The sequence below is a fragment of the Mycobacterium sp. genome (assembly GCF_004298145.1).
Taxonomy (GTDB): domain Bacteria; phylum Actinomycetota; class Actinomycetes; order Mycobacteriales; family Mycobacteriaceae; genus Mycobacterium.
Window position 1 is genome coordinate 1 of the sequence record NZ_SCRH01000072.1, and the last position, 80,856, is coordinate 80,856.

70 protein-coding genes and 1 pseudogene are annotated in these 80,856 nt (G+C 66.4%); 39 read left to right on the forward strand and 32 right to left on the reverse strand.

The window, feature by feature from the left end; all coding sequences use genetic code 11:
* The first annotated feature begins 168 nt into the window (after positions 1-168).
* Both EPN51_RS28385 and EPN51_RS28390 read left to right on the forward strand, forming a co-directional pair.
* Positions 169-1,377 (forward strand): NADP-dependent malic enzyme, encoded by a 1,209-nt coding sequence (locus tag EPN51_RS28385; RefSeq protein ID WP_293049204.1) that lies wholly within the window; start codon positions 169-171, stop codon positions 1,375-1,377.
* Entirely contained in the window at positions 1,374-2,246 is an 873-nt protein-coding gene (locus EPN51_RS28390) for a glycine betaine ABC transporter substrate-binding protein (RefSeq protein WP_293049205.1), read from the forward strand. The genes EPN51_RS28385 and EPN51_RS28390 overlap by 4 nt, the downstream gene beginning before the upstream one ends.
* A gap of 68 nt (positions 2,247-2,314) precedes the next feature.
* Here the strand turns inward: EPN51_RS28390 and EPN51_RS28395 are convergent, their stop codons facing one another.
* The 4 genes from EPN51_RS28395 to EPN51_RS28410 form a co-directional block, all read right to left on the reverse strand.
* Complete coding sequence (locus EPN51_RS28395) at positions 2,315-3,166, reverse strand: SDR family NAD(P)-dependent oxidoreductase (RefSeq protein ID WP_293049206.1); 852 nt, start codon at positions 3,164-3,166, stop codon at positions 2,315-2,317.
* A gap of 167 nt (positions 3,167-3,333) precedes the next feature.
* Positions 3,334-4,161 carry an SDR family oxidoreductase gene (locus EPN51_RS28400; RefSeq protein WP_293049207.1) on the reverse strand — a complete coding sequence of 276 codons (828 nt, stop codon included), beginning with the start codon at positions 4,159-4,161 and terminating at the stop codon, positions 3,334-3,336.
* A gap of 132 nt (positions 4,162-4,293) precedes the next feature.
* Positions 4,294-8,019, reverse strand: coding sequence for a multifunctional oxoglutarate decarboxylase/oxoglutarate dehydrogenase thiamine pyrophosphate-binding subunit/dihydrolipoyllysine-residue succinyltransferase subunit (locus EPN51_RS28405; RefSeq protein WP_293049208.1), 3,726 nt, complete (start codon positions 8,017-8,019; stop codon positions 4,294-4,296).
* Between the two features lie 302 nt (positions 8,020-8,321).
* Entirely contained in the window at positions 8,322-9,101 is a 780-nt protein-coding gene (locus EPN51_RS28410; RefSeq protein ID WP_293049209.1) for a hypothetical protein, read from the reverse strand.
* Positions 9,102-9,374: 273 nt separating this feature from the next.
* Here EPN51_RS28410 and EPN51_RS28415 point away from each other — a divergent pair, with 273 nt between their 5' ends.
* Positions 9,375-11,396, forward strand: a complete 2,022-nt coding sequence (locus EPN51_RS28415) for an MFS transporter (RefSeq protein ID WP_293049210.1) — start codon at positions 9,375-9,377, stop codon at positions 11,394-11,396.
* A 5-nt stretch (positions 11,397-11,401) separates the two neighbouring features.
* On the opposite strand, the gene EPN51_RS28420 is transcribed toward EPN51_RS28415, so the two are convergent.
* A complete protein-coding gene (locus EPN51_RS28420; protein ID WP_293049211.1) occupies positions 11,402-14,815 on the reverse strand; it encodes a TM0106 family RecB-like putative nuclease in 3,414 nt (1,137 codons plus the stop codon).
* Between the two features lie 60 nt (positions 14,816-14,875).
* A complete protein-coding gene (locus tag EPN51_RS28425) occupies positions 14,876-15,481 on the reverse strand; it encodes an LppP/LprE family lipoprotein (RefSeq protein ID WP_293049265.1) in 606 nt (201 codons plus the stop codon).
* 300 nt (positions 15,482-15,781) lie between these two features.
* Here EPN51_RS28425 and EPN51_RS28430 point away from each other — a divergent pair, with 300 nt between their 5' ends.
* Positions 15,782-17,482 (forward strand): DEAD/DEAH box helicase, encoded by a 1,701-nt coding sequence (locus EPN51_RS28430; RefSeq protein WP_293049212.1) that lies wholly within the window; start codon positions 15,782-15,784, stop codon positions 17,480-17,482.
* Complete coding sequence (locus tag EPN51_RS28435) at positions 17,479-18,618, forward strand: acyltransferase (RefSeq protein WP_293049213.1); 1,140 nt, start codon at positions 17,479-17,481, stop codon at positions 18,616-18,618. The genes EPN51_RS28430 and EPN51_RS28435 overlap by 4 nt, the downstream gene beginning before the upstream one ends.
* Before the next feature lie 9 nt (positions 18,619-18,627).
* Here EPN51_RS28435 and EPN51_RS28440 read toward each other — a convergent pair whose 3' ends face one another.
* The 3 genes from EPN51_RS28440 to EPN51_RS28450 all read right to left on the reverse strand — a co-directional run bounded on the left by EPN51_RS28440 (position 18,628) and on the right by EPN51_RS28450 (position 21,992).
* Positions 18,628-19,215 (reverse strand): TetR/AcrR family transcriptional regulator, encoded by a 588-nt coding sequence (locus EPN51_RS28440; protein WP_293049214.1) that lies wholly within the window; start codon positions 19,213-19,215, stop codon positions 18,628-18,630.
* Positions 19,215-20,456, reverse strand: coding sequence for a cytochrome P450 (locus EPN51_RS28445; protein WP_293049215.1), 1,242 nt, complete (start codon positions 20,454-20,456; stop codon positions 19,215-19,217). The genes EPN51_RS28440 and EPN51_RS28445 overlap by 1 nt, the downstream gene beginning before the upstream one ends.
* Positions 20,457-20,624: 168 nt before the next feature.
* On the reverse strand, positions 20,625-21,992 hold the full coding sequence (locus EPN51_RS28450; protein WP_293049216.1) for an FAD-linked oxidase C-terminal domain-containing protein: 1,368 nt from the start codon (positions 21,990-21,992) through the stop codon (positions 20,625-20,627).
* A 65-nt stretch (positions 21,993-22,057) separates the two neighbouring features.
* Between EPN51_RS28450 and EPN51_RS28455 the strand changes: the two genes are divergently transcribed.
* Genes EPN51_RS28455 through EPN51_RS28465 form a run of 3 tightly spaced genes read left to right on the forward strand, consistent with a single transcriptional unit; the run spans position 22,058 to position 25,104 of the window.
* Entirely contained in the window at positions 22,058-22,894 is an 837-nt protein-coding gene (locus tag EPN51_RS28455; RefSeq protein ID WP_293049217.1) for a uracil-DNA glycosylase, read from the forward strand.
* Positions 22,891-24,018 (forward strand): FAD-binding protein, encoded by a 1,128-nt coding sequence (locus tag EPN51_RS28460; protein ID WP_293049218.1) that lies wholly within the window; start codon positions 22,891-22,893, stop codon positions 24,016-24,018. Before EPN51_RS28455 ends, EPN51_RS28460 begins: the two co-directional genes overlap by 4 nt.
* A gap of 54 nt (positions 24,019-24,072) precedes the next feature.
* Positions 24,073-25,104, forward strand: coding sequence for an LLM class flavin-dependent oxidoreductase (locus EPN51_RS28465; protein WP_293049219.1), 1,032 nt, complete (start codon positions 24,073-24,075; stop codon positions 25,102-25,104).
* Between the two features lie 7 nt (positions 25,105-25,111).
* Here the strand turns inward: EPN51_RS28465 and EPN51_RS28470 are convergent, their stop codons facing one another.
* Positions 25,112-29,044: a bifunctional diguanylate cyclase/phosphodiesterase gene (locus tag EPN51_RS28470; protein WP_293049220.1), complete on the reverse strand. Its 3,933-nt coding sequence runs from the start codon at positions 29,042-29,044 to the stop codon at positions 25,112-25,114.
* 207 nt (positions 29,045-29,251) lie between these two features.
* Positions 29,252-29,686 carry an HIT family protein gene (locus EPN51_RS28475; RefSeq protein WP_293049221.1) on the reverse strand — a complete coding sequence of 145 codons (435 nt, stop codon included), beginning with the start codon at positions 29,684-29,686 and terminating at the stop codon, positions 29,252-29,254.
* Between the two features lie 84 nt (positions 29,687-29,770).
* On the opposite strand from EPN51_RS28475, the gene EPN51_RS28480 reads away from it, so the two are divergent.
* Positions 29,771-31,156: an amidase gene (locus EPN51_RS28480; protein WP_293049222.1), complete on the forward strand. Its 1,386-nt coding sequence runs from the start codon at positions 29,771-29,773 to the stop codon at positions 31,154-31,156.
* Between the two features lie 138 nt (positions 31,157-31,294).
* On the opposite strand, the gene EPN51_RS28485 is transcribed toward EPN51_RS28480, so the two are convergent.
* On the reverse strand, positions 31,295-31,819 hold the full coding sequence (locus tag EPN51_RS28485) for a DNA-deoxyinosine glycosylase (RefSeq protein WP_293049223.1): 525 nt from the start codon (positions 31,817-31,819) through the stop codon (positions 31,295-31,297).
* Between the two features lie 40 nt (positions 31,820-31,859).
* Between EPN51_RS28485 and EPN51_RS28490 the strand changes: the two genes are divergently transcribed.
* Both EPN51_RS28490 and EPN51_RS28495 read left to right on the forward strand, forming a co-directional pair.
* Positions 31,860-32,984 (forward strand): adenylate/guanylate cyclase domain-containing protein, encoded by a 1,125-nt coding sequence (locus EPN51_RS28490; RefSeq protein WP_293049224.1) that lies wholly within the window; start codon positions 31,860-31,862, stop codon positions 32,982-32,984.
* A gap of 285 nt (positions 32,985-33,269) precedes the next feature.
* The gene (locus EPN51_RS28495) at positions 33,270-33,854 is read left to right on the forward strand and encodes a hypothetical protein (protein WP_293049225.1); all 585 of its coding nucleotides are present in this window, start codon (positions 33,270-33,272) and stop codon (positions 33,852-33,854) included.
* 101 nt (positions 33,855-33,955) lie between these two features.
* Here the strand turns inward: EPN51_RS28495 and EPN51_RS28500 are convergent, their stop codons facing one another.
* The 3 genes from EPN51_RS28500 to EPN51_RS28510 all read right to left on the reverse strand — a co-directional run bounded on the left by EPN51_RS28500 (position 33,956) and on the right by EPN51_RS28510 (position 39,058).
* Positions 33,956-35,101, reverse strand: a complete 1,146-nt coding sequence (locus EPN51_RS28500; protein ID WP_293049266.1) for a BTAD domain-containing putative transcriptional regulator — start codon at positions 35,099-35,101, stop codon at positions 33,956-33,958.
* Between the two features lie 277 nt (positions 35,102-35,378).
* On the reverse strand, positions 35,379-37,295 hold the full coding sequence (locus EPN51_RS28505) for an ABC transporter ATP-binding protein (RefSeq protein WP_293049226.1): 1,917 nt from the start codon (positions 37,293-37,295) through the stop codon (positions 35,379-35,381).
* Positions 37,292-39,058 carry an ABC transporter ATP-binding protein gene (locus EPN51_RS28510; RefSeq protein WP_293049267.1) on the reverse strand — a complete coding sequence of 589 codons (1,767 nt, stop codon included), beginning with the start codon at positions 39,056-39,058 and terminating at the stop codon, positions 37,292-37,294. The genes EPN51_RS28505 and EPN51_RS28510 overlap by 4 nt, the downstream gene beginning before the upstream one ends.
* Positions 39,059-39,240: 182 nt before the next feature.
* Here EPN51_RS28510 and EPN51_RS28515 point away from each other — a divergent pair, with 182 nt between their 5' ends.
* Positions 39,241-39,798 carry a DUF3558 domain-containing protein gene (locus EPN51_RS28515; RefSeq protein ID WP_293049227.1) on the forward strand — a complete coding sequence of 186 codons (558 nt, stop codon included), beginning with the start codon at positions 39,241-39,243 and terminating at the stop codon, positions 39,796-39,798.
* Between the two features lie 8 nt (positions 39,799-39,806).
* Positions 39,807-40,367: a DUF3558 domain-containing protein gene (locus EPN51_RS28520; RefSeq protein ID WP_293049268.1), complete on the forward strand. Its 561-nt coding sequence runs from the start codon at positions 39,807-39,809 to the stop codon at positions 40,365-40,367.
* Positions 40,368-40,481: 114 nt separating this feature from the next.
* Here EPN51_RS28520 and EPN51_RS28525 read toward each other — a convergent pair whose 3' ends face one another.
* Positions 40,482-40,985: a histidine phosphatase family protein gene (locus EPN51_RS28525; protein WP_293049228.1), complete on the reverse strand. Its 504-nt coding sequence runs from the start codon at positions 40,983-40,985 to the stop codon at positions 40,482-40,484.
* Between the two features lie 162 nt (positions 40,986-41,147).
* On the opposite strand from EPN51_RS28525, the gene EPN51_RS28530 reads away from it, so the two are divergent.
* The 3 genes from EPN51_RS28530 (at position 41,148) to EPN51_RS28540 (ending at position 46,259) form a co-directional block, all read left to right on the forward strand.
* Positions 41,148-42,299, forward strand: a complete 1,152-nt coding sequence (locus EPN51_RS28530) for an exonuclease SbcCD subunit D (RefSeq protein ID WP_293049229.1) — start codon at positions 41,148-41,150, stop codon at positions 42,297-42,299.
* Positions 42,296-44,917 (forward strand): AAA family ATPase, encoded by a 2,622-nt coding sequence (locus tag EPN51_RS28535; RefSeq protein WP_293049230.1) that lies wholly within the window; start codon positions 42,296-42,298, stop codon positions 44,915-44,917. Before EPN51_RS28530 ends, EPN51_RS28535 begins: the two co-directional genes overlap by 4 nt.
* Before the next feature lie 97 nt (positions 44,918-45,014).
* Positions 45,015-46,259, forward strand: a complete 1,245-nt coding sequence (locus tag EPN51_RS28540) for an alpha/beta hydrolase (protein WP_293049231.1) — start codon at positions 45,015-45,017, stop codon at positions 46,257-46,259.
* On the opposite strand, the gene EPN51_RS28545 is transcribed toward EPN51_RS28540, so the two are convergent.
* From EPN51_RS28545 to EPN51_RS28560, 4 genes are read right to left on the reverse strand one after another with little or no spacing between them, the layout of a single operon-like run.
* A complete protein-coding gene (locus EPN51_RS28545; RefSeq protein WP_293049232.1) occupies positions 46,246-47,940 on the reverse strand; it encodes an ABC transporter family substrate-binding protein in 1,695 nt (564 codons plus the stop codon). The two genes, EPN51_RS28540 and EPN51_RS28545, sit on opposite strands and share 14 nt — an antisense overlap.
* Entirely contained in the window at positions 47,933-49,768 is a 1,836-nt protein-coding gene (locus EPN51_RS28550) for an ABC transporter ATP-binding protein (RefSeq protein ID WP_293049233.1), read from the reverse strand. Before EPN51_RS28550 ends, EPN51_RS28545 begins: the two co-directional genes overlap by 8 nt.
* Positions 49,765-50,640 (reverse strand): ABC transporter permease, encoded by an 876-nt coding sequence (locus tag EPN51_RS28555; protein ID WP_293049269.1) that lies wholly within the window; start codon positions 50,638-50,640, stop codon positions 49,765-49,767. Before EPN51_RS28555 ends, EPN51_RS28550 begins: the two co-directional genes overlap by 4 nt.
* A 47-nt stretch (positions 50,641-50,687) precedes the next feature.
* Positions 50,688-51,665, reverse strand: a complete 978-nt coding sequence (locus tag EPN51_RS28560) for an ABC transporter permease (RefSeq protein ID WP_293049234.1) — start codon at positions 51,663-51,665, stop codon at positions 50,688-50,690.
* Between the two features lie 177 nt (positions 51,666-51,842).
* Here EPN51_RS28560 and EPN51_RS28565 point away from each other — a divergent pair, with 177 nt between their 5' ends.
* From EPN51_RS28565 to EPN51_RS28580, 4 genes are all read left to right on the forward strand, one after another.
* The gene (locus EPN51_RS28565; protein ID WP_293049235.1) at positions 51,843-52,334 is read left to right on the forward strand and encodes a carbonic anhydrase; all 492 of its coding nucleotides are present in this window, start codon (positions 51,843-51,845) and stop codon (positions 52,332-52,334) included.
* Positions 52,335-52,532: 198 nt separating this feature from the next.
* Positions 52,533-53,462 carry a sulfate adenylyltransferase subunit CysD gene (cysD, locus tag EPN51_RS28570; protein WP_293049236.1) on the forward strand — a complete coding sequence of 310 codons (930 nt, stop codon included), beginning with the start codon at positions 52,533-52,535 and terminating at the stop codon, positions 53,460-53,462.
* Positions 53,462-55,312, forward strand: a complete 1,851-nt coding sequence (gene cysC / locus EPN51_RS28575; RefSeq protein WP_293049237.1) for an adenylyl-sulfate kinase — start codon at positions 53,462-53,464, stop codon at positions 55,310-55,312. Before cysD ends, cysC begins: the two co-directional genes overlap by 1 nt.
* 58 nt (positions 55,313-55,370) lie before the next feature.
* Entirely contained in the window at positions 55,371-55,856 is a 486-nt protein-coding gene (locus EPN51_RS28580; protein ID WP_293049238.1) for an RrF2 family transcriptional regulator, read from the forward strand.
* A 316-nt stretch (positions 55,857-56,172) separates the two neighbouring features.
* On the opposite strand, the gene EPN51_RS28585 is transcribed toward EPN51_RS28580, so the two are convergent.
* From EPN51_RS28585 to EPN51_RS28610, 6 genes are all read right to left on the reverse strand, one after another.
* Positions 56,173-56,586, reverse strand: a complete 414-nt coding sequence (locus EPN51_RS28585) for a hypothetical protein (protein WP_293049239.1) — start codon at positions 56,584-56,586, stop codon at positions 56,173-56,175.
* Positions 56,587-56,686: 100 nt separating this feature from the next.
* Positions 56,687-57,748: a phosphotransferase gene (locus tag EPN51_RS28590; protein WP_293049240.1), complete on the reverse strand. Its 1,062-nt coding sequence runs from the start codon at positions 57,746-57,748 to the stop codon at positions 56,687-56,689.
* A complete protein-coding gene (locus EPN51_RS28595; protein ID WP_293049241.1) occupies positions 57,749-58,237 on the reverse strand; it encodes a nitroreductase/quinone reductase family protein in 489 nt (162 codons plus the stop codon). It lies immediately after the preceding gene.
* Positions 58,234-59,289 carry a hypothetical protein gene (locus tag EPN51_RS28600; RefSeq protein WP_293049242.1) on the reverse strand — a complete coding sequence of 352 codons (1,056 nt, stop codon included), beginning with the start codon at positions 59,287-59,289 and terminating at the stop codon, positions 58,234-58,236. The genes EPN51_RS28595 and EPN51_RS28600 overlap by 4 nt, the downstream gene beginning before the upstream one ends.
* Positions 59,286-60,101 (reverse strand): SDR family NAD(P)-dependent oxidoreductase, encoded by an 816-nt coding sequence (locus EPN51_RS28605; RefSeq protein ID WP_293049243.1) that lies wholly within the window; start codon positions 60,099-60,101, stop codon positions 59,286-59,288. Before EPN51_RS28605 ends, EPN51_RS28600 begins: the two co-directional genes overlap by 4 nt.
* Positions 60,102-60,219: 118 nt before the next feature.
* Positions 60,220-60,873, reverse strand: a complete 654-nt coding sequence (locus EPN51_RS28610; RefSeq protein WP_293049244.1) for a TetR/AcrR family transcriptional regulator C-terminal domain-containing protein — start codon at positions 60,871-60,873, stop codon at positions 60,220-60,222.
* Between the two features lie 355 nt (positions 60,874-61,228).
* Between EPN51_RS28610 and EPN51_RS28615 the strand changes: the two genes are divergently transcribed.
* From EPN51_RS28615 to EPN51_RS28635, 5 genes are read left to right on the forward strand one after another with little or no spacing between them, the layout of a single operon-like run.
* On the forward strand, positions 61,229-62,095 hold the full coding sequence (locus EPN51_RS28615) for a hypothetical protein (RefSeq protein WP_293049245.1): 867 nt from the start codon (positions 61,229-61,231) through the stop codon (positions 62,093-62,095).
* A gap of 49 nt (positions 62,096-62,144) precedes the next feature.
* Positions 62,145-63,791, forward strand: coding sequence for a PEP-utilizing enzyme (locus tag EPN51_RS28620; RefSeq protein ID WP_293049246.1), 1,647 nt, complete (start codon positions 62,145-62,147; stop codon positions 63,789-63,791).
* Positions 63,788-64,600 (forward strand): SDR family oxidoreductase, encoded by an 813-nt coding sequence (locus tag EPN51_RS28625; RefSeq protein WP_293049247.1) that lies wholly within the window; start codon positions 63,788-63,790, stop codon positions 64,598-64,600. Before EPN51_RS28620 ends, EPN51_RS28625 begins: the two co-directional genes overlap by 4 nt.
* 57 nt (positions 64,601-64,657) lie before the next feature.
* On the forward strand, positions 64,658-65,080 hold the full coding sequence (locus EPN51_RS28630; protein WP_293049248.1) for a nuclear transport factor 2 family protein: 423 nt from the start codon (positions 64,658-64,660) through the stop codon (positions 65,078-65,080).
* A 49-nt stretch (positions 65,081-65,129) separates the two neighbouring features.
* Positions 65,130-66,212 carry an AraC family transcriptional regulator gene (locus EPN51_RS28635; protein WP_293049249.1) on the forward strand — a complete coding sequence of 361 codons (1,083 nt, stop codon included), beginning with the start codon at positions 65,130-65,132 and terminating at the stop codon, positions 66,210-66,212.
* A gap of 86 nt (positions 66,213-66,298) precedes the next feature.
* Here the strand turns inward: EPN51_RS28635 and EPN51_RS28640 are convergent, their stop codons facing one another.
* Both EPN51_RS28640 and EPN51_RS28645 read right to left on the reverse strand, forming a co-directional pair.
* The gene (locus EPN51_RS28640; protein WP_293049250.1) at positions 66,299-66,688 is read right to left on the reverse strand and encodes a VOC family protein; all 390 of its coding nucleotides are present in this window, start codon (positions 66,686-66,688) and stop codon (positions 66,299-66,301) included.
* A 58-nt stretch (positions 66,689-66,746) separates the two neighbouring features.
* Positions 66,747-67,160, reverse strand: a complete 414-nt coding sequence (locus EPN51_RS28645) for a VOC family protein (RefSeq protein WP_293049270.1) — start codon at positions 67,158-67,160, stop codon at positions 66,747-66,749.
* A gap of 66 nt (positions 67,161-67,226) precedes the next feature.
* On the opposite strand from EPN51_RS28645, the gene EPN51_RS28650 reads away from it, so the two are divergent.
* Both EPN51_RS28650 and EPN51_RS28655 read left to right on the forward strand, forming a co-directional pair.
* Positions 67,227-68,105: an LLM class flavin-dependent oxidoreductase gene (locus EPN51_RS28650; RefSeq protein ID WP_293049271.1), complete on the forward strand. Its 879-nt coding sequence runs from the start codon at positions 67,227-67,229 to the stop codon at positions 68,103-68,105.
* Positions 68,106-68,183: 78 nt separating this feature from the next.
* The gene (locus EPN51_RS28655) at positions 68,184-69,056 is read left to right on the forward strand and encodes a tetratricopeptide repeat protein (protein ID WP_293049251.1); all 873 of its coding nucleotides are present in this window, start codon (positions 68,184-68,186) and stop codon (positions 69,054-69,056) included.
* 38 nt (positions 69,057-69,094) lie between these two features.
* Here the strand turns inward: EPN51_RS28655 and EPN51_RS28660 are convergent, their stop codons facing one another.
* Both EPN51_RS28660 and EPN51_RS28665 read right to left on the reverse strand, forming a co-directional pair.
* Positions 69,095-70,822 (reverse strand): NAD-binding protein, encoded by a 1,728-nt coding sequence (locus EPN51_RS28660; protein WP_293049252.1) that lies wholly within the window; start codon positions 70,820-70,822, stop codon positions 69,095-69,097.
* 269 nt (positions 70,823-71,091) lie between these two features.
* Positions 71,092-71,463, reverse strand: coding sequence for a nuclear transport factor 2 family protein (locus tag EPN51_RS28665; RefSeq protein ID WP_293049253.1), 372 nt, complete (start codon positions 71,461-71,463; stop codon positions 71,092-71,094).
* Between the two features lie 67 nt (positions 71,464-71,530).
* Between EPN51_RS28665 and EPN51_RS28670 the strand changes: the two genes are divergently transcribed.
* Positions 71,531-72,061 (forward strand): NUDIX hydrolase, encoded by a 531-nt coding sequence (locus EPN51_RS28670; RefSeq protein WP_293049272.1) that lies wholly within the window; start codon positions 71,531-71,533, stop codon positions 72,059-72,061.
* A gap of 115 nt (positions 72,062-72,176) precedes the next feature.
* Positions 72,177-72,647 (forward strand): hypothetical protein, encoded by a 471-nt coding sequence (locus tag EPN51_RS28675; RefSeq protein ID WP_293049254.1) that lies wholly within the window; start codon positions 72,177-72,179, stop codon positions 72,645-72,647.
* Between the two features lie 15 nt (positions 72,648-72,662).
* Here the strand turns inward: EPN51_RS28675 and EPN51_RS28680 are convergent, their stop codons facing one another.
* Positions 72,663-73,340, reverse strand: a complete 678-nt coding sequence (locus EPN51_RS28680; protein ID WP_293049255.1) for a glycoside hydrolase — start codon at positions 73,338-73,340, stop codon at positions 72,663-72,665.
* 204 nt (positions 73,341-73,544) lie between these two features.
* Here EPN51_RS28680 and EPN51_RS28685 point away from each other — a divergent pair, with 204 nt between their 5' ends.
* From EPN51_RS28685 to EPN51_RS28710, 6 genes are all read left to right on the forward strand, one after another.
* Complete coding sequence (locus tag EPN51_RS28685; protein ID WP_293049256.1) at positions 73,545-73,787, forward strand: hypothetical protein; 243 nt, start codon at positions 73,545-73,547, stop codon at positions 73,785-73,787.
* 205 nt (positions 73,788-73,992) lie between these two features.
* Complete coding sequence (locus EPN51_RS28690) at positions 73,993-75,135, forward strand: site-specific integrase (RefSeq protein WP_293049257.1); 1,143 nt, start codon at positions 73,993-73,995, stop codon at positions 75,133-75,135.
* A 280-nt stretch (positions 75,136-75,415) separates the two neighbouring features.
* The gene (locus tag EPN51_RS28695; protein ID WP_293049258.1) at positions 75,416-75,601 is read left to right on the forward strand and encodes a helix-turn-helix domain-containing protein; all 186 of its coding nucleotides are present in this window, start codon (positions 75,416-75,418) and stop codon (positions 75,599-75,601) included.
* Entirely contained in the window at positions 75,598-76,158 is a 561-nt protein-coding gene (locus tag EPN51_RS28700) for a hypothetical protein (protein WP_293049259.1), read from the forward strand. The genes EPN51_RS28695 and EPN51_RS28700 overlap by 4 nt, the downstream gene beginning before the upstream one ends.
* 223 nt (positions 76,159-76,381) lie before the next feature.
* Positions 76,382-76,510, forward strand: coding sequence for a hypothetical protein (locus EPN51_RS28705; protein WP_293049260.1), 129 nt, complete (start codon positions 76,382-76,384; stop codon positions 76,508-76,510).
* A 98-nt stretch (positions 76,511-76,608) separates the two neighbouring features.
* Complete coding sequence (locus EPN51_RS28710; protein ID WP_293049261.1) at positions 76,609-78,420, forward strand: toprim domain-containing protein; 1,812 nt, start codon at positions 76,609-76,611, stop codon at positions 78,418-78,420.
* A gap of 261 nt (positions 78,421-78,681) precedes the next feature.
* Here the strand turns inward: EPN51_RS28710 and EPN51_RS28715 are convergent, their stop codons facing one another.
* Positions 78,682-79,038: a hypothetical protein gene (locus tag EPN51_RS28715; RefSeq protein WP_293049262.1), complete on the reverse strand. Its 357-nt coding sequence runs from the start codon at positions 79,036-79,038 to the stop codon at positions 78,682-78,684.
* Between the two features lie 21 nt (positions 79,039-79,059).
* Here EPN51_RS28715 and EPN51_RS28720 point away from each other — a divergent pair, with 21 nt between their 5' ends.
* The 4 genes and pseudogenes from EPN51_RS28720 to EPN51_RS28730 form a co-directional block, all read left to right on the forward strand.
* Positions 79,060-79,494: a hypothetical protein gene (locus EPN51_RS28720; RefSeq protein WP_293049263.1), complete on the forward strand. Its 435-nt coding sequence runs from the start codon at positions 79,060-79,062 to the stop codon at positions 79,492-79,494.
* A gap of 217 nt (positions 79,495-79,711) precedes the next feature.
* Entirely contained in the window at positions 79,712-80,119 is a 408-nt protein-coding gene (locus EPN51_RS28725; RefSeq protein ID WP_293049264.1) for a hypothetical protein, read from the forward strand.
* A 150-nt stretch (positions 80,120-80,269) separates the two neighbouring features.
* Positions 80,270-80,440 (forward strand): helix-turn-helix domain-containing protein, encoded by a 171-nt coding sequence (locus tag EPN51_RS29085; protein ID WP_366509476.1) that lies wholly within the window; start codon positions 80,270-80,272, stop codon positions 80,438-80,440.
* Between the two features lie 97 nt (positions 80,441-80,537).
* Positions 80,538-80,856: pseudogene (locus EPN51_RS28730) on the forward strand (hypothetical protein); the annotation flags it as partial.

The window sequence follows — 80,856 nt, forward strand, 5'->3', positions numbered from 1 at the left end:
CGGCACTATGACCCGTGGCGATCGCCAGCGCGGCGGGGCCGGGCGTAGCGGGTCGGCACTATGACCCGTGGCGATCGCCAGCGCGGCGGGGCCGGGCGTAGCGGGTCGGCACTATGACCCACGTCACCAATTAGGGCTACTAATGGGTAGCTCAGTACCCTGAAGCCCGTGTCCGAATTGCTTGAATCGATACAGAAGCAGGCCGAGCATGGCGCGATCACCGACGCCGAGATCTTCGAGGCACACGTAGGCGGCAAGCTTTCGGTAAGCATGACGTCCCCGCTGGACACCCAGCGTGCCTTGTCGATCGCCTATACCCCCGGCGTGGCGCAGGTCAGCCGTGCGATCGCCGCTGACCATGCTCAGGCGGCCCGCTACACCTGGGCTAACCGGCTGGTCGCGGTGGTCAGCGACGGCAGCGCGGTGCTCGGCCTGGGCGACATCGGGCCCGCGGCGTCGCTGCCCGTCATGGAGGGCAAGTGCGCCCTGTTCCAAGCGTATGGCGGGCTGAACGCCATCCCGATCGTGCTGGACACCAAGGATCCCGACGAGATCGTGGAGACCCTGGTGCGCTTGCGCCCGACGTTCGGCGCCGTCAATCTCGAGGACATCTCGGCGCCGCGCTGCTTCGAGATCGAACGTCGGGCCATCGAGGCGCTGGATTGCCCGGTGATGCACGACGACCAGCACGGCACCGCCATCGTTGTGCTGGCCGCACTCATGGGTGCGAGCAAGCTGCTCGGCCGGGACATGAGCTCGCTCAAGGTGGTGGTTTCCGGAGCCGGTGCCGCCGGCGTGGCATGCACCAATCTTCTTATGGTGATGGGTGTTTCCGATATCACGGTGCTCGACTCGCGTGGAATTCTGCACACCGCCCGGGACGACATGAACGACGTCAAGGTGGCTCTGGCGCGGCGTACCAATCCCGCCGGGCTGACCGGCAGCGCGGCGGAAGCCATCCGGGGTGCCGATGTGTTCCTCGGTCTGTCGGGCGGCGTGGTCCCCGAAGAGATGATCGCCACGATGGCGCCCAACGGGATCGTGTTCGCCCTGTCCAACCCCGATCCGGAGATCCACCCGCAGATCGCGGCCAAGTACGCCTCGGTGGTGGCCACCGGCCGCAGCGATTTCCCGAACCAGATCAACAACGTGCTGGCATTCCCCGGGGTATTCCGCGGTGCGCTGGAAGCCGGCGCCCGCCGGATCACCGAGAAGATGATGGTCGCCGCGGCCGAGGCGATCTTCTCCGTCGTCAGCGACGACCTTGCTCCCGACCGGATCGTCCCCAGCCCGCTGGACCTGCGCGTCGGGGAAGCGGTTGCCACCGCGGTCGCGCTGGCCACGGACGTTTCAGACACTTCCGTCGCCGGGGGGTGAGAATCGGCAGGCTGGCGGCCCCGCTGCTCGCCGTCGTACTCGCTGTGGCCGGTTGCACGACCCACACCGGGGGCGACCGTCGTGCCCGCGCGGACGTGGTGGTCGCGTCCCAGCCCGATGCCGAGTCGAGCCTGCTGGGCGGCGTCTACGTTGCTGCGCTGCGGTCCTACGGTTTTGGCGCGCGCTTCCAGACGACCACCGACCCGAAGGCCCAATTGGATTCGGGCGCAGTCACCGTCGTTCCCGCCTTCACCGGCCGCGTGTTGCGGGCCCTGCAACCCGGCGCAACGGCGATGTCCGACAAGGACGTCTACCGCGCGATGATCGCCGCGCTACCCGAGGGTATTGTCGCGGGCGACTACACGACGGCCGCCGAGGACAAACCCGTGCTGCTGGTGAGTCGAGCCACCGCCAAGGCATGGGGCGGCAGTGATGTCAGCGCGGACTTGAGCACACTGGCGCAGCATTGTGACGGCCTCGTTGTCGGGGCCATCACCGGGCACCGGCCGCCGTCGCAAGTCGGCCCCTGCCGGCTTCCCGCTCCACGCGAATTCCCCAACGGCACAGCGATGTTCGCAGCGGTTGAGGCCGGACAGCTGACCGCGGGGTGGACGACCACCGCCGACCCCGGCGCCCCCGCCGAGCTCGTCGCGCTGGCCGACGGCAAGCCCGCACTGATTCGGGCCGAGAACGTGGTGCCGCTTTATCGCCGCAACGCGCTCAGCGATCGGCAATTGTTGGCGATCAACGAAGTGGCGGGCGTGTTGGACACCGCGGCGCTGGTCGACATGCGTCGGCAAGTGGAGGCCGGCGCCGACCCGCAGGCTGTGGCCGCGGGCTGGCTCGCTGAACACCCACTCGGGCGCTGAAGCGCGGGGTCGCGTTTAGATTTGTGTCCCGGCTCTTTTCGCGCGTGTTCACGCGCTCATCGACCGGGTCAGCGCTTAGGCATCAGCCGGTGCACGAACTGCTGAAGCCGGCCCATCACGGGCCCGCCCACGAGCCGCTCATAGTTCGGACCGGCGACCCGGACCAGCACGTCCATCGCCTTGACGTCCGGCCCGACCAGAACCCGTGACTTGTGCTTGCGCACCCCTTCGAGGATGAGCTGGGCCGCGCGCTGCGGTGTGGTCTTGGCCTGCTGTTCCTCGAACACACTCGCCAGCTCGGCGTGGTCGAGCCCCTCGACGGCGGTGGCGTTGCGGGCGAACGCGGTTTTGATGCCGCCCGGATGCACCGTCGTCACCCGCACCGGGTGGCCGGCCCGCGCCATCTCCTGGTGCAGGGCCTCGGTGAATCCCCGGACGGCGAACTTGGCCGAGACGTACGCCGCCTGGCCGGGCGCTGAAAACAGGCCGAGCGCGCTCGAGATGTTGATGACGTGTCCGTCGCCGGAGGCGATCAGGTGCGGAAGGAACGCCTTGGTGCCGTTGACGACACCCCAGTAGTCGACGTCCATCACGCGTTCGATGTCCTTGAACCGGCTGTCCTCGATGGAGCCGATGAACGTGATGCCGGCGTTGTTGTAGATCTGGTTGACCGTGCCGAAATGCAAGTTGACCGCGTCGGCGTAGGCCAGGAAGGCGTTGCGCTCGGTCACGTCGAGCTGGTCGGATTTGACCGGCGCGCCGATCGCCGTCAGTTGCTCGGCGGTGGCTGCCAGTCCTGCGGTGTCGACGTCGCTGATCGCCACCTTGGCGCCGGCGCGGCCCAGCTGAACCGCCAGCGCCTGGCCGATGCCCGAACCCGCGCCGGTGACCACGGCGACTTTGCCGGCGAACCCATCCATGCAACACTCCCTCGTGGAGGTTTGACCGCGTTGACGCTAATCGTTACCAGCGATGGTGGCCAGAGCAGGGCGAAATGGTGAATCGACGATCGTCGGCGCCACGCGCGGCCCCGAGCAGTGGCGCCTGAGCTGGGCAGAAGCGAGCGGCCGGCGCACTGAGAGATCGATCACTGCTTGGGTAGCAGCCGGCCCATGACGGGCCCGAACAGCTGCTGATAACCCGAGCCCGTCAGCCGCACCAGGATGTCCAACACCTTGGCGTCCGTTCCGACCAGCACGCGCGCCTTTTTCTTCCGCACCGCGTCCAGGATGATCTGGGCCGCGCGGTGCGGGGTGGTCTTGGCCAGCCGTTTGTCGAACAACTTGGCCAGCTCGGCCTGGTCGAGGCCCTCGGCGGTGGTGGCGTTGCGTGCGATCGCGGTTTTGATGCCGCCCGGATGCACCGTCGTCACCGCCACGGGGTGGCCGGCCGCCACCATCTCCTGTCGTAGCGCCTCGGTAAAGCCGCGGACGGCGAACTTGGCCGAGTTGTAGGCCGCCTGGCCGGGCACCGAGAAGAGCCCGAACACGCTGGAGACGTTGATGACGTGTCCGTCGCCGGAGGCGATCAGGTGCGGAAGGAATGCCTTGGTGCCGTTGACGACGCCCCAGAAGTCGACGTCCATCACGCGTTCGATGTCCTTGAATTGGCTGACTTCGACGTCACCGGTGAAGGCGATGCCGGCGTTGTTGTAGATCTGGTTGACCGTGCCGAAGTGCTCTTTGACCGCGTCGGCGTAGGCCAGAAAGGCTTCACGCTCGGTCACGTCGAGGCGATCCGCCTTGACCGGCGCACCGATCGCCTTCAGCTGTTCCTCGGTGTGGGTGAGACCTTCGAGGTCGACGTCACTGATGGCCACCTTGGCGCCCGAGCGACCCAACTCAACGGCCAGCGCCTGACCGATACCCGAACCTGCGCCCGTCACCACCGCGACCTTGCCGGCGAACCCTTGCATGAGCACCCTTCCTTGTCGGCCCGTTTGCGTCGAGGCTAGCCGGTACCGGCGGTACCGCTCTCGTCGGGTGCGAACGTCGACTCGTTGGGCGAAAACTTGGCGTTTGGGCCCAACGAGTCGACGCTCGGCGAATCAGCCGAAGGCCGTGTCGATGATCTCCTGCTGCTCGACGGCGTGCACTTTCGATGAGCCCGACGACGGAGCCGACATCGCCCGGCGGGAAATCCGCTTGAGTCCGGTCAGCTTGTCGGGCAGGAGCTCGGGCAATTCCAGACCGAATCGCGGCCAGGCACCCTGATTGGCCGGCTCCTCCTGCACCCAGAAGTACTCCTTGACGCTCGGGTAGCGGTCCAGCGTTTCGCCCAGCCGGCGCTTGGGCAGCGGAGCGAGCTGTTCGATCCGAACGATCGCCACGTCGTCGCGATTGTCCTTGGCCTTGCGGGCCACCAACTCGTAGTAAAGCTTCCCGCTGGTCAGCAGGACCCTGCTGACCTTGCTGCGATCACCGATGCCGTCCTCGTAGGTCGGCTCCTCGAGCACCGAGCGGAACTTGATCTCGGTGAAGTCCTTGACGTCGCTGACCGCCGCCTTGTTGCGCAGCATCGACTTCGGAGTGAACACGATCAGGGGCCGTTGCACGCCATCGAGGGCGTGGCGCCGCAACAAGTGGAAGTAGTTGGACGGCGTGGAGGGCATCGCGATCGTCATCGAACCTTCGGCCCACAGCTGCAGGAAGCGCTCGATGCGGCCCGAGGTGTGGTCGGGTCCCTGGCCTTCGTGGCCGTGCGGCAGCAGCAGCACGACAGTGGACAACTGGCCCCACTTGGCCTCACCGGAGCTGATGAACTCATCGATGATCAACTGCGCGCCGTTGACGAAGTCCCCGAACTGGGCTTCCCACAGGACGAGGGCATCCGGGTTGCCCACGGTGTAGCCGTACTCGAAGCCGACGGCGGCGTATTCGGACAGCGGGGAGTCGTAGACCAGGAACTTGCCGCCGGTGGCGATGCCGTCGGTGTTCGTCGCCAGCAGCTGCAACGGTGTGAACTCTTCGCCGGTGTTGCGGTCGATGATCACCGAGTGCCGCTGCGAGAAGGTGCCGCGGCGGGTGTCTTGCCCCGATAGCCGCACCAGCTTGCCCTCGGCCACCAGCGAGCCCAGCGCGAGCAGTTCGCCGAAGGCCCAGTCGATCTTGCCGTCGTAGGCCATCTGCCGGCGTCTCTCCAGCACCGGCTGCACCCGCGGGTGCGCGGTGAAGCCCTCGGGCAGCGCCAGGAATGCGTCGCCGATGCGGGCCAGCAACGCCTTGTCCACCGCGGTGGACAAGCCCGCGGGCAGCATCTGGTCGGCCTCCACCGATTCGCTCGGCAGCGCGCCGTGCTTCTCCAGTTCGCGGACCTCGTTGAACACCCGCTCGAGCTGGCCCTGGTAGTCGCGCAGCGCGTCCTCGGCTTCTTTCATCGAGATGTCGCCGCGGCCGATCAGGGCCTCGGTGTAGCTCTTGCGGACTCCGCGCTTGATGTCGACGACGTCGTACATGGCGGGGTTGGTCATCGACGGGTCGTCGCCTTCGTTGTGACCGCGCTTGCGGTAGCACAGCATGTCGATGACGACGTCCTTCTTGAACTCCTGCCGGAAATCGACGGCCAGCTTGGCCACCCACGCGCAAGCTTCCGGGTCGTCGCCGTTGACGTGGAAGATCGGCGCGCCGATCATCTTCGCGACGTCGGTGCAGTATTCGCTGGACCGCGAGTGCTCCGGCGCGGTGGTGAAACCGATTTGGTTGTTGGCGATGATGTGGATGGTGCCGCCGACCCGGTAGCCGGGCAGATTCGCCAGGTTCAGCGTCTCGGCGACCACCCCCTGGCCGGCGAACGCCGAGTCGCCGTGCAACATCATCGGCACCACCGAGAAGGCTTTGTCGTCTCCGTGGTCCTCGGCGCCGCGGTCCAATAGGTCTTGCTTGGCCCGAACCAGTCCCTCCATCACCGGGTCAACGGCCTCCAGGTGCGACGGGTTGGCGGTCAGCGAGACCTGAATGTCGTTGTCGCCGAACATCTGTAGGTACACACCGGTGGCGCCCAGGTGGTACTTGACGTCCCCGGAGCCGTGCGCCTGCGCCGGATTGAGGTTGCCCTCGAACTCGCTGAAGATCTGTGAATACGGCTTGCCGACGATGTTGGCCAGCACGTTGAGCCGGCCGCGGTGCGGCATCCCGATGACCACTTCGTCGAGGCCGTACTCGGCGCACTGGTCGATCGCCGCATCCATCATCGGAATGATGCTTTCCGCGCCTTCCAGTGAAAACCGTTTCTGGCCAACGTATTTGGTCTGCAGAAAGGTTTCGAAGGCCTCGGCCGCGTTCAGTTTGCTGAGGATGAACTTCTGCTCGGCCACCGTCGGTTTGACGTGCTTGGTCTCAACCCGTTGCTGCAGCCATTCCTGTTGTGAGGGCTCGAGGATGTGGGTGTACTCCACGCCGATGTGACGGCAGTAGGCATCGCGCAGCAGACCCAGCACGTCGCGCAGCTTCTTGTACTCGGAACCGGCGAAGCCGTTGACTTTGAACACCCGATCGAGATCCCACAGCGTCAGGCCATGGTTGAGGATCTCGAGATCGGGATGGCTGCGGAATCGGCTGCCGTCCAAGCGCAGCGGGTCGATGTCGGCCATCAGGTGGCCGCGACTGCGGTAGGCCGCAATCAACTCCATCACCCGCGCTGTCTTGTCGATGATCGAGTCCGGGTTGTCGGTGCTCCAGCGCACCGGCAGATAGGGGTTGCCCAGCTCACGGAAGATCTCGTCCCAGAAGGCGTCCGACAACAGCATCTCGTGGATGGTGCGCAAGAAGTCGCCGGATTCCGCGCCCTGGATGATGCGGTGGTCATAGGTCGAGGTCAGCGTGATCAGCTTGCCGATCCCCAGCTCGGCGATGCGTTCCTCGCTGGCGCCCTGGAACTCAGCGGGATAATCCATGGCGCCGACGCCGATGATGGCGCCCTGCCCCGCCATCAGCCGCGGCACCGAGTGCACGGTGCCGATGGTGCCCGGGTTGGTCAGCGAAATCGTCACGCCGGCAAAATCTTCGGCGGTCAGCTTGCCGTCGCGAGCCCGTCGCACGATGTCTTCGTAGGCGGTGACGAACTGCGCGAACCGCATGGTCTCGCAGCCCTTGATGCCGGCCACCACCAGGGAACGCTTGCCGTCCTTGCCGTGCAGATCGATGGCCAGGCCCAGATTGGTATGAGCTGGCGTGACAGCAGTCGGTTTGCCGTCGATCTCGGCGTAGTGCCGATTCATGTTCGGGAACTTCTTGATCGCCTGCACCAGCGCGTACCCCAGCAGGTGGGTGAACGAGATCTTGCCGCCGCGGGTGCGCTTGAGCTGGTTGTTGATGACGATCCGGTTGTCGATCAGCAGCTTGGCGGGAATGGCGCGGACACTGGTCGCCGTCGGCACGTCCAGCGACGCCGACATGTTCTTGACGACGGCCGCCGCGGCGCCGCGCAGCGTCTGCAACTCGTCGCCTTCCGCCGGCGGGGCAATGGCGGCCTTCGCCGGGGCGGGCCGGGCCGGGGCCCCATTGCCGGCGGCCGTGCTGACGGGGGGTGCCGCGCTGGCGGGGGGCGCGGGCTTGGTGCTCGCGGGGGCGGCCGGAGCAGCCGCCGCGGCGGCGGCCGGCTGGCCATCACCGCTGGTCGGGGCGGCGGGCGCTGCTTCGCCGGGTGGCTCGGGGTTGTAGTCGACCAGGAACTCGTGCCAGCTCGGATCGACCGACGAGGGGTCATCGCGGAACTTGCGGTACATCTCCTCGACCAGCCATTCGTTTTGCCCGAATGGTGAACTTATGTTGCTCACGACCGCAGTTCGCCTCAATCCCTTTGTCCTACAGGGTCACCGCAGCGCTATTGCGCGGCGCCTCACCCTTGTCGGCCCCGGAAGGCCGAGCACCTCACGCCTATGGCGATCCCCATTGATTCCGCCCTATAAAGGCTAACCTTTCGCCACCAATCTGCCAGGCCGGCCGGGGCGCCTCGGGGCGGGATGCGGCCGGACCCCATGGCGGCGACCCGCTGCGCCCGGCTTCGCCTGATGGCGGCGACCCGCTTCGCCCGGCTTCGCCGCGCTTGCGATCGCCGCGGCCGCACTTGCGATCGCCGCTAGCCGGCTTCGTGGATCGGCGGCACCAGATGCAGCGCGCGGGGCCAGCGCGCGGGCGGGGCCCCGAACGCCCGGTTGGCGTTGCGGATCATCTTCTTGCCGGCGAGGTAGTTGCCCACCGCTCCCACCACGACCCCGATCCCGACCGGCAGCAGTTTGCCGAACAACAGGGCGCCCCGGCGCACGGTGTACTTGCGAACCCACGACCTGAGCAGCCGTGAGTTCAACCGCGACATCGAGGACAGCGGCAGCGTGGCCAGGCTTTCGGAAATCCAGGCGCCGTTGGTGCGGCGCGGACCGATCAGCTGGGCGACGGCGTGCTCGCTGTCGTCACCGACCAGCACCGCCAGCACCAGCGCGCGGCGTCGTTCCCGGTGATCGGCCGGAATGTCGTGGACCACCGCGACCGCCAACACGAGGAACGCGGTGGCCTCCAGGAATGTCACCGTTTCCGCGGCCGCCGCTGACAGGGCACTCAACGTACCGATTCCGGGGATGGTCGCCGCGGCCCCCACCGCAACGCCGGCGGCGGTCACGATGGCCACGTAACGCTTCTGCAGCTTGGCCAGGATCTCCGCCGGGCTGGCATCGGGATCAGCGTTGCGCAGCCGGGTCACATAGGCCTCGGCGGCCGGGCCCTGTATCCGCGCGCTGCGCTCGATGACCAGCGCCAATGCCCGCGCGGACACTGTGGGTCGACCGCTCTTGGCGGCCGGCGCCTGTCCCGCGTTGGCCATGTTGAAAAACCGGTTCGGCGACCTTTTCCGTCGGGCCCGCATATTGTCTCTCCTGCAAATGGGTTCCTTCAGGCTAACGTGCCCGTGGCAAATCCTGACGCGTTAGCGATTCCTATCGGATCCTTGGCTGCCGGCCCTATTGCGTCACCGGGAATAATGCAGGCTGGATCTCTGCGAGGGCCGGGCCTTTGGTCGGCCGTCGTGGTGGACAGTTCGCCGTGCGCGTGGTCGATGACCTGGGTGGTTCGGGCCGGTCGACCACACCGGGCCGATACGGCGTAACGACATCGTCGGGAGCGAAACGAGGTGGGGTGGATGGCCACGGCTGCGCCCCGCACGCCCGGGGGTGCGGGGCGCGCGGGTTCGACGCCGGCGCGGGCCACCAAACGCTGGGAGTTCGTCACTCGGAGCTCGCCGCACTCGCAGAACCCCTGGAACCCGCTTTGGGCGATGATGATCGGCTTCTTCATGATCATGGTCGACTCGACCATCGTCGCCATCGCAAACCCGACCATCATGGCCAATCTGCGCATCGGCTACGACACCGTGGTCTGGGTGACCAGCGCCTACCTGCTCGGTTATGCCGTCGTGCTGTTGGTGGCGGGCCGCCTCGGTGACCGGTTCGGCCCCAAAAACCTGTACCTGATCGGCCTGGTGGTCTTCACCGTCTCCTCGGTGTGGTGCGGAGTGTCGGGCAGCGCCGCCATGCTAATCGCGGCCCGCGTCGTGCAAGGTGTCGGAGCGGGCGTGCTCACCCCGCAGACCCTGTCGACGATCACCCGGATCTTCCCGCCGGAGCGGCGCGGCATCGCGGTGAGCTTGTGGGGCGCGACCGCGGGTGTCGCCAGCCTGGTAGGCCCGCTGGCCGGCGGTGTGCTGGTCGACGGGCTGGGCTGGCAGTGGATTTTCTTCGTCAACGTCCCCGTCGGTGTGATCGGGCTGGCGTTGGCCTATTGGCTGATCCCGGTTCTGCCCACCCAGTCGCACCGGTTCGACCTGATCGGGGTGGCGCTGTCCGGGGTGGGTATCTTCCTGATCGTGTTCGGCCTGCAGCAGGGGCAGGCCGCCCACTGGGAGCCGTGGATTTGGGCGTTGATCGTCGCGGGCGTCGGGTTCATGACGGCGTTCGTGTTCTGGCAGTCGGTGAACCCCCACGAGCCGCTGATTCCGTTGGTGATCTTCGGTGACCGTGATTTCAGCCTGTGCAACGTTGGGGTGGCCATCGTCTCGTTCGCCGCGACGGCGATGATGCTGCCGCTGACGTTCTATGCGCAGGCCGTTTGCGGACTCTCGCCGACGCGCTCGGCCTTGTTGATCGCGCCGATGGCGATCGCCAACGGGGTGTTCGCGCCGTCCGTCGGCAAAATGGTCGACAAATACCATCCGCGGCCGGTGCTCGGTTTCGGTTTTTCGGTGCTGGCGATCGCGCTGACCTGGCTCACCTTCGAGATGTTGCCGACGACACCGATCTGGCGGCTGGTGTTGCCGTTCTTCGCGATGGGCGTCGGGATGGCGTTCGTGTGGTCGCCGCTGACCGCGACCGCGACGCGTAACCTGCCGGGGCAGTTGGCCGGCGCGGGTTCCGCCGCGTACAACTCCGTTCGTCAGCTCGGCGCGGTGCTCGGCAGCGCCGGCATGGCCGCATTCATGACGTGGCGGATCAGTGCCGAGATGCCGCGGCAGCCGTCCGGTTTGGGCGCCGGGGAGGACGGCATCGCGTTGCAGTTGCCCGGGTTCCTGCGCGAGCCGTTCGCGGCCGCGATGTCGCAGTCGGTGTTGTTGCCGGCGTTCGTCGCGTTGTTCGGGATCATCGCCGCGCTGTTCCTGGTGGGCTTCGGGCCCCGCCTCGGTGGCGGGCGAGGCGCCGATCCGTTGGGACCCGACGGCGATGACGTTGTCGACGACGACTATGACGATGACGAGTACGTCGAATTCGTCCTCCTGCGTGAACCCGACGTCGAGGGGGGCAGCGGCGGCGACCGGCCGTCATGGGAGCGGGCTGACACTGCGCCTCGACCGCCCGCCGGGGTGCGGCATCGGGGCCCTGTCGATTCGTGGCACAGTGTGCTCGACGACCCGGTTGCCCAGGCGCAACCAATTGGCTTTGCCCACAACGGGTCTCATGTGGACAGTGGTAAGCGCCTTCGCCAGGTGGCGGTGCGGCGTCCGGTCAAGCCCAGCCCACCGGTGGAGCGGCTCACCCGGCCGCCGCGTCGCCCCCACACGGGTCCGGCGGGTCACCACTTCACCGAAGGTGAATCGCTGCGAGGTCAGCACCACCTCCCCGATCCCGACGACGACCCCACCGGTTACGGCCGGCACTCGTCGGGCAACTAGGCTCCTCAGCGCAGATCGGGCTGGGTGAGCGCCAAGAATGCGCCCAAATCGATCAGGCCGGCGGGTGTGGCGGGCAGATACTCCGTCAGTGACGGCGACCGCACGATCACGGTTGCATACTGTGCGCGGCTGACCGCGACGTTGAGTCGATTCCTGTTGAGCAGGAAGGAGATTCCGCGTGGTACGACGTCCATGGACGAAGCCGTCATCGAGATGAACACCACGGGTGCCTGCCCGCCCTGGAACTTGTCGACGGTCCCCACCCGCACCCCGCCGAGCCCGGTAGAGCTCAACCGGCGGCGCAGCAGCGCCACCTGCGCGTTGTAGGGCGCCAGCACCAGCACATCGGAGGCGGTCAATGCCCGGGTGCCGTGCTCATCGGTCCACAACGCGCCGAGCAGTCGCCCGATCTTGGCGGCGATCGCATCGGCCTCCTCGGGGCTGTCCGTCGAATTACCCTGGTGTTCAATCGAAAGCAGTTGCACGCCGGGCTGATATCCGTCAAGGCGGCGGCCGGCGGTGCATTCGTGGGAATGCAGCCTGCCTTCGTAGGACAGCGCGGAAACCGCGGCGCAGACAGCCGGGTGCATCCGGTAGGAGCGGTCCAGGAAGTAGCCACGTTCGTCGGGCAGGGTGCGCTGACCGTCGACCAGCCACTCCAGCGCGGAGGCGTCCACCGGCTCCGGATGAGTGCCCTGGCTGACTTGCGGCAACTGCTGAGGGTCCCCGAGCAACAGTAGATTGGCTGCAGCCGGGGCCACCGCGACGGTGTTGGCCAAACAGAATTGGCCGGCCTCGTCGATCACCAGCAGATCCAGGCCCCCCGGCGGTATCCGGTTGGCATTGGCGAAATCCCATGCGGTGCCGCCGATCACACAACCCGGCGTATCAGCGAGGAATGTGGCGTACGCGCTGCCGTCGATCTCTCGCCAGCGCGGGGCGTGGTGGTCGTGGGGCTTTTTCGCGATCCGATGCGGATCCAGGCCGGCGTCGATCACACAGTCCAGCAGGTTCTCCACCGTGGCGTGCGATTGCGCGACGACACCGACCCGCCAGCCGTGCTGGGTGACCAGGTGTTGGATCACCCGCGCCGCCGTGTGCGTCTTGCCGGTGCCCGGTGGCCCGTGCACCGCCAGGTAGGAAGAATCCAAATCGAGTAGCGCCGCGGTGATGTCGGCGACGGTGCCGGCGCCGCGCGGCAGGGGAGCGCCGCTGCGTGTGCGGGGCGTGCGGCGCAGCAGGACGTCGACGACGGCGCTGCAGGGCAGCGCCGGGAGTCCGGCCGCCACCGCGGCAGCGGTCGCCTCGATCGACTCCCGCAGGGCTGTGGTTCCAATGGGCGGGCCGGGGGTCAGTGCGAAGGGTAACTGGTGAAATGTCTTGCCGTCACCGCCAACTCGTTCGAGGACGACCACTTCTGTGGGTACCGCCGGATCGTCGGCCTCGACGACGGTGGCCCGTCCGGCCGCCCGCCGATCCGGGTTGTCGGTCATGCCGGGCGGCGCCGGCGGGTTGTACAGCGCAAAGACATCTCTCTTCAAATCACCGCGCGCCAGCTGGCCGCGTAACTCCAGCCGGCGCTGCGGCTTGCGCGCGCGGGCAGGGGTATGCCATTCGACGCTGACGGACGCGTCCTCGGCGACGAAAACATCGGTGTTATCCGCCCATTCGTCGATGGGGAAGTTCAACCGGTCGAAATGCGCCCACCAGAAGGGTTTGTCCTCGCGCCGGTGGTAGCCGCGCGCCGCCGCCACCAGCGCCGCGGCCGTCTGTTGCGGGGTGCGCTCGTCGATGCCGGCGGCACCGGTGAACGCCGACAATGTCATCGCAAGCTGGTCGCGGTCGTCGACGGTATTGCCGTCGCCCACGGGCTGGGCGCCAATCGGTAGGACACCGGATTCGTAGGCGCGCAGCATCAGCCAGTTCCGCAATTCCTGGGTCGACCGGCAGTCGTAGTGGTTGTAGTCCTCGATCTCCTTGAGCACGGATGAGGCCTCGTCGCCGCGGCCCTGCGCGCCCAGGTCGCAGTACCGTGCGTAGGAGGTGATCGAACCGGTGGCCGTGGTCACGTCGCCCGCGCGCAGGTGGGTTCCCATGTAGAGCGGCTCTAACGCCTTGAGGCTGAATGACTCCGCGCCGACACGAATACTCCTGCGCACCAACGGGTAAAGGTCGACAAGTGTGCCGCTGCGCAGCAGTTCGTCGACCTGATCCTCGCCGACACCGTAACGCCCGGCGAGACGCAACAACGTGGTCTTCTCGTACGGCGCGTAGTGGTAGATGTGCATGTTCGGACGGCGCTTGCGCCGTTTGGCCACCATCGCCAAAAAATCTGTCAGTGCCGCGCGTTCGTCTGCGCGGTTGTGCGCCCACAGTGGCCGGAACTTGCCTGCCGGTCCGGCCTCGAGAACACCGAAGAGATATTCCAGGCCCCACTCGCGGCCGTCGGCGGTCCACAGCGGGTCGCCTTCGAAGTCGAAGAACAGATCACCCGGGTCTGGCTCGGGGAGCAGCGCCAACGGCTGCGCGTCGACGACCTCGACCTGCGGAACGCCGGTGTCGCGTTGGCGGACTTGCAGTTTCGCCTGGGTGGTCAAGGTGCCGATCGCGCCGGAGGACAGCTCGGGCACGGGTCCGCTATGGACGGCCAGTTCGGCGACAGTGGTGATACCCGCCTCAAACAGCTTGTCCCGCTGGCTTACTCGCAAACCGGCCACCAACAACACATCGTCGGCGGCCCGCAGCTGCTCGATGCACAGCGGACAGTGAAAACAGGCGGCCACGCTTTCGTCGTCCCAGCGCACCGCGGTACCGCTTGCATAGTGGTCGTCGAGGAGCCGTTGCAGTCGCGCCCGCTGCGAACGGTAAACCGGGACCAGGTCGCAGACGCGGTGCCGCACGGCCGTTCCATCGCCGAGCTGCAGTTCGGCCTCGGGCGCGACCGGCACACCGGAGGCGGCCAACGCGTCGGCGTAGGCGGCCAGCTGCAACAGCGCGGTCACTTTTTCGGAACGGGCCAGCTTGGTGTCCACGACCCGATACTGCTCGCCGTCGCGCACCAGAAAGTCGGCGAATCCGAGGAAGCGACCGTCGAACATCGCGGCCTGATACACGACGGGAGCGCGATCGGCGACGGCGCGCCGGGTCGCGTCGGTGGCCGCCGCCAGACCGGCGAGTGTGTAGGCCGGGCGGCCGATGACCGCGACGGCATCCTCGAACCGCTCGCGCAATCGCGCGAGCTCGCGCCGCTCATGCTCGTCGCCGAGGGCGGCCGTCCGCGCGAGCAAATCGTCCCCGGTGACGGTCGCCGGTCCGCGGCCGAGTTTCGCGTCGAATTCCCGCAGCATCGCGAATTCACAGCGGGCGGCAGCGGCAAGGTCCGACGCGCTGTACACGATGCTGTCGCCGGTCACGAACACTGGAGCCACAGTAGTTCCGGGCTCCGACAAGATGGTCGCGCTGGGCGGGCGCGCCCTGGATCAGTGGGCGGAGGTGTTGCCGATCAGTTCGACGGCGCTGCCGTTCCAATGGAACTTCACGTTGGTGTTCAAGCCCTTGATCCCGGCGGGGTAGGTCAGCGCCACGGTGTCGCCCGTGGTTTGCGCCGGGTCAATGCCATTGAATCCGTAAGTATCGGGGACACCCTGCGGGATGAACTGGCCGAGGTGGAACAGCACCGCCCGGGTGGTGGGACTGACCGCGTTGGTGTTGGCCTTGATGATCACCGCCGACAGCTGCGCACACTGGTTGTAGTTGCCGGCCAGCGGTTCGGGGTTCCAAGGCTGCTGGCTGCGCGGGTCGCGCGGCAGTTCGGACACCACCTTCGCGATGGTGGGGGAGGCGAGGTTGACCGCGCATGGATCGGCCGGCGGCGCGTTGCCGGGCTGGGCGGCCGGCGAGGGCGTGGCCGGGGCCGTGATCGACGCGGTCTCGGAAGTCGTCCTTGCCTGCGGTGTTTTGGCGACTGTGGAGTCTCCTGAACCGCAGCCGGTCAGCGTGACGGCGATCAGTGCGAGGGCGGCCGAGCAGGTCAGTGGCTCGGTACGACACGGTAGCGACCACACATCGACGCACCGTACCGTCATCGGGTCCGCGGGTGTGGCAGGCGTGGCCGGGAGCTGCTCGGCTGTGCTGATGATCACGCGGACCGCCCCACAGTGCTGACTCGCTGCGCTCAGCTCTGCTGAGCTGGCGATCACGCTGAGGTCCTTTGATGGTGACTCGCTGCGCTCAGCTCTGCTGAGCTGGCGATCACGCTGAGGTCCTTTGATGGTGACTCGCTCCGCTCAGCTCTGCTGAGCTGGCGATCACGCTGAGGTCCTTTGATGGTGACTCGCTGCGCTCAGCTCTGCTGAGCTGGCGATCACCACTAGACTCCTTGGGCGATGACCCTCTCAGACAGCTCGACTGACGCTGCCGCTACGACGTTTGCCGACCTGCAGATCCACCCCTCGGTTCTGCGGGCGGTCGCGGACGTCGGTTACGAGTCACCCACCGGTATCCAGGCCGCGACGATCCCGGCGCTGATGGCCGGATCGGACGTCGTCGGGCTGGCCCAGACCGGTACCGGCAAGACGGCCGCGTTCGCGATCCCGATCCTGTCCAAGATCGACGTCACCAGCACCGCCACCCAAGCCCTGGTGCTCGCCCCCACCCGGGAACTGGCCCTGCAGGTCGCCGAGGCGTTCAGCCGATACGGCGCCCATCTGCCGAAGATCAACGTGCTGCCGATCTACGGCGGCTCGTCCTACAGTGTGCAGCTGGCCGGGCTGAGGCGCGGCGCCCACGTGGTGGTCGGCACGCCAGGTCGGGTCATCGACCACCTCGAACGCGGCACGCTGGACCTGTCGCGGGTCGACTACCTGGTGCTCGACGAGGCCGACGAAATGCTCACCATGGGTTTCGCCGAAGACGTCGAACGCATCCTGTCCGAAACCCCCGAGTACAAACAGGTCGCCTTGTTCTCGGCGACCATGCCGCCGGCCATCCGCAAGCTCACCACCAAATACCTGCACGACCCGTTCGAGGTCACCACCAAAGCGAAAACGGCTACCGCCGAGAACATTTCGCAGCGCTACATCCAGGTCGCCGGTCCCCGCAAAATGGATGCCCTGACCCGAGTCCTCGAGGTCGAGCCGTTCGAAGCGATGATCGTGTTCGTCCGCACCAAACAGGCCACCGAGGAGGTGGCCGAAAAGCTGCGTGCCCGTGGTTTTTCCGCGGCGGCCATCAACGGCGACATCCCGCAGGCCCAGCGCGAGCGGACCGTCGCCGCCCTGAAGGACGGTGGTATCGACATCCTCGTTGCCACCGACGTCGCCGCGCGCGGGCTGGACGTGGAGCGGATCTCGCACGTGCTCAACTACGACATTCCGCATGACACCGAGTCTTACGTGCACCGCATCGGGCGCACCGGCAGGGCAGGACGGTCGGGAACCGCACTGCTCTTCGTCTCCCCGCGAGAACGCCACCTGCTCAAGGCCATCGAAAAGGCCACGCGGCAAACGCTCACCGAAATAGAGTTGCCGACCGTCGAGGACGTCAACGCGCAGCGGGTGGCCAAATTCGCCGATTCCATCACCACCGCGCTCGGGGCTCCCGGCCTCGACCTGTTCCGCAAGCTGGTCCAGGACTACGAACGCGAGCACGACACCCCGATGGCCGATATCGCCGCCGCGCTGGCCGTGCATTCACGCGACGGCGAAGAATTCTTGATGGTGCCCGAGCCTCCGCCCGAGCGGCGCGAGCGCCGTACCGAACGGCGCGATCGCCCCGAAAAGCCACGGTCTACACGGCCCTTCGCCACGTACCGCATCGCGGTGGGCAAGCGGCACAAGATCGGCCCGGGTGCAATCGTCGGCGCCATCGCCAACGAGGGAGGGCTGCATCGCAGCGATTTCGGCCACATCGCCATCGGGCCGGATTTCTCGTTGGTGGAACTGCCGGCCAAGTTACCCAAGTCGACCTTGAAAAGGCTTGAGCAAACCCGCATTTCGGGTGTGCTGATCAACCTTCAGCCGGACAGGTCCTCCGCCAAGGCCCGCGTCCGGGACGGCGGGAAACCGCGCAGGAAACACGGCGGATGACCCTGTCCGAAGAACAGGACGCTCAGGGCGGGCTCGAACAGACCTCTCACGTGGACCGGGTCGCCTCGCTGACCGGCGTCCGCGCCGTCGCCGCGCTGCTCGTGGTCGGCACCCACGCCGCCTACACCACCGGCAAGTACACGCACGGCTATTGGGGCCTGGTCGGTTCCCGGATGGAAATCGGGGTGCCGATCTTCTTCGTGCTCTCCGGCTACCTGTTGTTCCGGCCCTGGGTGAAGTCCGCCGCAACCGGCGGCCCGCCGCCGTCGCTGAGTCGCTATGCGCGGCACCGGGTTCGGCGCATCATGCCCCCCTACCTCGTCACCGTGCTGTTCGCCTACGTGCTGTACCACTACCGCGAGGCGGGGCCAAACCCCGGACACACATGGCTGGGCTTGGCGCGCAACCTGACACTGACCCAGATCTACTGCGACGGCTATCTGGGAAAGTATCTGCACCAGGGACTGACCCAGATGTGGAGCCTGGCCGTGGAGGCCTCGTTCTACGTCCTCCTTCCGCTGCTGGCATACCTGCTGCTGGTCCTGATCTGCCGGCGGCAATGGCAACCGAAATTGGTGCTGGGCGCCCTGGCGGGATTGGCGTTGATCAGCCCGGCGTGGTTGGTTCTGGTGCACGCCGATCACTGGTTTCCCGACGGCGCGCGGCTCTGGCTGCCCACCTACCTGGCCTGGTTCCTCGGCGGCATGATGCTCACGGTGCTGCAGGAGATGGGTGTGCGCGGCTACGGATTTGTGGCCATCCCGCTGGCGACCATCAGCTATTTCATCGTGTCCACTCCCATCGCCGGCGCACCCACCACGTCCCCGGCCACGCTGAGCGAAGCGTTGTTCAAAACCTGCTTCTATGCTGTGATCGCTGCGCTGGCGGTGGCGCCGCTGGCACTGGGGGACCACGGATGGTATTCGCGGCTCTTGGCCAGCCGCCCGATGGTGTGGCTGGGGGAGATCTCCTACGAGATCTTCCTGATCCACCTGATCACCATGGAATTCGCGATGGACTACGTCGTTGGCGCCCGCGTCTATACCGGCCCGATGCTGAACCTGTTCGTCGCGACCCTGGCGTTGACGATCCCGTTGGCGTGGCTGCTGCACCGTTTCACCCGCGTGCGGGACTGAGCCGGCGAGCTAGTCCCGCTGGCGGGCGGAAACCGGGGTCACGATCGGGACGACAAATTCCTCGATCATCGCCCGCTCGTCGGCTTCGTCGCGGCCGGGGTGCGTCAGCAGCGAGACGATCACCCGCACCGTCCAGCGAGCTCGGCGTTCGACGACGGCGGGATCGTCGGGCCCTAGTGAGTGCAGGAACGCCGCCGCCAGGGCCGCGATCACGTCGGACTGCCCGGCCAATTCGCCACCCACCGGTGTGCGGGTCGTGGCAAACCAGGATGCCAGGGCCGGGCTCTCGCGAACCATCCCCAACGTGACCAGGATGCTCGCGATCAGCCGTTCGCACGGGTCCTCGATGTCGCCCGTGCGCGCGATGATCGCTCGGCCGAGCCGGTGGGTCTCGCGGTGCACATAGGCGGTTCGCAGCGCCTCGCGGTTCTCGAAGTAGCGGTACAGGGTCGCACGGGAACACCCTGCTGCCCTGGCGATTTCGTTCATGCCGATCGAATCCGAGTCGCGCTGCGTATAGAGCCGCTCGGCGGCGTCGAGTATCCGGTCGGCGGCCGCTTCGGTCCGGTGTGCGCCCAGCCAGTCGTTGCCCGGCATCAGGACCCCACTCGAATCGGCACCGACAGCGGCCGCCGCACGTAGCTGCCGCCAGCCCAGACGACGCCCGACTCGTCCACCTCGAAGTCCGGGCATCGGGCCAGCAGTTCGGTCAGCGCAACCCGGGACTGCATCCGGGCCGCGGCCGCGCCGAGGCAGTGGTGTGCGCCGTGGCTGAACGTCAGGATGTTGCGCGGGCACCTCGTCACATCGAGTTGGCCGGCGTCCGAACCGTATTGGCGTTCGTCGCGATTGGCGGACGCGTAGAGCAACAGTGCCCTGCGCCCGGCGGGAATGGTGGTGTCGCAGATCGTCACGTCGCGCGTGGTCGTACGCGCCAATCCCTGGACCGGTGAGGTCATCCGCAGCAACTCCTCGACCGCGGCGGCGATCAGGTCGGGGTTATCCACCAACAGCTTTCGCTGATTGGGTCGTTCGTGCAGCAGTGGCATCGAGCCGCCGAGCATGCCGGTGACGGTGTCGTTGCCGCCGGTGACCATCGTGAACGTGAACGCCAGGATCGACAGCGTACCGGCGACGTCACCGTCGGCCCCGACCCCGGCGGCCACCAGGTGGGAGATGGTGTCGTCCTCGGGCTCGGTGCGGCGTCGCTCGATCAGCCCGGTGAAGTACGCCATCATCGACCCGACCGCATCGCCGACGGTCTCCAGCGCACCGGCCAAGCCGCCTTCGGCGGTATTGGCCGCGACGATCGCCTGGGTCCAGCCGTCGAATTGCACCCAGTCTTCTTCGGGCACACCAAGGTAATAGGCGACGACCATCGACGGCAGCGGCTTGAAAAGCTCGGTGACGATGTCGCCGCCACCGGCCGCGCGCAACCCCTCGATGCGCTCGACGACGAACTCCCGCACCTTGGGTTCGACCGCCTCGACCTGTCGCGGCGTGAAGCCGCGCGACACCAGCTTCCGAAACTGGGTGTGCACCGGCGGATCCTGCATCACAAACGGCGGATTGTCCTGCAGCCCGATCAGTTCCAGCTCGTTGTAGTTGACGGTCAAACCCTTTGCCGAGGAGAAGGTTTCGTGGTCGCGGGCCGCGGCCCACACGTCGGCATGCCGGGACAACACGTAGTAATCGTCGTCGGGGGATTTCGGGGGGACGACGTGGTGCACGGGATCGTGGTCGCGCAGCGCGCGGTACATCGGCCACGGGTTCGACCAGGTGGCGGCGGTCGCGAGCTGGAAGGCGACCGGCACGTTGTGAGACATAACAACAGACATGTCTTATTCGTACGACAGGATAGGTAATATGTCAACCGCCGAGCGCCGCCGGGTGTGCGGCCAGCTTCACACTCGGAACCGAGTGTGCGGCCAGCTTCACGCTCGACCAGCAGCTCCCCTCGACCAGCAGCTCCCCTCGACCAGCTCGCCTCGACCAGCGGCCGCAGCTCAGATGCCCGAGCCGGGGTTGAGGATGCCAAGCGGATCCAGCGCCCGCTTGATGCGCTGGTTCAGCTCCATCACGTCGGGCCCGAGATAACCGGCCAGCCAGGGCCGCTTCAACCGGCCGACGCCGTGCTCGCCGGTGATCGTGCCGCCGAGTCCGACGGCCAGGTCCATGATCTCGGCGAACGCCAGGTGGGCGCGTTCGGTCATGCCGGCATCGGCGGGGTCGTAGACGATCAACGGGTGGGTGTTGCCGTCGCCGGCGTGGGCGATCACCGAGATCATCAGGTCGCGCTCGTCCGCGATGCGCGCGATCCCGGTGACCAGCCGGCCCAGCGCCGGCAGCGGCACCCCGACATCCTCGAGCAGTAACGAACCCTTGGCTTCGACGGCCGGGATGCAAACCCTCCGCGCGACGACGAACGCCTCGCCATCGTCGGGATCGTCGGTCGAAAATACTTCCGTCGCAGCGCTTTCCGCGAACACCTTGGCCATGATTTCGGCGTCTTCACTTCCGGCGCGGCCGCGCTCATCGGATCCGGCCACCAGCATCGCCGCCGCTCCGCGGTCCAGGTCCATGCGCAGGGTGTCCTCGACGGCGTTGATGGCCACCGAATCCATGAACTCCAGCATCGAGGGGCGAAGCCGCGCGGTGACCCCGAGTACCGCTTCGACGGCGTCCTGCACCGAGGAGAAGCTGGCCACCACGATGCTGGACGCGTTCTGCTTGGGCACCAGCCGCAGCGTCACCTCCGTGATGATGCCCAGCGTGCCTTCGCTCCCGACAAAGAGCTTGGTCAGCGAAAGGCCCGCCACGTCCTTGAGTCGTGGGCCACCCAGCCGGACCGCGGTGCCGTCGGCCAGCACCACCTGCATGCCCAGCACATAGTCGGTGGTGACGCCGTACTTCACGCAGCACAGCCCGCCGGCGTTGGTGGCGACATTGCCGCCGATGCTGCAGATTTCAAACGAGGACGGATCCGGGGGATACCACAGGCCGTGTTCGGCGGCGGCCTTCTTCACCTCGGCGTTGAACAGCCCGGGCTGACATACCGCGGTCCGGGTGACCGGGTCGACGGCGATGTCGCGCATCTTCTCCGTCGACAGCACGATACCGTTGTCCAGCGCGGTCGCGCCGCCGGACAGGCCGCTGCCCGCGCCCCGGGTCACCACGGGCACTCGGTGCGCGGCGGCCCAGCGCAGCACCGTCTGCACCTCTTCGGTGCGCCGCGGCCGCACCACGGCCAGCGGTTTGCCGGCCGACGGGTCGAAAGCGCGGTCCTGGCGATAGCCCTCGGTTACGCCTGCGTCGGTGACGACCATCCCGTCGGGCAGGTCGGCAATCAGGCCGGCCAGGGCAGCAGAGCTCACGGCCCGATAGTAAGCCCGTGTCACGGCCCCGGACGGTGCCCGGGTCCGCATGACGTGGCGCCTGAATGCAGGATGTTCATGTGCTCGACCACCCACGTACCGGCCAGCCGTTCGACTCTCCTGTTGGCGCGGGTACCGGATGGCCGGGTGATCCGGCCACACCGCAGACCGCGGTGGCGGCCGATGCCGCCCAGGTCGTCGCGTTCGCGGAACAGGCCACCTCGATACCCGAGCTCGATGCCCTGATCAGCGTGTGCCGGGCCTGCCCGAGGTTGGTCGACTGGCGCGAGGAGGTCGCCGTCGTCAAACGCCGGGCCTTCGCCGATCAACCGTATTGGGGCAGGCCGGTACCCAGCTGGGGATCGGCGCGGCCCCGGCTGTTGATCGTCGGGCTGGCACCCGCCGCGCACGGCGCCAACCGCACGGGCCGGATGTTCACCGGCGACCGCTCGGGCGACCAACTGTACGCGGCGCTGTTCCGGGCCGGTCTGGTGAACCAACCGACCAGCGTCGACGCCGCGGATGGGTTGGCTACCAAGCATATTCGCATCGTTGCGCCGGTGCGGTGTGCGCCTCCCGCCAACGCCCCGACCCCGGCCGAGCGTGACACCTGCTGGCCCTGGCTGCAGGCCGAATGGCGGCTGGTGTCCGACCACGTGCGCGCGGTCGTGGCCCTGGGCGGTTTCGGCTGGCAAATCGCGCTGCGGCTACCGGGCACCGCCGGTAGAGCAGCGGCGCGCAAGCCCCGGTTCGGCCACGGCGTCGTTGCCGACCTGGCGCCCGGTGTGCGGTTGCTCGGCTGTTACCACCCGAGCCAGCAAAACATGTTCACCGGTAGGTTGACACCAGCGATGCTCGATGACGTCTTCCGCAAAGCAAAGGAACTGGCAGGGATCAAGTGAGCGAGGTTCTGGTATCCGGCGCCAGCGTGGCGGGTACGGCGACCGCGTTTTGGCTTGGGCGGCACGGCCATTCGGTGACCGTGGTGGAGCGCCATCGCGGGCCGCGGCCGGGCGGTCAGGCGATCGACGTGCGGGGTCCGGCGCTGACCGTGCTGGACCGCATGGGGCTGCTGGGTGCCGCCCAGAAGCGCAAGACGCAAATCCGCGGCTCCTCGGTCGTCGACCGTGACGGTAACGAAGTGTCCCGGGACACCGAAGCTGCGCTCTCTGGGCCCTCTGGGGCCCCTATCGATAGCCCCGACATCGAGTTGCTGCGCGATGACTTGGTCGAATTGCTTTACGGTGCAAGTCAATGGACGGCCGACTACATCTTCGACGACACCATCACCGCGTTGGATGACGATGGTGCGGCCGTCCACGTCACCTTCGAGCGCGCCCCGCCGCGCGAATTCGATCTCGTCATCGGCGCCGACGGATTGCACTCCAACGTACGGCGATTGGCGTTCGGGCCGGAAGAGGATTTCATCGAGCGGCTGGGCACGCATGCCGCAATCTTCACCGTGCCCAATTTCTTGGACCTGGACCACTGGCAGATGTGGCACTACGGGGACTACAGCATGGCGGGGGTCTACAGCGCGCGTAACAACGCCGGGGCCCGGGCCATGTTGGGTTTCATGGAGACGGATCTGCGGATCGACTACCGCGACATCGAGGCCCAATTCGCCGAGCTGGAGCGGCGGATGGCCGGCGACGGATGGGTTCGCCCGCAACTGCTGGAGTACATGCGGACCGCGCCGGACTTCTACTTCGACGAAATGTCTCAGATCAAGATGGACCGCTGGTCGCGCGGCAGGGTGGCGTTGGTCGGTGACGCCGGGTATTGCTGCTCGCCCCTGTCGGGTCAGGGAACCAGCATCGCGCTGCTGGGCGCCTACATCCTGGCCGGCGAGCTCAAGTCTGAAGGCGACGATTACGAACGGGGATTCGCCAACTACCAGCACGAGTTCGGCGACTACGTCCAGCGCAACCAATGGCTGGTCGTGGACAACATTCCGGGCGGTGCGCCGATACCGCAAGAGGTGTTCGATCGCATCGTCGCCTCGATCGTCCTGAAGGACTACTGAGCCGCATCGCGCCGGGTCGGGAACGTTTGCGGGCCCGCGCGCGTTGACGCCATCGTGCGTCTTTCCGTCCTTGATCTCATCCCGGTGCGCAGCGACCAGACGACCGGCGACGCGCTGGCGGCAACCGTGCAGCTGGCCCAGGCCGCGGATCGGCTGGGTTTTACCCGCTACTGGGTGGCCGAGCACCACAACATGCCCTCGGTCGGTGCCACCAGCCCGCCGGTGGTCATCGCTTATCTGGCCGCGCAGACCTCGCAACTACGGCTCGGCTCGGGTGGGGTGATGCTGCCCAACCACGCGCCGCTGGCGGTGGCCGAGCAGTTCGCGCTGCTGGAAGCCGCTGCTCCGGGCCGCATCGACCTCGGCATCGGCCGGGCACCGGGATCCGACCCGGTGACCTCATATGCCCTGCGCGGTGGGAATGACGGTCGGGACGTGGAGAACTTCCCCGAATATCTCGACGACGTGGCCGCGCTGATGAGCGCCCGCGGCGTGCGGGTTGCGTTGCGCTCGGGCGATTACACGCTCAAGGCCACTCCGGCCGCCACGACCGAACCGCGCCTGTGGCTACTGGGTTCGTCGATGTATTCGGCGCATTTGGCCGCCGCCAAGGGGTTGCCGTACGTGTTCGCACATCACTTCTCCGGCAAGGGAACCGAAGAGGCGCTCGAGCTTTACCGCTCCCGATTCAAGCCCAGCGCCGTGGCCGCGGAGCCGCTGACGTTCTTGACGGTCAACGCGACGGTGGCCGAAACCCGGGAGGAGGCAACGGCGTTGATGCTGCCCAACCTGCAGATGATGGCCAGGCTGCGGACCGGGCAGCCGCTCGGGCCGGTGCCGCTGGTCGAGGAGGCCGCGGTGGCCGAGTTGACGGGGCAGCAGCAGCGGATAGTCGAGAGCGGTCTGCAAGGCGCCGTTTTGGGTGCGCCGGCGGAGGCCGCCGAGCAGGTCCGGGCGCTTGCCGAACGGTTCGGCGTCGACGAGGTGATGGTGAACCCGGTGGCGTCGGCCCGCCGCGGCACGGACCCTGACGCCGCGCCGGCGCGCGTCGCGACGCTGGAGCTGCTGGCCAAAGAGCTGTTCTGACTCCCTGTCACGCCCGCGGGTTGGACCGGCTGGAGTGGGGGTCTGGCGCGTGGGCGGCGATCCAGTCGCGTAAGTCGTCCGGCGGCAGGGGCGGGCTGTGCACGAAACCCTGGGTGATCATGCAGCCGTACCGCCGCAGGGCGTGCAGGGTGGCCTCGTTTTCGACACCCTCGGCGACCAGGTCGGCGCCCAGGTTGTGCGCCAGCGCCACCGTGGACCGCACGATGGCGACCGATCGCGTGTCGTGAACCAACCGCGTTACGAAAATCCGGTCGAGTTTCAGCTCGTCGACCGAAACCTCTTGCAGGCGAGCCAATGACGACCAGCCAGTGCCGTAGTCGTCGATCGATATGCGAATCCCCAAGCGCTGCAATGCGGCGACGGTGTTGCGAGATCGCACGGAATCCACCAGTGCGCTCTCGGTGATCTCGAGAATGAGCGCGTCTGCGGGTAGGTGGTAGTTTGCCAGCAGCTGCTCGACGGTACCGACGAGCTCGATGTCGAGCAGGTTGGTCGTCGACAGGTTCACCGCGACAGTGAGCGTGACGCCCTGCTCACGCCAGCACCGGACCTGCTGGAGAGCCATGCTCAGTGTGCGGTTGGAGATCTTGCGCATCAGTCCGGCGCGTTCGGCGACCGGCAAGAACTCCTCCGGTAGCAGTGTTCCGCGGGTGGGATGCTGCCAGCGCAGCACCGCCTCGACACTGTGAACGCTGCCGTCGCGCCCGTCGATCTTGGGTTGGTAGTGCAATCTCAGCTCGTCGGTGTCGAACAATGCCGTCCGCAGTTCCTCGATGAGGTTGGGGTCGTTGTTCCGATAGACCTCAAACGACGAGTCGTAGACCGCGATCTTGCTTCGGGCGGATTTCGCGTGTGCCATGGCGGTCTCGGCGCGGCTCAGCAGCTCTTGCGGATGGTCGCAGTGGTCGGGGCACAGCGCGATGGCGATGCGGCCTTCGACTTGCACGGTGATCGGATCCAAGGCAATCGGCTCACTCAAAGCTTCCAGCAGCCGGCCCGCCTGAGCGCTGGCGGCGGTGAGATTGGCCCCGTCCGCGAGCAGCACGGCGAACTGGTCATCACCCACGCGCGCGAGCAGGTCGTCGTGACGGACACTGCCGGACAACCGGTTTGCGATATGGCACACCAGCTCATCGCCGAATTGGCGACCGATCGAGTCGGTGATCTCGTGAAAATCGCTCAGGCTCAACAACAACAATGCCCGCCGTGCGGGTGCTCGGCTCGGTATCGACGTGGGCCCCGCCGCCGCAGAGGCGGGCAACGCAGTCAGGGCGCTCGCCAGTGAGTGCCGGTTCGGCAGCGCGGTCAGCTCATCGATCACGGCGTGCTTGCCGCTCGTTTGCAGCAGGCTCGCATCCCGGAGGGTCAGCGAGAACCGCCCGGCCGCCACGATCAGGCTCAACGCTGCCAGTGTCGCGGCGGCTCGCGAATCATGCGCCAGGACAATCACTCCCAGCGCCGCAACGGAGGTCGCCACCGCGGTGACATACGGGCTGAATCGGTGTCTGGGTAGTGGCGCCGTCGGCGACGAAGGGGACCAACTCGCCATCGCGATGAGTATCGACGACGCGGGCCAGCAGGCATCCAGCAAAGAGCCGACCCGATATGAGCCGGCGGTCGTCCGGAACAGATAGGCCCCGTCCGCCACCGCAAACAAGACCAATCCGGCCACCAGCAGCACCCAGCGAATCTCATTGCGCCAAGCGAGTATTGGTAACATGCCAGCGGCGAGGGCCAGGAGCACCAGATCAACCCACGGGTAGGCCAGACCCATCCATACGGTCGCCGGTGTGCGTAACGTCGCCGCTCGGATGGGACCCTCCGTCAAGGCCGCGGCCACCGCCGCCAACGTCAGGGCGCACACCACCGAATCGAGCTGAATCGGGATCGGCAGCCGCTTGAACCGTGCCCGCATGAGCAGCAGCAGCCCGGCATAGACGAATGGGTAGTACGCCAGGTACACCGGGTCGGCCACCGACGGGGATCGGCCGTTGGGTACCCACAGGGCGTAGACGATGTCACCCGCGGCCGAGAACGCCATACCGGCGGCGATCAGTGACCACGCCAACCGGTCGGCCGGTACACGGTACGCGCGAAGGCCAATCAGACCGGCCGCCGACACGTTCAGCGCCGGGTACAGCGTCGTCGCCGAGAACATGCCATGTCCGGCGTCTGGATGTACGAGGCTGGACACGGCGAAGGCGATCACGCCGATCGCCAGCACCGCGAAGGCGCCCTGGACACCTCGCGGTGGCTGACGGGCAGCGTCGGTGACATCGCTGGGGGGCGGGTTCGATGTTGCTGTCGCGACGTCGGGAACCGGCGGCGACGCCTGGGCGCTGGTGCTGCCGGCCACGCGCGATGCGACGGCGGATCCCCTCGAGCCGGGAGACGGCGGAAACGCATAGGGCAGAGGCAGGTCGGGCATGAAGCTGCGGATACATTGCCCGCCTTCACGTTTGGCGGCGTACATGGCCAGGTCGGCATGCCGCAGCAGCTGATCGACCGTGCACACCGACGCACCGGTGCACACCGTGAATCCGATGCTCGGCCGGACCGTGATCGGAATGCCGTCGATCAGAATGGCCCCGGCGAATGCGTCGAGGATCCGGTGCGCGGCCGCCTGCGATTCTTTGACGGAAGCCTCGATGACCGCCGCAAATTCGTCGCCACCAAGGCGGGCGATGGTGCCACTTTCCCCCAACGCCGCGGTGAGCCGCCCGGCCACCCGGACAAGGAGTTCGTCGCCGGCCGGATGGCCCAGGGCGTCGTTGACCGATTTGAAGTTGTCGAGGTCCAGGCACAACACCGCGATGGGCATGCCGTCGGGATGCTGGCGCGCGACGGCCTGTTCCAGCCGCTGCAGGAACAGCGCTCGATTGGCCACACCGGTCAGGTGGTCACGAAAAGCCTCCCGCGCGACTTCGGACAACAGATTCTGGTTGTCGACCAGGACGACGAATTGCCGGGCCAGGACGGCGGCAACCAGTACGCCCAGAGCGGCGAGCATGGGGTTGTGCAGCGAATTGCCCGCCACGTGCGCCCAGCCCACCGCGGCGGCGAGGATCAGCGGCAGGTAGGGCAGCCATAGCCGGGCCCGGAACTCGATCTCATCCGGCGATGCCGGCGTGGGACGCTCGTGCGCGGCGGCCAGTGCTGCCAGCGCCAATATGGCCAGCCCCGCCACTCGGACCAGGTCACCGGCACCGCCCGTGTGATAGCTGGCGATGCCGGTATAGAAGACCAGCACCATGTCGGCGACGCAGATGGTCGCGACGCCAGCGGCCAGCAGGCTGCGGCTGGGCCGGTCGCCGGGACGAGCCCGGGACAGCATCAGGATCGCGGTCGTCACCTGGACGACGTCGGCGAAGACCTCCGCCAGCGTCACCAGCCGCGCACCGGAATGCTCCCGCAGCTGCGCTTCGACCACGAACACCCAGGCGATGACGAACAGCGACGTCGCCACGATGAGACCGTCGAGAAGCAGACGCCGGGGACTGTTGCGAGACAACTGGGACAGCAGCACCAACGACGTCATGGCGCCGACCGGCCACAACAGCAGCACGAACTCGGCCGCCGCAGGGTGGGTGGCGTGGTCGAATTCCGGGCGCACGTCGTAGACCGCCCAAATGATCTCACCGGCCGCCCAGCCGAGCAGCGCCGTTACCAGCGCCAGCCAGCCGTATCGCTGCCGCGGGGCCTTGAAGCGGGCCGCGCGCCCGGCGTATGCCGCCGTGATGACCAGGCATACCGCGATGACGAACCCATTGGCCGGATGCGTGCCGTAGGGACCGCGCCATCCCCAGAACGACGACAGCAGGATCAACGACCCGGCTGCGCCGTATACACCGGTGAGGAGCCACCCCGCGGGCGCGGGCACCCCGGACCGTCGCCACGGATTCACCACCCGCCGTTTCATGACCGCTCCAGCCACTCCCCCCGCTGTGTGGTGAAGAAACGAACACTTCACCACGAGTTACAGGGCATTAAACCGCTGCGCATGTGCGCGAAGTGTGGCTTTTGCCAGGTTGGTGCGACGCTGGCCGTGCTCGGGTGGGGCCAGCCGTCGCAAACGCGCAGTCGACGAGCCCCGATTTGCTCCACGAGGGGACGACCCGCAATGGGCTTAGTCCGGCTGACTTGCGTCGATCCGGGCCAGCGCGTTGCGCAGAATCTGGCCGGTGGCGTCCCGATCGGGGTCGCGGCGAAGCAGCAGTCCTTTGGCCACCGACAGCTTGTCGCCGTTGCGGCGCGGCAAGACGTGCAGGTGGATGTGGAACACCGTCTGGAAGGCGGCGCTGCCGTCGTTGATGGCGATGTTGGTCGCGTCGGCCAATTCCGTCGTGCGCGCCGCCCGGGCGATGCGCTGGCCCAGGGTGATCATCCCGGCCAGCGTCTCCGGCGCGGTGTCGGTGAGATCGACGCTGTGCCGTTTCGGCACCACCAGCGTGTGGCCGCGGGTGAACGGGCGGATATCGAGGATCGCCAGGTAGTCATCGTCTTCGTAGATCCGGATGGCCGGAGCTTCACCGGCGACGACCGCACAGAACACGCAGGACATGTGGCCCACGGTACTGGCTGCTCCGCCGCGACCACGCCGAGGCCAGCGGCGGCCCGGCGCGATTTAGGGGGATACGCTGCCGCAGTGAACGATCTCGCCTTCGCCGGCGCGGCGGCACAAGCGCGCATGCTGGCCGACGGCGAACTGACCGCACCGGAGTTGCTCGAGGTCTACCTGGAGCGGATTGTGCAGCTGGACAGCCAGCTGCGTTGCTACCGCGTGGTGCTCGCCGACCACGCTCGTTACGAGGCCGCGGTGGCGCAGGACCGGCTGGACGCCGGCGAACGGCGGCCACTGCTCGGCGTGCCGATCGCGATCAAGGACGACGTCGACGTCGCCGGGGAGGTGACGACGTTCGGCAGCGGCGGACACCGGCCCGCGGTGACCTCCGACGCGGAGGTGGTGCGCCGGCTGCGCGCCGCGGGCGCCGTCATCATCGGCAAAACCAATGTGCCCGAGCTGATGATGCTGCCCTACACCGAGTCGTTGACCTTCGGAGCTACCCGTAATCCGTGGGATCCCAGACGCACACCGGGCGGCAGCAGCGGGGGCAGTGCCGCCGCGGTCGCGGCCGGGCTGGCTCCGCTGGCGTTGGGATCCGACGGGGGTGGCTCGATTCGCATCCCGGCGACCTGGTGTGGCGTGTTCGGCCTGAAGCCGCAACGCGACCGGGTGTCGTTGGAACCGCATGACAATGCCTGGTACGGGTTGAGCGTCAACGGCCCGATCGCCCGGACGGTGATAGACGCGGCCTTGTTCCTGGATGCGACCTCGACGGTGCCTGGGCCCGAAGGGGAGTTCATGAGTGCGGCGACGCGCAACCCCGGTCGGCTGCGAATTGCGTTGAGCACCAAGGTCCCGACGCCCCTACCGGTCCGGGTCGGCAAACCGGAGTTGACGGCGCTCGACCAGGCCGGCGCGTTACTTCGCGATCTCGGCCACGACGTCATCACGGCCGACCCGGAATATCCGGCCTCGGCGATACTCGCCAACTACCTGCCTCGTTACTTGCGCGGCATCTGCGACGACGCGGACGCCCTGGCCCATCCGGAACGTCTGGAAACGCGTACCCGCAACATGGCCCGCCTGGGGTCGTTCTTCTCGGACCGTCGCATGGAGGCGATCCGAGCGGCCGAGGGGGCCGTGATCTCGCGGATTCAGGCGATCTTCGACGACGTCGACATCGTCGTCACGCCCGGAACCGCAACGGGCCCATCGCGTATCGGCGCCTATCAACGGCGCGGCGCCGTGTCGACGCTGCTGAGGGTAGGGCAGTGCGTTCCCTACCAACAGATCTGGAATTTGACCGGACAGCCCGCCGCGGTGGTTCCGTGGGACTTCGACGGAGACGGCATGCCGATGTCGGTCCAACTTGTCGGCCGGCCATATGACGAAGCGACGCTGCTGTCGGTGTCGGCGCAGATCGAAGCCGCCCGACCGTGGGCGTTGCGCCGGCCGCCGGTGTCGTAACAGCGGACCAGCCCCCGCGATCGGGTGGATCTACGTGCGCCGACCCGCATCGCCCGGCTGCGCCGCGCTCACGATCGGCGCGGTCTACGCGCGCCGACCCGCATCGCCCGGCTGCGCCGCGCTCACGATCGGCGCGGTCTACGCCCGCCGACCCGCATCGCCCGGCTGCGCCGCGCTCACGATCGGCGCCCACGCCGCGAGCTTGGCACCCGGCCGCATCACGTGGGCCGGGCTGGTCGACGGCAGCCGGTGGTAGTGGATCTCGTCGGGCGCCACCGCCAGCCTGCGGTACAGCTCGGCGGCCTTGACGCCGTTGAAGTACACCGCCGTGATGGTGGGGTAATCGGCGAACAGTTCGCCAAAATCGTTGACCACCAGACTCTTTGGATCGATAGCCGAGTCGGCACTGCCGCCGCGGCGACAGCTGTGAAGCACATCCCACAGGGCGACCTGGTGGGATTGCAGTTCCGCCAGACGTCTGTCGTAGGGCGCGGCCGCCTCGAAGCCGAAAAGCTCTCCGGTGATCGACCAGAACGCATTGCGCGGATTGGCGTAGTACTGGCCCGCCGCCAGTGATTGCGCACTGGGGAACGAGCCCAGGATCAGCGTCCTGGCGCGCTCGTCGACGACCGGCGGGAATCCCCGCAGCAACGCTGTGCTCATCACGTCACATCATGACGCGCCGGCGTTGTACGTTGGCGACGTGCACGCCGGGGACGACCACACCATCGACGATCTGCTCGAAGGTCTCGAGGGAGCCGCGCGCACGGAACGGGCCGAACTCGTGAAGTGGCTGTTCGACCAGGGCATCACCGCCGAGGAGATCCGGGCGACCAATCCGCCTCTGTTGCTGGCCACTCGCCACATCATCGGCGACGACGGCACGTACGTGTCGACCCGGGAGATCAGCGAGACCCACGGCATCGACCTGGGCCTGCTGCAGCGCGTACAGCGCGCCATCGGTCTGGTCCGGGTCGACGACCCCGACGCGGTCGTCCACATGCGCGCCGACGGTGAAGCCGCTGCGTTCAGCCAGCGGTTCGTGGAGCTGGGGCTGGATCCCGATCACGTGGTTCTCGTGGTTCAGGTGCTTGCCGAAGGTCTGTCGCGGACCGCCGAAGTCATGCGGTACTCAGCGCTTTCGGCGATCATGCGTCCGGGCGCCACTGAGCTCGAAATCGCCCAAGCCTCAAAGGCCTTGGTGAACGAAATCGCGCCCATGCTCGGCCCGATGATCCAGAACATGTTGTTCATGCAGCTGCGCCACATGATGGAGACCGAAGCGGTCAATGCCGCGGAGCGCGCCGCCGGAAAGCCGCTCCCGGGCGCGCGCCAAATCAGCGTTGCCTTCGCTGATCTGGTCGGCTTCACCCGCATCGGCGAGGTGGTAACGCCCGAAGAGCTGGGCCATTTGGCCAACCGGCTGGCCATCCTCGCCCGTGACATGACCGCTCCCCCGGTGCGTTTCATCAAGACTATCGGTGACGCGGTGATGTTCGTCTGCCCCGACCCGCAGCCCTTGCTCGATGTCGTCGTGAAACTCGTCGAAGCGGTCGATTCCGACAACGACTTCCCCCGGTTGCGGGCGGGGGTGGCCTCGGGCATGGCGGTGAGCCGGGCCGGTGATTGGTTCGGCAGTCCGGTCAACGTGGCGAGCCGTGTCACCGGCGTGGCGCGTGCGGGCACCGTCCTGGTCGCGGATTCGGTGTGGGACGTCATTGGGGAGCGCGGTGAGTTTTCGGGATCGTTCGCCGGTGCCCGCCGCCTCAAGGGGATCAAGGGCGAGGTCAAACTGTTTCGCGTCCGGCGGGGCGACGGCGAGGACTGACCGCCGCTGAGCGTGGCGAACGATTGTGTCGATATGGGCAGGCCCGGTGCGACTCCTGGGGGCGTCTGACTCCGTCTTACGCGTGTCCTACGCGGCCGGATTCCTACCCCGTGTTCCGGCGCTTCGAATTGGTCGCTTCCCGGGCCTGCTTCGCTATCCAAAATACGCCGTCGAACAGCCCGGATCAACGGGTTTTCCGGTCCAGGGATGAGATCGGCGACCGGCCCTCTTTCGCTGCCGGTGAACGCTATTCCGTTAAGAGTGTAACGATGTAATCATGTAATTATGAAAGCGCATCACGCACACGGGCGCCGATACGGGCGTCCCGGGGGCTGGCAGCAGGCCCAGCAACCCGACGCCAGCGACGCCGCGGAATGGTTCGCCGGGCGTCTTCCGGAGAAATGGTTCGACGGCGACCCCACGGTGATCGTCGACCGCGAAGAGATCACCGTCATCGGAAAGCTCGCGGACACGGCGAACTCCGAAAGCGAAGGGAGCGAGGCCCGCGCGGCCGGGCGAGCGTCGCGATTCCGCGAGGAAACACGTTCCGAGCGAATGCATGTCGCCGACGAAGCTCAGGATCGCTACGGACGCAAGGTTTCCTGGGGGGTCGAGGTCGGCTCCGCAACGGGCACGGAACGAATTCTGTTCACCCACATCGCAGTACCTGTCATGACTCGGCTGAAGCAACCAGAACGCCAGGTGCTCGACACGTTGGTCGACGCCGGTGTCGCCCGGTCCCGCGCCGACGCCCTCGCGTGGTCGGTGAAGCTGGTCGGTGAGCACGCTGAGGAGTGGCTGGCCAAATTGCGCGACGCGATGACGGCGGTCGACGACCTGCGCGCGCAGGGCCCCGATCTGCCGTCGTAACACGCCCTGGCGTTCTTGGTGCGCAGCCGTCGGGCCAGTCGTTGTCGATCTTGTCGGCGATCTGACCGGCCGGCTCGCTGATGCGGTAGCTCGCGCAGTTCCTAACCGTCGTTTTGGTCGGTATCGGCTATCCGGAAGATGAATTCGTGGTCGCAGATGCGGATGCGGTCGCCATTTTGCAGGCCGGCGGCCGCGACGATTCGTTGGTTCTGGACGTGCACGCCGTTTGCGGACCGCAGGTCGTTGATGATGTAGCTGCTTCCCGTGTCGATGATGACGGCGTGGTGTCGGCTGACCTTGGGCGAGTCGAGCACGATGTCGTTCTCGCTAAGGCGCCCAATCGTCGTCGATGCGTAGAGCGGATACCTGCGCCCGGACGGGTCGTGCAGATGGGCGACCGCTTTCTGGTCGGCCGCCATGGTGTATTGCTCGAGCGCGGTGACCGTGACCGCCGCGGTCGTCATGGCGTTCTTCTTGGCGTCCAGCGGTTCCTGGCGCAGGATCCGGTCGTTGAGGGTGCGCAAGTTCTGGCCCGGGTCGATCCCGAGGTCATCGGCGAGCGCTTTCTGTACGCGGCGGTAGGCCGCCAACGCATCGGACTGGCGGTCGGTGAGGTAGTAGGCGGTCATCAATTGAGCCCACAGCTGCTCGCGGTAAGGATGTTCGTGGGTCAGCGCTTCGAGTTCGGTGATCACGGTAAAGGCTCGTCCGCAGGCGATTTCGGCCTCGGCCTTCGCCGTGTGGGCGAGGATCTTCTCCTCGGCGAGCGAGGTGGTGAACGTATCGACGAACCGAAAGTCCTGCAGATCCTCGAGCACCGGGCCGCGCCACTCCGCCAATGCGGCCGACAGATGCCGACTGGCCTGTTCGAATCGGCCGGCGGCCGCCGCCTGCACCCCGGCGGTTTTTTCGGCGATGAACCGGCCGAGATCGCAAGCCTCATTGGGGACGTTGAGCCGATAGCCCGGCGGCGCGGCGACCAGCACCGCGCGCGGGTCGATTCCGGCGCCGCTCAGCAGCTTACGCAGGTTGGACACGTAGGAGTGGATGCTGGCCCGCGCCCCCGGCGGCGGCGACTCATCCCATAGGGCGGTGATCAGCCGGTCGACGCCGACCGGGTTGTTGCGGTTCATCAGCAGCATGGCCAGCACCGCTCGCTGCTTGGGCGTGCCCGACGGCACCAGGACACCGTCGACGCTCATCTCCAACGGTCCGAGTAGACCGAGGTCGAGACGTTTGTCCGCCATCACGCCTACCAGCCTTTTCCCGTCCGCGGCGTCGGGTGCCAATGAGGTCACAACGGTGATTGTGCCGCCAAGCGGGTGGATTCGTTGAGAATCCCGACAAACCGCCGAGCTGCGCCGGCATGTCGGCACCGTCATCGCCCCGCCGCGCCCCCACACCTTGGCACCGGATGTCCGAAATGCGTTCTCGCCCACTGTGATAGTCGATATCACCCGTGAATCGGATTGTACCGCCGGCGTGCCCACACCGGTCGCCACCACAGCGTGCTCGCCGCGGTTGTCAGGCCCGGGTCATCGCGTAGTAGGCGCCGCGCCGGGCCAGCAGTTCGGCATGGTTGCCTTGTTCGACGATCCGGCCGGCCTCGACCACCAGAATGCGGTCGGCGTCGCGGATTGTCGAAAGACGGTGTGCGATAATGAAACTCGTTCGATCTCGGCGCAGTTCGCGCATGGCGTGCTGGATGAGGACCTCGGTGCGGGTATCGACCGAGCTGGTTGCCTCGTCCAGGATCAGCAGCTGCGGGCGGGCAAGAAATGCGCGTGCGATGGTGATGAGTTGCTTTTCGCCGGCGCTGATGTTGGTGCCGTCGCCGCTGACCCGGGTTTGGTAGCCGCCCGGCAACGACCGCACGAAGGGGTCGACGTAGGCCGCCTCGGCGGCGGCGACCACCTCGTCGTCGTGCGCGTCGGGGCGTCCGTAGGCGATGTTCTCCGCGATCGTCCCGTCGAAGAGCCAGGTGTCCTGCAGCACCATGCCGATCCGCGACCGCAGCGAATGCCGGTCCATCGTGGTGATGTCCACCCCGTCGACGAGGATCTGGCCGGCGTCGACGTCATAGAACCGCATCAACAAGTTCACCAGCGTGGTCTTGCCGGCTCCGGTCGGTCCGACGATCGCCACCGTGCTACCCGGTTCGGCCACCAGTGAGAGGTCTTCAATCACCGGAGTGCCCGGGCGGTAGGCGAAGCTGACGTGCGCGAATTCGACGCGCCCACCCAGCCGGGGCGTCGTGTCGGTGGGCCGGGGCGCGGCGGGTGCGGGATCCGGCGATTCTTCGGGCTCGTCGAGCAGGGCGAAGACGCGCTCGGCGCTGGCCACCCCGGATTGCAGGGTGTTGTACATCCCGGCCAGTTGGCTCAGTGGCGAATTGAACTGCCGGACATATTGAATGAAGGCCTGGATGTTGCCCAGGGTGATGTGCCCGGTGGCCACCTGCAGGCCGCCCACCACGGCGACGGCGACATAGCCGAGGTTGCCGATGAACGTCGTCGCGGGCGCCACCAGTCCCGAGAAGTACTGGGCACCGAAACTGGCCTGGTAGACGTCGTCGTTGAGGCCGCGGAACCGCTCGCGGGCCGCGGCCTGGTGGCCGAACGTCTTGACCACCGTGAACCCGCTGTAGGTCTCTTCGATGTGGGCGTTGAGGCGCCCGAGGCTCGTCCACTGGGCGAGGAACAGGCGCTGGGAATGTCGCGCGATCGCGCGCGTCGCCAGCAGCGACAGTGGCACCGTCAGCACGGTGATGCCGACCAGTAGCGGCGAGATGGACAGCATCATCGCCAGCACCGCCACCACGGTCAGAACCGATGTCAGCAGCTGGCTGACCGTCATCGACAGTGACGATTGGACGTTGTCGATGTCGTTGGTGAGGCGGCTGAGCAGCTCGCCGCGTTGCCGTCCGTCGAAGTACGACAACGGCAACCGGTGGATCTTGTCCTCGACGTCGGAACGCAGCGCCGCCATGGTGCGCTGCACGGTGACGTTGAGTAGTCGCGCTTGCGCCCAGATCAACACCGAGGAAACGAGATAGAGGGCCAGCGCGACCATCAGCGTCCGCGCGACCGCACCCAGGTCCACGCCGTGGCCCGGCACCACATTCATCCCGGACAGCAAGTCGGCGAAGGTGTCGTCCCCCCGGCGGCGCGCGGCGGAAATGGCCTGCGCCTTGCTGATGCCGGCGGGGAGCTGCCGCCCGATGACGCCGTTGAACAGCAAATCGGTGGCATGGCCGAGGATCCGTGGAACGATCACCCCGATCACCGTGCCCGCGATGCCCAGCGTGATCACCGCGAAGCTCATTCTGCGCTGTGGCGCAAGCTGTTTCACCAGACGGGCGGCCGAACCCCAGAAATCGAGGGACCGCGCGGCCGGGGGCGGGGCCACGCCGCGGGCCGGGGTGTTGGTCGACGGGGTCATTGCGTACCCCCGACTTGACCTGATCGCAGGGCGCCCACTGCTTGCGAATCGGCGAACTCCGCATAGGTGGGGCAGTCGAGGAGCAGCGACTCGTGCGTGCCGGCGCCCACCAATCTCCCGCCGTCTATGACGATCACCTGGTCGGCCTGTGCGGCAGTCGAAACCCGTTGAGTGACAACGATGACGGTGGCCTCGCTCGATATCTGCTCGAGGGCCGCGCGCACCCGCGCATCGGTGTGCACGTCGAGTGCGCCGAACGAATCGTCGAACAGATAGATGGCCGGGTGGCGGATGACCGCCCGGGCGATGGCGAGTCGTTGCCTTTGCCCGCCGGAGAAGTTGATGCCGCCCTGGGCGACCCGCATGTGCAGCCCGTCGTCGTGTGCGCGCACGAATCCGTCGGCGTCGGCCACCCGCAACGCTTCCCACATGTCCTCGTCGGTGAGTACCTGTCCCGGGGCGGCGCCGTAACGCAGGTTGTCGGCGACCGTCCCGGAGAACAGGTAGCCGCGCTGGGGGACCAGACCGATCGCCGACCACAGCCGCTCGGTGTGGTATTCGCGGACGTCGATGCCGTCGACCAGGACGGCTCCGCCGGTCACGTCGTAGAGCCGGCAGATCAGGGAGACCAGCGTCGATTTCCCCGAACCGGTGCTGCCGACGATCGCGGTGGTGGTTCCGGGCCGTGCGGTCAACGAAATGTCTTGCAGCACAGGGCGGTCAGCGCCCGGATAGGTGAATGTCGCGCCGTCCAAGCGGACCATCCCGGCGATCGCGCCCGGCGGAGATTTCGGGCTGGGTGGGTTTCGGACGGCGGGGCGGGTGGATAGCACCTCGGTGATCCGTTCGGCGCACACCGAGGCTCGCGGCAACACCACCGCCGTCATCGTCGCCATCAACACCGCCATCAGGATCTGGGTGAAGTACGCCAAGAACGCGGTCAACGAGCCGACCTGCATTTGGCCCCGATCGATGCGCAGCCCGCCGAACCAGATCAGGGCCATGCTGGACACGTTGATGGTCAGCGTGGTCACCGGCAGCATCAACGCTTGCCAGTTGCCCGCGGTCAGCGCGGTATTCGACAGCGCGGCGTTGGCTCGCGCGAAGCGGTCACGCTCGAAACCTTCCCGGCCGAACGCCCGGACGACCCGGACGCCGGCCAGCTGGTCCCGCATCACCCGGTTGATGCCGTCGATCAGGCCCTGCATCCTGCGGAACAGGGGCAGCATGTGCGACATCACCCAGTAATTGGTCACCGCCATGATCGGCACGCTGACCAGCAACAGCCACGTCAGCGCCGCCTCCTGGTGGACGGCCATGACGATTCCGCCGAGGCACATGATCGGCGCCGTCACCAGCACGGTGCCCGTTATCTGGACCAGGTACTGGATTTGTCGCACGTCGTTGGTGCTGCGCGTCAGCAATGTCGGCGCGCCGAATCGGGCGCTTTCGCGTTCGGAAAAGGTGATGACGTGTTCGAACATCGCGGCGCGCAGGTCGCGACCAAAGCCCATCCCGGTGCGGGAGCCGAAATAGGTCGCCCCGACCGAGCACAACACCTGCAATCCGGTGGCCCCGAGCATCACGGTGCCGAGCCTGACGATCGTGGTGGTGTCGCCCTTGGCGACGCCCTCGTCGATGATGGCGGCGTTGACGGTCGGCAGGTACAGCGACGCGAGGTTGCTGACCAGCTGCAGCACCATCAGCACCGCGACCAGCCGGCGGTACGGCTGGATGTACTGGCGCAGCAGTGCCAGGAGCATTGGGTAACTGTCGCACACCGTCCGCCCGGGCGTCCCCGCCAACCGCCGGATGGTCAACGCCCGCATGGTCCGCGTTCGCGGCATTGAAATACCTGCTCAGGCGCGTCGGTGGTTGAGCCGCTGGGCTGCCGCTACAGTGCATCGTGTGGACCAGCAGCGGGCGGAGCGGAAGCAGGGTAGCGGTGCGGCGTAACACGAGGGCGCTGGCTCTTGTGGCGTCAGCCTTGACGATCCTGCTTCCCGCGGTGGCGGCCTGCTCCGATTCCGGGGGCAACAAACCCGGAGCGACAACGTCGTCGACGCCGCAGAAAGGGCAAGGCAACCACGGGCCGATGTTCCCGCAATGCGGCGGCGTCGGCGACCAGACGGTGGCCGAGCTCACCAGGGTGAGCGGACTGATCAATACCGCCCGGAACTCCGTCGGATGCCAGTGGCTCGCCGGCGGCGGAATCCTCGGGCCGCACTTCTCCTTCTCCTGGTATCGCGGGAGCCCGATCGGACGCGAACGCAAGACCGAGGAGCTCTCCCGTGCCAGCGTCGACGACATCAACATCAACGGCCACAGCGGTTTCATCGCCGTCGGGAACGAGCCCAACCTGGGCGACTCGCTGTGCGAAGTAGGCATTCAGTTCCAGGACGACTTCATCGAGTGGTCGGTCAGTTTTAGTCAGAAGCCGTTCCCGCCGCCGTGCGACATCGCGAAAGAACTGGCTCGTCAGTCGATTGCGAATTCGAAGTGATGGCCCCGATGCGTGCCGGATCGCCGAGTGGGACGGCGGCCCGTGCCGCCGCAGCCGTTGTGCTGGCCGCGCTGCTGGTGTTGACGGGCTGTTCCCGGTCGATCGGGGGCAACGCGGTCAAGGCGGGCGGCAACATGCCCCGCAACAACAACTCCCAACAGCAGTATCCGAACCTGCTCAAGGAATGCGAGGTTTTGACCAGCGACATCCTGGCCAAGACCGTGGGTGCCGATCCACTCGATATTCAGAGCACGTTCGTCGGCGCGATCTGCCGGTGGCAGGCGGCTAATCCGGCCGGCCTGATCGACATCACCCGGTTCTGGTTCGAGCAGGGCAGTCTGAGCAACGAGCGCAAGGTCGCGGAGTTCTTGAAATACAAGATCGAGTCGCGCCCGATCGCCGGGATCGACTCGATTGTGATGCGTCCCGACGACGCCAACGGTGCGTGCGGCGTGGCCAGCGACGCGGCCGGTGTGGTCGGCTGGTGGATCAATCCGCAAGCGCCGGGCATCGATGCGTGCGGGCAGGCCATCAAGCTGATGGAGCTGACGCTGGCAACGAACTCCTAGGCGTTCGACCGCGCCGCTTCGACCGCGCCGCGCCGCGCCGCCGAACGTCGACTTGTTGTCGTCGATTTCGTGTTTTGAGCTCCACAAGTCGACGTTCGGCGCGGCGGCGCGCCCTCAGCGCGGAACCTGGAAGTCGATCAGCGTCGCCGTCCCCAGTTCCAGCTCTTTCCACGCGCATGGCACCGAGAGGATCGCGATCGCCGACGTCGGGAACTTGGCTGAAATGCGTTCGGCCGCAGCGTCTTCGGTGCCCGTGGCGCCGCCCAGGCCCAGGGCGAGGGTCGACATCGTCGGCTCGTGTCCGATGACGAGCAGCGTGTTCACACCGTCGTCCACCGTGTTGATCTCGTCGATCGTAGTGCCCGGGGTGCCGGCGTAGAGGCGCTCGCTGTATCGCACGGGCGCATCGATGCGAGCGTTCAGCAGCGTCTCGCGGGTGCGTGTCGCGGTGGAGCACAGCACGCCGTCGATGCTGGCCACGTTGGCGCGCAGCCAGTCGCCGGCCAGCCCGGCCTGCCTGATGCCGCGTGGCGCCAGCGGCCGATCATGGTCGGCGACCCCGGCCGGGTAGTCGGACTTCGAATGTCGCATCAACAGCAAGGTGCGCTCGCCAGTCACGGAGAATCAGATTAGTCAGTGCGGCAACCGGTCCGCCATGCCCTCGCCGTCGGGTTTTACGCACTACCAAGACCTGCCGATCGAGGTCCCGCGTCTTGTCGGTGCGCGGACCTAAACTCGCCATGCCCCGGTAAACACGCAGTTCGAAAGGGGGTCGCCGGCATGCGATTCCTGCACACCGCCGACTGGCAGCTGGGCATGACCCGGCACTTCCTCGCCGGCGACGCCCAGCCCCGCTATTCAGCGGCCCGCCGCGACGCGGTTGCCGGTCTGGGTGCGCTCGCGGCGGAAGTGGGCGCCGAGTTCGTCGTCGTGTCGGGTGACGTCTTCGAGCACAACCAGCTCCCGCCGAAGGTGATCGGACAGTCCCTGGAAGCCATGCGCGCCATCGGGATTCCCGTGTATCTGCTTCCGGGCAACCACGACCCCCTGGACGCCTCATCGGTGTACACCAGCGCGCTGTTCACCGCCGAGCGTCCCGACAACGTGGTGGTGCTCGACCATGCCGGCGTCCACCAGGTGCGTCCCGGGCTGGAGATCGTCGCCGCGCCGTGGCGGTCGAAGATGCCGACCACCGACCTGGTCGCCGAAGTTCTGGACGGCCTGCCCGCAGCCGCGGCCACCCGGATTCTCGTCGCGCACGGCGGAGTCGACGTCCTCGACCCCGATCGGGAGAAGGCCTCGCTGATCCGGCTCGCCAAGCTCGACGACGCGGTCTCCCGCGGCGCGGTGCACTATGTGGCGCTGGGGGATAAACACTCACTGACCCAGGTCGGCGGCAGCGGCCGGGTGTGGTACTCCGGGTCGCCGGAAGTCACCAACTTCGACGATGTGGAATCCAACCCGGGCCACGTCCTGGTCGTCGACGTCGACGAGGCCGACCCGCGGCGCGCCGTCTCCGTGACCGCACGGCACGTCGGATGCTGGCGCTTCGTCACGATGCACCGGCAGGTCGACACCAGCCGCGACATCGCCGACCTCGACGTGAACCTGGACCTGATGACCGAAAAGGACCGAACCGTGGTGCGCCTGGCGCTCACCGGTTCGTTGACGGTCACCGACCGCGCGGCGCTGGACGCCTGCCTGGACAAATACGCACGATTGTTCGCCTGGCTGGGCCTGTGGGAACGGCACACCGACCTGGCGGTGATCCCGGCCGACGGCGAATTCAGCGATCTCGGCATCGGCGGGTTCGCCGCCGCGGCGGTCGAGGAGCTGGTGGCGACGGCGCGCGAGGAGGACTCGGCCACCGCCGTGGACGCGCAGGCGGCGCTGGCGCTACTGTTGCGCCTCACCGATCGGGGCGCGGCGTGAAGCTGCACCGGTTGGTCCTGACGAACTACCGCGGCATCTCGCACCGGGAAATCGAATTCCCCGACCACGGCGTCGTGGTGGTGTGCGGCGCCAACGAGATCGGCAAGTCATCGATGATCGAAGCCCTGGATCTGCTCCTGGAATCGCGGGATCGCTCGACGAAGAAGGAAGTCAAACAGGTCAAACCCACCCATAGCGACGTGGGCTCCGAGGTGTCCGCTGAAATCAGTTGCGGCCCGTACCGTTTCGTGTATCGCAAGCGGTTTCACAAGAAATGCGAAACGGAGCTGACGGTCATCACGCCGTGCCGCGAACAGCTGACCGGCGACGAGGCCCACGACCGGGTCCGGGCGATGCTGGCCGAGACGGTGGACAGCGACCTGTGGCATGCCCAGCGAGTGCTGCAGTCGGCGTCGACCGCCGCGGTGGATTTATCCGGATGCGATGCGCTGTCGCGTGCGCTTGATGTCGCCGCCGGTGACAGCGGGGGCCTGTGCGGCACGGAGCCGTTGCTCATCGAACGCATCGACGCCGAGTACGGGCGGTATTTCACCCCGACCGGACGCCCGACGGGGGAGTGGGCCGCCGCGATCGCCCGGCTGGCCGATGCCGAGGCCGCGGTCACCGAGTGCGCGGCCGCGGTCGCCGAGGTCGACGAGCGGGTGTCTCGCCACGCCGTTTTGACCGAGCAGGTGGCCGACTTCTCCCAGCGGCGCATCGCTGCCGGCCCGCGTGTTGCGGCCGCGCAGGAAGCTGCGGAGCGGATCGCAGAGCTCACCGCGCAGCGGCGCGAAGCCCAGTTGGTCGCCGCCGCCGCGGCGGCCACCAGCGCCGCGGCGGGCGCCGCCCACACCGGACGTATGCAGCTGCTCGCCGAAATCGACGCCCGCGCCGGCGCTGTCGCCGAAACGGAAGCCCACGCGCAAGAAGCCGCGGCCGCACAATCGGCGGCGCGTGCCGAGGCCGAAGCTTGCGATGCCACGCTCGAGCAGGCCACCCGGGCCCTTACCGACCTGCAGCGCCGGGTCGATGCCGCGCGGCGCGCCGTCGACCGGCTCGCCGACCGCGAGCAGGCCGACCGGTTGCGCGTTCGGCTGGCCAAGGTCGATGCCCTCGAGCGGGATCGTGAGCGAATCTGCGCCGAGCTCAGCACGATCGCCGTCACCGAGGAAGTGCTGCGACGAATCGAGGACGCCGCGGCCGCGGTCCAGCGCATCGGCGACCAGTTGGCGTCGACGTCGGCGGCGATCGAATTCACCGCTGCGGCTGACATTCACCTCGTGGTGGGTGGCGAACGGATCTCCTTGGCGGCGGGGCAAAGCTGGTCGATCACCGCCGCCGGGTCCATCGTGGTCGAGGTTCCCGATGTCCTGACCGCCCGGGTCACCCCGGGTGCGACCACGCTGGATATTCACGCGAAACATGCTGCGGTACAACATGAAATAGCCGCAGCACTGGCAATCGGTGAGGTCGCCGACCTCGCCGCCGCGCGATCGGCCGACCAGCGCCGCCGCGAGTTGCAGAGCACCCGTGATCAACTCAGCGCCACCCTGGCCGGTTTGTGCGGTGACGAGCAGATCGACGAGCTGCGCGCACGCCTGGCGCAGCTACGCGCCGAACACCCGGCCGAGCCGGACCTTGGGGTCACGGACATCGGCGCTGCCCGCGCCGAACTCGACGCGGCCCAGCAGAGTCGCGTGGCCGCATCGAGCGAATGCGACACACGCCGCCAGGCCGCCACCGCCGCCGCAGCAGGGCTGGCCGAGTTGTCAACCCGGGCAACCGTCCTGCAGAACACGTTGGAAGCTCAACGCGCCGAGCTACAGGCGACCGCCGCCCGGATGGCCGCGGAGCGCGCCTCGGTCAGCGACGAGGAACTGGCGTTGTCGGCGGACACGGCCCTGCGCGCCGAGCAAGCCGCGGAACAACGGGTCACCGAGCTCGCCGCTGCGTTGGCGGCAGCGTCTCCCGATGCAGTCACCACCGAATTGGCCGAGGCCACAAAGGAAGCCGAGTCGCTGCGCGAACGCTACGAAGAAGCCGCCAGCGCGTTGCGCGAGATCACCATCGAACTCTCGGTGTTCGGCAGCGAGGGGCGCCAGGGCAAGCTGGACGCCGCGGAAACAGAGCGCGAGCACGCCGCCACCGAAAACACCCAGATTGGCGGGCGGGCGCGGGCCGCCCAACTGCTGCGCTCTGTCATGACGCGCCACCGTGACACCACCCGGCAGCGCTACGTCGAGCCCTACCGTGCGGAACTGCAGCGGCTCGGACGTCCCGTGTTCGGCCCCAGTTTCGAGGTCGACATCGACAGCGACCTGCGCATCCGTAGCCGCACGCTCAACGGCATCACGGTGCCCTACGAATCCTTGTCCGGCGGCGCCAGGGAGCAACTCGGCATCCTGGCCCGGCTGGCCGGCGCCGCCCTGGTCGCCAAGGAGGACGCCGTTCCGGTGGTCGTCGACGACGCGCTGGGTTTCACCGACCCCGACCGGTTGGCCAAGATGGGGCGGCTGTTCGACAGCGTCGGGACGTACGGGCAGGTGATCGTGCTCACCTGCAGTCCCGACCGGTACGACGGTGTCCAGGGCGCGCATCGCATCGATCTGAGCGCCTAGCCGTGGGTGGCTGACCTCGGCCGATCCGGCCGGTGCGACGATCCAGCGTTGCCGTGGCGCCGTGCCTGCAGAATGGGACCATGGCGGTCCGACTGGAATGACGATGAACGCGAAGCGGAGCCGGGTGCAGGAGAAGCTGGCGGAATTGCCCGGCGTGCGCGCCGTGCGCCGGCCGATCTCGCCCCAGAGCGCCGAAGAGTTCGATCTGTACTACGTGCGCACGGGCCGCAAGTCCACCCACCCGCTGGTCATCATCCCCGGCGGTCCGGGCGTCGCGTCGGTGCAGATGTACAGGGGATTGCGGAGGCGCGCCGCGGCGGCAGGTCTCGACGTCATCATGATCGAACACCGCGGGGTGGGGATGTCGCGCCACGACGATTCGGGTGCCGATCTGCCCCCACAGGCGATGACCGTGAATCAGGTTGTCGACGATGTGGCGGCGGTGCTCGACGACGCCCACGCGGGTTCGGCCGTCATCTACGGCGCGTCCTACGGCAGCTATATCGCGGCCGGAGTCGGTGTTCACCATCCCGATCGGGTGTCTGGGATGGTGCTGGATTCGCCGCTGCTGTCGCGGCACGACATCGTGGTCGTGCGCCGGGCGATCCGCCGGCTGCTGCTTCGGGGCGACAGCCCCGAAACCGCCGCGTTGGCACCGAAAATGCGCAGACTCGTCGACGCCGGTGTGATGACGCCCTCGGCAACACAGGTCGTCGCGACAATCTACGGCTTCGGTGGGGCCGACTTGCTCGAGCGGCAACTCGATCTGTTACTGGAGCGCCGAAAACTATTGTGGTGGACGCTGTCCCGGTTCACCACCCTGAGCAACCTGCCGTACCGGTATGAGGAAGATCTGGTGAGCCGCATCGCGTTCCGTGAACTGGACTACGCGGCCGAGCCCGATGGCCTGCCCCTCGATCCCGCAGTGGCCGAAAGCGAAGCCCGCACGCGGCGAGTGACTTTCGAGGATGAGCCCTATGACCTGCCCGCCGAAATGCCGAATTTCGGCTGGCCCACCGCGGTGATTTCCGGGGGCCGCGATCTCATCACCCCGCCGGCGGTGGCGGACCGCGTCGGGTCGCTGCTGCCCAATGCGGCACTCTTGAGCCTGCCCAGCATGGCGCACAGCGCGCTGGATTTTCGTGAGCCCGTCGCGTTCGCCGCCGCCGACGCGGTCCGGCGCGGCGATCTGGACGGGCTTGCTGCCCAAGCCCCGGCGCTGGACGCGCTTCCGCTGCGCCCCGAGATGCGTCTGCTGTGGAAGTTGATCGAAACGGCGGCCGCCGCCGAAGGGGCGCTGCCGATCCCGACGCGGCTGCTGCGGCGGCTCAGCTTCGCGTGAATCCGATGGCGGTGTAGTTCAGGTCGCCAAGACCGGCCGCGCCGAAGTTGGCCAGCGTGCTGCGCACCGCGATGTCGCCGGGCGATTGGGTGAGCGGAAGGCTGAACCCCTCCGCCCAGATGAGCTTGTCGAGGTGGTTGGCCAGCGCCCGCGCCCGGTCGGGGTCGAGCTCTTGCAGTGTTCGTTCGATGGCTGCGTCGATCTGCGGGCTGCCGATCTTGCCGAAATTGCTTTCCCCGTCGGATTTGTAGATCTGGGTCAGCGCCGAGAGCGGGAAAGCGTCGCCGAGCCAACCGAATTGGGCCATATCGAAGGCTCCGACGTTGATGTAATTGGTGAAGAAGCCGCTGCCCGCGCGGGCGATAAGTTCGAGCTTGACGCCGATTTGAGCGAGGCTGTGCTGGGCGATCTGCGCGAACTGCCTGCTGCCTTGGGCGTCGTAGAACAAATCACGAATGACCAGCTGCCGACCGTCCTTCTCCCGGAACTGGCCGACCCGCTTCCAGCCCAAGGCGTCAAGCTCGCGGTTGGCCGCGGCCGGGTCGTAGGGAACCACCGAGCTGTTGTCCTGGTAGCCCTTCTGCCCGGCGACATAGATGTGATTGCTCAATGCCACCGGGTCGGTGGTGAGGCCGTATTGGACCACCTCGGCGATGGTCTGCCGATCGATGCCCTTGGCCACCGCGACCCGCAGCGCCTGATCGGCCAGGATCGACCCCGGGGCTCCGTTGAACGTGAAGTGAGACCACGCGGGGGCGGGGGCGCGCCGGATCGTGATTCCCTTGGTCCGCGCCGCGATGGTCAGTTGATCGACCGTGCCGACCCCGGTGGCGTCGATCGTGTTGTTTTGCAGCGCCGGCAGCCGCGCGGCGTCGTCGAGAACCAGGTAGGTGATGCTGTCCAGGCGGGGCCGCGGACCCCACCATTTCGGGTTGCGGCTCAACATGATCCGCTGGGTTGTCCGATCCAACGACGACGCGATGAACGGGCCGGCCGACGGGCCCGGCCCCTCGAGCTGGCCCTTGTTGAATGCCTCCGGGGTGGCCGTCATGCTCTTGGGCAGCAGCATTCCGTTGCCGGCGAACATGCCGCGCCACTCCGCGTATGGCTTGGCGAACGTCATGATGGCCTGCCGGTCGTCGACGCCGCGGGTCACCGAGGCGACGCGGTCGGCGCCGCCGGGCCCGGCGATCTCGAAATTCTTGTCAGCGCCGCTCAAAGCGTGGATCTGGCTGGCGATGTCCTCCCAGGTGATCGGTGTGCCATCCGACCAGACGGCCTTGGGGTTGATCGTGTAGGTCACCACTTGCGGTGCGGTGCCGGTGAGTTCGACGCTGGTGAAGTAGTTGGTGTCGACCGCCGTCGAGCCGTCCGGGCCGATGATGAAGGCACGCGGCAAGGTGGCCTTCATCATCGCGGCGACCTCGGCCGAGTTGCCGTCGATGTGCAAAATGTTGAAGTTCGGCGGGAAGTCGGTGAGCGCGAGTCGCAGGCTGCCGCCGTCTTGCAGGGTGGCCGGATCGCGCGGGTTGATGTCGCTGGTCGTGCCGATTTGCGCGTTGTGCCCGGTTTCGGGAATCACGTTGATGGCCGGCGAGCAGCCCGACAGCACCAGTGCAATCGCGAGAAGCGCCGTCACGAACCGGGCGTCGCGACGTGGCTTGTCCGCCCGGCTAGACACGTTTGCCCGGATCCGGTTGCGGTACCGCGTTCAGCAGCCGCCGGGTGTATTCGTGTTGTGGATTGTCGAAGACCTGCCGGCTGTCACCCTGCTCGACGATCGAGCCGGCGTGCATCACCACCACGTGGTGGGCGAGGTGCTTGACCACCGAAAGGTCGTGGGAGACGAACAGATAGGACAAGCCGAAGAGCGCTTGCAGGTCGAGCAACAGGTTGATGATCCCGGCTTGGATGGACACGTCGAGCGCGGAGACGGGTTCGTCGAGTGCCAGGATCTTGGGCTGCAGTGCCAGCGCACGCGCGATGCCGATGCGTTGCTTTTGCCCGCCGGAGAACTCGGCGGGGTAGCGGATCGCGTCGGCGCGGCGCAGGCCCACGATGTCGAGCAACTCGGCGACGCGCGCGTTGGTGCGGGATTTGTCGAACCCGTTGGCGCGCAGGGGTTCGGCGAGGAGCTCGAACACCGGTAGTCGCGGGTCCAGCGAGGCGACCGGGTCTTGGAACACGACCTGGATGTCGCGCCGCAGCGATCGTCGGCCGGCTGAGCTCAGCGTGGTGACATCGGTGCCCAGCACCTCGATCGTTCCCGATTCGGGCCCGGTGAGTTCCAAGATCTCGTGCAGCGTGGTCGATTTGCCCGAACCGGACTCGCCGACGATGCCCAGGGTGCGGCCCTGCCGCAACTCGAAGCTGACGCCGTCGACCGCGCGGACCTCCCCGGCGCTGCGGCGCAGCACGCCCTTGGTCAGTCGGTAGGTCTTGGTCAGGTCGCGAACCCGCACGACGACCGACGCGTCGGTGGATTGGGCCGAATGGGCTTTCGTGCTGACGCCGTAGATGTCCGCGGCGCTGCGCCCGTCGACCTGATCGGTGCGAATGCAGGCCGCCCGATGGTCGGCGCCGACGGACAGCAATTCCGGCTCCTCGAGCCGACATTCGTCGATGACCAGCGGGCAGCGTGGGGCAAAGGGGCAGCCGCGATCCAGGCCGACCAGCGACGGCGGCGCACCGGGGATCGGCACCAACCGGGTGCCCTGCGCGGCGTCGAGCCGCGGGACCGAGCCCAACAGCCCGACGGTATAGGGCATTCGGCGATCCCGGTAAAGGTCGTGCACTTCGGCGGATTCGACGACCCGCCCGGCGTACATCACCAGCGCCCGGTCGGCGAACTCGGCGACCACGCCGAGGTCGTGCGTGATGATGAGCACCCCGGCGCCGGTGATGTCGCGCGCGGTTTTGAGGACTTCGAGGATCTGCGCCTGGACGGTGACATCCAATGCGGTGGTGGGCTCGTCGCAGATCAACAAGTCGGGGTCGTTGGCGATCGCGATCGCGATGACCACCCGTTGTCGTTCGCCGCCGGAGAGCTCGTGCGGAAACGCGCGGGCGCGTCGCTCGGGCTGCGCGATACCCACCAGCTCGAGCAGCTCCACCGCGCGGCGGCGGGCCGCCTTCTTGCCCACCCGCGGCTGGTGGATCTCGATCGCCTCGGCGATCTGGTCGCCGACGGTGTACACGGGCGTCAGCGCCGACATCGGATCCTGAAACACCATGCCGACCGCCTTGCCGCGGAACCGCGACATCGCATCGTCGCCCAGGCCCAGCAGCTCGGTGTCGTGCAATCGGACCGAGCCGCGCACCTGCGCGTACTCGGGCAACAAGCCCACGACCGCCATCGCCGAAACGGACTTGCCCGAACCTGATTCGCCGACCATGGCGACGACTTCCCCCGATTCGATGCGGTAGCTGATGCCGCGCACCGCGGTCACCGGGTCGCCGCCGGTTCCGAAGGTCACGGCCAAGTCGCTCACCTCGAGCAGCGGGCTCATCGGCGGCCGCCTCGCATCAACGCGCTGCCGGGATCCAGCGCGTCCCGCAGACCATCGCCGGTGAGGTTGGCGCACACCAAGATCAGCACCAGCACCCCGGCGGGAAACAGGAACACCCACGGAAAGGTGGTCGCGGATTGGGTGCCATTGGCGATCAGGGTTCCCAGCGACACATCCGGTGGCTGAATACCGAAACCCAGGAAGCTCAAGCCGGTTTCGGCCAGGATGGCCGAGGCGACGTTGAGAGCGGCATCGATGATCAGGATGGATGCCACGTTGGGCACCACATGCCCGACGATGATGCGACGGCTAGATACACCCATATACCGTGCGGCACGGATGAATTCGCGCTCACGCAAACTCATGGTCATGCCGCGCACCATCCGGGAACTGACCATCCAGCCGAAGCCGGCCAGCAGCAGAACGAGCATCAAGACATTGGCCGAGTCCTTGGTTCGCGGCGTCACGATGGCGATCAGGATGAAGCTGGGCACCACCAACAGCAGGTCGACCACCCACATCAGCACGCGGTCACGCCAACCACCGAAATAGCCGGAGACCGACCCGACGGTGGCGGCGACGCCGGTGGAGATGACCGCGACACAGACACCGATCAGCATCGACTTCTGCATTCCCCGCAGGATCTGCGCCAACAGGTCTTGGCCCAGCGCGTTGGTGCCCAGCCAGTGACGCGCGTTCGGCGGCTGCAGCAACGCCGTGAAGTCGAGGTCCTCGTAGGAATAGGGCAGCACCGCCGGCAGCGTGTAGCAGCCGACGAACAACAGCACCAACAGCGTCAGCGACGCCACCGCGAACCGGTTGCGCGCAAACCTGCGTAACACCAGCGTGCGGCGCGACGTGAAGTCCGCCACTTCGGGGCTAGAAAACCCTTGGGCGCCATCGACATTCGCCTGGGAAGTCATGACACACGGACCCGCGGATCGAGGGCCGCGTAGAACACGTCCGAGAGCAGGCCGGCCAGCAACACCACCGCGCCGGAGAACAAGGTGATGGCCGCGATGATGTTGGTGTCTTGCGTCGCGATGCCCTGCACCAGCCATTCGCCCATGCCGTGCCAGCCGAAGATCTTCTCCACGAACACCGCCCCGGTGACCAGCCCCGCCACCCCGTAGGCGAACAGGGTGGCCAGCGGGATCAGCGCGGTGCGCAACCCGTGCTTCACCAGCGCACGACGGCGGGTCAGCCCCTTGGCGCGCGCGGTGCGGATGAAATCCTGACCGAGGACATCGAGCATCGCGTTGCGCTGATAACGGCTGTATCCGGCCGCGGCGACCAGCGCCAGGGTCAGCGACGGCAACACCAAATGCCGTAACCGGTCGAGTAACCGCGCACCGGCCCCACCGGACACACCCGGTGAGGTCTCCCCGGTGTAGTCGAAAATGTTTAGGCCCACGGCCCAGTTCACCCGCAGCGCGGCGAGGATCAACAGGCTGGCGATGACGAAGGTCGGGGTGCTGAGGACCAGCAGCGCCACCATGGTGACGACCCGATCGCTGAGTCGATACTGCCGAATGGCGCCCCACGCCCCGGCCGCGATGCCCGCGATGGTGCCCACCAGCGAACCAATGATCAGCAGGCGCAGCGTTACTCCGACGCGGCGCCCCAGTGACGCTCCGACGGGCTGCCCGGTGATGGTCGTGCCGAAGTCACCGCGGACGGCGTGCGAAGCCCAGTGCGCGTAGCGGATCGGTATCGGCTCGTCCAGACCGAGCGTGTGGGCCTTGGCGTCGATCACCGTTTGTGGCGGTCGCGGGTTGCGCTGCAAGAGGCTGTCCAGCGGCTTGAAGGCCACCGATGTCAGGCAAAACGTCAAAAACGATGCCAGCGCCAGCAGCACGACGTAGTTGAGTAACCGGCGTGCCAGAAACCGAGTCATGCCTGTCCGGGCAGCCCACGTCGCATTGGGACAGGTTATCGAGCCGGCAGCATGGCGTCGCGGCTACGGCGCCCGGCGCGTTCGGTGATCTTCCGATCTGGTTGATTCTCATGCGTGAATCGCGTGTGATCGATTGTTAGGATCCCAAGCGACCGCGACACTCCCGAGGAGGCTTGCGTGACGGTTACCGAGGATTACCTGGCCAACAACGCCGACTATGCGAGCACCTTCACGGGGCCGCTACCGATGCCGCCGAGCAAGCATGTCGCCGTCGTCGCCTGTATGGACGCCCGGCTCGACGTCTACCGTCTTCTCGGGATCAACGAGGGGGAAGCCCACGTCATCCGCAATGCGGGCGGAGTCATCACCGATGACGTCGTGCGCTCGCTGGCCATCAGCCAACGACTGCTGGGAACGCGGGAGATCATCCTGATTCACCACACCGATTGCGGGATGCTCACGTTCACCGACGATGACTTCAAGCGCGGCATCCAGGACGAGACCGGGGTCAAGCCGCCGTGGGCGCCCGAGTCGTTCCCGGATGTGGCCGAGGATGTCCGGCAGTCGCTGCGCCGCATCGAGGGCAATCCCTTCGTCGCCAAGCACGGCTCCGTGCGCGGATTCTTCTTCGACGTCGCCACGGGCAAGCTCAACGAGGTCACGCTGTAATCGGCGGTTGGCCGCGGTCGTAACGCCACGGCGAAATATCGCGCGGATTTTGGCCGCGCCGTTACCTGCGCGGCCTCCCCGGGCCCGGTAGCTCGCCCTTTCACACCTCAGGTTGACAGCGCCAGCGCTAGCTGGTCTCATATATCGCTAAGATGCTAAATATGGCCGGTTCTACCAGGTTTTAGCGCGAAGGAAGCGATGACCAGCGATCTGAGGACGGCCCCCGCCGTCGGACAGTACGAATTAAGCCATCTGCGCTCGCTGGAGGCGGAGGCGATCCACATCATCCGGGAGGTGGCCGCCGAATTCGAGCGGCCCGTGCTGCTGTTCTCGGGCGGCAAGGACTCCATCGTCATGCTGCACCTGGCGCTGCGGGCGTTCCGCCCCGGTCGGTTGCCGTTCCCGGTGATGCACGTCGACACCGGACACAACTTCGACGAGGTGATCACGACCCGCGACGAGTTGGTCAACGAGCACGGGGTGCGCTTGGTCATCGCCTCCGTCCAGGAAGACATCGACGCCGGGCGGGTGGTCGAGCCGCGCCAGGGGCGCAACCCGATTCAGACCGTGACCCTGCTTCGCGCCATCCGGGAGAACACGTTCGACGCCGCGTTCGGCGGAGCGCGCCGCGACGAGGAGAAGGCGCGCGCCAAGGAGCGGGTGTTCAGCTTCCGCGACGAGTTCGGTCAATGGGATCCGAAGGCGCAGCGGCCCGAGCTGTGGAACCTCTACAACGGCCGGCATCACAAGGGCGAACACATCCGGATCTTCCCGCTGTCCAACTGGACCGAGTTCGACATCTGGTCCTACATCGGCGCCGAGAACATCGCACTGCCGTCGATCTATTACGCGCACCGGCGCAAGGTCTTTCGTCGTGACGGCATGCTGCTGGCGGTCGACCGCAACATGCAGCCCAACGCCGACGAGCCGGTGTTCGAGGCGTCGGTGCGTTTCCGCACCGTGGGGGACGTCACGTGCACCGGATGTGTGGAATCCGAAGCCGCCACCGTCGACGAGGTCATCGCCGAGACCGCGGTCTCCCGGCTCACCGAACGCGGGGCGACCAGAGCCGACGACCGGATCTCGGAGGCCGGCATGGAAGACCGCAAACGACAGGGATACTTCTGATGGCCCCGCCCACCACGCTATTGCGCCTGGCAACTGCAGGTTCCGTCGACGACGGCAAGTCCACCCTGATCGGTCGCCTGCTGTATGACTCCAAAGCCGTCATGGAAGACCAGTGGGCGGCGGTGGAGCAGACGTCCAAGGACCGCGGTCACGACTACACCGACCTGGCGCTGGTGACCGACGGCCTGCGGGCCGAACGCGAGCAGGGCATCACGATCGACGTCGCCTACCGCTACTTCGCCACTCCCAAACGGAAATTCATCATCGCCGACACCCCCGGCCACATCCAATACACCCGCAACATGGTCACCGGGGCGTCGACCGCCCAACTGGTGATCGTGCTCGTCGACGCGCGGCACGGCCTCTTGGAACAGTCCCGCCGGCACGCCTTCCTGGCGTCTCTGTTGGGTATCCAGCACATCGTCCTCGCCGTCAACAAGATGGACCTGATCGATTGGGACAGAGAGAAATTCGAGGCGATCCGCGACGAATTCCACGCCTTCGCCGCACGACTGGATGTGCACGACGTGGCCACCATCCCGATTTCCGCGCTACACGGCGACAACGTGGTGACCAAGTCGGACCAGACGCCCTGGTATGAGGGGCCGGCGTTGCTGTCACACCTCGAAGAGGTGTACATCGCCGGTGACCGCAACATGGTCGACGTGCGGTTCCCAGTGCAGTACGTCATCCGCCCGCACACCCACGAACATCAAGACCACCGCAGCTACGCGGGCACCGTCGCCAGCGGTGTCATGCGCGCCGGCGATGAAGTCGTGGTGCTACCGGTCGGCAAGCACACCCGGATCACCGCGATTGAGGGGCCGAATGGTCCGGTGGAAGAGGCGTTTTCGCCGATGGCCGTATCCCTGACCCTCGCCGACGAGATCGACATCTCGCGGGGCGATCTGATCGCACGCACCCACAACCAGCCCAGGGTCGCGCAGGAGTTCGACGCGACGGTGTGCTGGATGGCCGACGGCACGGCGCTCGAGCCCGGCCGCGATTACGTCATCAAGCACACCACCCGCACCACGCACGCAAAGGTGACCGCGCTCGATTACCGGCTCGACGTCAACACCCTGCACCGTGACAAAACCGCGACGGCGTTGAAGCTCAACGAGCTTGGCCGCATTTCGCTGCGTACCCAGGTTCCCCTGTTGCTTGACGAGTACACCAGGAACCCCAGCACCGGTTCGTTCATCCTCATCGACCCGCACACGAACGGCACGGTGGCGGCAGGGATGGTGTTGCGCGACGCGTCGGCACAGGCGGCTAGCCCAAACACCGTGCGGCACAAGCCATCAGCGATCGCCGAGGCCCGGACCCCGGGTAAGACGGTGTGGTTCACCGGTCTGTCCGGTTCCGGCAAGTCGTCGGTGGCCGTGCTGGTCGAGCAAAAACTGCTCGAAAGCGGCGCTCTGGCTTACGTTCTCGACGGTGACAACCTGCGGCAGGGTTTGAACGCCGACTTGGGCTTCAGCATGGCAGACCGCGCCGAGAACCTGCGCCGGCTCGCGCATGTGGCGGCGCTGCTCGCCGACTGCGGCAACGTCGTGCTGGTCCCGGCGATCAGCCCGCTGGCCGAGCAACGCGAATTGGCGCGCAAAGTGCACGCCGAGGCCGGCTTCGACTTCATCGAGGTGTTCTGTGACACCCCGATCGACGAATGCGAAAAGCGTGACCCCAAGGGTCTGTACGCGAAGGCGCGCGCCGGTGAGATCACGCAGTTCACCGGCATCGACAGTCCGTATCAGCCGCCGGTCAATCCCGACCTGCGGCTCACCCCTGACGGCACCGTCGAGGAGCAGGCGCAGCGGGTCATCGACCTGCTCAAATCGCGCGGCTAGCCTGCCGGTCCAGCCCGGCTGCGCAGAAATGCTCACACCGGGTGGCACAATCCTGAGAGTGCGCATGTCAGCGAAGGCGGAGTACGCCGTGCGGGCGATGATCCAGCTCGCCACGGTGTCGGACGGGACGCTGGTGAAGACGGACGACTTGGCCCAGGCCCAGGGCATCCCGCCGCAATTTCTCGTCGACATCCTGACCAACCTGCGCACCGACCGGCTGGTGCGCAGCCATCGTGGTCGCGAGGGTGGCTATGAATTGGCCCGTTCCGGAAGCGACATCAGCATTGCCGACGTGTTGCGCTGCATCGATGGACCACTGGCCAGCGTCCGCGACATCGGACTCGGCGATTTGCCGTATTCGGGACCCACCGCCGCGCTCACCGACGTCTGGCGGGCGCTGCGCGCCAGCATGCGATCCGTGCTGGAAGAAACGACCCTGGCCGACGTCGCTGCCGGCGGGCTGCCGAAGCATGTCGCGCAACTGGCCGATGACTATCGGAAACAGGAAAGCCAGCGGCACGGCACGGCACGCACCGGCGACTAGGAGCTCATACAGCATCGGCTGCGGATGCGTCGCCACTTTTACCGTCAGCGGTGTGGCGGCCGAACCGCTGACGTGACGCATTCTGCCTGTCGTCAACCACGCCGTTTACCGTGGCCGTCGCGCGCGTTTCGTGGCGCCCAGGTGGCCAAATACCGGGGCGTAAAATATGCCGGGTGGGGCGGCACACACCGCAGTAATGACATTCACCGCAACTGAGGCGGTGGCCACCCATGTGGGTTCGAACTCGGGCCGGCCCACGGCGTATAGGTCGGCAGCACGTCGAGAGTCAATCGGGCGGAAGGCCTTCCGCTAAGCGCTATCTGCCACATGCAGTTGTGCTCGGGTGGAAGTATCCCTTGAGTCCCTTTTCGACAAACCACAACGTGTCCAGGCGCATGGACTCTCTGCCGTCGATGATGCCGCGCAGCCACTCGGCGTCCAGCTGTGCCATGTCGGAACTCAGCGGCGCATGAAGAACGACGTCAGCCTCGATCGCGCAGATGTCGTCGGGATTGTTTGTCACCAAGACCCCCACCGGGTCCCGGCCGATAAGTTCCCCGGCATCGGAGCCGTCCTTATCAGGGTTGTATACGTAGACACCCGCCACTTCCAGTTTGGGATCGTCCAGGGTCTGAGCGAGCTGAAATGAGCCGATATTTCCCGTCGCACATGAATCATTCTGTGTCGCATCGTATTTCCGTGCTGTCGTTGTTGCGGCAGAAAGCGGCACAAAAAGTGCCTGTGAAATTCGGGTTCGTGATGTTCGGGTTCGCCGGCGTTTGCGCCATGGGATGACCGAGGAGAGCAATGCCGTGGGGCGCCAGCATCGTTCAGCTGGTCAGGTCGAGCGCTTGCTGGGCGTAGCGGTGGAATGCTGCAAGATAGAGTTCCTCGCCACGCGGGTTGACCTCGACGTGGATGAACGTGCCGACGAATCCGAGCAGTCCATAGACCGCGTAGCGGGCGTAGTCACGGAGACAGTCGTCCCACGAGTAGGTCGTCACTCCGAGGGCCTGCAGACGCTTGTGGTAGCCGCGAAGCAATTCTTGTTCGTGCGCTCGTCGCTCCTCAATGGACAAACATCCGCCAAGATAGAAGCCGGCATCGACCAGCGGAGGGCCGACTCTGGCTGTCTGCCAGTCGAAAACGACGATGCGGGACGGTGCTTCGCCGAAGAGCATGTTGTCGAGTCGATAGTCGCCGTGCTGGACGACAGTCGGCCCAGACCAGGCGTCGAGCCAGGGCACCGCTTGCGGGATCACCTGCTCGCACAGTGCGATCTCATCGGCACCCAGCGCATCTGCGAAGCGGTCGAGGAAGGGCTGCAGCGCCGACGGGAACGTCTCGCTGAACATGCGCCAGCGTGCAGGCGAGAGCCAGGTGGTTGTCGACAGTGCGGGGCTATTCCACAGTGGTGCTTGCAGTTTGGCGAGTTCGGCCAACGCGAGCGCGGCGTCGTCGACGGTTCCGCCGGTCACCATGTCGCCCACCCGTAGCTCGGGCTGATCCTCGAGCAGCAGGGTGAACGCGCCGTCAGTCACATCGATCGCACCGGCGATGCAGGGCGGCGTCGCTGCGGTGACCTGTGGGGCGATCTCGCGGTAGAAGCGTACTTCGGCTTCGTAGAAGCCCATCGCGTGTCCGGCGGCGCGCGCGCTGGAATCCTCCGAGGCGACCTTCACGATCAACGAACCTGGTGCGTTTTCACTATCCGAGCTGTATGTCGGTGTCAGCCTGAGCACGCGGCTCATCTGACCCGTGCCGATGGCCTCCGAATCGAGCGCTACGACGGCTGAAGACCCAAGGCGCCCCGCGTCATCCAGGACCGTGTTCAACCAGTCCGGGGTGAGGTTGTCGAGAGTGCGGGCGATCGGTGGTGTGACGACGGACATTCAGACGACCTCCAGGATCATGACCGGGAAATCGCGGTCAGTTCGTGTCATGTAGGCCTGCCAGGCCGGCCACATATCGATGAGCCGCGGCCACAAGGCCGTGGCCTCCTGCGCGGTCGCACGCCGGGGCCGAACCTTGGTGCGGCCGCCGCGAATGTCGACCGTGACCTCGTCGGGTCGGGCCAAAACGTTGTGATACCAGGCGGGATGCTTGGGCGATCCACCGTAAGAGGCGACGACGACGAGCTTCGCCTCGTCCTGCAGGTAGATCATCGGCGATTCGCGAGGTTGGCCGGTCTTGGCTCCCCGGTGATGCAGGATCAGCAGCGGCGCCCCGTCGAAGGTGCCCATGAGGCGACCGCGGGTGAGCTGAAAGACCCGCACGTGAGTGGCTGTGACCACCTTCTCTATCCGCCACGCCCAAGTGCCGTGCTGCGCTGTCGGGAACGTCGAGGTGACCCAGCCCCAGAATCCCTTGTAGTGCTTCATGCCAGCCATCGCGGATTCGGCGGAAGGATGCTGTGCTCGAACTGCCCCACACCGCGCTCACCGGTCTCTTCGATGACCAATTCGCCGAACGTCTCGTAATCGTTGAGACGACTTTCGGCGTCATCCTCGCCGAGCATCCTGAGCTTGGCCACCCAGCGCGACTCAGGCATCGCAACGTGGATCACGTCGCCGTCCTCGAATTCGATGCGCCAGCGCGCCGGACACCGCGCGCCGCTGGGCGCGGCGAGATCGCCCGGGCCCGGCGCCGGCACGCAGCCAACGATGCGCCGACAGCCCTCGGTGGTCGACTCAAAACCTCCGACCCGGTCGATGTCCCGCTCGATTCCCAGCGGGCTGAGATCGAAGAACCCGGTGACGTTCATATTCCGCTCCGGGAACTGCAGGACCAGCCAGAAATGCAGCGCCGCACTGATGTCGGCCGGGTACGTCCAGGGCGCCGCCCCGGCAAACCGATCCGACCACGTGTGATCGCGATGCGCGATGGCGTCGATCGTCCGCACCTCGCCCGCACTCGGACCGCCGCGGATCTCGAACGCCCCCGCCACGTTCATCGCCTGCTCGTAGTGACCGCCATGAATACCCGCGGCCGGCTTGAGCCCCTCGAGGGGGCTGCCGCCGACGCAATCGTCGTAATCGAACGTTACGTGGCGGGCGGTGTACGTCAGGTCAAACGCGAAGCGAGGGCAGTCAAGTCGCACGACGATGCACCTGTAGGGTTCGACCACTTCATAGGTCATGTGCCCGTCGGACCACTGTGTGTCGCCGGGCGCCAGCCCGCCGGTGGACTTGCCCAGGTAGACCTGCTCGACCCCGTCGATCACGACATAGGCGGCAAAGCGCCCGTAGCCGCGGTTGGGGCAGATGTGGTTGTGGATCAACCCCCAGATTCCGCGCTCGGGGTCGATGAGGCTCAACCACACGGTGTCGCCGAAGAGACGGCCGTCGGCCTCGGGCGGCGGTGAGTGCAGGCCTTCATCGGCGGGGGTGCGGTAGACGGGGTGCTGTAGTCGGGTAACCGCGGCAGGGTTCATCGGTAGCTCCTTGGAAGGCCGAAGAGTATGGCATCGGCCAGATTTGACGGCAGGCCGCGCAGGCCGATGAGCGGAAGTCCGGCCGCGGGCACAGCCAACGGACGTCGTCGTCCCGACTCAACCGCGGCGAGGATCTTGGCCGCGATGACATCAGGGGCATCGGCGGGTATGGCCGATAGCCGCCGCGCGGCGGGACCGGCGACCGGGTCGGCGTCATTCTCACGGATGAGTTCGGTGTCGACGCCGCCGAGGAGAACGGGAAGAGCCCGCACACCAGTTCCGCGCAGTTCGCGCTGCAGGACCCTGGTGAGGTGGGTGAGAGCGCCTTTGCTCGTCGAGTAGGCGCCGATATTGCGCAGCGCCATCTCGCCGGCGAACGACGACACCGCGACGATCACTCCCCGATGGCGGGTGATCATGCTGGCCGCCGACGCTCGCGCCAGCTCTGCCGGTGCCAGCAGATTCGCGGTCAACGTGTCGCGAAGGCCTGCGGCGGACAGGGTAGCCAACGCGCCGGTACCCATCATCGCGGCGTTGTTGATCACAACATCGAGGGGCCCGAGATTCGCCTCGGCGGCGGAGATCACCCCGGCAACCGCGTCGAGGTCGCGCAAGTCGGTCGGGATGCTGCACGCTCCGAGCTCCCTGGCGACAGCAGACAGCCGATCCGACGGTCTCGCAAGCACGCTCAGCCGGGCTCCGCGCTGGGTCGCCTCGCGGGCGAGGGCAAGGCCGATTCCCCTGGTTGCCCCGGTGATCAGCACATGGGCACCAGCTAGGGGAAACGGGGAGGCGGCGCCGATGGCGATCATTGTGGACACCATACACATTGAAAGTGTGGGGTGTCCACTATCGTGTTTTCCGCCCGGAGCCCGAGGTCGGCTTGCGGGATACACGGTCGTGAAATCGACAGGGGCAACCGCTAAGTCGTCAGGCCGGCCTGACGCAAGCGCCGACACTGTTCAGCAGACCTTCGAGCCCATCGCGGAACTGGTCGCGCCGGGAGCCCTCGGAAAATTCGGATTCGGCGCGGCTGATTGCGGGGTAGGTAGCGGCGTCGATCGACGCGATCGCCGGCGGCAACTCATTGGCTTCTCGGGCCGCCCTGGCGGTACCGTGCAGCGCTGCGCCCAGGGTGGACCATTGCAACATCGCCAGCGTCGTCACCGCCTGATGCGCGCTGACCCCGTCGGCCTCCATAGCCAGCAGAGCGGTCTCAGCGGCACGCAGCATCGTAGGGGCACCGGTCGTTCGCTGGAGCATGAGCTCCGCCATCCCGTGGTGCTGGACCATCAAGTCCCGCAGCGCGACGAACAGTTCGACGAGTCCGGCCCGCCAGTCGAGATCTCTCGCCATCTCCGGCAGCATCGACAGCACCGAGTCTGCCATCCGGTTAAGCAGGTCTTCCTTATTGTCGATATGGCGATAGAGCGCCATGGGAACGACGCCAAGGCGCTCACTGACGGTCCGCATGCTGACGGCGGAGAGGCCCTCTTCGTCGGCGATATCGAGTGCTGCGCCGACGATCTTGTCGACGTCGACAATTCTCGGTCGCGGCATCTCAGCTCCCACCGCCGGACTCAAACCTATTGTGTAGAGAGTACACATACAGAGCGTGTCGGCAGGGTCCCGGTTGCGACCTCGGCCTGCCGGCCGACCCTGCGACTTCGCCGGCGCGACGCTACACGTTGTCGGTCCGGCGCGGCCACTCTGTGAATACGTGCGACGTTGCAGAGAAGAGATTCCAGTCTGATCGTGCAAGCGCCTGCCCGCAGCGGCGCACCGCCGAGCCCGAGATCAGTCGCCCGGGCCGCACACCCGGTGATGTCCGAAAAAGCAAAGTTTTCGTCTCACCCGGCCCTGTCGTTGCGTCCAGATCGTCCCTAACGTGCGTGTCATGCCGGATACCGATAGCAGATGGGGCCCATTATCGCGACCGGTGCACCAACCGGGCGAGGTCGACACCCTCGAGCAGGTCGGCCTGCCCTGGCGGGACAACGCATTCTTCGCCTGGTGGGATCACCACCGATCGGTCTACGGGATCGTGCATGTGTCGACGTCACTCAACGGTGGCGGACTGCGCGCGCGTTGTGCGCTGCGCATCGGCGACCGTGACCGTGAGATCGTCGAGGATCTGAGCGTCGGGACCTTTGACAGCGCGTCGATTCGTGTCAGGCTTGATGGCCGGATCCTCGTGGAACACCACGCGATGGGACTGGACCTGATCATGACACCGATGTTCGCCACGGTGGATTTCACGACCAACCGATCGGTTCCTAGTCTCACCGAAGAGTTTCCGGTGCACCACTACCAGCGAGGGTTTCACGCGGAAGGCACCGCCACCCTCGGCGGGGAACGCCGCGACTTCAGTGGTGTCGGCTGGCGGGACCGAACCTGGGGCTACCGCAACGAGTCGGCACAGTGGGTGGAGTACTTCTACGCCAACTTCGTCATGCCCGACTGCGCGATCGGTCTGTGGAAAGCATTGGGCGCCGACGGCAAAAAACGTGCATTCGCCTGGCGTGTCGACGATCACGGCCAAGCAACTCTCGGCGACTTCACCTTCGCCCGTGACGGCGCGGGCTTGTTCAGCGACGCCGCCATCGACCTCGGAGGGCAGACCGCGTGTTTCGAGAAGATAGAAACCACCGCAGGCTGGTGGCTGCCCATGGGTGCACGTCAGACCGGTCCCACCTTCGCTGCCTGGGACGAGTGGTTCACCGTGCGCACGGGCGACGGCGACGTTGTCGGCGCGCTGGGTGAATACGGCTGTCTGCGACAGGTCTTGGGATGCGTACCAGCGTGAGGTGCGATTGGGCTGTTCCCCACCAGCGCAACCAGATTCGGCCGGCGGCATGACGGACGGCTCTCAGCTGGATCCCGGCGTCGACGTCGTCCATGGAGTCTGGGACGACCGCTCCTGGTGGAGCACCTCGAATATGGGCGAAGCTGTTCCGGGCGTGCTCACGCCACTGAACTGGACATTCTGGAGTGACAGCAGCGAACATGCGTTGCGCCGCGCCTTCGCGTCGTTCGGGGCGCTGGAGACCTCACAGGTCGAGGTGCCGCAGCAGCCGCAGCTGCGCATCATGGGGGTATTCCACGGCCGACTCGCCGCCAAGGTCAGCTTCCTCGGCGCGATGGGCGACCGACTGCCCGGGACGAGCGGCGCAGCGGTCGCCGAGCAGATCCTGGGCACCCTGCCCGACGACTTCGTTTCACATCCCTCCCTGCGACGCCTGCCCCACATTGCGGCACGACTCCCGGGTATTGCGCTGCGGGCGCCGGGCAATGTCCGGCGGCTCACCGCCGACACTGGGCAGTGGTGGTCCAAGGCCGTGCATCGACAGTTGACGCTCGAGGGCGCCCGAAAACAATTCAGCGAATGCCTGGCACGGTTCGACGACTGCATGACCGCCCACATCCAGTGCGTGTTCGCCGCGGTTCAACCGCTCTACGATCAAGTGCAGCGGCTGGCAGATTCTGTGGGCGATCCCGCATTGGCCGACCAAGTGCTCACCGGCCAAGGCATGCACGCTGAGCTGGACATGGTCAACGACATCTGGGAGATGTCGCGCGGCCGCCTGGAGCTGACAGCGTTCCTGGACCGGCACGGCTACCACGGGCCCAACGAAGGCGAGATCTCCAGCCGAGTGTGGCGAGAAGATCCCGAGCCTCTGGCCCGCATCGTGGGTTCCTATGCGGCGCAGCCGGAGTCAGAATCACCCGCGTCAATCGTCAGTCTGCGCATACAACAACGACGCGAAGCGGAACACGAGCTCCTGGGCCGGCTCACTGCAGCCCGGCGGGCCGCTGCCACAGTCGTCTTACGCTTGGCTGCCCGTAACGTTCCGCTTCGCGGAGTAGGCAAAGTGGCCTATTTGCAAGTCCTCGACGTCGCGCGCGCCAGCGCCCGGCAGATCGGCGCAGAACTTGAACGGAAGAACGTGATCGGATCTGCCGATGACGTCAGTTTTCTGACCGCACATGAACTGCTGACCGTGTCTACACCGCTACACGCTGCCGTTACTGCCCGACGGGCCAAACACGACGAACACCTCTCGGTGATGCTTCCCCGGTCATGGTTCGGTCGGCCCGAAGTGACCATCGGATCGACAGCCGGTGCAGACCGTCGGGGCCTCGTGATCCGCGGCATCGGGGCCTGCGCGGGGGTTGTTGAAGGCCGTGCCCGCGTAGTGCTGGATCCGACCTTTGAAGACGTCGACAGCGGTGAGATCCTCATCGCACCCTTCACCGACCCCAGCTGGGCTTCGGTGATGTTCACCTCCGCAGCTCTCGTAGTGGATATCGGCGGAGTCCTCAGCCACGCCGCCGTGGTGGCACGCGAACTCGGTGTCCCATGCGTCATGGGGACTGGCGACGGCAGTCGTCGTGTCCGAACCGGAGATTGGTGCCGAATCGACGGGCACGCCGGCACGTTGGAGATTCTTCGACCGGCCGACGCTGCTAGGACCGCCGAGTCGAGGAGTTCAGGTCCGTGACGAGACACTCAACGCCTGCGATCGACCTGACCGACACCCACGTCGTCATCACCGGGGGCAGCCGTGGGATCGGACGCGCATTGGCCGATTGCCTGGCTGTTCGTGGCGCCAGGCTAAGTCTGATCGGCCGGGACAAGGAAACCCTCGATCGAGCGGCGGCGGACACCGGCGCACTCCCGATCGTGGCGGACCTGGCCGACATGAGTGACGTCGAACGAATCCTGCCTGCGGCCCGTGCGGCGAACGGTCCGGTCACCGTCCTGGTCAACAACGCCGCGGTGAACATTCCTGGGCCGCTGGCCACCTGCGGCCGCGCGAATCTGCGCGACCGGCTCACCACCAATCTCCTGGCTCCCTTGGAACTCACCCGCGATGCACTGCAGGACATGCTGGCCCACAAGCGCGGCTCTATCGTCAATATCTCGTCGCTGATCGGCGACATGGCGGTGCGCAACGTGATCCCTTATGCAGCAAGCAAATCGGCGCTGGGCCTCGCCACACGGGCGCTGCGCCGCGAATTGAAAGGGACCGGGGTCACTGCACAGCTCGTCGTCTTTGGCGCGGTGGACACCCAGATGTACAACGAGGACACTTTCATCGATCCCATCGCGGGCCAAAGCGCAGCGCGGCTGGGAAAAATCTCTCCGCAGTCACCGGTGTCCGCCGCCCACGCCATCACCAAGTTCCTGGGCACTGGCAAAGAGGTCCTCGTCGTCCCGCGAGTTGTCCACCCGGTGCACGGCCTACGATTCCTGCCCACCCGACTGGCTGATCTGCTGCTCATCGGCATTCCGCGAAGCGTGCCCTGACACCGCCTGGGCCCGCACCCACCGCAGCAGCACCGCCAACGACATCAAAGGAGAACGATGAATAAGGTGCCAGTCGCCGACCGCCTCGAGATCCAGGAGGTCGTGGCGCGCTACGCATTCCGGTGCGATACCAAGAACTACGGCCAGGTGGCGGCACTCTTCACCGAAGACGGCACCTGGGATGAGACCGTCATCGGAATGCCGCTCTGTGAAGGTCGCGCGGCGATCCACAATTTCTTTTGTGGCATGGCTGACAGCTCCCTGGAATTCCTCATTCACCTCGGCGGTAACCACCAACTGACCAGCTACACCGGACACTCCGCCAGCGGAACCTCGCACCTGCACGTGAAAGGAATCTTCGGCGGCCGCAGCATCGAAATCCTCGGGTACTACGCCGACGAGTACGAGAAATACCACGACGAGTGGCTGCTGCGGCACCGCCGACTCGTCGAGATCGCGCCGTCGGTCGGTTTGAGCTGATCAGCTCAAACGAAAGGGGAGCTGAGAGCGGGTGCTTTAGAGTTCCGCTGTGGTGGTGCACCATCCGAGTTGGGACTACCCACGCGGAACTTCGGGTCTTCGCGTCCTAACCGAACTCGCCGACGAGCATGGGCTCTCGCCTTATGCGCTGCTCGCCGGTACCGGGTTGACCCTCCGCGACATCAACGGACCCGAAGGAGTGGTGGCGGCCGGCCAGGAGTTGGCCGGCGTGCGCTGGCTGGTTCAGGCCACTGGCGACGAATCCGGCTGGGGAGCGCTGGCCGGCAGCAGACTGCGTCTCGGCATGCTGGGCGTCTGGGGCTACACGATGCTGCTGTGCCCGACTCTGGCGACGGCGATCGACGTGGCGATGCGCGTCGGCCCGGGACGGCTGGCGTGGACCTTTCTCCGACCCCATGTCGACCGGGTGGGTAGGGACCTTCATCTCACCTATGACGACGACGAGCTCCCCAGTGACCTTCGGGAATTTCTCACCGAGCGTGATCTGGCAGCCACCGCCTGCGCGCTGCGAGCGATCACACGCAGACAGCGATTCCCGATCCAGATCTCCACGGCGCTAAGCGCTGAACGGCGGCGGGGGCTCGCGGACACCGTACCTTTCGCGAAAGTTGTTCGAGGCGAGAGCCATACATTGATCCTAGGTGAGCGCCTTCTGCAATCGACCCTGCCCTACGGAGACCCGCTGAGCGTCGCCGCCCAGGAACGGGAGTGCGAACGCCTCGCCGAGCAGCGTGCGCGCCGAACCCCAGCCGCAAGTCGAGTACGCGCGTCGCTACTGCTGAATCCGGCGTGGCCGACCCTGGAAGAGATCGCCGCCGACCACCATCTCGACACCCGGACACTGCGGCGACACCTCGACGCCGAGGGTACGAGCTTTCGCGAAGTTCTCGACGACACTCGCCGGGAGCTGGCACTAACGCTGCTAGACGGCGGAGAACTGAGCGTGCTGGCGATCGCCGATCGACTGGGTTACGCCGACGCCGCCGTATTCACCCGAGCGTTCCGACGCTGGACGGGAACCTCGCCCGGACGGCACCGACAACGGACGCGAGAAGCGCTGGGGCGCAGTGCGAATGATTCGGTATCGGCGTTCCGGAAAGGACAAACGTAAGACCCCGCAAAGGGCGCAGCGGCCCGCTGCGCTCCACCGCCGAGAACATCATCGCAGACGGACTACTAGCAACGGTCGGAGAAACGTCAGCCGCCCGAGCCGTAGGGGCGCGTGAGGATCTCCATGGCGTGCCCCGAGGGATCGAGGAAGTAGACGCCGCGCCCGCCGTCCCGGTGGTTGACCTCGCCGGGCCGCTTGGCTCCCGGGTCCGCCCAGTGCTGCAAATCGCGCGATGTGATCTTGCCGTAGATGGCGTCGAAGTCGTCCTCGGAAATCAGGAACGCGTAGTGCTGTCGCCGGATCTCCTCGCCCTGGGGGGCGTCGGCGTAGTCCAGGCTGGCGCCATGTTCGAGTTCGACAACCATGAAGTGGCCAAACGGCTTTGGGCTGGGCAGCCCGAACAGCTCGGCGAGAAACTCGGCGGATTCTCGCTTGTCGCGTGACGCGACGATGGTGTGGTTGAAACTGATGGTCATAGTTCTGTCCAGTCAACCACCGGCAGCCCGGCGCGACAACGCCAGAAGAGCCTTGGCGCTACTTCGGCGCCGTCAACTCCAGCGCGATGTTGTCGGGGTCGCGGAACTCCAGGATGAATGACGGCCCGATGTCCTTGACCGGCTCGTGGGCAATCCCGAGTTCGTCGAGATGCGCTGCCGCCGAATCTAATTCGGCTTTGCTGGAGAGCCGGAACGCAATGTGGTCCAGTCCGACGCGATCCTCGTCGAAGCGGTCAGCGGCGACGGGTCGCAGCCCGAGTAGCGAGCCGCCGAGGTCGTAGATGACACCGCCGAACAGGAAGCTCAACTGATTGCGGGTGGATTCGTCGGCGTTGTCGGGGACCTCCAGTAACACCGGCCAGCCGAACACGCTCTCGTAGAACTGCCGTGACCGCTCGATATCGGTCACGGTCAGCCGGACATGCGCGATGGAAGTGCTGGTGAAGTCCACTTGCTCCATGTTTCCACTGATGGGCTGCATGTTAACTATGCCAGAATCGCCGTCGTGCGGATTGCGATGACCATGCCGGTGATGGAACCGGATCTGGATGCGGCGGTGCTCGAGACCTGGGCGCGCACCATCGACGACGGCCCGTTCTCGTCACTGTGCTGGGGCGAGCGCATCGCCTTCGACAACCCCGACAACTTGACGTTGCTGGGCGCACTGGCCGCCTGGACCAACCGGGTGCGGCTGTTGACCACGGTGATCGTGCCGCAGCTGCACGACCCGGTGATGCTTGCGAAGGGTCTGGCGACGGGTGATCTGCTCAGCGGCGGCCGGTTGACCGTGGGCGTCGGGGTCGGCGGCCGGCACGAGGATTATCACGCCGTCAGCGCCGACCCGGCGACGCAGACGATGCGCGGCATGGCCGAACGGGTGGCGGTGATGAAGCGCGTGTGGGCGGGGGAGAAGATCACCGACGCGGTGCTGCCCGTCGGGCCGGCGCCGGTGCAGCCCGGCGGCCCGCCGCTGTTGGTCGGCAGTATCGGGACGAAAGCCATCCGCAGCGCCGCGGCATGGGCCGACGGGCTGGCCGGCACCACCCTCGACCTCGGCGTCGCCAAGCAGAACGAGCTCTTCGACGTGGCGCGTGACGCGTGGGCGCAGGCCGGCAAGCCCAAACCCCACCTGATCACGTCGTTTTGGTTCGCCTTCGGGTCGCCCGAGGGGTCCCGCGCCCAGATGCACCGTCATCTACGGCGCTATATGAACTGGATACCGGCCGAATACGTCGACGCCATGGCGCCGACCACCGGCTGGGCCGGTAGCGAAGACGAGCTGCTGGACGTGTTGCGCAAGTTCGAGGAGATCGGCACCGACGAGGTTCAGCTCATCCCGACGAGCTCGGATGTCGATCAGCTTCGCCGCGCGGCCGGCGTGGCGGGGCGGCTGTAGCTCGCCCCGGCTCGGAACGGCCGGCGGGCGGCACAGGGTGAATTGCCGCATCGGCGAAGTGGCGTTTTCATTAGCGACATGACGCAGCAGGAGTTGCCCGCCCCGCTGGCCGAAATGACCGGGCTGATGGCGGAGTGCGCGAACAACGGTGATTTCGCCGGGGCCGCACTGCAGGCAAACGAGCTGGTGACCCTGTGCCGGGCAACGTTGGGTGAGCGCAATCCCAACGTCCTCGAGCTCAAGGTCGCGCTGGCCACCTTGCAGCTGCGAGCGGGCGATGACGCCGTCGCCTACGCCGACCTTGAAGGGTTGGTAGCGGACCTCGTTGAGGTGCTCGGTCGCGATCACCTGAGCACCTTGACCGCTCGTCACCTGTTGGCGGGGCGACAACAACCCCCGCTGTCGTCACTGTCCGAATGGTCGCAGCTCCTCGCCGACGAACAGCGCATTTTAGGGGCGGAACACGAGAGCACGTTGGTGGCCCGCGAGAAGGTCGCTGAGAAGCGTTGGGAGATAGGTGATTTTGTCGGCGCCATCGCCGAGGGGCAACGCGTGTTGGCGGCGCGGCACCGGGTGCTCGGTGATGATCACGCCGACACCCTCGGGACGCGGTTGATGCTGGCGATCTGGTGGGGCCGCGCGGGTGACATCCCCGTGGCCGTCGACAAACTCGAGCTGCTGATCGGCGAACTGCGCGACAAGCTGGGCGACGACCACATTCACCTGCTCATGGCGCGGCACATGTTCACGTTGTGGGCTCCGGACCGGGCCGGCGTCACGGACGGGGTCGCCGCATGGGAAGCGCTGGTCGAGGAAGAGACCCGCGTACTCGGTGACGAGCATCCGGTGACCATCGCGGCCCGCCAGGAATTGGCCGGGTGGTGTGCCCGACACGGCGGCCACGCGGACGAACCGGGCGCCCAAGGGTCCATGGGCTGTTCTGCTCAGTGACCTGGATGTGCCGCTGAAGCCGGCCTTTGTCGCGGTCTTCAGGTCGCCGCGTTATCCGCCGGGCGCTCGTCGTCGGCGGAATGCTCCTGGGGTGGCTGCCCCTTGCGCAGCGTCTCCAGCAACTCGCGGTACGGCCCTACCAGGTACACGGTGTCGCCGCCGCGAAGCCAGGCATCCCGGCGGGGGTGTAGCTCGACCGGGGTATCCTGGCGGGTGATCGCGATGACCCGGGTCTGAGTGGACATTTCGAACATCCGTAGCCCGTCAAGCTCGCTGCCGGCCGCCACGTGCATGGCGCCCACCATGAAGGAACGCTGCCCGACCGAGAACGTGCCCAGCACCTGCAGGCCCATCGCGGCGCCGATGAACCAGGGAGCGGCCAGGTCGACGGTCGACCGGACATTCTCGAACCCGAACCGCTTCGCCACCGCGTCGCCGAGGGTGCGGTCATAGATGCGCAGCACGATGGGCACGTCGGGCCGGTTGACCTCGGGCATCACTCGAGGACCCAGCATCTCGCGCAGCACGATTCCGATCTCGATGTTGACCATGTCGTCTTGAGTCAGCACGGCGACGGCCCGGGCGCGGTCGACGCGGGCCGACTCCAGCGTCTGGCGCAGCGTCGCGTCCCCGAAGATCACCGGCACGTCGAGTTCGGCCGCGGTGGACAGGAACCGGTTGTTCTCGTCGCGCTCGATCACCGCGACGTCGTATCCGGCCGCGGTCAGATCACCGACGACGCGGCTGCCGAACGAACCCAGCCCCACCACGATGATGTGGTCGCGCAGGTGGCGTGCCCGCCGGACGCCGGCTGATTGCAGGACGCGGCGCGACAGCAGCAAGTCCGCCACGAAGGCGACGAGCAGCGCGGTGGTCGTCACGCCGGCGAACATCAAGGCGACGGCGAATATCCGTAGCCACGCGGATTGTTGGGCGAAGGTGAATTCGCCGTACCCCACGGTGGTGATGGTCTCCGCGGTGAAATACATCGCGTCCAGCCAGGACAGGCGCGGCTTCGTGTAGGAGATGTGCACGACGACCGTCGACGCGAGCAGCAGGCTGAGCGCGAGCAGCATGGCGGGGAAAAGCATGGGGTTCACATCGTCACGCATCGCGCGCACAGCGTCCGAGGCCCGCCGCACCGACGACTGGCGGGAGCGTGTCGCGGTCGGCCGGGGCGTTTTGATGCCGCGCGCGGCCAGCTCGTCGGCGCTGCCGATCATGGCGGTCCAATCACCGGCGCGCACTCGATGGTCTCGGCCGGGGCACGGCACCACCTCGTCGGGGGTGGCGGTGTTCTTGCCGTGGATCACGGCTACCGGCGCCAGGTCGCCGTAGATCTCCCGCAGCGTCGCGTCGCGGGGTGCCTCGGCGCCCGACACAACAAATTCGATGCCGGCCGCTTCGACCGGATGGGTGTTGCTCGCCAAACAGGCCTCGACGACCGACGGCGCCGCGAGGTCGGCGACATCGAGGATGGCGCCGGGGCCGTTGTCGGCGGCCACCGCTCCGCGCAGCACGTCGTTGCCCAACCGGGCGACCACGCGCAGATGCGGATTGGTTTTCCTTGCCAGCAAGGCGTTTTCGAGATTCTTCGCGTCGTCATGCCCGGCGCAGACGATGGCGCTTGCTCCGCCAAGATCGGCGCCGGCGAGCTCTTCGCTGGGCAGCTTGACGATAGTGGCGCCCGCGCGGTTCAGTTCCTTGGCGATGGTGCTCGCGAGCGCATCGTCGCCGCTGACGATGATGTGGCTGCGCGCGCTCATAGACGCTTCGCCGCGACGGTGACAGCACGGTCGCGGTCGTCGCGGCGCGGTGAGTCGTCACGCATAAACCCCACCTCTGATGACATCCGGCGCTCACTTGCTGCTACGACTATCGGGCACGATGCCGATCGACGCCAGCGCGACATGTTCTCAACCGGCAACCGAATTGCCGGGCCCCCGCGCGGCCGATGCCATATCGGACGGAAGACGTCAGGCTCGATTCCGAGTTGAGCAGTATGCCAACAGAATTGGCGAGCCCCTCGACGTGGCTATAAAACCTTGACGTCAGCAGGTGACCAGAACGCCCGCATCGACGTGATCTTGGCGTCCGTGTCGAACGACATCGTCGAGATGGGCGAGATTCTGGTGCGGCTGTCACCGGCGTCCAGCGTGAGGTGCCAGAAGAAGGCGGCCTCGCTGCCAGAGACCCGCAACTCGGCGAGTTCGGTGTCCTTCTTGGCGTCTTGGAATCCCGCGTAGAACCCGCGGATGGCGTCATGCCCGCGGCGAATATCGGCTCCGATCGGATCCTCGATGGTGGCGTCGGCGGCGTACAGGGTCACGATGTCGTCGGCGGTGCCGGTCGCGACGAGAGCGAGGTAGCGATTGACGGTCTCGGTGATGGCTTCTGGGGACGGCATGGCTTCGGACGCTACTCCTTGCCATGGCCGCGGCTTCAGGTGCGGTATTCGCGGCAATACTGGCGGCGTGACTTTTATCGAACGCCTCGCGAGCCGCGAGATCTATCGGAATCCGTGGATGGTGCTGCGCGAGGATGACATCCGCCGTCCGGATGGCAGTGCCGGCATCTACAGCGTCGTCGACAAGCCGGCCTATGCGCTCGTGATGCCATATGACGGGCACCGCTTCCGGTTGGTCGAGCAGTTTCGCTACCCCATCGGGGAGCGTCGTTGGGAGTTCCCCCAAGGCACCGCTCCGGGGATGGCCGATGCCGAACCTGCCGAGTTGGCCGAGCGTGAGCTGCGCGAGGAAACCGGATTGCGCGCAACGACGTTCGAGCCGCTCGGCGAGCTCGACGTGGCGCCGGGAATGACCAGTCAGCGCGGCTGGGTGTTCTTGGCGACGGGGATCGTCGAGGGAGAAGCCGACCGCGAGCACGAGGAGCAGGACATGCGCAGCGCGTGGTTCTCGCGCGAAGAGGTCGAGCAGATGATTCGCCGGGGAGTCATCGTCGACGCGCAGTCGGTCGCCGCGTACGGCCTATTCCTGTTGCGCTGAGGACGGACGTTGCGAAACAGCGTGATCGTGTCCTCGCCGAGATCGCACTGCGTCATCGAACACCGACCATTGACCAATGCGGCCGAGGTTTCGGGTAGTCGCGGCGCTCGCTGCCGTGACTGCCTCGGTCGCCGGAACACCCGCCGTCTGCGCGCATGCGGTGTCACCGTCGTGGAACGGCAAATACTCGCTGGTGAGGTATGCGGCCAGTAAATCCGGCACCAGCGTCGCCGCGACGCAAGCCGAACCCACCTTCAGCGCCGACTACGTCTTCACCACCGCGTGCTCGTCGGGCAAGTGCGTGGCCACCGCGACCAACGGCCCCACGCCCAAGAACCCGACGCTGCCCCAGCCTTCGCACTACACGTGGGATGGGGCGAAATGGGTGGAGCACTTCGACTTCCAATGGGATTGCTATATGGGCGAAGGCGCTGCGAAGGTGTGGGCACCCGCGAGGTCGTGGGCCTTTTACACCCCGCAGCCGGACGGATCGTTGCGCGGTGTCTGGCACACCGACATCAGCGGCGGCCCGTGCCGCGGAACCGTCGAAATGCCGGTCGCGGCGTTTGCCGCCGGTCCGCAATGACGGGGACGCCGTGAATCAGTCCGGCGGGGCGGTGGTCATGGAGGCGATGTAATAGATCTCGTGCCCGGTCGGATAGCCACCGCCATCAGTGGCGATATGAACGTGGTCGTAATGGTCGGCGGTTTCTGAGCCCAAGTCCGCCATCCAGTTGCCCCCGCCGACGCCCGGGTAGATCTTCTGCCGCCAGATCACATGATTGACGCCCCACCGCTTCGCATTCGCCAGCGCATATCCGGCGATCTGATTGCCGAGCTCGATGCCTCCGGGGGTGTGGAAGTTCGGGATCATCACGTCGATGGCCAACCCGTTGGGATGCCACGGCAGCGGGTCCTGCCGATACCCATAGATGGTCTTGACCTGGGGAAAGAGCACCCCGATGGCGCGGGCCGCCCAGATGGTCTTGACCTGTAGCCGATCCTCGGACGCGACCCCGTGCGGCAACGCGAGCTGGAATTGCTGGCCGGCCGAAGGGGCGGGCGGTGCCAGCGCGGTCAGCGCCTCCACCTCGGCGGGACTGGCGGTGTGCGGCGGGCTGGGTGACCGAGTCGCCGTGGCGGTGGGGGTCGCTGCCGGCGTCTCGACGCAGCACCGTGGCTTGGTGCCCTGGGCGTGGATCATGGCGGCCGAGACAATGAGCGACGCCGCGATCGCCAGCCATCGGCCACCGCCCTTGGCGAACACCTTCACCCCCACGACCGGCAGCTTAATGGCGTCTGTGACGCGTGGGGCGATGTTTGGCGAACACTGCCGCCGCCGGCGGATCTCACTCGCGGCGAGAGCCGGCGACGGTTCGTTCAGGCGAATGTGACCGTCTGGGTCCCAGCAGAAGTGGGTAAACAACGCACTAGTGCGTCGCGGGCAGCGTGAAATCGAGTCACAGTCGAAAGGCGGCATCCCATGGTTCGTCATGAGGGGGGCCGATGGGACGTCGGAATGAAGGACGCCGCGGTCTATGTCGAGCGCGTCTCCGACAGCGACGAGCGCGTCTTCGATGATTCGTTGACTGCCGAGGAGGCCCGCAAGTTAGCCGGACTGTTGACGAAGTACGCGGACAAACTCGACGAGGTGCGGGACTCCGACAAGGCCAAGGAGTCCGACGACGCAGAGGAGTCCAAGGAGTCAGATAGGTCGACGGATTAGCTTCAAGAGACGTCTGACCTGCTACAACGCTGGTGCCCCCGGCAGGATTCGAAAATGCCGTCCTATTGGTTGCCCACACCAGCAACTAGCTGCGATAATCGCCTCTGAACTGCTGATACGCTTTAGGGTAGCGGTGTGCATAAATTAGCGCAAGTACGCACGAGCTAGCATGTTGATAGCAGACAGATAACAGAGCGGAGCAAAAGTGTCCGGCAAGAGGGGTCGCCGCGGCTGGGGTTGGCTGCGTAAGTCAGGCAAGACAACTTGGCAAGCCTCCTACGTCGGCCCCGATTTGCTGCGTCACCGGGCCGCGAAGACCTTCTCCGCGAAAATGGATGGGGAGGAATGGCTCGCCAAGGAGCGGCGGCTCATCGAGCTGGGCATCTGGACGCCTCCCGCGCAGCGCGAGGCTGAGAAGCGCGCCGGCGCCCTCACCGCTGCCGAATACGCCGCCAAGTGGGTTGAGCAGCGCCCCCTGAAGGGGCGTACGAAAACGGGATACGAGAGCATCGTCGAGCGCAGGATCAAAGATTCGATACTCGGCCAGGTGCCGTTGTCCAACCTGACCGCGGAGGCCGTTCGATCGTGGTATGCCGCAATGAGCGCCGAGAAGCCGACCGCGAAGGCGCACGCCTACCAGCTTTTGCACGCCGTGTGCGCCACTGCCGTGGGGGACGGCCTGTTGCCGGCTAATCCGTGCCAGATTTCGAAAGCGATGGCCGCCAAGACTAAACGGGCGGCCGTCGTCCTGACTCCCGCCGAGGTGGCAGCTCTTGCGGATGCCATCGAGCCGCAACGCTTGCGGACACTGGTGTTGGTCGCCGCCTGGTGCGGCCCGCGCTGGGGGGAACTCATGGAGCTGCGCCGCGGTGACGTGGCCGCCGACGGCTCGACGATCACCATTGCGCGCGGCGCCACGCACCGGCAACGTGTCTGTCGTATTGATACGCCGAAGTCGGGTAAGGGCCGCACTGTGGTGGTGCCTCCGCACATTCGAGCGGATCTGGTGGCACATCTGGCTGCTATCGCTGACGGGGCCGATACGTTGCTGTGGCCGCCGGCGCGGGGCGGCTGCCACATGGATGGGAAAGTGTTCCGCGACAGCTATTTCAACCCAGCGCTGGACAAGATTGGCCGCGACGGCGTGAACAAGCCGAGACCGACGGTGCATGGGCTGAGGCATTTCAGTGGTACGCAGACTGCGCGTGTGGCGAACCTGGCCGAATCGATGCAGCGGTTGGGCCACTCCACCGTCCGCGCCAGCCTGATCTATCAGCAAGCCGTCAGCGGCCGCGACGCCGAGGTGGCTGATGCCTTGTCGAAACTCGCTGAGCCGCCAGCAAAATAGTTCAGTCAACACTATTGGGGGGGTTCGAACCCCTGGGGCGCCTGATTTTTATCAGGCTGCCGAAACGAACATATGTGACCATATGTGACCCGGTGTGATCGTAGTGCGCCCAACCGGGTCCGCAAAAACATGCAGCCTTTCCAGTCAACACTTTTTGACGACAGCAACGAAAAATGTTGCGTAGCAGGCGCATAACGTCTAGCAAAAAAAGCACGGCGTGCGGATTTGTGCTTTTCTGATTACAGGCAAGACAACTCACGTTCGAAGGGAACACAGCACGATGAGCACCAAACGAGAGAGGCTCGACCTGAAGCAAGTCGCCGACCGACTACACGTCTCCGTCTGCACGGCCCGGCGACTCGTGGCGGGCGGTCAACTCCCCGCCCATCGGCTAGGGCCGCGATTGATCCGCGTCTGGTCGGACGACCTCGACAAGATCGAGAACCCCATCGGCAGTGCAGCGTGACCACCACGTCAGCCGAACGCACAGCACTACTCAAACTCGTCGCCCGCAATACGAAGATCGCCTGCGCGGACCTGGACGCGCTCGCCGCTGCACAGTACGCCGAGTTCGAACGCCAGATGACAAAGCTGTGGGAAGCCCAAGAGCTGGGCGTACAGCAGCTCATCGCCGAAGGCCACGAGCTACTTGCGCCCGTCCTAGCAGAAGCCAAGCGGCTAGTCGACGAGCGGTGCGAAGCGATGGGCATCGTCGCCGAACTACGCCCAAGGGTGGACGGCGGCATAGCGCTCGGCTGGGGACCGGAAAGGCTTTCCAGGGAACGCAAAACCGAGATACGGCGTGCCGCCAAAGCCGAAATCGAGGCGCGGAAACGCCGCGCCAAAACAGAGGTCGAACGCGCACGCGGCAAACAGGAAACGCTGATACTTACGGGCGCCATCGAAACCGCCGAAGGCAAGGCGATCCTCGAATCCCTGCCATCAGCCGATGAGTTATTGCCCGCCCTCGGTGTGGCAGACGTTGAGGCGCTGCTGGCTACGCAAACCAGCGGGGGCGCGTAACGCCCATAGCCTGCAACGTAATTCACCCACAGCTCCGCGGGGCCAACAGGCCAAATAATTGACGGGCCGCGGATCCACCCAAACGGAGCTGACACCGATGACAACCACCCCCCTATGCGAAGAGGGCCGCCCAAATAGGACGACCCTCAACGACACCGATACTGACCACTATAAACCACGCGGGCATTACGCGCACACCGCATGGCAAGCGAATCTAGCCCGAATGGCCCGGCGGGCAGTGCATGACCCATCTTTCTACGACATCGCCGGCGGGACCGTGCAGCGGCTAGCTGACGAACTCCGCGTCGAGAGAATCGCCGCCGAATATTACGACGGCGGGGATGTCGCGTGAGCACCCAACCGCCCTATTTCACTGATCGCCTACGCGCGGCCGGCATCCCTTTTCGAGGATCCGAACTACCGGCGGCCCCGGCCCAACGACCGGTAGGCGTGAGCACCCGCGCCATCGACAGATGCCGCGACGCCTTCCTGGCCGCCGGCCTCAATTGGAAAGACACAGCGGGAGACAAGGCATCAGCACAGGCCCCCGGACACAGCAGCGCAGACCTGTCCGTGTCCTTCAAACAGATAGACGGGCAGGTGCTAGTCCACTGCCACGCGGGCGAAGACAAAGGGACCGTGCTCGAAGCGGTCGGGCTGCAAATGCGGGACCTGTACGACGAAGCGCGAACGACCAATAGCACTGGCGCGCTACGCGACTCCACAACCTTCGAGTACCCCGACCGTCGTTTCGTGCACCGCTCCCTCGATAGTAAGACGTTCCGCCAAACCGGAAACACCACGGGTACGGCACTGTTTCACGTCGACCGCATCGCAGACGCGGAAACCGTGTACGTAGTCGAGGGCGAAAAGGACGTGCTGGCAATGGAGTCCGAAGGCGCCGCCGCGGTGTGCTCAGCGATGGGAGCCGGAAAAGCGCACCTCGCCAATTGGACTCCGTTGCGCGATAAAAGCGTGATCATCGTGGCCGACAAAGACATTCCCGGCTACCGCCACGCCGCGCAGGTAGCCGAACAGCTCGACGGGCTGGCCGCATCAATCCGGACAGTAGAAGCGGCGACAGGCAAAGACGCCGCCGACCACATCGCCGCCGGACACAGCCTCGACGAGTTCACCCCGGCCGCCGACATAACCGAAGCGGCAGCAGATAAGGACGACCCGGCTGGTGTCACCTGGCGTCCCGTTGACCTCGGCCCCTACCTGCGCGGCGAAATCACCCCACCCAAGCCGGCGCTCGGTGTCGCACGGGACGACGGGCAGCGCTGCCTATACCCGGGCCGCGAACACGCAGTCATCGGCGAAACAGAAAGCGGCAAAACGTGGTTCTGTCTGCTATGCGCAGCTGCAGAAATACGCACAGGCAACCGTGTCGTATACATCCACTTCGAAGAAGGTGACCCCGGCTCCACCGTGGAGCGGCTCAAGTTCCTCGGCCTGAGCGACGACGCCGTCAACGACCACCTGGCGTTCATCGGCCCCGCCGAGCAGGTCCGCCGCGAATGGCTCACCGCCCTCATGGAACCCGCGCCGACGCTAGTTGTCCTCGACGGCGTTAACGAAGCGATGGCGCTGCACGGCGCGGAGATCAAAGCCGCTGAAGGAGCCTCAGAATTCAGGCGGCGCCTAGTGACACCGTTCCTGCGGGCCGGCGCCGCGGTGCTGTCCTGCGACCACCTGCCCATGGGTACAGACCACACTCGCCGTGACGCCTACGGCACCGTCCACAAAGGCAACGCGATCGACGGGGCACGGTTCGTCCTGGTGAACAAGGAGCCGTTCGGCCGCGGCATGCGCGGCATGTCGCACGTGTACCTGACCAAGGACAGGCCGGGCGCGTTACGCATCCACGGGCGCCAGACCGGCGTCCCAGGGAAGTCTTATTTCGGCGCGTTGTCCATTGACGCCACAGGGAACAGCCCCGAGCTGTGGGGGTTCTACCCCCCACGGGACACCGACCAAGGAGGCGGCATTGAGGGCGGCGATCCTGCAGCCGAAGCGATCATCGGTGCCATCGAGAAGGCGGGCGGCGCGGCGACGTCGTTCAACAATCTGTGCGCGCTGCTACGGGACAGCGGGATGGGCTACAAGCGGACCCGCATCCGCGACGCCGTGGATGACCTTGTTGTCGCGGCCCGGTTACTCGAGGCGCCCGGCGCACGAGGCGCTATCGGGTACAGGTTGCCCGATTCGACTGGTTCCGTGACTGGTTCCGGCAGCGGTTCTGACGAGGCGGCCGCATGAGCGCGCAGACGGACAATGGCGAGGAGGGACGTGACTGGTTCCCGCGACCGGTTCCCCTAAGTAGAGAACCACTCAGAAAACGGTGCACAGTCAAAAGACACTGTGCCAACCGCATTCTTTTTCACCGGTTCCCGGAACCAGTGGGAACCAGTGGGAACCAGTGGGGTTTTTGCCCGGCTAGCCAAGGCAAAAATCACCCAGTTCGTTGCCCCCTCAAGGCGGTGTCATCGTGAACCGCGCCGCTCGCCGCCGCGCTGAACGTCAACGGCGAAACGGTGAACGGATCGTCGCCGCGATCAACGCCGGGCGCCCGGTCGTCGGGTTGACCGACGCCTGTAGCGACTGCAATGCAACGGGATCGCTGACACCGTTGCCCGGGGGTGCCGTTTTTGGCGAGATCTTCCACGCCGCGGGATGCCCGGCAGCTCGTGGTGTCGTCGCTTGGCGGCCGGCCTCATGAACGCACAACAACTGGCCGATCTGCTCGGGGCTGCTGCAGCGGCCCCGAGGATGCGCGATGCCGCTTGCCGCGGTCGGACGGAAATGGCGGATGTCGACGTCCGTTCGGGTCGGGAGGTGACGGACGCCAGCCTCGAGGTATGCCTGAGCTGCCGGCATATGCAGCAATGTGCTGCCTGGGTGGATTCGCTGCCGGCGGACCAGAAGCCGCGCGGGGTAGTCGGGGCCACGCTGGTCGATCCCGACGCGTATCAGACGGTCAGGGCGGTGATGGCGGCCGACCTGGCGGCCCGGCAGCCGACGCCGAAGCGTCAGCGGTCGCTGTCGCGGAGCCGGTTGCGGGGTGTGCTGCTTGAGGCGGTCGATTCGGCCGGCCCCGAAGGGGTTACCGTCGCCGAGGCGGCGGCGGCGTTGTACGGCCCCGCCCCGACTGGCACACAAGTCGAGCTGGCGCGTCAGGCGCTAAACCGCGCGGTGAACCGTGGGCTGTTGCGGCGGATCGGCGGCGGCCGCGGTGGGCTGGCCCGGTACGTCCGCGGGGCTGTGGCGTCCGCTGCGGCACCGGATGGCCGTGTCGGGTGTGCTGACACCCCGGAATCGGCGGTGGCGTCATGAACGCGAACGGCAGTTGCGTTCATGGCCATTCGCTCGATGACGCTTACCGGGTGCGCGACGGGCTGCGGATAAGACACCGCTGCCGGCCGTGCCAGAAGGCCGCCAACCGCGCCTGGTACGCCGCAAACAAGGACCGGATCAGCGCCGTCCGGCGCGCTATGCGTCTGGCGCGTATGGGGATCCGAAAATCACACCAGTACGAGAAGGTAGCGACTAGATGACCGAACCAGAGTACACGGCCCGCGATGCGCTCATCCATGTCGACGCGCTCCTTACGTTGCTGCGGAACGAGATTCAGCAGGTACGGGATGTGCTGCCCGAGAGCGTCACAGCCAGCGACGCCCTCGGGCATGTGATGGCTCGGCTTGAGGTCCTGGCGGGGAAGGTGGATGAGCACAGGGCCGCGCACGACGCGTACGGCGACGTGTACGACTCAGGGGTGCCGGTGGCTTCGGTGGCCGACCTGGGTGGTGGGCATCGCTGGCAGATGGCTTGGCATCCGTCGCCTGCGCATCCGGCGAATACTCCGCGGACACTGGTGTCTGGGGTGCGGTTACCGGACGGCACGACTGGTGATGTGATCGCCACGGCGGTCGGTGTGCTCGACGTTGTGCGTCGCAGCTAATGTCGTGCTACGTCTAGTGTTTTCGCGCTACAACGCCTCATGCCATATACTGGACATGTCGGTTGATCAGCGTGCGACGCGCGTTCAACCCATTCTCAAGCCGATACGGCATCGCTGAGCGAAAACGCTAGAACCACGAAAGTAACTGCGATGCTGTTACGCAAATCTGAGGTCGCCTCGAAACTTCGCGTCACCGAACGCACGGTGGACCGCTGGATCCATGACGGCGCCCTGCCTGCGCTTCGTTACGGAAGCCGTACCGTGCGAATCGACTCCGCCGACCTAGACGCTTTCGGCCGCAGCGCGGCGGTGAACGCATGACCGCCCCGGCGCTCGCACCCCAACCACGCCGCCTCACCGCGTGCACTGGTTGCAGGGTGCATGGCCGGAACTGCCCGAAACGCGGTAGGGGCCAGCGATGAGCGGCAAAGGTGTAGAACTCGCCGCCGGGTACATCTCTCTGACCGTCAAGAAATCCGGCGACGGCCTCAAAGAGGTAGAAGCTGAGATAACTAACGTCGGAAGGACAGCCGACAAGGTCGGTAAGCAAGCCGGGCAGTCCCTCAACGACGGGATCACCAAGGGCACCAAGGGTGTCGGAAAGTCCGTGGGCGACTCGATCATCGAGGGCGCGCAGAAGGGCAGCAAGAAGGCCGGCGAAGAAATCGGCAAAGAGCTCGAAAAAGCCGGCAAGAATACGAAAGTAACCCCGCAGGTCGACACCAAACCGGCCCGGG

What these genes read in the sequence shown, in the direction of transcription:
- EPN51_RS28640 (WP_293049250.1), bottom strand. Translation starts at nt 66,688, where the DNA reads ATGACCATCAGTTTCAACCACACCATCGTCGCGTCACGCGACAAGCGA.
- EPN51_RS28430 (WP_293049212.1), top strand. Translation starts at nt 15,782, where the DNA reads ATGACCCTCTCAGACAGCTCGACTGACGCTGCCGCTACGACGTTTGCC.
- EPN51_RS28455 (WP_293049217.1), top strand. Translation starts at nt 22,058, where the DNA reads ATGCAGGATGTTCATGTGCTCGACCACCCACGTACCGGCCAGCCGTTC.
- cysC (WP_293049237.1), top strand. Translation starts at nt 53,462, where the DNA reads ATGGCCCCGCCCACCACGCTATTGCGCCTGGCAACTGCAGGTTCCGTC.
- EPN51_RS28550 (WP_293049233.1), bottom strand. Translation starts at nt 49,768, where the DNA reads ATGAGCCCGCTGCTCGAGGTGAGCGACTTGGCCGTGACCTTCGGAACC.
- EPN51_RS28650 (WP_293049271.1), top strand. Translation starts at nt 67,227, where the DNA reads ATGACCATGCCGGTGATGGAACCGGATCTGGATGCGGCGGTGCTCGAG.
- EPN51_RS28485 (WP_293049223.1), bottom strand. Translation starts at nt 31,819, where the DNA reads ATGAGCACAGCGTTGCTGCGGGGATTCCCGCCGGTCGTCGACGAGCGC.
- EPN51_RS28530 (WP_293049229.1), top strand. Translation starts at nt 41,148, where the DNA reads ATGCGATTCCTGCACACCGCCGACTGGCAGCTGGGCATGACCCGGCAC.
- EPN51_RS28590 (WP_293049240.1), bottom strand. Translation starts at nt 57,748, where the DNA reads ATGTCCGTCGTCACACCACCGATCGCCCGCACTCTCGACAACCTCACC.
- EPN51_RS28415 (WP_293049210.1), top strand. Translation starts at nt 9,375, where the DNA reads ATGGCCACGGCTGCGCCCCGCACGCCCGGGGGTGCGGGGCGCGCGGGT.
- EPN51_RS29085 (WP_366509476.1), top strand. Translation starts at nt 80,270, where the DNA reads ATGCTGTTACGCAAATCTGAGGTCGCCTCGAAACTTCGCGTCACCGAA.
- EPN51_RS28605 (WP_293049243.1), bottom strand. Translation starts at nt 60,101, where the DNA reads ATGATCGCCATCGGCGCCGCCTCCCCGTTTCCCCTAGCTGGTGCCCAT.
- EPN51_RS28665 (WP_293049253.1), bottom strand. Translation starts at nt 71,463, where the DNA reads ATGCCGTCCCCAGAAGCCATCACCGAGACCGTCAATCGCTACCTCGCT.
- EPN51_RS28655 (WP_293049251.1), top strand. Translation starts at nt 68,184, where the DNA reads ATGACGCAGCAGGAGTTGCCCGCCCCGCTGGCCGAAATGACCGGGCTG.
- EPN51_RS28725 (WP_293049264.1), top strand. Translation starts at nt 79,712, where the DNA reads ATGACCGAACCAGAGTACACGGCCCGCGATGCGCTCATCCATGTCGAC.
- EPN51_RS28695 (WP_293049258.1), top strand. Translation starts at nt 75,416, where the DNA reads ATGAGCACCAAACGAGAGAGGCTCGACCTGAAGCAAGTCGCCGACCGA.
- EPN51_RS28410 (WP_293049209.1), bottom strand. Translation starts at nt 9,101, where the DNA reads ATGCGGGCCCGACGGAAAAGGTCGCCGAACCGGTTTTTCAACATGGCC.
- EPN51_RS28685 (WP_293049256.1), top strand. Translation starts at nt 73,545, where the DNA reads ATGGTTCGTCATGAGGGGGGCCGATGGGACGTCGGAATGAAGGACGCC.
- EPN51_RS28705 (WP_293049260.1), top strand. Translation starts at nt 76,382, where the DNA reads ATGGCCCGGCGGGCAGTGCATGACCCATCTTTCTACGACATCGCCGGC.
- EPN51_RS28600 (WP_293049242.1), bottom strand. Translation starts at nt 59,289, where the DNA reads ATGAACCCTGCCGCGGTTACCCGACTACAGCACCCCGTCTACCGCACC.
- EPN51_RS28505 (WP_293049226.1), bottom strand. Translation starts at nt 37,295, where the DNA reads ATGACCCCGTCGACCAACACCCCGGCCCGCGGCGTGGCCCCGCCCCCG.
- EPN51_RS28435 (WP_293049213.1), top strand. Translation starts at nt 17,479, where the DNA reads ATGACCCTGTCCGAAGAACAGGACGCTCAGGGCGGGCTCGAACAGACC.
- EPN51_RS28440 (WP_293049214.1), bottom strand. Translation starts at nt 19,215, where the DNA reads ATGCCGGGCAACGACTGGCTGGGCGCACACCGGACCGAAGCGGCCGCC.
- EPN51_RS28500 (WP_293049266.1), bottom strand. Translation starts at nt 35,101, where the DNA reads ATGGCGGACAAACGTCTCGACCTCGGTCTACTCGGACCGTTGGAGATG.
- EPN51_RS28715 (WP_293049262.1), bottom strand. Translation starts at nt 79,038, where the DNA reads ATGCCGGCAGCTCAGGCATACCTCGAGGCTGGCGTCCGTCACCTCCCG.
- EPN51_RS28475 (WP_293049221.1), bottom strand. Translation starts at nt 29,686, where the DNA reads ATGTCCTGCGTGTTCTGTGCGGTCGTCGCCGGTGAAGCTCCGGCCATC.
- cysD (WP_293049236.1), top strand. Translation starts at nt 52,533, where the DNA reads ATGACCAGCGATCTGAGGACGGCCCCCGCCGTCGGACAGTACGAATTA.
- EPN51_RS28495 (WP_293049225.1), top strand. Translation starts at nt 33,270, where the DNA reads ATGAAAGCGCATCACGCACACGGGCGCCGATACGGGCGTCCCGGGGGC.
- EPN51_RS28520 (WP_293049268.1), top strand. Translation starts at nt 39,807, where the DNA reads ATGCGTGCCGGATCGCCGAGTGGGACGGCGGCCCGTGCCGCCGCAGCC.
- EPN51_RS28620 (WP_293049246.1), top strand. Translation starts at nt 62,145, where the DNA reads ATGACGGACGGCTCTCAGCTGGATCCCGGCGTCGACGTCGTCCATGGA.
- EPN51_RS28660 (WP_293049252.1), bottom strand. Translation starts at nt 70,822, where the DNA reads ATGAGCGCGCGCAGCCACATCATCGTCAGCGGCGACGATGCGCTCGCG.
- EPN51_RS28510 (WP_293049267.1), bottom strand. Translation starts at nt 39,058, where the DNA reads ATGCTCCTGGCACTGCTGCGCCAGTACATCCAGCCGTACCGCCGGCTG.
- EPN51_RS28540 (WP_293049231.1), top strand. Translation starts at nt 45,015, where the DNA reads ATGACGATGAACGCGAAGCGGAGCCGGGTGCAGGAGAAGCTGGCGGAA.
- EPN51_RS28400 (WP_293049207.1), bottom strand. Translation starts at nt 4,161, where the DNA reads ATGCAAGGGTTCGCCGGCAAGGTCGCGGTGGTGACGGGCGCAGGTTCG.
- EPN51_RS28445 (WP_293049215.1), bottom strand. Translation starts at nt 20,456, where the DNA reads ATGTCTGTTGTTATGTCTCACAACGTGCCGGTCGCCTTCCAGCTCGCG.
- EPN51_RS28595 (WP_293049241.1), bottom strand. Translation starts at nt 58,237, where the DNA reads ATGAAGCACTACAAGGGATTCTGGGGCTGGGTCACCTCGACGTTCCCG.
- EPN51_RS28470 (WP_293049220.1), bottom strand. Translation starts at nt 29,044, where the DNA reads ATGAAACGGCGGGTGGTGAATCCGTGGCGACGGTCCGGGGTGCCCGCG.
- EPN51_RS28560 (WP_293049234.1), bottom strand. Translation starts at nt 51,665, where the DNA reads ATGACTCGGTTTCTGGCACGCCGGTTACTCAACTACGTCGTGCTGCTG.
- EPN51_RS28395 (WP_293049206.1), bottom strand. Translation starts at nt 3,166, where the DNA reads ATGGATGGGTTCGCCGGCAAAGTCGCCGTGGTCACCGGCGCGGGTTCG.
- EPN51_RS28630 (WP_293049248.1), top strand. Translation starts at nt 64,658, where the DNA reads ATGAATAAGGTGCCAGTCGCCGACCGCCTCGAGATCCAGGAGGTCGTG.
- EPN51_RS28425 (WP_293049265.1), bottom strand. Translation starts at nt 15,481, where the DNA reads ATGACGGTACGGTGCGTCGATGTGTGGTCGCTACCGTGTCGTACCGAG.